Raw genomic sequence first — 109,615 nt, forward strand, 5'->3', positions numbered from 1 at the left:
TTCAGGAGGTCTATCGTCATCCGGTAGGACGTGTCGAGGTAAATCCGCAGACAATGGAGGGAGACGAGCGCATAGTCGGCGAATCCGCCGCCACCTTCCGGGGCGGCGGATTCGTCTCCATCGCCAGTAACTCTTTGAGAAATCGGGACAATCTCGCCAGTGAAGCGGGAGATTTGCGTCATGACCATTCGCAGTCTCCCGCTTCAACTCCTTTGATTTAGCGACCTATCCCGTCGCCATCTAGTGATTCAACACAGCCTCTGAATCCGAACAACGCTGTTCAGAAGAACTGGAACAGATCGTCACGCTGGGCGTCGTGAAGGTGGTGTCGGATAGCCTCGTTCAGTGGCTCGATGGCGCCGCGTTTCGCAGTTATCGGTGCGATAGTCTCCTGCCACTGTTGCCATGGCGGATGGAGTCCGAGTCGGTCACAGAGGTCGTTCAGGCGCTCATCCCTGTCATCAACCTTGTCCATTTTGTTGACGGCGACGACCGGTTCGACGCCGACCTCTCGGAGGAAGTGAAACATCTCCACGTCGTGTGGGATCTCGTCGGGGCCGGAGTGGCGGTCGATGATGTCGATGACCGATTTGCCGTCCACGACGAGGATACCGACGAGAATCTGGTCGGCATTTCGCTCGACGTACTGGACCACGTCGGTCTTGATTTCTTCGCGGACATCTTCTGGAACGCCTTTCATGTACCCGAAGCCGGGGAGGTCGCTGATAACGAAATCGGCGCTGGCCCAGTCGAAGTGGTTGGGTGAACGGGTGACGCCGGGTCGCTGGCCTGTATCGAACGTGTGGCCCGTTATTTCGCGCATCAACGTCGATTTCCCGACGTTGGACCGGCCGACGAGCACCACCTCGGCGTCCCGGTCCGGTCGTGATTCGAACATACTCGGTGTACTCCGCCAGCGGGGAAAAACGCGTTCGTTTTGGGCGGACCGACGGCTCTGGAATTCACAATGGTACTTTCATCCGTCGCAGAACTTGGGGCCGGCTGACTAGCCGCCTTTTTGGTGTCGGGGGCCCCACCCGGAGCCGTGCGGCTGGTACAGATACTGATTCCCACAGGGAAGCGCGACGCCGTTCTGGGCGTGTTGGCCGAGGAGGGCATAGATTACGTGCTCACCGACGAGACGAGCGGACGGGGGTTTACCGCCGTCGTTACCTTTCCAGTCCCGACCAACGCGCTCGAACCAGTCCTCGAAGAGTTGCGGGACGTTGGTATCAACGACGACGGCTACACGGTCGTCGTGGATGCGAACACCGTCATCTCCAGCCAGTTCGACGAGCTAGAGGAGAAGTACTCAGAGGAGGAGGACGAGGACCGCATCGCGCGGGAGGAACTCACGTCGAAAGCAAACGACCTCGCGCCCTCGATGTCGAACTATGCGCTGATGACGGTCATCAGCGCGATTATCGCGACTGCGGGGCTTCTGCTCGACTCCCCGGCCGTCGTCGTCGGTTCGATGGTCATCGCACCGCTCATCGGCCCGGCGATGACCGCCAACGTCGGCACCGTCGTTGACGACCACGAGATGTTCGCACAGGGCGTCAAACTGCAGGCTATCGGGCTCGGACTCGCCGTGGCAAGCGCGACTGTCTTCGCCCTGCTCGTCCGGCACGCCAACGTCATCCCGCCGCTCGCTGACGTGACCTCAGTCGGGCAGATACGTGAGCGGGTCGCCCCCGACTTCCTCTCGCTGATCGTCGCACTCGGCGCTGGCGCGGCCGGCGTCGTTAGCCTCACTAGCGGGGTCTCAACGGCGCTGGTCGGTGTCATGATTGCTGTCGCACTCATCCCGCCGGCGGCCACGGTCGGCATCGGCATCGCGTGGGGCCAGCCGCTCGTCAGTCTCGGATCTGCCGTGTTGCTGCTGGTGAACGTCCTCTCTATCAACCTCGCGGTGCTCGTCGGACTCTGGTATCAGGGGTACCGCCCCGAACACTGGTTTCAGGAGAGCAACGCGCGGTCGGCGACTGTCAAACGAATCGGCGTCCTCGTCGTCTCAATACTCGTCCTCTCGGCGTTTCTGGGCGGTGTGACGCTGGACTCCTACCAGCGAGCGACGACGGAGTCGGACATCCACGAGGGCATTGAAGCTAGCGTCGACCCGCCGGCGAGTGTCCTGTCGGTCGAAGTCGAGTCGACGAACACCGCCATCTTCCAACAGCCGCGCCGCGTCGTCGTCACTGTCGGCCTGCCGCCGGACGCGGAGCAGCCACTGCTTGCCGACCAGCTCGATACCATAGCTGACGACGCGGCCGGTCGAGACGTTGCGACGGAAGTTCACTACGTCACTGTCGAACGGAACGGCTGACGCTCAAAACCGACTTTGAGCGTTCGACGACATAAATACCGCTGGGCGTGTCGGAGACGGTATGGTATCACGACCACTCGCAATCGCTGGCGTGCTGGCACTGCTCATTGTCGGCGGCGTCGGGTTCGCACTTGCGGACACCGGGACCGTCGCGCCGTCGACGAATTCGACCGTGAGCGTCAGCGCCGATGCGACCGTCGAACGCGCGCCCGACCGTGCAACTGTAACCGTCGCCGCGGTGGGTCGCGGTGAGACCGCCGAAGCGGCGCGAAACAACCTCAGCGGTGATGCTGACGCCATCACGTCGGCCCTGGAAGGCGAGGGCGCAGACGTGACTTCCTCGCGGTTCCAGATCCGCCCCGAGTACGAGCAGAGCCGAGAGGGCCGCGAACAGGTCGGCTACGTGGCGATACACACCGTCGAAGCCGAAACGAGCAATGTTTCGACTGCCGGGACGCTCATCGATGCCGCAGTCGACGCCGGCGCGGACCGCGTTGAGGGTGTCCGATACTCACTGAGCGAGGAGACGAGACAGGATGCTCGCGAAGAGGCCCTGACGACCGCCATGGACAACGCCCGGACGGACGCCGAAGTCGTCGCCACCGCAGAGGGACGGTCCGTCGGTGACGCGGTCACGATTCAGACCAGCAACCACGGCCGGCCTGTCGTGTACGCGGAAGCGATGGCCGCCGACGCCGGCGGGCGGACGAGCATCCAGCCCGGCGATGTCACTGTCGACGCCTCTGTCAGTGTCACCTACGAGCTAGACTAAGACGTCTTTCTCGCCACTCCACGCCTCGTTCGTGTTTTCAAAATATCGCCCGCTGGCGACTGCAGTCCTCGCGCGTCGCTGCGTTCCCCGCTCGGAGTGTCCGAGACGCCGCCCGATGGTCGGCGTCTCGCTACCTCTCGCTACTCGTCGAACGGCAGTTCGAGTTCGTAGTCCACCGCGTCGATAGCGGCCTGCAACACGCCGTCGACGTTGTCGTCTTCGGTGACGCTCATGTAGTGGTCGGCCTCTACGTCCGTCGAGAGGTCGCTCTTGTTCGCGATGGTCAGCACGGGCACGTCGAAGCGCGCTTCGATGGCGTTTCGGAGTTCAAGCTGGTCCGCGAGCGGATAGCCACACTCGCCACTTGGGTCGATAAACACGAGGACCGCGTCAGCGAGGTGTTCGAGCGCGCTCACGGCCTGTGACTCGATTTCGTTTCGTTCCTCCGGCGGCCGGTCGAGCAGACCGGGGGTGTCGACGAGCTGGTAGCGGATACGCTGGTCCTCGAAATGGCCAACGCGGATCTGTGTCGTCGTGAACGGATACGAGGCGATCTCGTTGTCGGCCCGCGTGACGCGGTTGACGAACGACGACTTCCCGACGTTAGGGTAGCCGGCAACGACGATGGCTGGCTCGTCCGGGCGGATGTCGGGAATATCTTTGAGGGCGTTGTGCGCGGTCGAGATAGCGGCGAGGTCGTCTTCGACTTCTTCGACGACGTCAGCGATACGGGCAAAGGCCTGCTTGCGGAGCTTCCGGGCGGTGTCGATGTCTCCGCGGGCGACGCGGCTCTCGTACTCTTGGCGGATCTCGACGACCTTGTCGGCGGCCCACGAGATCTCTGACAGGTGCTGTTTCAGCGCGTCGATACCGGGGTCGTCGTCCGCGGGGTAGGCTTCGCCGACGACAGCGTCGGCGAGTTCGACGTAGAAGGGGTCGAGGTTATCAATCGTCGGCCACGCGGTCACCACGTTCTCCATGTTGTCGGAGGCGATGTTCGACGCCGTCATCAGCATCGACTGCTGGGCTTCGTTCCCGTCCTTGGCCCCGCCGGCGCGTGACGCCCGCGAGAAGGCTTTGTCCACGAGCTCCTCGGCAGTGGGCGTCGTCGGCAGACCCTCGAAGGGATGGCTCATAGGTTCCGTTGACGGCCGGAGCGTAAAAGCGCGTTCAATCGCGGCCCAAACTGTTGCGAGTCACGTTTTTGAGCGTCCCGGACACAGGTCTGGTATGGCACAGATTGACGCCGGCGAGATTCTCCCCAACGACCACGTCCAGCAGATGGCGGCTGAGGGTCGGGTTACCCAGATGCACCGCGGCCACCAGTACGCCGACGAGGGCGACACCTTCGAGATAGACGGCACCGAATTCGAGGTAACAGACGTAACACACCGGACGCTGGGCGACCTGACTGACGAGGACGCACAGCGAGAGGGGTCGGCGGACCTCGACGCGTACAAGGAGCGCATGAAGAACGTCCACGGCAGTTTCGAGTGGGACGACGACAGCGAGGTCGTCCGGCACCGATTCGCCCCCGTCGACGAGTAGCGCCGCGACGAAGAGACGACTGAGCGCCTTATTCTTCCGCTATCACGTCGACGCCGGTAAACTCGAAGCGTGCGCCGCCAGTATCACTCTCAGTGAGTGTGACCGTCCAGTCGTGGGCAGTGGCGATCTGTGATACTATTGAGAGTCCGAACCCGGTGCCGTCGGTCGTCGTCGAGTAACCGCTTTCGAACACTGTCTCCCGGTCGGATTCGGGGACGCCCGGGCCGTCGTCTGAGACGGCGAACCCGTCCGGAATCTCGGTAACGGTTATCGTTACGGCCGAACTGCCGTGTCTGTCGGCACCCTCTGACTGCAGTCGACTGTCCGTAGCGCTGTGCTCTACGGCGTTTCGGATCAGGTTCTCCAGCAACTGTTTGAGCCGCGTCATGTCTGCCTGTATCTTGCGGTCAGTGTCGACCACCAGTGCCGCGTCACCGGTATCGACTACCTCCCAGCAGTCAGTGACTGCCGTCGCCAGTGCCACCGTTTCCATCTCCGCGACGCTGTCGCCGGTCCGGGCAAGCAACAGCAGGTCGTCTATCAACGCTTGCATCCGGTCGAGTGCCTGCTCTATCGCATCGATGTTGTCGTCGTCACATGCCTCCGAAAGCGCACCCAACCGGCCGATTGCGACGTTCAGGGGGTTGCGAAGGTCGTGACTGACGACCGTGGCGAACTGCTCCAGCCGGTCGTTTTGCGCCGACAGCTCCTGCTCACGGTCGCGGAGCTGCCTGTCGCGCTCGACGGCGGCGAGGGCGACCTCCATGTTCGCCGCGAGGATCCGTCCAGCGACGATGTCTGCCTCGTTGAAGGCGTCGACGGTCGCCGACGCGGCGATGAGAATGCCGTGTCCTCCCAGTGGCAGATACAGTTCGCTGCGTGTCGGCGTCTCGGGGTTCTGTACGTCTTCGTCCAGCCGCACGTCGGGAACTGCGGTTGCCTCGCCGCTCTCGTACACCCGCCAGGCGATGCTGTCGCCCGGCCCAAACGTCGGGATATCACCGATCAGCTTCCGAGCCGACGCGGTGGCGGCGACGGGCTCTAACCGGCCATCGTCGTTGATGAGGTGGACTGCGTTCGCGTCGAGTCCGATGATATCTGCGGCGGCGTTGACGCCGATGCCGGCGACTTCGTTGCGGACTTCGGCAGCCATCAACTCTCGCGTGGCCTCGTGTAGCGCTTCGAGTCGACGCTCGCGCTCGTCAGTATCGCTTCGGTCGCTGATGACGGTCACTGTACTGTCTTCGCTGTCCCAGGTCACGTCACACGCCGTGACGCTGGCCTGGACGTTGTTGCCGGCCAGCGTCCGTATCGTCCGTTCGACGTAATCGGCCGTCTGGTCGTCCTTGACGACGCGCTCGACGGCCGCGGTCCCGCAGCCTGCCGGCTCGACGAGTTCAGTCAGCGGCCGGTCACGGAGTTCGTCGCTGTCGGCGGCACCGAACAGCTCAACTGCCGCTGGGTTCGCGTACACGATAGTGCTGGCGACGCTGACGAGGACCGCATCGTTCGTCGCGTCGAGAATTCGTTTCGTCCGTTCCTGTGCGGCCTCAGCCGTTGCTTTCGCTTTGACTCGCTCGACGGCGTTTCGGATTCGCTGTGCGAGGACGGCGTACTGCTGTGACCCGTGCGTTTTCTGAATGTAGTCGGTGACGCCGGCCGCGATTGCGTTGCTCGCAAGCGTTTCGCTCCCCTGACTGGTGAAAAGCAGGAACGGTAGGTCCGGGTCTCTGGCTCGGACCGTTTCCAGGAACTCTAGCCCGTCGATACCCGGCATGTCGTAGTCACTGACGATGCAGTCCACGTCGTGCTCGTCCAGATACGACAGTCCGTCTGTCGCACTCGTGACGCCGGTGGCGTCCATCGCCGTGTCCTTGCGTTCGAGATGTGTCGCGATAAGATCGGCGTACGATGGTTCGTCATCGACACAGAGGACTGTAACGCCCGACGCCACATGGCCCATGGACTTCGATATGCACCGTGTCGGTGTCAATCTATCGTGCCCTGTACCTGACGAGCGGAACTTATCGTCGTTTCGCCAGCTCTGCCCGCAAGTCGTCGACATCCATCTCCTTCATCGACAGCAGGACGAGCAGGTGATAGACGATGTCGGCCGATTCGTGGGCCAGCTCCTCGCGGTCGTCGTCTTTGGCCGCCAGAATCAGTTCGGTTGTCTCCTCGCCGAGCTTCTCCAGCACGGCGTTTTCGCCCTTTTCATGGGTGAACAGCGACGCAGTATAGGAGTCTTCGGGAAGGTTCGCCTTGCGGTCCTCGATGACAGCGAACAGTTCGTCGATAACGTCGGCGGTGTCGTCGCTCATAGCCGCTGTTCGGCCAGCGGGGCCTTCAGGCCGTCGCTACGACTCCACGGAGTCGAAAAAGGCCAGGTCGTGGATGCGCGGATCCTCGGTCAGCTCGGGGTGGAACGACGTGCCGACGACCGGGCCGTCACGGACCGCGACCGGGCGGTCGTCCCACGTCGCCAGCACTTCGACGTCCTCGCCCACGTAGTCGATGACCGGTGCGCGGATGAACACCGCCGGGAACGCCTCATCGAGCCCGGCCACGTCAAGTGGCGCTTCGAAGCTGTCTTTCTGTCGCCCGAACGCGTTGCGTTCGACGGAGATGTCGATGACGTTCAGCGTGTCGACGCGGTCGTCCTGTGCGTCGGTCGCGCTGACGATGAGCCCGGCACACGTCGCAAGCACCGGCTTGCCGGCTTCGACGTGGGCTTCGATCTCTTCTGCGATCCCTTCCCGGTGGATAAGCCGCGAAATCGTGGTCGATTCCCCGCCCGGTAGCAACAGGACATCGCAGTCAGGGACCAGCCCTGCTTCGCGTATCTCGACGACCTCCGCAGTCCGGTCGTGGGCCGCTGCTGCCCGCTCGATTGCGTCCCCGTGTTCAGAGACATCGCCCTGAACCGCGAGTACACCCGCGCGTAGCGTCATGGCTTTCTGTTGGTGGCCCCGTGCGAAAAGCCTCTCGTCTCCTGCAAGTGTCCGCTCTGGCGGGAATCTGACTGAACACAGTGTCGGGCGTACCGTCACCCACTGCTCGCTCGGCTATCACCGAACCAAACGGTTAGGTGAGACGGACTGTAGACGTGGCACATGGGAAAGCGACGGCAGGACCCGGTCGAAGTAAACGCGGACGGGTCGGCAGACCTCTATGAGATATCGACTTGGGAGCCCCGGTCGACGCTGGACCGGTTCGCCCACTGGCTCTACCACATCGGCATACGGACGCTGCGGTATCTCGTCGTTATCACAGCTATCGCGATTCTCCTCCTGCAGGTCGCGTTCGGGAGCCTTGGCGCGCTCGGCGACCAGCCGCTGTTTGCCGGCATGGCCATCCTCTCCGCCGTGCCGGCCCTCGGTCTCGCGGCGTACATCTACTACGCCGACGTGACCACGCAGGAACCGCTGACGCTGCTCGTGGGGACGTTCCTCCTTGGCGTGCTGTTCGCTGGCTTCGCGGGCGTGCTCAACGGTATTTTCGGTAGACCGGTACAGGCCATCGGCTCCGGGTTCGGCCTGGTACCGTTTCTCGGCCAGGTGTTCTTCTTCTTCCTCATTGTCGGCCCTGTCGAGGAGACGGTAAAGCTGCTTGCGGTGCGCCTGTACGCCTTCCGTGACACCCGCTTCGACGCCGTCGTCGACGGCGCGGTGTACGGGGCCGTCGCCGGCCTGGGCTTTGCGACCATCGAGAACGCGCTGTACATCACGCAGAACACCGAAATGACCGCCGGAACAGTACAGTTACTCGCCGCCAGCAGCGACATCACTGCGGTCAGAGCGCTCGCGGGGCCGGGCCACGTCATCTACTCGGCCTTTGCCGGCTACTATCTCGGTCTGGCGAAATTCAATCCGGACGATGCCGGCCCCATCGTCCTGAAAGGATTGCTCATCGCTTCGCTCATCCACGCCGTTTACAACACGCTGGCCAGCCCAGTGACGGCCATCGCGGCCACGATATACAACGTCGACTTCCTCGTCGCGTTCTTCGGCTTCGTCATCGTGTACGACTCCATCTTTGGCCTCCTGTTGCTGAAGAAGATTCACGCGTATCGACAAGCGTACAGCCGTGCGCACGAGGACCCGGACGAGACTACGATTCATCCGGAGCAGACTGAGTTCGACCCTTAAACCAGCTGTTCGACGTATTTTGCGACCACGTCGACCTCCAGATGGACCGGATCGCCGACGGACTTCGCCGAGAGCGTCGTCTCGGCGTAGGTCGTCGGGATGATAGCCACGTCGAACTCCTCGGAGCGCCGGTCGGCAACGGTCAGGCTGATGCCGTCGACCGTTATCGACCCTTTCTGAACCAGGTAGTCCCGATGCGCTTCGGGGAGAGAGAAGGTGAACGTCCAGTCTTCTCCCTCCTGTTCGATACCGACGATTTCGGCTGTCGTATCGACGTGGCCCTGCACGATGTGGCCGTCGAACCGCCCGTCGGCGGGCATCGCCCGCTCAAGGTTCACCCGGTCCCCACCGTCGAGGTCGTCGAAGAACGTCCGGGCAAGAGTCTCCTGAGCGAGAAACACCTCGAACCACTCGCCGTCGACCGCCTTCTCGACGGTGAGACAGACGCCGCTGACGCTGATCGACTGGCCGTGGTCAAGTCCGTCGAACGGCGCGCCGATCCGCATCCGACGCCCGCCCTCGTCGTCAATAACCGCCTGCACCTCGCCGGTCGTCTCGACGATTCCGGTGAACATATTCCAGATACGTCGCGGCTGGCGGAAAGCACTTCGCTTCCCGGAGACAGAATATAGACTCGGAACCGAGTAATTATTTACACTACCTGAGCAGAAGGAATTTATCCTCGCCGCTGGTACTGCTGCGTATGGCAGCCACGCCCGACGCTGAGCACGACTGGACTGCCCGCCACGCCCGGACTGAACCGACCGAAACCGGTCGCCTCGTCGAGGTGCCCGACGAACTACTCGGAGACTGGGATCTGCGACACGCCGAGACGAAAGGCCGCAGTTAACGCTGTAGCACTTCGACGCCGACCAGCTGTGCGCCGGTCAGTGCTCGGATGTACGCTCCGCCCGCGATAGAGACGTGGCCGAACTCGTCTTCTTCCATCCCGTACATTTCGATGGCTCGTGAGGTGTCACCGCCGCCGACGACGGAGAAGCAGTCGGTGTCCGCGATGGCTTCGAGCACGCCGGCGGTCCCGACGGAGAACCGCTCGTCCTCGAACATGCCGAGTGCGCCTTTCACGAAGACGGCCTCGGAGTCGCGGATGACTGGCGAGTACTCCATGACGGTCTCGCTGCCAACGTCGAGGTAGGAGACAGTCTTCTCCTCGATGTCGTCGACGGCCTGCTCGGCGCGGTCGCCGGCTCCGTCTTCGTAGGCCAGGTCGACCGCGAGCGTGATCTGGTCGCGGTGGTCTTCGAGCATGGCCTCGATCTTCTCGCTGTTCTGTTCCCACTGCTCGTCGTAGAGGTTCGCGTCGTCGATGTCGTAGCCGACCGGGTAGCCCGCGGCCCGCAGGAACAACTCCCCAGCGATACCGCCCAGCAGGAAGTCGTCGACCGTCTCGTCGAGATGGGTCATCACGTCGATGACATCGGTGGCTTTCGTCCCGCCGACGACCATCGTCACCCGGCCGTCGAACTCCTTCTCGGCGATGGCGGTGTTGGCCTCGTACTCAGTCTCCATCACGCGGCCGGCGTAGGCGTCCATCACAAGCGGGAAGCCGACGAGCGAGGCGTGCGAGCGGTGGGCTGCGGAGTAGGCGTCGTTGATGTAGGCGTCGAACTCGTCTTTGAGGGTCTGGACGAACTCCGTCTGGGCCTTCACCTCGGGGTCTTCCTCCGGGAGTTCGTCGTCGCACATTCGCGTGTTCTCTAGCACGAGGACGTCGCCGCTATCGAGGGCCGCGATATCGTGAATCGCCTGTGGCCCGTAGGTCTCGTCGACGAAGTCCACGTCGTGGTCGATGTGTTCGGCGAGGATGTCGGCGTGCTGGGAAAGTGAGACGAAATCGTCGCGGCCCGGGCGACCCTGGTGGGCCAGCACCGCGACCTCGAACCCACGGTCGACGAGTTCGCTGATCGTCTCCGCGTGGCGGTCGAACCGTCGGTTGTCCCGTACTGTGCCGTCCTCCACCGGTGAATTGAGATCGAGTCGGACGAGAACGCGCTGTCCGTCGTCGAGGTCATCGAGCGTCTGGAAAGTCATCATTCGAGAGGAAACCTGCCGGCCGCTTAACGGTTTCCGAGTCCGAACAGCAAGCGGCCTGTTGGGGGAGTAACGCCGCTACTTGCCTTGCTGTCAGTGTAAAAATGGGGTCGGAGAGGGGTGGGGACACCTGCGCCGTACACAGCCGACGCCGGGACACGGCGCGCCGACTGTGGAAACGGGCCTGTGTCGACACACAGAGCCAACCAGGGGTCAGGTGCTGGTTCGGGCTCTATGTGTGTCTTATTCTTACTGAATAATAATTATAAACCTTACTGACGTCGAAAACCGTTTCCGCGCTTACTCCGTGATGTACTCGGCCACGTCGAGCATCCGGTTCGAGAAGCCGTACTCGTTGTCGTACCAGGTGAGTATCTTCGTCATCCCGGAGACGACGTTCGTCGACTGCAGGTCGACCTGCGTGGAGTAGGGGTCCCCGAGGATGTCCGAGGAGACGACATCGTCGCTCGTGACGCCCAGCACGCCCTCGAGTTCGCCGGCAGCGGCCTCCTCGAAAGCGGCGTTGACGTCGCTCTCCGTCACGTCGTCGTCAAGATCGACGACGAACTCGGTGATAGAGCCGTTCGGCACCGGGACGCGGATGGCCATCCCATCGAGCTTGCCCTCAAGCTCGGGCAGGACTTCGGTGGCCGCCTGCGCGGCACCGGTCGAGGTCGGGATGATGTTCTCGGCGGCGGCGCGGCGACGACGGGGCTTGCCGTTCGGGCCGTCCATCAGGTTCTGGGAGCCGGTGTATGCGTGGACCGTCGTCAGCTGGCCAGCGTTGATGCCGAACTCCTCGTCGAGGACCTTCGCGACCGGCGTGATGGAGTTGGTCGTACAGGAGGCGTTCGAGACGACGTCTTCGCCGTCGTACTCGTCGTGGTTGACGCCGTAGACGAGCTGTTTGACCGGCTCCTCGCCCTTCGGCGGCGCGGAGATGAGGACCTTGTCGGCACCTGCATCGAGGTGCTGGCTCGCGTCCTCCTTGGTGCGGAAGATGCCGGTCGCCTCGAAGGCCACGTCCACGTCGAGGTCGTCCCACGGGAGCTGTGTGGGGTCGGTCTCGTGGAAGACGCCCGCCTCGAAGTCGGTTCCGTCGACCGTGAGGACGCCGTCGTCGACGCTGGCACCTTCGAGTTCGCCCATGACAGTGTCGTACTGGGCGAAGTAGTCGATCTCCGAATCGTCCATCACGTCGTTGATGCCGACAATCTCGACGTTGTCGTTGTGTAACGATGCGCGGAATACGTTGCGGCCGATACGGCCGAAGCCGTTGAGGCCGACGCGAACTGGCTCACTCATTGGTGTCTAGAGAGGCAGTCGGTCAGTGTAAAGTGTTTTCGGATTTGTTGTAAATTTGTGTTTGTTTATGCGTGTTCGAGCTCGAATGATTAATAGTGAGGGTGCTATCTCGACTGAGGTGCCCCCTCGACAGTATCTGTTGGCAGATACTAGATTCGTCCGAAGGCTTTTGAAACGGACGGACGTACTGACCGATAGGAATGAGACGCGATGACAGTGACGACCCGTTCGACGAGTTCTTCCGGGAAATAGAGCGGATGATGGACGAGATGATGGGGGCTGAAGGCGATGTCCACATCGACCGGGACACCGGTGGCGGTGGGGCCGATCTCCACGTCGACGTTCACGAAACCGACGAGGAGATCCGGGTCGTCGCTGACGTTCCGGGTGTCGACAAGGATGCAATCGACCTCAAGTGCGACGGGACTGTCCTCACGATCAACGCCGAAAGTCCGGAGCGCGAGTACCACGAACGACTGACGCTACCGACTCGCGTCGACGAGCACTCCGCCGCCGCGACGTACAACAACGGTATCCTCGAAGTCACCTTCGACCCCGAAGAGGACTCCGCGGACATCGAACTGTAGCGCGCACAGCAGCGGTCTGTTTTGTCACGCGAGAACAACGCACTCGCTTCGCTACTGCTTCGCGGTTTCCCGTATCAATGCCGCGAGATCGTCCCAGAAGCCGTCCTCGTACTTCGTCGCCGAGTCGATTGTCGGGCGGGCGTTCGTTTCGTTGACTACTGCGCGGTCTTCGGTCACCAGCAGGTCGACGCCGAGGTACGGAATCGCCAGCTCATCGGCCGCGTCTTCGGCCAGTTCCCGCAGCTCTGTTGGCAGTTCCTGCCCTTCCGCCTCGGCCCCGCGGTGGACGTTGTGCTTCCAGCGGCCCCGTTCGCGGCTTGCTTCGGGGAGGCGGCGCTCGACCGCGCCGACGTACTCGCCGTCGATGACCATCACGCGGTAGTCTGTGGCGTCGGCGATGTACTCCTGAACGAGAAACGACTGGTCGCCGACCGCGCGATAGTCGTGGACCAGATCAAGATAGTCGACGATGCCGAGAAACGAATCCAGATCGTGGGCCTTGGCCACGCCGACGCCGCGGGTCGTCGAGTTCGGCTTCACGACTACGGGCGGATCGAACCGCTCGAACGCTGCGGTCAGTTCAGCCTCGCTCGCCGGGTTCGACACGACGACAGTCTCGGGGACGGGAACGCCCGCACGGCCGAGTCGTGACAGTACGTCGGCCTTGTTCCGCGAGCGGAGGATGGCCTCGCGGTCGTTGACCCACGGCACGCCCAGCATGGCGTCGGCGACGGCCCCCTCCATGATTCGGGACGGATAGACGAAGCCCACGTCGTATTCGCCGAAGGGACTCTCGTCCAGCGCGAGCGTCCGCTCGGCCGTCTCAACGTGGCCCACCTCGATATCCCGGGCCGCCAGCGGTTGCTGCATCCGCTCGAAGGTCTCGGCGTTCGTGGCGACGGCCAGCCTGTGCATAGCGTGCAGTTGTCTTGGAGAAATAAAACACGCTCGCAGCCGCTTTCGAGACACGCTGACTGTTCCATTACGTAGTGCGCACTGCTCGCTGCTGACCACAGCGTACCGGTGCATAATCGATGAATACACACTGATTGGAAGAATAGCCAGACAAACACTAAGTATACTGCGGGAAAATGGGTCATGCGTGTACAACGACATTCTCTTCCCGACGGACGGAAGCGACGGCGCGGACGAAGCGCTCGCACACGCGCTTGAACTGGCGGAGACACACGACTCCACGATCCACGTACTCTCTGTCGTCGATTCGACATATATCGGGAGTGCCGCGGCAGAAGCGACGACCATCGAATCCCTGCAGAAACAGACCGAGGAGGTCATCGACGAGACGGTCGACGATATCGCCGACCACGGTGCGCCCGTCGTCGCCGAGCACCGAATGGGTGATCCGTACGAGGAGATTATCGACTACGCCGAGACTGCTGATATCGATATGATCGTCATGGGAACCCACGGCCGGAGCGGTCTGGACCGGTTTCTGCTGGGGAGCGTCACCGAGAAGGTCGTCCGGACAGCAGACGCACCGGTGTTGACTGTCCGGTTGCCCGACGATACGTAGCGTCACCTGCCAGCCCTACCGGTCGCCTGCGTGGCGTGCGGGCCGTTTCACAGTCGTCCTACTGCGTCACTCGCCGCGTCGACGCCGCCGGAGCACCCACAGCACGAGGAGCGCGCCCTCGACACGGGCGGCACTGTACACCCACGGACGAAGGTCTATGTCGTCGGCCTCTGTCGTTGCGAGTCCCATCCAAAAGTCGACGACCTTCCGGGGCCGGAGCAGTTCGAGAACGCCGAGAGCCAGGAGTGCGAGTCGGAGTACCATGTGAGGAAGTACGCGGGATGGGTGCAAGAGAATTGTGGGTGCTGATAACATGGGTCGAGAACGTAGCTACGTTCCGCTACCCAGCGACCGGGATGTCACTCAGGACTTGAGCGGCGCGGAAAACGAAGTCGAGACGGTCAGTCTGCCGTCCGAACGGCAAGCGACCGCCGCTGTCTGAGTTACGCGATCAGCAGTTCCTCTCCCCGCTCGACCTTGATGCGGCAAGAGGGCGTGATCTTGTTGTAGGCACGGCGGAACGCTTCCTTGACGTGCTCTGCATCCTCGACGTTGCAGTAGGCGGTGAACAGCTGTTCGCCGGCCTGAACGCGAGCGGCGGTACCGACGATCTTCCCGAAGGCGGCCCGCATCCCGTCGGAGACACGGTCGGCCCCGGCACCGGTCGCCTGCTTGTTCTCGCGCAGGACCTGGTGGGGGAATTTCCGCAGCGTCATCTTGTAATCGCCCTCTTCGCCGAGTTCCTTGATCATGTGGCGGTTGGCCGACAGGCGGGAGGCCTCCAGCGAGCCGTGACGGAGCTGGACGGTCTCCTCGACGATGAGGCTGATCTGGACGGGGTAATCGTCCGCGTCCTTCTGTTTGCGGCCCATCTTGTGCTGTGCGATCTTCGAACCGGGAATGCCCGTGATGTATTCGCGTCGGGTGTACGCGGGCTTGTCGATGTCCCGGTACATTGAGGCGGGTTTGTCCGACATAGGTACTCTTGGAGAATACGTCGCCGAGCGGCCCAATAAGGGCTTCGAACCCGCTCGACGGCGTGCCGTGCTGTCTCACACAGCGGCCTGCGACCGCGAGCGGCCCCGCATCGACCGTTGTCGTGACCGGGCTCCCGTCTCGGCCCGGTGTGAGCCGTCGCCGGTAACACCGCTGTCACCGCGCTCTTTTACTGCTTGCACGCGTATCTATGGTACCGATGAATATGCTCGTCGACGGCGAGTGGCGGACCGACGCGTACGAAACGACGAACGAGGACGGGGCCTTCGACCGGCAGGACACCACCTTCCGTGACCGGATCGAGGACGACCCCGACGCGCGGTTCCAGCCCGAGGCCGGCCGGTATCACCTGTACGCCTGCCGCGCCTGCCCGTGGGCCCACCGAATTCTGGTTGCCCGGAAGCTCCTGGGACTGGAAGACGCCATCACCGTCGACTACGTCGATCCGTATCGTGGCGAGGGGGGTTGGCAGTTCACGCCCGAGAAGGCGGGTTGTACGCCGGATACGGTCAACGGCGCGGACTACCTCCGCGAGGTCTATGCCGAAGCCGACCCCGACGCGACCTGTCGCGTGACCGTTCCTGTGCTGTGGGACAAACAGGAGGAGACCATCGTCAACAACGAGTCCGAAGAGATTCTCCGGATGCTGGACACCGAGTTCGACGACGTGGCCGAGAACGACGTGGATCTCTACCCCGAAGGCTACCAGGACGAGGTCGACCGCATCATCGACGACATCTACGAGCCAATCAACAACGGCGTCTACCGCTGTGGCTTCGCCGACAGCCAGTCGGCATATGACGAGGCCGTCGAGGAGCTGTTCGACGCCCTCGACCACTGGGACGCGGTACTCGAAGACCAGCGCTTCCTCGCCGGCGACCGCCTGACCGAGGCGGATGTCTGCATGTTCACGACGCTGGTGCGCTTCGACGAGGTGTACCACACCCACTTCATGTGCAACCACAAGCTCATCCGCGAGTACGACAACCTCTGGCCGTACCTCCGAGACCTCTACCAGCTCCCCGGTGTCGCCGAGACGGTGAACATGGACCACATTACGGAGCACTACTACACCACGCACCCCGACGTGAGCCCAAAGCGCATCGTCCCGATGGGTCCCGACCCCGACTTCGAGGCCGACCACCACCGGGACGAACTGCCGGGCGACCTCCCCGAGACGCTGTTCCCGACAGCGTAACCGGGTGGTATCGCTGTCAGATATCGAACGCTGAGCCGACGCTGTTCCTTTTATATACTCAGTTCTCACCTGTGGTCAATGAGTCGGGTAGATGGTCGAAACCGGGCTGTGAGCCCGGTGATTGGTGTTGTTATTCTCGTCGGCATTGTTGCCATTCTCGCCGCCACCGTCGGTGTGTTTGCGCTTGGCTTCAACGAGCAGCAACCGACACAAGCTCCGCAGGTCGCTATCGTGGCCGACTACAACGAGCGGACCACCGGCAACGGGGAGTACCTGAACCTCAGCTTCAAAAGCGGAGACACCGTCTACAGGGACAACCTCACCGTCGTCGTCTCCGGTGCCAAGAGTTCCGGCGGTAGCGACGTGACGCTGGACTCCGATCCGATACAGGCACAGGCTTCGACGCGGATTACGTCGGGAACAGAGATTACAATCCATCGGGGACAGTTCTCCGGAATCCCGAGCGGAGAACAGCTGGACCTGCGTGACGCGACGCTTCGACTCGTCTGGGACCCCGTAAGTGAACCGGGGTCGGAAACGTACGTCATCTACCGCTGGCCGGACCCGAGCCGGCGCAACTGAGCCGCTCGGAGCCTGTCGGCGGGACGATATCAGTCACTCGGCCAACGAGAGCGTAACCTCGTCGGTTTCGTAGTCCTCGATGAACGACCCGGGCCCGCCAAGCGAGACCGTCCTATCGCCGATATCGACGATTAGCGTGTGTTCGATAGGATATGAGTTGGTCTCCGGCTCGACGAGCCCCTGTTTCGTCTCGACGACAGTCCCCTCGATGGTGGTGGTGTCATCGTCGGCCTGCACCGCCCGGACCTCCGCGGAGACCTGCACGTCGTGGTCGGCGCGCAGGTGCAGCGTCGCCTGGAGGACGGCGTGGCGGAAGTCGTGGTAGGCGGCCGGGAGCGGAGCCGGGTCGGTGACGGTTTCCTCGGTGGCCATCAACCAGTAGTTCCCGAGGAACGACCCCGACAGCACGGGGACAAGCTGTTGCTGGACGAAGGCGATGGCGCGCTGGTCGGAGTTGGTGCGTGTCACCATTTCCGTCGGGGAGACGAGGCCGAACTGGGCGTCGACGGTGAGCATAATCGGCATCGCCTGGTCCCACGACCGGACCACGGAGGCCAGCCCGCTCGCGTCGTCAGGGCGCAGGCCGTCGGCACTACTGACGACAAGCACGACGAGGACGCCGCGGTCGACGGCCGCGGTCAGTTCCTCCGAGATCTCGGGGAGGTACTGCTGTGGAACCGACAGCATAATTTCGCGTTCCGCGTTTCTGATGTACTCCGTGAGCCGCTTGATGACTGTCACCCGTGATTTGATAACATCGAACTGTTGCGGTTCCCGAGCACTCGCCGAGTATCGAGAATCGAGCGCGCCGCTCATCTCTTCGAGTCGGTCGGTCAGGGCATCGATGACTTCCTCTGGCGGTCGGGCGCGGATCGTCGTCGGCACGACGTGGTCGTTGACCTCGACGAACCCGCGGTCTTCGAGCGATTCGCTGATGCTGTAGACGTACCGTTTGGAGACGCCAGTGTCGTCGGCGATTTCGCTGGCCGTGGCCTCGCCGCTGCCGAGGATCGACAGGTACGTGTCGACTTCCTTCTCCGACAGGCCCAGTTGTCCCAGCCTGTCCCTGAGAGTCGAATCGTCCATCTGTTCACATCTGGTAACGGCGGCGGATAATTGTGTTTCGGTGCTGTGTAGCCCGGAGACACCATCGAAACGCCGCCGGCGAACGAGTCGCCGGCTGTCCAAAGGCTGCTTTCACAAGAATGAAAAACTATTACACCATATTTTATATCCCCTGCAGTGGTGTCTCTCTCCAATGACGCTCCGGACGGCACTCAACGACTTCAAGCGGACGCGGGACCGTCGCCATCAGTTTCCGGGCGAGTTCCGCTCTACGACGGGCATGTTCTCCGGACTCGACGGCCGGTTGGTGCATGTCGACAGCGATGGCTCGCTGCGGGACTACTCCTATCCGCTGTGTGGGCTCACTGGCATCGATCGCTCGCGGTTCGGCGTCGAGACGGACTCGACGACGTGGTTCGGTCCCGACGCCGACCAGCGGTACCGCGGCGATGCCGGCGTCGTCGAGACAGTCCACGACTGCGGCGACTGGGCCGTCGTCCAGACGGACTGCACCATCGAACAGGCCCACGTCACCCGCTTCGAGCTTCGCGGCGACGCGCCCGCTGACGTGTCGTTGCGGGCGTTCGTCGATTTCGCACCAGACGGGCGGAACGGCCAGCAGAGCCTGCTGATGCACGGCAACGCTGTCGAGGCATACCACCGCTCTGAACACGACTTCATCGGCGTCTCCACCGAACTCGACACTGCGGTGGGCCAGATTCCCGAACGGTTCCCCGAACTCGTCGACGACGACCCCGTCTCCTTCCCCCGGGCCACCGGGGCGCGGCGGTACGAGGACACGACGCTGACCGGCGGCGTCCTGCTGTCCGCGCCGTTCGTCGACGGCGGCGTCACGCTGGCGACGCTGCTTACCGACACGGCTGATACCGACCGCGACGCGGCGCTGTCGACCATCGAACGGCTGGTGAGCGACCACTACACCTCGGAGACGGTACTCGAAGCAGGCCAGGCACAGCGGCGGTGGAGCGTCCCCGCGGAGACGCCGAGGCATGAAAGCGTCGTGGCCGACCTCCGCGTCCTCTCGCTGCTTTCGGCTGCGAACGGTGCCAGAATCGCCGCACCCGACTTCGACCCGTACTACGTTACCTCCGGGGGCTACGGCTACACGTGGTTCCGCGATGACGCCGAGATATCGGCGTTCCTGCTCGAAGCCGACGGGACGTTCGACCTCGGGCTCGATTCGTGGCACCAGCGCTCCGCCGAATTCTACTGTCGCACCCAGCAACCGGACGGGAGCTGGCCCCACCGCGTCTGGCCCGGCGACGAAACGCTCGCGCCGGGCTGGGCGAACGCCCGGCTCGAAAGCGGTTCTGACGCGGACTATCAGGCCGACCAGACCGCGAGCGTCACCACCTTCCTCGCGACGTATCTCCGGACCGGCGAGCCAGCCGACCCGGAACGAATCGAAGCCACGCTCGGACGCGCCGTCGAGAGCATCGACGACACACTGGCCGACGACGGTCTCCCCATCGCTTGCCAGAACGCCTGGGAGAACATGCAGGGCCGATTCACGCACACCGCTGCGACCTTCTTGCACGCCTACGCGGCCGTCGCTCGCGCGCCCGTCTGCGCCACGCTCCGGGACCACGCCCGGGCACAGGCCGAGACAGTGCTATCAGCTCTGGACGCGCTCTGGACCGGTGACCGCTATGCCCTTCGCGAACACGACGGCACAGTCGACGACCGACTGGACTCCGCGACGCTGGCTCTCCCAGCGGCCTGTCGCGCCGCCGCCCAGACGGTCGACCTGCCGGCGGAGACCCGCGACCGGCTCTGCACCCACGTCGAGACGACACTCGACGGGCTGGAACGGGACACTGGCGACATCCGCGGCCTCATCCGCTTCGAGGGCGACGACTGGCGGCGCGGTTCACAAGACCGCGAGAAAGTCTGGACTGTCTCGACCGCGTGGGGCGCAAACAGTGCCGCACAGCTGGGGACCCTCTTGCGTGATGCCGACGACAGCCGAGCGACGGCAGCCTACGCCCGCTCACGGGACCTGCTGGGGGAGATTCTTCCCGGTGGCTCGCTCGTTCAGTCCAGCGGGTATCTCCCCGAGCAACTGTTCGACGACGGGACGCCGGACTGTGGCACGCCGCTTGGCTGGCCTCACGCGCTCCGGCTGGCAACTGTGGCGCACCTCGCTGACGCCGGGGAACGCACCGCCGAGCCGCTGAGCGCCCGCGAGTAAACCCCTGTCACTGGGCACTCGCGAGGCCCCGCTTTACGCGGACCGAACTACTTGACGGGAGCAACCGTCGCGGAGGGCCGTAGGGAGTCTATCTCTAGTCGAAAACGGGGACTACATCTGGACGTGGATCACTGGCTATCGTCTACTGCGGCGGTGCAACGGGCGCGTCTTCGCTGGCCGTAACTGCTTCGCCAGTCTCCGGGTCGAACAGATGGACGGCGGATTCGTCGAACGACACCTGAACTTGATCGCCGATGGCCGGCTCCACGTCGGTGCTCACCCTGGCGATGAAATCCGGTGCACCGTCGCCCTCGAATCCGGTCTTCGATTCGCCCAGATCGAGATAGAGGTAATTGTCGCTGCCGATAGGTTCGAGCACGTCGACCGTCGCCGGGACTGCGTCCTGGTCGCCACCATTGCTGACGGAAACGTGTTCCGGGCGGATACCCAGCACGTACGACCCCTGCTGGATATCGCCGAAGGAACCGGCACGACCGCCCGTGAGGTCATAGGAGAAGTCATCGTGTGCGCCGGTGAGCTGCACGCCGCTACCGAGTGGCGCTGCGGTCACGTCGAGGAAATTCATCGAGGGTGAGCCGACGAAGCCGCCGACGAACTGGTTCGTCGGGTTCTCGTACACTGTCTTCGGCCGACCGGCCTGCTGGAGTTTCCCGTCGTTGAGGATGACGATGCGGTCGCCCATCGTCATCGCCTCCTCCTGGTCGTGGGTGACGTAGACGGCCGTAATTCCGAGTTCCTCCTGCAGCCGCTGGATTTCGGTCCGCATCGTCGTCCGGAGCTTCGCGTCGAGGTTGCTGAGTGGCTCGTCGAAGAGGAATACGTCCGGCTCACGGACGATGGCGCGTCCGAGCGCGACTCGCTGTTTCTGCCCGCCGGAGAGCTGGTCCGGGGTGTCATCCAGCAGGTCGCCGATGCCCATCATCTCGGCCGTTTCGGTGACTCGCTCTTGCCGTTCTGCCTTCGAGAGGTCCGTACTCATCCGGAGACCGAACGCCATGTTCTGCCGGATGGACTTGTGCGGGTACAGCGCGTAGTTCTGGAACACCATCGCCACGTCACGCTTGCGGGCGTGGACATCGGTCACATCTTCGTCGCCGATACGGATACGGCCGCTCGTCGGCCGTTCGAGGCCGGCAATCATCCGAAGTGTCGTCGACTTCCCGCACCCCGAGGGGCCGACGACCGTTACGAACTCCCCGTCGTCGATAGTCAGGTCGATGTCGTCGACTGCCACGATGGAGCCACCGTCGAACTCCTTGCGGAGACCGTCTAGTTCGAGACTCGCCATTACACAGAGTCTCACACCCATCGCTAATAAGTTTGATGGGATTTTTCATAGAAGTTCTAGTCGTGCCGGTGCGGGTTCGGAGCCGGCCGCTGTCAGCGACCGCTCGCCGCCGGTACCACGACGATATCTCCGACTGCAACCGTCCCGTCGCTACCGACCGGTGCGCCACCGAGAAGGTCTGTGTCTCCGACTGGTGTGTCGAGCGAAACGTTCGCCGTGCCGTCGCCGAAGTGCAGCACGACCACCAGCCTCTCATCGCCGTCGGTGCGTTCGTAGGCGACGACTCCGTCCGAATCGCCTGTTTCGACGGTGTGGGGAACCGGATGCACCCCGGGCGCGCGGAGTGAGGCGTGGTCCGCTCGCAGCGCGACCAGTCGCCGGTGGAAGTCGGTCAGCGCGTTGTCGCCGTCATGCCAGCGCATCGTCCCGCGCTGCTGTTCGACGCCGCGCTCCTGCCCGGCGTATATCATCGGCGTCCCGGGGAGCGTGAACGTCGCCCCGACGGCGGCCCGTAGCGACGCGCCCCCGCAGTCGTCGATATAGCGGTCTTCGTCGTGGTTATCGACGTATCGCATGTGGCCGGCGTGGTCGGGGTAGCCGTGTTCAGCCGTCGCGTCAAGCGCTTCGAACAGCGCCGACGCCGGCTCCTCGCCGGTCCCGATGTCGCGGAGCGTGTCGAACAGGTCTGTGTCGTAGTGAACGTCGAACTCGTTTTCGGCGAAGGCGGCATCACGCGGGACTGTCTCGTCGAGGAGCAGGAACTCGGTGTCGTCGGCTTTCACCCGCTCGCGGACCTCCTTCCAGAACCCGTGTGGCACGCCCCAGGCCACGTCACAGCGGAACCCGTCGACCACGTCGCGCCATTCGTCAACCACGTCAAGCATCCAGCGGCGGACGGCCAGCGAGTCGTAGTTGAGGTTCGGAATCCGCGTCCAGTTGAAGTAGTGTCCCGGCGCGTCCTCGCCCGCCCAGTCGACATCCGAGACGTCGCGTTCGGCCGGGACTCGCTCGTAGTAGTCGGCGTACTCGGGGACGCCAGCCCGGTGGAGCTGGAAGGCCGGATGGTCCCGCGAGCTGTGGTTGATAACCAGGTCGAAGACGACCCGGATGCCCGCGTCGTGGAGCCGGTCGACCAGCGACTCGAACTCCTCGCGCGTTCCCAGGTCCGCAGCGGTGTCGAAGAAGTCCGTGATGTGGTAGCCGTGACGGGTCGGACTCGCCTGAACGGGGGTGAGCCACACCACGTCGACGCCCAGTGACTCGATATAGCGGACCCGCCGCTCGATGGCCTCGAAGGATGTGTCGACGGTTTCGCCGGCGAACGACCGGACGAATATCTCGTAGATGGTAGCGTCGCTGGCCCAGGCCGGTGGATCTGCCGGCCGCGAGACGGACAGCGTCTCGCCCGTGGCCGTCTCTCCGCCCCCGGTCCCGCCGTCGCGTTCCACGACTAGCGTATCCGCGACGCTGTGGCGCTCGGCGACGGCCACCGCGTGCACGCGGGCCGTTTCGGGGAGTCCTTCCTGTGGCACCCGGAGTTCGTCGCCGTCGACGGTCACGGCCGACTCTTCCAGCGTGTCTCGGCCGTCGAGGTAGAACTCGACTTCCGGTTTGCCCCCCGACGGGGCCGCGCAGGCGTCTGCAGAGACGACGAGGTCGCCGTCCACCGTTTCACTGGCGAGTTCGACCCGGGGGCGACCGGGACCTTCGACGGTGACCTCGTCGGTCGCGGTCGACTCGAAGGAGCCGTCGAAACTGAAACTGGCGTGGTGGGTCCCCGGTGGGAGTTCGGTCTCGATGACCCACTCGTCACCGTCGCGCTCGGCCCAGTGTGTTCCCATCGTGAAGTCGTTGAACTTCCCGATGACGATAGCGCGGTCAGCGACCGTGAGGGCACCGTCGTTGTCGTCGAAGTCGTCCGCTGTGACGCTGAACTGTGCCGTCTCGGTGACGCCCGGGAACGCTCGGATGATTTGTTCGTATGTGCCGTCTGGCACGGTTAGTTCGGCTCGATAGACGCCCGGGGCATCTGGTTCGAGATGACAGACCGAGCCGTCGCCAAGCGTCGCCGTACTCGCCGCCGGTCGCTCGACGACCCGCCACTCGGCAGCCATATCGGGGTCGGGCCGGCGCGGGGCCAGTTCCACCGATTCGCCGACGGTAGCGAACCGCGGCGGGCCTGGGTGGTGCATACGCCTATGATTCGCGGTTGGTACTGTGAGTGTTACGCTTCCGCTCTAATTTTAGAGAAAATAGTACTTCATATCTTTTGCCGGGCGGAATCTCTGAAACCGACACACGGCGAGGCGACTTCGCGCTGTCTCTCGGAATCTATCATCATTGTCTCCTTCTATTTCCGAATGATTTAAGTTATGAAGGACTATTTCATCCCATATCTATCCATGACAATGGAACGACGGACGGTACTCAAACGGATCGGCGGTGTCGGGGCGGCTACAGCCCTTGCTGGCTGTAGTGTGCAAGAGCAGGGCAGTGGCGGCTCGGACGGCGAAACGGCTTCCGGCGACGGCTCAGGCGACGGGGCAAGCGATGGGAGTCAGCAGTCCGGCGGGACCGCGACGGCGTGGTACCAGCTTCAGGACTCGGAGATCCCTGCACGCAAGGACGCGATGCAGACGTTCGCGAGCGAGACGGAGTTCGGCGTCGATGGGTCGGACATCTCCAACATGGAAAAGAAGACAACGAGCGCTATTCCGGCCGGGCAGGGGCCGGAGATATTCGAGTGGGCACACGACTGGGTGGGCGACTACTACCAGCGGGAGTTCGTCGTCGACCAGTCCGACGAACTCTCCGTGAGCTTAGACCAGTTCACGGAGGCTGCCGCCTCCGCCGTCCAGTTCGACGACGCCGTCGTCGGCCTCCCGCACTCGGCGGAGACGGTGACGCTAATCTACAACGCGGACATCGTCGACGAAGCGCCCGAGACTATCGACGATATGGTGGCGGCGATGGAGGAGTACCACGACCCGAGCAGCAGCCAGTACGGTCTCGCCGCGCCGTTCGATCCGTACTTCACGAGCGGGTGGATCCAGGCCTTCGGTGGCTACTACTTCGACCCGGAGCAGGACCCGGCGCTCGGGCTGGATGCCGACGAAGCTATCGAGGGGCTTCAGTTCGCTCTCGACACCCTCCGTCCGTACATGCCCGACGACCCGAACTACGAACCGCAGGCCGCGACGTTTTCGGAGGGCAACGCCGCCTTCGCGGTCAACGGGCCGTGGTACCTGGCGACGCTGAACCAGAGCGACGTGAACTACGAGGTGGCGACGTTCCCTGCCATCGACGGCGGCGAGGTGACGCCGTACACCGGCATCTCGATGTGGTACTTCGCGGACGCGATGAGCGAGGGCGGGGCCGACGCGACGGCCGCCCGGAACTTCGTCGAGTGGTTCGCCACCAACGAGGACCACGCCACGCGCCTCGCCAAGGAACAGGGCGCGATTCCGGTACTCGACAGTCTCGTCGGCAGTGACGACCTTCCCGACCACGTCCAGACGTACTCCCAGACCGTCAGTCAGGGCGTCCCGATGCCGACCGACCCGCGCATGAACAAGGTGTGGTCGCCGCTCGAGAACGCCCTCATCGAAGCGTTCAACGGCGACGCGAGCGCCGAGGACGCACTGACGACCGCCGCTGAAGAAATCCGCAGCAACTGGGAGTAAGAACCGCCCATGAGTACCGTTTCACGAGCGGCGGACCGGATCGAATCGGTCCCGTTTCTGACGCGGGACGACGCGTCCTTACTGCTAGTGCTCCCGGGGCTGTTCGTCTTCTCGGCGTTCATGCTGTTCCCGGTCCTCTACCTGCTGGGCATCTCCTTTACGAACGCAGAGCCGGCAAATCTGTTCGCCGGCGAGGGCGTCGTCGCCGTGCTCACGTTCGGCGACGCGCTGTTCGTCGGGTTAGAGAACTACGCCGACGTGCTGACCGACGGCCAGTTCTGGAACTCTTTCGGCGTCACTTGGCTGTTTGTCGCCACGAGCGTCACGCTCAAAATCGGGGCGAGCCTGGCTATCGCGCTCGTCGTGACCAGCGACCTCGTCCGTGGTAAGCGCGTCCTGCGCTCGCTCATCATCTTCCCGATGGGGCTGCCGCCGATTTTCACCATCACCGTGTGGCGCGGCATCTTCAGCTCCGCCGAGTTCGGGCTGATGAACCAGCTGTTGACCGCGTTCGGGGCGAGTTCGGTCGCGTGGCTCTCGGGCCGCTGGACCGCCTTCGTCGCGTACAACGTCACGGAGGCGTGGCTGGCGTACCCGTTCATGGTCATCATCACCGTCAGCGCGCTGCAGGACGTGCCCGAGGAACTCCACGAGGCAGCCGTCGTCGACGGCGCGGGCTTTCTCGCACGCTTTGCGCATATCACCCTGCCGTCGATCAAACGACCGGTCCTGTTCGCGTCGATTCTCACCTCGGCCGCGTCGTTCCAGCAGTTCCTCATCCCGTTCGTGTTCAATCAGGGCGGCCCGGCACGGGCGAACGAACTCATCGTCGTCTACGGGTACCGTGAGGCGCTGTCGTTTCAGCAGTACGGCCGTGGCGCGGCCATCAGCATCATCGCGCTCGTGTTCATCGGCGCGTTCATGTGGCTCAACGTGAAGAAAGGGAAACTCGCTGATGGGGTGAACGACTGATGTTGCTCGGTGCAATCGCCCGAAAGCTCAGCGACGACATCAAGACGTTCGCCACGATGCCCGCCCGTACAGTTCGAAAGTGGTCCTACACTGTGCAGGCCGTCCGTCGGGGTGAACTGCCCGCGTCGGCGGTCCTGAAGGTCATCCTCTCGACCATCGGCGCGACGCTGGTCGTGCTGGCGCTCCTCTTCCCGATCTACTGGATTCTGATGGCGGCCCTCTCTGGCTCCGGCAGCTCGCTGTACACGTCCGAGAGCTTCTCGCTGATTCCGTCTAACCCAACGGTCAAACCGTTCATCTGGGTTATCGGTGACCTCATCGTGCCGTCGTACTCGATCTCTGCGGCCATTCCGTTCACCGACCTCGCCTTCGTGTTCCAGACGCCGGGGATCGAACTTCTGGACGCGTCCGACTACGGCGTCGACCGCCCGTCGGATTTCAAGCACTTCCTCTGGAACAGCCTCACGGTAGCGATTCCGACCGTGCTTATCGCGATGTCGCTCATCATTCCAGCGGCCTATGCGCTCTCGCGCCGTGAGTTCCTCTTCCGGCGGAAGATCCTGTTCCTCTATGTCCTGATGACACAGGTCGGTGGCGGTCTCGGTGTCGCCCTGCTCATCGGGATGTACGCGCTGTACGTCCAGTTCGGCATCAACGACAGCAAACTCGCCCTTGCGGTGTACTACGCGGCGACCGCTGTGCCGTTCAACACCTGGCTACTGAAGACGTACATGGACGGCATCCCGGTCTCCTACGAGGAGGCCGCCGTCGTCGACGGCGCGCCGCCGTGGCGCGTGGTGACAGAGGTCATCATCCCGATGTCGACCGCCGGGCTGGCGACCGTGTTCATCTTCGTCTTCCTCACCGGGTGGACGGAGTTCGTCGTCGCCCAGACCCTGCTGGGGACGGAGAACTACACGCTGCCGGTCGGTCTGTACGCGATGGTCGACGAGTACTCTATCCCGTGGGCGCGCTTCTCGGCGTTCGCGCTCACCTTCGCCTCGCCGATTATGCTGGCGTACCTGTTCGCCCAGCGTTACATCGAGGGCGGCCTCTCCTTCAGCGGGATGGAAGGCTAGGCCGGCGCGACGCCCGCTGTCATCCAGCAGCCCTCATAGGGTGCTTCGGTCTGCTTTTCGACTGTCCACCGGTAGCTCGTCGTCGTGCCGTTCCCGTTGACGACTGTCACCGGCTGTGACGCGGTGTCGCCGTCGCGGTCGAGTGGCCCGTACCGAACGCCCGTCGCGTTCAGGAGCGGCTCAAACCCGCGCTGGATTGTCCGGACGAAGTTCGCGTACGGTCCCGTCAGGTCCCGGTTCGACGGGGACGCGAACTGCCAGGTCGTGTTGATGCCCTCGTTCGTCGCCGGGTCGTTGTTCTGCAGCGCCAGCACCTGAATGTGGACGACGAGTCCCGGCGGCCGCTCGCAGTTCGGCCGCAGTTCGAGAACCCGCGGCTGTGTCACGGCCGACCTGTTGGCGTCGACGGAGACGTTCCCCCAGTACTCTCGATCGCCACCCTGTGGGGTCGCTGCCTTAGCGCTCCCGACCGGCCTCTCGTCAGTCGGCACGGCGGCGGGCGTTACCGTCGGGTCGGCCGGTGACGGCCCGCCACCGAACAGCGCCCCACACCCGGCCAGGAGCGCGACGGCGCAGACCGCTCCCAGCCGAACGGCGCAGGTCCGTCTCATACGGACTCATGTGACTGCACGGTCTTCGCTGTTCGGTTATCGCGCCCCGCTCGACCGTTCTGGACCGCCCGCCTGTCCCCGCGGGTCAACGCTTTTCAGCCGCGAGACTGTCTCTGGAGCTACATGACGCTCCTCGACGCCGCGGGCTTTCTGACCGGGCTGGCGCTCCTCCTCGTCGGCGCGGACAGGACGGTACGGTCGGCGGCCGAACTCGCCCTCTACTACGGCATCTCCACCTTCTTCGTCGGCGTCACCGTCGTCTCGGTCGGCACGTCGATTCCGGAGATGACCACCTCGGTGTACGCCGCGACCTATGGGGCCGGCGACCTGTTGGTGGGGAACATCGTCGGCTCTGAGACGGCACAGATAACGCTGGCCATCGGTATCGTGGCGCTCATCTCGCCCATCGCCGCCGAGCGACGGAACGTCCTGATCTACGGCGGCGCGATGGTGCTCGCTATGATAATCATGATACTCACGCTGGAGGACGGCATCACCCGCTCCGAGGGGCTGTTGATGATGCTCGCCTATCTCATGTTTATCCACGACCTCTACTCCAACGAGGGCGGCGAGGAGATAACCGAGGAGGTCATCGAGGACGAGGAACCGCCAGCGCGGACGCTACCACAGATTGCGCTGGGCATCGGGCTCGTGATAGTCGGTGGTCACCTGCTTGTGACAAACGGGGTCGCCATCGCGACGGTCGCGGGCATCCCGGAGTACGTCATCGGGGTTCTGACCGGACTTGGAACGACGGCTCCGGAGATCGCCGTCGCCGGTATCGCCGCCCACGAGGGTCGCGAGGGTATCTCCGTCGGGTCGCTGCTCGGGAGCAACATTACCGACCCGGTGTTTTCCCTCGGTGTCGGCGCGCTGGTCGCGGATGTCACACTGGCCGACCCGGGAGCCGTCGTCGCGTCCGTGACCTACATGCTGGTCGTCTCGCTCGCCGTCCTCGGGCTGCTGTACTGGCGGCGAGGCATCGACCGCCGAAGTGCGCTCGTCTGTCTGGGCCTGTATCTCCCGTCCCTCGCGCTGTTCTGACTCAGTCCAGCCGCCGCTCGACCGCGTCCACGTCGGCCGGTTCGTTGACGTTGTGACACCACCCCTCCAGTTCGACCGCCTCGACGCGGTGGCCGGCGCTCAGCAACAGGTCGATTGCGTCGGGAAGTTCGTACTCACCCCGCTCGGAGGGGCGCGTCAGCGCGCAGGCGTGGCCGATGGCCGGTTCGAAGGCGAAAAAGCCCCGCGTGACCAGCGTCGACGGCGGGTCGGCCGGCTTCTCGACGAGGCCGGTCACCCGTCCCGCCCCGTCCGTCGTGACGACGCCGGTCGACCTGGCCTCGGCACGCGACACGTCCTCGACCAGTAGCGTGGCGCTGGCGTCGCTGCTGTGGTGGCGGTCGAGCGCGTCGCCGACGTTCGCCCGGCAGACGTTGTCGCCGTTCAGCATGACGAAGGTCCCGTCGACGGTGGAACTGGCCTGTTCGAGCGCGTGAGCCAGTCCCAACTGCTCGTCCTGCCGGACGTACGCTATCGGCGTGTCCCGGTACTGGTCGCCGTAGTGGGCCACGATGTCGTCGCCGCGGTAGCCGACGACGACGACCAGTCGGTCGACGCCGACCCCCAGCAGCGTCTCGAAGCAGTGGGTCAACAGCGGCTGTCCGGCCACCTCGACCAGCCCCTTCGGCGTGTCCGCGGTGAGCGGGCGCATCCGCGTCCCCTCGCCGGCCGCGAGTACGACACCGTCCATGGCCGACCCCACGCCCGGGCTGACTAAATGCCTGTGGACGAGCGGGTTTTGACGCTGGCCCGCCAAGCCAGACGTATGGCCGAGGAGTGTGACACCTGCGGTCGGTCGGTCACCGTCGACGAGGCCATCCGCCGCGAGACCATCGGCGACCTCGACACCGACCGCTGGCAGACGCTGTGCTGTCCGGACTGTGGTGCGCGACTCCGGACGATATTCGTCGGACCGGACTCCTGACGGGGAAAGAGACAGGTGAAAGCAGCGTGTGGCTCTGACACATGGAAGACGAAGCGTGGCGCTCGGTCGACATCATTCGGGACAACGACGGCATACCGCACGTCCTCCAGCAGAAGGTACAGGTGTTCACGAGCGGCGTCTCCGAGGAGTCGGCCGGCTACACGAAACCGGCGATGGAACACCGGCTGGTACCGCTCAAAGACCTCACGAAATTCGGGCGGTCGTGACCCGCTGTCAGGGCCGTCAGCGCGTCGACCGATAGCCCGGCAACTGGACCGGTTGGGCAAGAAACACCTCGGGATACACTTTTGCGCCCGTCGGAACGAGTATCCACAATGGCGGAACCGCTGTACGTCGGCGTTGACCGGAGCGATGAGTCCTGGGTTGCTGTCGCGTTCACCGGCGACGGCTTCGACCACGCGTCGGTGTTCGACAGTATCGGCGCGTGCTGGTCAGCCTACGAGGAGCGCGCCCGCCGGATTCTGGTCGGCGTCCCGATCGGACTTGTCGAATCCGGTGAGCCGGACCGCCGGTGTGACGAACTCGCCCGGTCAGTTCTCGGTGCGCGCAGCCCGACCATCCACACGCCGCCGGTACGAGAGGCGACGCGAAAACAGCGCTACTCGACGGCCAACCGCGTCCACAAGCGCAAGACCGGGCACGACCTCTCCGAGCGGGCGTTCGAACGCAGCGACAGCCTCGCCCGGGTCGATGAACTCCTGCAGGAACTGCCTGAGGCCGCCACCGCTATCCGCGAGTCCCACCCGGAGGTCTGTTTCCGGGCGTTCGCCGGTGAGCCGCTCAGCTACCCGAAGCGCACCGCCGGGGGATACGCCGAGCGGATGCGGAGTCTCGCACAGTACGACCGCGACGCTGCCCCGACGGTCCAGAAAGCTGCCGAAGCGACTGGTGGCACAGCAGTGACTATCGATGACGTACTGGACGCTGTTGTCCTCGCCTACACGGCCGTCCCGGGTGACGGGGACCTGTACACGCTCCCGCCCGAACCGCCGCGAGACGCGGCGGGGCTGCCGATGGAGATCGTCTATCGGGCGGCGTCGCCACTGCTCACGTAGTGGCGTGTCTCGGCGAGTGCCGCTGCTCGCCGTGAGTTATGTGCGTGTCAGCGACACTGCCGTGTGTGCGTACACCGCGACCGCTGACAAGTGATTATAGTGCTAGACTGCAGACAGAACCGGTCTTACAGTCGCGTGAGGTTGGTCGCACGCGGACCCTTGTCCGCCTGCTCGATGTCGAACTCGACTTCCTGCCCCTCTTCGAGGTCAGGGCCGCCGACGTCTTCCATGTGGAAGAAGACGTCTTCGTCCGCATCGTCGGTCTCGATGAAGCCGTAGCCACCAGTGTCGTTGAAGAAGTCGACAGTGCCTGTCGCCATCGTTAGAGCCTCGTGACGTTGTTGGCGCGCGGACCCTTGTCCGCCTGCTCGATGTCGAATTCGAGCTCCTGTCCTTCCTCGAGGTCCGGGCCGCCGATGTCTTCCATGTGGAAGAAGACGTCCTCGTCCGCGTCCTCAGTATCGATGAAACCGTAACCGCCAGTGTCGTTGAAGAAATCAACCGTTCCTTTCGCCATTGCAACCATAGAGATGCCAGCACCACGGATAACAGTGTCGGTACGATGCTCTGGTAGAAAACAGAGAAAATCGGCCGCCGTCTGCCGATTAGGGGGTGTGTAATACTGGCACACCACACGCGTCAGCTACTCTTCCGGCTGGCTGTCGACGCTTCGGTCTCGCTCCCGGTCTTATCACTCTGTTAACCGAATGGAATTAGCCACTTGAGTACAAGCCGTAACTATGTACCGTGGTGTCCGGGCCCGCCTTGCGCCGTGGCTGCTCGCTGGCTTCGGCCTCGCTTTCACGGGTGTGGCCGTCGTCTGGCACCTCGGTATCGAGACACAGCGCATCGGACAGATCGGCGGCCCCGTGCTTGCACTGGGCCTTGACGGACTACTGCCGCTGGTGCTGGTGTATGGCAGCTATCGCCTCGTTTCGTCGTCGACACCAGGTGAGCAGATCTGGACCGTTTTCGTCTGGAGCGTCGTCGGCAGTCTCGCAGTCGGAACGGTCATCGGTTTGAGCGTTTTTATTCGCATGGTGGAGGGCCGAACAATCGCCGAGCCAGTGTTCGTCACCCTGTTGGCGATGGAGACTGGCGCTGTCACGGGCCTCGTCGCAGGCACACTCGCAGTTCGAGCCCGGCAGGACGCCCGCCGTGCCACCCGTACCAGCAACACGCTGTCGTTCGTCAACGACTTGCTTCGACACGATATCGCGAACGGACTGGTCGTTATCGACGGCCGGGGGACGATCATCCGGCGCAACGCCGACTCGGAGACGGTTCAAACGGCAGCGGACGCGATCCGTGAACAGGTAACCGAACTCGACAGCCTGGTCGACAACGCCGGGGCTGTCGTCGAGACCCTCGGTACTGACCCGACCTTCGAACCGACTGATATTGTCGGAATCGCCGAGGCGGTGATACAGCGAATCGAGCAAACACATCCCATCGCTATCGAGTTTCAAGCATCGGGCAGCGCGATGGCCCGCACCAACGAGGCCGCTCGCCCGGTGCTCCGGAATCTCATAGAGAACGCTATCGAACACGGGACGCCGGCAGCCGAACTCTCCGCCGAGGGGACCGCGACAGACGGGGCACCGCTGCAGGGCGAGTCACAGCGAGCGGAGCCCGCCCAGCCGACTGGAGCCGGGCACGATCACCCATCGGTGTTCGTCGCGATCCGCGAAACTGACGATGTCGTCGAGATTCACGTGGTCGACGACGGTCCGGGGATTCCCGACGACCGGCGTGACACCATCTTCGACCCGCGGGCGGGCGACACGCACGGCGGCGGGCTCCATCTCGTCGAAACGCTCGTCACGAGCTTCGGCGGCGACATCTACCTCGCTGACTCCGCCAGCAAATCCGACACGGCCTTGCCCGACGGCGACCGCAACGGCGCGCACTTCGTTGTCGAACTCCCACGGGCGTGACACAGTACCGCACGACCGACGTTTCTTGATTGTGGGGGGCACAGTGGGGGGTATGTTCCCTCGCTTGCGCGCACAGGGTCCGACTGTACTCATCCCGCTCGCGTGGCTGCTCGTGGGCCTTGCGCATCTCGACGTGGTCACTGACCGGACAGTTCTGGTGTTTCACGTCGTCGCCGCCGTCCTCATCGCTGCTTTCGCCGTGCTTTCGTGGGACGAGATGGTAACTGGCGTCCTCCGTATCTGGCGCGACATTCTCCTCGTCGGGCTCGTGCTCACCGTCGGCGGTATCGTCGGCTTGCTCTACTCGCCCCTTCGGGTCCCGTTCCTGACGACGACACTACTGGGGTGGATGGCTGTTCCGGGCGTCGGCCTCTACTACACCGGGAAGCGCGTTCCGGCAGGCCAGCGGGCGTACACGGCCGGCGCAGTGCTGAGCGTTCTCGGTGCGGCGGTCTACGCCGGCGCGTTGTTCCCGCCGGCGGAAACCGCGCTGCTCGCCGGCATCGGGCTTGCGCTGGTCGGCCAGACGGTCGGTATCATTCAGGCGGTGCGCCAGCCCGACGGACCGTCAGGCTAGCGCTGCGTCGAGTTTCTCGACTGGATGCGGCGGTTCGCCGTCACTTTCCGCCCAGTCGTCCAGTTGCGTGCGACAGGACGCGCCGGGCGCGACCACGGTGTCGCCGCGGCTCCCTCCGATCTGGTCGAACAGGATCGCACCGATAGCTTTGCTCATCGAGAAGTGCTCTGTCTCATAGCCGAAGGAGCCGGCCATGCCACAACAGCCAGAATCCAGCGGGTCCACATCGTAGCCGGCCCGCCGGAGGACGCCCACGGCGTGGTGGTCCTTCTTCGTCGCCTTCTGGTGGCAGTGGCCGTGGTAGGTCAGCGTCTCGCGGCCGGCGTCCCAGTCAGCGCGCTCGTCCAGCCGGAAGGTATCGAGGTACTCACAGACGCCATACGCGTTTTCGGCCAGCGTCTCCACGTCCTCGCCGGAGAGCAGGTCCAGATAGTCCGACTGGAACATCACGGCGTCGCTTGGTTCGACCAGCACCACGTCCCAGCCCTCCTCTACAGCGGGAACGAGTGCGTCGATGTTCTCGCGGGCTGTCTCTCGTGACTGGTCGAGAAAGCCCTTCGAGTGGGCGGGGCGGCCGCTGTCAGTCTTGTCCGCAAGTTGGACGTGGACGCCCGCGGCTTCAAGCACGCGGACGGCCGCCTTCCCGACTTCGGGGTGGCTGTAGTTCGTGTATGTGTCGGGGAACAGCAGCGCCCGTCGTTCGGCCTCGTCGGCTGGGACCTCCGGGCCGCGTTCGTCGAACCAGTCCTGTAGCGTCCTGCGCTGGAAGCTCGGAAGCGTCCGTTCGGGGGCGATACCGACCGCCTTTTCGAGGACAGTGCGGGCTCCGGGAACTTTGGTCGCGAGGTTCGACAGCGGCGCGAACGCGCTGCCGAGGCCGGCCAGCGCGTCGACGTTGGCAAAGATTTTGTCTCGGAAACTGGAGCCGTGTTCCTGATGGTAGGCGTGGGTCACCTCCGCTTTGAGCTTCGCCATGTCGACCTCGCTCGGGCAGTCCTTCGCACAGCCCTTGCAGCCGATACAGAGGTCAAGTACCTCGTGCATGAACTCCTCGTCGGTGGGGTCGTCCGGGAGGTTGCCGCTCATCGCCTGCCGGAGCATGTTCGCCCGGCCGCGGGTCGTTGTCATCTCTTCCTCGGACGCGCGGTAGGTCGGACACATCACGCCGCCGGTCGTCTCTTGCGGGCCGCGACAGCCGCCACAGCCGTGACAGAGTTCGACCATCCCCTGCATCCCGTTGTCGTTGTCCCACTCCAGCGCGGGATCGAAGCCGGTATCGAACTCGTACTCGGGGGAAAAGCGGAGGTTCTCGGTCATGTCGACGGTGCGCGCCCGCTCGGGCTTCGCGCCGGACTCGACGGCGCTGGCGTCGACGCCGACGACCTGGCCGGGGTTGAGCAGCCAGTCGGGGTCGAACGCGGACTTGAGTTCCTGGAACGTCTCCCAGAGGTCCTCGCCGTACAGTTTCCGGTTCCACTGCGTGCGGGCGCGACCGTCGCCGTGTTCCCCCGAGACGCTCCCGCCGTACTTCACGACGAGGTCGGTCACCGCGTCGGCGATGGACTCCATCGTCTCGACGCCCTCGACGGACTTGGTGTTGATGAGCGGGCGGATGTGGAGCACGCCGGGGCCGGCGTGGGCGTAGAAGGAGGCGAAGGTGTCGTGTTCTTCGAGAATTTCCTCGAAGTCGGCGACGTACTCCGGGAGGTTCTCGGGCGGGATAGCGGTGTCCTCGATGAATGACCCGTGTTTCTCGTCGGTCGTCCGCGAGAGCAGGATGGGGAGGCCGGACTTGCGCATCTTCCAGAACTTCTCCCGTTTCGCCTCGTCGTGGGCCTCCATGGCGTCAAAGGCCCGCACCGGCGCGTCGACGACGGTCCGGCCCTCGGTCGGGTCGGCGACCGGGTCGACGCTCTCGGTCCGGTCTGCCAGCAGGTCGGCGACTTTCCGCCGCCCGCTCTCCTCGTCGTCGGCGTAGAACTCCACGATGAGGACCGCCCGGGTCCCGTCGGGCAGCATGCCGACCACGTCCTCGAACTCGGCGGTGTCCCGGGCCAGGTCGATGAGTACGTCGTCGAGTACCTCGACGGCCGCCGGGTCGTGTTCGAGGATGTCAGCGACGTCTTCCATCGCCTCGATGAGCCCCTCGTAGGCCAGCAAGGCCATCGACTTGGTCTCGGGAATCGGCTCCAGCGACACCTCGGCCTCGGTGACGATGGCCAGCGTCCCCTCGCTGCCGGCCAACAGTGACGCGACGTTCACCGCCCCGTCCTGTGCGTCTTCGAGCACCCAGTCGAGGTTGTACCCCGAGACGTTGCGCTTCAGGTCGGGGTACTGACTCTCGATTGCCTCACCCTTCTCGGCAAGTATCCGTTCGATTTCGGCGTAAATCTGGGCTTCGAGGTCACCGTCGGGGTCCGCCCGGTCGCGCAGTTCCTCGCGGGTGACCTCGCCGAACGTGGTGACGGTGCCGTCCGCGAGGACCACCTCGCACTCCTCGACGTAGGCGTCGGTCTTGCCGTACTGCAGGGAATGGGCACCGGTAGAGTTGTTGCCGATAGCGCCGCCCAGCACGCTCTTGTCGCCCCACGCGGGGTCGGGCGCGAACTTCAGCCCGTGGTCGGCCAGTTCGCCGTTCAGGTCGCCGAGTTTGATGCCCGGCTGGGCCCGCGCTCGCCGCTCGTCGGGCCGGGCTTCGACGAGGTCGTTCATGTACCGCGAGAAGTCCAGCACGACGGCCTCGTTGACGGTCTGGCCGGCGAGGCTCGTCCCGCCACCCCGTGGCAGAACCGGAATCTCCCGTTGGGCACAGTAGGACATGACTGCGGCCACGTCCTCGGTCGACCGCGGATAGACGACCCCGATGGGAAGCACCTCGTAGAGGCTGGCGTCGGTCGCGTACAACTGCCGTGAGTACTCGTCGAACCGGACCTCTCCGTCGATACGTGTCTGCAGGTCGTCTACAAGACCGGACCGGGCGACGGTGTCGTTCTGATAGTCGTAGTTCGATACCTCGTCGGCCGAAGGGTCTATCCGGGTGCCGGAATCGGTTGCCATGGTTTGTTTCGTATCCAGTCGCCCGGCCACCGACGGACCGGGTACTCGGCGGTTTGCTCTGGCTGTTCTAGCTGTACGCCTGTCAAAACAGTTCCGCTACGCCACCCTCTCACCCACTCCCGACCCGGTCAGAGACGGCGTTTCTGTTTCTCTGTGATAGCACGTATTACGCAACTGTTAATATAAACACGAGCATATATAATGTGATTATGACACACAAGAATGACCCCTTCGAGACAATGCTCCGACTCTTTGCACAGACGCAACGAGAGATGCTGGACGACAGTTTAGGCCGGTGGACGGGGACCGATTCAGGACGCCGAACGGACGACAGTCCCGAATACCGAACCGACCGACCGGTTAGCATGCACTCGGACGACCACCGCCGACACGGCATCGACACGAACCTCCACGTCGACGAGACCGACGACGGGTACGTCGTGATGGTCGACCTCCCGGGCTTCGAGCGAGACGACCTCGCCGTACGCTTCGAGGACGGCGTCCTCAACATCCACGGCGAAACGACAGTTGCCGCGGAGACCAGCGACGGCACCCGCCGACACAGCCGACGAGTCGCCAAGCGGGTCACCGTTCCACAACCGGTCGTAGAAGACGAGATCACCGCCACCTACCACAACGGCGTTCTCGAAATAGCGCTGCCACGCGCGGCTGACGCCGACGATTCGAACCGAATCGAAATCGAATAGGTCCTCTCAAAGACTCTTTGTCGATATTAACCGAGCGGTCAGTGATAGTATCTTTAGTAACCTGTTATCCTGAGCCAGCTACTGCGAATCTGTCATGTGGTGGGCACGCAGTCCGACTCCGTCGCGTGACTACAGATCGACCGTCACACGAAGTTCGCTGTCGGTTACCGTTCCGATGGCGTCAGCAGCGATCTCGATGTCGTCCTCGTCGGCGTCACCGAACCCGAGCCCCTGCACCCACGCCTCGGTGAGGTCCGGGTCTGGTTCGACATACGCGACCTGCTCTTTCGGCTCAACCTCGGTTACGATGCCGATCTGTTCTCCCTGTGCGTCCATGAGAAACTTCCCCTCGTCTTCTGTCGATAGTACTGCCATTTCGTCTGACACCACAGGCCGCATCAAGTAATAAACGTCGGTCACGCCGGCGCAGTCTCCGTCTCCTTTTTGAGCCTGCTGTCAGCCGACATCCGCCCGTGTCCGCTAATACCGTGAGAAGTTCTCGTCGGGATAGACCCCTTCGTCAGTGATATCTACCACGTCTAGCGTCGCCAGTCGACTGAGGCGGTCTGCCGCGTCCCCTTTGTCAACGCCCAGTTCCACCGCCCGTGCCAGCACGCGGTCACGGCTGGGCACGGACTCGATGAAGCCGTCACTGTCTGTCTCTGTCTCCTCTGCGATGATCGCCTTCAGGATGGCCCCGTGTTCCCGCTTCGACGGTGTGGTGCTGTCACCGGTCCAGTCCACGCTCAGTGTCCCATCTTCGTTGACGTGGGAGACGACGAATCCGTCCGGCAGCGCTTCTGTCACCGCCGCCACCAGCGCCGCCCGGTCGAGGCGCGCCTCGAACCGGAAGCGCCTGCCATCTCTGGACTGCCCAAGGCCCCCGACATTCGTACCCGCTTTTGCTATCGCCTCCGAAACCGCGTCAGCAAGCCGCTCCTGTACTGACGCCGCGACGGCGTCCCGCTCCGCGCTGAGGGCCGTGAGTTCGTCGGTCAGGGTCGCATGGCGCTCCATCTGCTCGTGTGCTGACTTTTCTGTCATACCCATGCTACTCGTCGCCACGAACGTACCTGTTCCGGCGGCTGAGTCAAGCCAATAGGGCAACGCGGTGGTCGCTACGTAGTCACCGCATTCAGATCCGCTTGAAAGCGTTTTCACTGCCCACTTTGTCCGTAGAGAAATGCCGCCTCCCGGATTTGGCCCCTCGGGGCTGCTATTGCCCCTGAGTCAAGCTTTCCGGCCTGAGCTAAGCGACGTTTGGTGTTCTGCGGAGAGCAAACAATGGAACTCGAACCTATCGCTCCCGCAGACGCAAAGGAAATGTTCCTCTCACATCGGCGTGACGAGGTTTCAGAAGCAACGTTGCAGGGCTATCACTACCGCCTCAAACCATTCGTGAAGTGGTGTGAGCAAGAGGGCTTTGGGAATCTTAATGACCTGACGGCCCGCTCACTTCACGAATACCGCTTGTGGCGGAAGGAAGACGGAGACCTGAAGACGATTACCCTGAAGGGGCAGCTTTCGACTCTCCGTGTGTTCCTCAAGTTTCTCGAATCAATCGACGGAGCAGAACAGGGACTACACGACAAGCTGCTCGTTCCCTCGGTCGAAGACGAGGAGGCTGTTAGCAACAGTATGCTTGAGGCTGAGCGGAGTGAACACATTCTCCGCTACCTCAGCAAGTACGAATACGCCTCGAAGCGCCACACGCTCTTTGCGGTGTTGTGGCACACCGGCTGTCGGATGGGTGCTGCCCACTCTATGGATGTTTCCGACTTCGACCGGGAGAGTCAAGCACTGAAAGTCCGGCATCGGCCCGACACCGGGACTCACCTGAAGAACAAGCAGGCTGGAGAGCGTATCTGTGCCCTCTCCGAAGAGGTGTGTGAGGTGCTGGAAGACTACATCAACGTGACCCGTGACGATGTGACCGACGACCACGGACGGGAACCTCTCTTCACGACGCAGTACGGACGGATGCACAGGTCGAAGATTCGTGAGATGGTGTATGCTGTTTCCCGTCCCTGTGCCTACGGGAAGGAGTGTCCACACGGTCGAGAACCTGACTCGTGTGAGGCGGGGAACTACACGCAGGCAAGCAAGTGTCCGTCAAGCGTGTCTCCGCACGATATTCGACGTGGAGCTATCACCCATCTCCTCAGGAACGAGGTTCCCAAGCAGGTTGTATCCGACCGAGTGAACTCTTCGCCTGAAACGCTTGAGAAACATTACTCACAGTTGACCGAGGAGGAGAAGATGGAGCAACGAAGGGATTACTTTGAGGATGTGTAACCACTTGAGGAGATAAACACACCCTCCGCCTCAGGTTTCTAAACCACCTGTCGTTAGATTTTGCAACCCCACGGAACTGAGCAATAGCTATACGGAATAATCAGGGTACGGCGTAGCTGTACAATAACCTCCTTTGGTTCGTATTAGTCCTTGGTCACAAACAGGGGGAGCCTGTGTTCATTCCCGAAGAGTGTATGCACGGCTCAAGATTGCTTAATGACCTGCCTCCGTTAGAGTTTCAGAACTCGGGGAAGTCGAGCGAATCCGGCCACTCAAATTCGTCTTTTCGTTCAACGACTTTCTTCCCTCGACCGTCTTTTTTCTCACAGTCTGCAATACCGAGTACGTCCAGTAGCTCCATACGGTCCAGCACAGTGGGCTTAGACGAAGAGACCTGTTCTGTTAGCTCAGGTCCCGAGAGGGAACCGTCGTTATCGGGATTTAGTACGGCTCGAACGACTGGACGACGCTCTTTTGGCATCGTACTTAGAGCGATACGAGCGCACACGTCCATATCTTGTAGAGCGACCTGTGTTTCACCTCGTAGGAGCGCGTGTGCCTGTGCTATCTCCCAGAGCGCCGTTGAAACCCTGTATCCGCTGTCCTTTACGATTTCACCTGTTTCGGCAATTGGAGCACGACTGTGTTGAACGATGCGAGTGAGTACCTCCAAGATTTCCCGAATCTCCTCAGTTGCAGAGCTATTCCATTCAACACTTCTGTAACCACCATACTGGTCCCAGATATGCGTCAGGAATTGATGCACTACCTCCTGACACCGCTTCACTCGTTTGGTGTATGCGTCTTCCTCCGTCACCTCTTCTACAACCTGTCCAATGTTATTCGTGCCCGCCTTCTCGTGGAACACGAAACGGTTGCCAGTGTGTCCCATTGCGTTCCACGCCCGAGGTTGGAGCGGTGTGTTTGCCCCGAGAATCGCAAAGCGATAGTCCCCATCTTTGTATCCACGTTCTCCGTGTGTCCCACTATCCGTCGTGTATCCGTCACCGTCCATTAGCCTTGCAAGCGTGGACATACGCTCCTCTATCGTATCTCTCCCACCAGAGAACCAGCTTGACATATCTCCTACCAAGAGAGTTTTGTGCTGTATTCGGGGAAGCAAGTCAACCTCTTCACGTAGCTGCTCCTCACTCAGGGAAGCATCGTGGCTTACAAACGAAGCGGGTGTTGCATCGTCACTCCGGTACACCAGCTCTTCCAGCCCTTCGAAGAAGCGTAGGACGGTAGTTTTTCCCGCCCCTGCTTCCCCGACAATCACCAGTCCGGTACTGTGCTGTGGGTCGCTAAGCAGTAACGTCGCCTGAACGGATAAGGCGGCTTCAGTCACATCCCACGTCTGTTTACCGAACTCTTCGAGAACTGTTTCCCTCACCTCGGAGAGAAGGTTCTCATCATCTAAGCCAGTGGTGTCACTACTATCACCGTCAGTGTGTTCGTCTGCTATGTACTCCTGATAAACCTCGTTCAAGACAGCTTCTCGCTCTTCGACGCTGGCAGGAGACCGCTCAAGCAGGTTACCGGTGATTGGCGACAGACGCTTGCTGTCAAACATCTCAACGCCGTTACCTCGGCTCAACTCTTCAGGAACAGTCCCCTTTGCGAAGAGATAGATATTCTCTTTCTCGGGACCGTACTCTGCATATGTGTCGGCTTTCTCGATAATCTCCTCGGCCCACGATTCGGGTTCTCCGTCTGTAACCGCATCTTCCAACCAAATCCTAACAAGGGGGTCATCCTCGGTCACTGCGAAGCCGAGACCTTCGGCATCGGTAGCTGGTGCATCCGAGAGCGTCTTTGCCGTCTCGAATCCCACCAGCGTACTCGGGTCTGAGGGATTGGCCCGCTCTTCTGTTGTCGGATTGATTGGGACGCTTTCTCCATCCTCTTTGGTGAGCCAACAGAACCATTGGTCACGCGATTTCAGTGCTTCGGGGATTTGCTTTCCAGTCTGTTCACTCTCTTTCTCTGCGGTTTCTGTGTTCGTACTCATTGTTGTCTCCTATGAGGCGAGACCCGCAGCTACTCGTCGGTAGTAGCCCTCCTCGAAGCTTTACCGGGTGCTGTCGAAGTGGCTAATATTCATCAGCTACTCGCAAACTCACTGTTCCGAGGTGCTGATAGCCACGTCTCTTCGGGGGGTTCGCCGTACTATATCATAGTGCCCTACCCACTTAATTCTTATCAATATTCTGACAGGGTAAAACTTGCATATAAACGTTTTTCCCGGACATAATTCACGGCTTCCTAAGTGATAGAATTGCTATCTGCTGAGTACAAATATACTATTTTAAATACTACCTTTGAAGATTCTACGAATATTTGTGACGAATAGGCTATGACCGGTGATACAGAAGCGGGACACCGTATACTTGAGATATTATATGAAGACCACTTTGGCGATGACGACACAAACCTATCCTCAGATGATATAGCTGGGACAATTGACGACGTTGATGAATCACAGGTAAATCAGATTCTTGGAAACTTGCATCAAGCAGAGTTAGTAGACAAAACCGGCACACCCAAACTCACTTCTGAAGGCATCAAAGTCGTTCTTGACCAGAAAGAGCGGGAGGAACGTCAAAATGAACGAGAAGAGCGAAAGGCAGAGAGAGCGGAAAGACAGGAAGACCGAAAGCGCGAGATTCGGATTAACAAGAGTGTAGCATATCTCACGATTGCACTTGTTCTCGCGGGCGGGTTTCAGGGTGTTGCACGAAATCTTGTGTACTTCTCTGAGTGGGAACGATTGATTTATTCTCTAATTGGTGCAGCGGTTATATTTGGTCTCACGCTCCTTTTTCTACTGTATGTCAACTGGTGGGACGTAGAAGAGGAATCACAATCTCAATCACAGACACAGTAACAGAGGTATCTTAATCCATAGCTGCTTCAGAGGAAGCTGTGACGCCTTCGTCAGTCCCGAACTGTTCCTCAATCTCATCAGACATTTCAAGCAAACGCTTGGTAATCAGGTTTTCACGTTCATTTAGGAATTCCTCAAAATTCGCCACCTCATACAGTTCCTCATCATCAGGGATGTAGTGCCTCTCAGTCTGCGAATCGTGACGTGACTCTAACCACTCTACATAATCAAGGTCGGACTTTTCGGAATTCTCGTCAGGTGTGAGGAATTGGAGGTTTAGTAAATTATCACGCAGATTCTCATAACGGCTGGCCCGAGCTAAATCCATCCCGTGTTCGTCAACAAGGTTCTCCTGTGAAAGTTGGCTTCGAGGGAAGATGTGGTCAACCTCGAAGGTCTCGTGTTGACTCGCTGGTTCGGGGAAGTACAGTAGCGAAAGGAAAACCTCCACTCGCTTATTCCCGTACTGAAGGTCTTGGACCATATCTCGCACTTCTTCTTCAAGGAAAGTGAGAGACTTACCATTAGAAAGAAGCGTGCTGTGCAATTCTTCTAATGGGAATGTTCCGTCAGGTGCTGACCGAATATCGTTCCTTATGGCATTGATAAGCGTATATGGTGCAGAATGGTACACGCCTTTCAACAGTGTCGAACAGAGCCAATAGAATAGCTTTGTCCGGGTTTGTCTGCCGTCCTTCGCATCCCATCCGAGTTTGACGTTATCATTATTGTAGAAGAAGTAAACAATAGGTATGAGTGATACTGTTGAAGACACAGCGTGTCCGTCCAATCCGTAGCTCTCCACTAAGTCCAGTGTGTCGAAAAGTGCATCCTCAAAGTCCGGGTCTTGGAACACTTCTTTCATTTGCTGTAGATTTTTATCAGAGAAATTCTGTATATCGTATTTGCTGGAAAGTTCTGAGGCAGCAAGCAGATTCCGCAGAATGAATCCAATATCGAAATCAAAGCCAGCCTGTGCATCATAGCCGTTCAGCTTGTCAACAAGGGTAGTTATCTTCTTTCGAGCGTCAATTGAGTTAGCGCCCTCCGACCATTTCGCGGTAGCCATTGATAGAAGCATTTCCTCCTTGCCAAGCTGTGTTCCGCCTTCATTTGCCCGAATGAAAATGTCGAGAACGTTATCACTGTGTTTGCTGTCAAGCTCGTAATAGTTGATAGTGTCGCGCTCGTGGATAGCCCGCCACAATTCATTGAGATTCTGTTCTATGTATTTACGATTAATCGCACTGTGGCTAACACCAGCAGCTTCCAATTCGTCTTGAATTTCATCAACAAGCGCATAACGCTCGTCCTGAGTCTCTACATTCAGAATATCGCCCACTGGATACCAGTACTCTGAAGCAGAATGTGACGGGTCTGGTTGTTTGAAGTCCAAGATATATTTCAGCTTTCGGTCATCTTCTGTGACTCTGGACGGGTCAGACAAGAGGTTGATGTAGAGCTTTTTTCGAGTCCACGATTCTGGCTTCTTTCGTAGCTGTCGGTAACCTCTATCCGTCAGACTTCCTTTAAGTCCGATATAGAACGTTGTTAGACGCTGCTGACCATCAAGAACAAGCGTCAATTTGTCCGGTAAATCTGTCGCGAACTCGTCTCTGACTTTCGGATTTCGGAATCTTACGTCGTCAAACTCGTCTGGATACACACCTTCAGTTATGTAGTGTTGTACGAATTCATATTTAATCTGATTTTCTGCAAATTTCCCCCGAGCGTTCCAAAAGAGGAATGAGCCTATTGGGTATCCCCTGATGACTGAATCGAATAACTGAATCATCTGTTCTTTGTCCCAAACGAATTCCCGCTGAATCCCCGGCAAGAAGATTTGATTATTAATGTCGGGTATAACATTGGCTATTTTCTTAGATTGGTATGTCATAGCACACGTGTTATAGCGACAAATTGTAAAAGCTTATCATCGGGTTGTGGACTGACTACCGACTGTTTAGGATTATAACTCAGAGAAGTGAGTTTACGAACGTCAATTGCTGCTTGCATATTCATATCCTTTGTCAGAAATGTGCAATATTGCACAGACGGAGGAGAAAAGACCCACTATATGACACGAATCTCCCTCTAACGAAGAATTTAGAAAATGCAATCAGAACTGCTCGAAAAGGTTTGAATCTCGTTAAGTTTCCTTGGCCCACAAAAGTCGGTCGTAGAGACAACAGTACACAAGCAATAGACCACTCTACGTGGATTCAGTATACAGCTGCCTTCTCCGAAGGCGAGTAAACACACTCCTTCCCCAGAGAGCATCAGAAGGAAACCGTAGGGGAGTGTGTTCACTTTCCTTTACGAACAGTCACCCAACCAATTTGTATACGTGTTCTCATAACACACGATTATGGGACTATTCAGTAGCGGGCCGGACAAAGAGACACAGGAGTTAATTGATGCTGCGAACGGTGATTCCGTTACAGCCGATAAGCTGACGAAAGCAGAGACTGGTCGGATGGCGTGGGACCGGCTGAATGATGGGCCACTAATTGACCACCTTTCGGATGACGAGCAGCCCCACTATATATTCTCTCAGCAAAGCAAATCTGGGGTCCGAGTTTCAGATGGAGAGAGTATCCAGCCGGATGGGAAGTACCGGACGATGATGGCTGTAACTGATGACCGCGTTTTGTTCACTGCTGGCGGGGACACTGGAGACTCTACGCTCTCTATAGATTCCGAGTCAATAACGGATATAGAAGCACGGAGTGGCCCAGAGAAGAGTGATGGAAGTGGGAAGGTCACTGTGTCCCTGAACACGGAAGACACGTCGATTACCTTTCCAATAAAGACCGCAGGCTCAGTAAACTTGGCAGATGTACATTCTGACGGCGACGAGGTACAGGAAGCAGTTGATTACATTTCCTCACAGGCAGCCGCAGATGTAGACCGGACAGAGAAAGAGAAGTCGTCTATCCGTAGTGCCCGAAGACGAATCTCAGACGAAGAGAGTGGGGATTACGTCACGCCCGAGCGGGTGAATAAGGTGAAAGACATTCTCGATAGCGGTGAGGAGGTTTACTATCTGACCCGAGGCTCAACGGTCGATGTTGAAGGGTCATCAGCAGGAGAATCACTGTGGGGAGATGACAGAAGTCGGAAAACCGGAACGAAAGGATACGTGAGGGCCGTAATCACGGACAAAAGGGTAGCAGTAAAGATACCACAGATAACTGGGAATGACGAGCGTTCTGTGCCCTACGAGAGCATTACAAGTGTGGACTTGGATACCGGTTTGGTCAACAAGCGCCTTTCTCTACAAACACCGGGGCAGACGTATCACATCGAAGCTCACGACCCCGGAAAAGACGAGGTACGGCGAGCGGTCAAATTCATTCGGAGCAAGATTGCCGAGTCGAACGAGGATACAGTCGTTGTTGAAGACTCCTCCGAACCGGACCCTACGGAACAATTGAAGAACCTCAAAGAACTCCACGAAGAGGGTGTACTGACTGACGAGGAATTTGAGGAGAAGAAATCAGACCTGCTTGACAAAATATGAGTTTCGTAAAAACTCCTCAGCCCACGTCGGTCGGCTGTTGAGTCAGAGTCTTCGGGGGCAGTCTATTGTCAATGAAGTAGTATACGGTTGCCTTCTCCGAAGGCGAGTAAACACACTCCTCCCCAAAGAGCTTCAGCAGCAAATCGGAGGGGAGTGTGTTCACTTTCCTTTACGAACATAGAATGGGTCAGCAAACTCCGTGAATCTGGTTGCATATGATTGCAATTTCCAAAGCGGGGTGGGCCGGTGTTTCAGTTGGCTTCCAACACCGCGTTATAAAAAAAGACGAGCCTTAGATGCTCAGACAAGCAAAATCGGGCACACCGAAAGTTTCTAGGAGCTACAGCGCGTTTCGATTATTGCAGAACGCCAGACGTGAGCCGGTGCGTCCGGGGACCGGTTGAAATCTCACAAGGAAAGCGCGAATCGCAGGAGGGCGCGGATGCTCTCGGCTAAGAATCGTGCGGTAAGGGGATGCCGCCTCCCGGATTTGAACCGGGGACAGCTCGATCTTCAGTCGAGTGCTCTCCCAGTCTGAGCTAAGGCGGCGTGCACTCCAAGCGATGACGAGGGTAGAAAAAAGCATTTCGAAAGCGGGCGCAGATTCTGTGGTATCGACAAGTGGTTCGGCCGCCGATTACGGGAGAAACAGGTCTGCGCTGTCGAACGTCTCGCCACAGTCGTCACATTCGTACTCAGTACCATTAGTCGTCGAGACGTGCCCGCTACAGGCCGGACACGTCGAGCCATCTATCATGCCACGCACTACCACCACTCTGGATATATGGATTACGGGCGACTATCAATCGAGATAGGGAGCACGAAACGCGCCGAGTGAGGGCTGTGCAGACACTCTGTCGGCGCTCGGACTGTGGCAGGGGAACGCCCCTCACTTCGTTCGTCGCAGAATGGGTCCGGGCGGATTCGAACCACGGTCACTTCGCGTTGCTTCGTTCCCTGATTCGAATCCGCTGTTCCACACAGACACCGCTGGCTCCTCACTTCGTTCGTCGCAGTCGGTGTTAGAAGTGGGTCCGGGCGGATTCGAACCACCGGCCTCGGCCTTGTAAAGGCCACGTCATAACCAACTAGACCACGGACCCGTATTCCACCGTTTTCCATCGGCAGGAATAACGCTTTCTCTCTCGGTCGACAGTGGGCACCGACAGTATTACCCACGGCCTGCCCCTCAGACGGAGTATGCAGCGCCCTGCCGTGGTTGTTCTCGGACTGGTCGGCCTGCTCGTCGCTGCCGCCGTCGTCCTCCAGACCGGTCTCTGGGTCGAGGTGCTGGGAACTGGCGAGTACGAGGAGGGCACAGTGACGGTCCGGGAGGGAGCAGAGGCGACAACGACGGCAACACAGCCTCCAACGGATGCTTCAACGCCGAGAACGACAGTTGCGGTGCGTGAAGACACCGCTGGGGAACCACTGGGCACGGTCGAGATTCGCATCGCACAGACGTTCAATCAGCGCTATGTCGGACTGAGCGAGACGGAGTCGCTCGGACCCAACGAGGGAATGCTGTTCGTCCACGACGAAGCGGGCCAGCACACCTACGTCATGCGGAACATGTCGTTCCCGCTTGATATCATCTTCATCGACGCCAACGGGACCATCACAACGATCCACCACGCGCCGCTCCCGCCGGAGGGGACCAGCGAGAGCGACCTGACGGGGTACGAGGGGCGGGGCAAGTATGTCCTCGAAGTGAACCGCGGCTGGGCCAACCGGACCGGCGTCGAGGTGGGCGACCGGGTCGAACTGCCGCCCGAAGCCACGTAGCCCGACGGCCTTTTGCGGGCTCAGCCCCTGCATTCGATAATGGATTTCGACGCGGGTTCGGACGACGACGTGTTCGAGGACGCCAGGGAACGCGTCGACCGGCCGATGCTCCGACTGTTCACCGGCTACGGCCGGGGTCAGTTAGCGGCGTTCGTCGTCGGCCTGTGCAGTTCCATCGTTGCCCGGATGCTGGACCTGCTGCCGCCCATCCTTCTCGCGCTGGCTATCGACGCCATCTTCCTCCAGGAGGCCGAGTACGGCCTCTTTCTGGTTCCCGACGCCTGGATCCCGAGCGGGCAGGGGCCGCAGTTGTGGCTCACGGCCGGCATCATCGCCGCCTCGTTCGGCTTCGGGGCCGTCTTCCACTGGAGCCGGAACTGGGGGTGGAACAAGTTCGCCCAGCACGTCCAACACGCCGTCCGGACCGACACCTACGAGACGATGCAGCGGCTGAACATGGACTTCTTCGCCGACAAGCAGACCGGCGAGATGATGTCGGTGCTGTCGAACGACGTAAACAGGCTGGAGAAGTTCCTCAACGACGGCCTCAACTCCGCCTCGCGGATGATAATCATGGTCGTCGGCATCGCCACGTACCTGTTCTACATGAACTGGCAGCTGGCGCTGGTCGCGTTGCTTCCGGTGCCGCTTATCGCGGTGTTCACCAAGCGGTTCATCGAGACCATCCAGCCGAAATACGCCGAGGTGCGGTCGACGGTCGGGAAGCTCAACTCCAGGCTGGAGAACAACCTCAGCGGCATCCAGATAATCAAGACCGCCAACACCGAGCCCTACGAGGCCGACCGCGTCGAGGACTCCTCCGAGGACTACCTCGACGCCAACTGGGACGCCATCGAGACGCGCATCACCTTCTTCCCCGGCCTCCGGCTGGTCTCCGGTATCGGCTTCGTCGTCACGTTCGTCGTCGGCGGGCTGATGGTCACCGGGCAGGCACCCGGACCGCTGACGGCCCCGCTCTCCCGCGGGCAGTTCGTCGCGTTCATCATCTACACCCAGCGGTTCGTCTGGCCGATGGCTCAGTTCGGCCAGATTATCAATATGTACCAGCGGGCCTACGCCTCCGCCGAGCGCGTGTTCGGGCTGATGGACACGCCCGGCCGCCTCGAAGAGGCCGAGGACGCGCCGCCGCTGGCCGTGAACGACGGGCGAGTCGAGTACGAGGACGTGTCCTTCGGCTACGACAGTGACGACCCGGTGCTGTCGGACATCTCCTTCGCGGCCGACGGTGGCGAGACGGTCGCCCTCGTCGGCCCGACCGGCGCGGGCAAATCCACCGTGCTGAAGCTCCTCCTCCGGATGTACGACGTGGACTCCGGTGCGGTCCGTATCGACGGCCAGAACGTCCGGGACGTACAGATTCAGAGCATCCGCCGCGCCATCGGCTACGTCAGCCAGGAGACGTTCCTGTTCTACGGCACCGTCCGGGAGAACATCGCCTACGGGACCTTCGACGCCACGGACGAGGAAATCGTCGCCGCCGCGGAGGCCGCCGAGGCCGACCAGTTCGTCCGCAATCTCCCCGACGGCTACGACACGATGGTGGGCGAACGCGGCGTGAAGCTCTCCGGCGGCCAGCGTCAGCGCATCGCCATCGCCCGGGCGATTCTGAAGGACCCCGAAATCCTGATTCTCGACGAGGCGACCAGCGACGTGGACACGGAGACCGAGATGCTCATCCAGCGGTCGCTCGACGACCTGACCGCCGACCGGACCACGTTCGCCATCGCCCACCGTCTCTCGACGGTGAAAGACGCCGACACGATTCTCGTCGTCGAGGACGGCCGCATCGTCGAACGCGGGACCCACGACCAGCTGCTGGCCGCCGACGGCCTCTATGCCAACCTCTGGGCGGTCCAGGCCGGCGAAATCGACGAGCTTCCCGAGGAGTTCGTCGAGCGGGCGATTCAGCGACGGGCGCGGACGGATGCCGACGACTGAAGCGGCGAGGACGCGATGTCCGAGCTGTCAGTGGTCGGCATTAGCTGATGAGTGAAGCGGCGAGGACGCCATGTCCGAGCCGTCAGTGGTCGGCATTAGCTGATGAGTGAAGCGGCGAGGACGCCATGTCCGAGCCGTCAGTGGTCGGCATTAGCTGATGAGTGAAGCGGCGAGGACGCCTATCCGGTCCGAGGGTGGGCGGCACAAACGATTATTACGGGTTGTGTTGTACGCTAGTACATGTCAACCACGTACCTCGCTAGCATGGGTCTAATGGGTGTGTTCGTGGTGGCGGTAGTCGCATGGATGGTCCGGGGACGCCGCTGGTATCAGTACAGCCCGGGGGCGTCGACGAGCGGCCGGTCACCGGTGGGCGACCGCGAGAGCCGATTCGAGGCGTACGCCGACCGCCCACTGGCCTGGGTCGCCGCGTTCGCGGTCCTGGTCGTCGGGCTGCTGGTCGGCGTCGTGGCGTCCATCTCTGGCCCCGTCGAGACCCAATCGATAGCGGGCCTGACGGTCGCTGTCGTCGGCGGGGCGGGCCTCTGTGGCTACCTGCTGTTCGGCGTGTATCTCTCGGCGACGCGTCGAGGGCATCCCCGCTCGCTGGCGGTCGCGGAATCCGCGACCGTCGCCGGCGTGCTCTTTCTCATCGCGGTCAGCTTCCAGCTACTTGCCTGACCCCTTCACAGTATCGAGTACGCCGCTGCGCCGGTCAGCGCGAGTGCGGCGACGGTCCCGCCCAGCACGAGGTACGTGACTGCGCGGGGTTCCCAGCGCAGGTGCTGGTAGTAGGCGGCGACGCCGACGGCCTTGATTACCGACAGCACCATGATGATGGCGAAGGCGGCCCAGTAGGCGCTGTCGACGAGGCCGGTGAATTCGACGACCGCCTGCGCGGTCGCGAACGCGAACAGTACGACGTATATCGCGGTGTAGCCTTTCCAGTCCATTGTTCTAGAGGATGTAAAACAGCGGGAACAGGAACAGCCAGACGATGTCGACGAAGTGCCAGTACAGCCCGAAGTACTCGATGGCCCTGTCGTCGCCCTGATAGGCCCCGTTCCAGGCCCTGACGGTCATGTAGGCACAGATGATGAGCCCGATGGTGACGTGGGCCCCGTGCAGTCCCGTCGTCAGGTAGAACGTCGACGACGCGATGTTCGTCGAGAGGTTCCAGCCGTTCGGGAACGCCTCCGTGCTGATGTGGAACAGGTGCTGCCACTCCAGCCCCTTGTTGATGAGGAAGCCGACGCCGAGCGCGAACGTCCCGACGAGCGCGGCGACGGTCCCGCGCTTGCTCTCCCGTTCGGCGGCGACCATCGCCAGCACGACGAGGAAACTCGACGTGAGCAACAGGTACGTGTTGATGAGGCCGGGCATCGTCACGTGTTCGGCGGGGATGAGGTCGTGGTGCCAGGCCGTCCAGCCGTAGGCGACCCGGACGAAGGCGTAGGAGCCGATGAACGCGCCGAACAGGACGATGTCGCTCGCGAGGAACGTCCACATCCCGAGCTTCATCTTCTCGACCGACGAGAAGGGCCAGCGCTCCGCGATGGCCATCTCGGGCGCGTGGAACGGCTCGCGGGTCATCCCGAACAGCGACCCGAACGTCACGAGGCCGCCGACGGCCGCCATCGACAGGTAGAACACGCTTCCCGTCCGCACGCCCGAGAGGCCGAGGAAGGCGATGAACCCGCCGAGGCTGACGAGGAACGGCCAGAAACTCGCGTGGCTGGCGTGTTCCTCGCCGGCGGTCTCGTGGGCGGGCTCCATTTCGGTGGCTGTCACCGCGGCCCTCGCTGTCACCGCGCCCCCGTCCGTCGCGGTCCCGCCGTCGGTCGCCGCGTGGCCGTGCGCTGCGGCGCCGGGCGCGCGGTCGGTCCGCTCGGCGACCGTCTCGTCGTCGAGGAACTCCAGCTTGCCGGTGGCGTAGCTCGGGATGCCGGGGAAGTTCTCAAGCGGCGGCGGCGAGGAGACGGCCCACTCGGCGGAGGTGGCGTACTCCCAGGGATTGGGGCCGACGTCCTCGCCGCGCCAGAGGCTGACGAAGAGGTTGTAGAACATGATGAGGAAGCTTGCCCCCAGCACGAACCCGCCGACGGTCGCCATCGTGTGCCATATCTGCAGGCCCTCGGGGTAGACGAACACCCGCCGGGGCGTCTCCCAGGCGATGAACATCGGGAAGTACAGCAGATTGAAGCCGAGGAAGTAGACGCCGAACTGGATCTTCCCCAGGCGCTCGTTGTACATCTTCCCCGTGATCTTCGGGTACCAGTAGTACAGCCCGCCAAAGAGTGCCGTCGCGCCCGCGACCATCACGTAGTGGAAGTGCGCGACGACCCAGTAGGTCCCGCGGAACTGGTAGTCGAGCACGATAGCGCCCAGGAAGACGCCGGTGATGCCGCCGATGATGAACAGGATGAGCGCGCCCAGCGAGAACAGGAACGGCGTGGTAAAGCGAACCCGCCCCTTCGCCATCGTGTAGATGAGCGAGAACACCATCAGGTCGAAGGGCAGCGAGATGCCGATGGTGGTCGCCATGAAGATTGTCTTGATGGGGAGGTTGATGCCGGTCAGGAACATGTGGTGCATCCAGACGACGAAGCTCTGGATGGCCACCAGCACCATCGAGATAATGAACCACTTGCGGCCGACCAGCCGGCGGCCGGTGAAGGTCTGGAAGCACTCGGCCATCACGCCCAGCGCCGGGAAGAAGACGATGTACACCTCTGGATGGCCGAAGAACCAGAACAGGTGCGCCCACAGCAGCGAGGCACCCGGGTTGTCCGCGTCGGTCGCCATCGTCGTCCCGTCGATGGAGTACTGGAAGTAGGTCGTCCCGAGGATGTGGTCGGAGGCGAGTATCATCAGCGCCGCGAGCAGCGCCGCAAAGGCAAAGAGCATCATCCAGACGGTGAGGTTGATAGACAGCGAGAAGATGGGGATATCGCGCATCCGAAGGCCCTCGGCGCGCATGCGGTACATCGTCGTCAGGAAGTTTACCGACCCCAGCGTCACGGCGGCGGTGAACATGATGAGCGCCAGCACGACTGAGGTCGCGCCCAGCCCCTCGCCGGGGATGTACGCCGGCGTGTTCAGCGGAGCGTACATCGTCCACCCGCCCGCAAAGGTGGTCCCCTGGAAGAAGGAGACGCCCATCAAGATACCCGAGAACAGGTACAGCCAGTACGAGAGCGCGTTCAGACGCGGGAACGCGAGGTCGTCGGCCCCTATTTGCAGGGGAACGAGGTAGTTCGCGAACCCGAACGCAAAGGGCGAGATGAACCAGAACACCATCAGCAGGCCGTGGGTCGACACCGCCTGATTGTACCCCATCGACCCCAGCAGGTCAGCGCCCGAGGAAATCAGTTCCAGGCGGAACAAGAGTGCGAGGACGCCACCGAAGACCAGGAAGAACAGCGCGGTGATGAGATACAGCACGCCGATGTCCTTGTGGTTCGTCGTGAGGAACCACCGGGTGACCGACGACTTCGGTGGCAGGCCGTGTTCGTGGTCGTGGCTCATGCGAGGACACCTCCTGCGGTCGCGGCGGGCGCGGTCGGCGCTCCGAGACTGGCCGATTCGCTGGCAGTTCCGTTCGCCGTCTGGCCCTCACTCTGCCCGGCGGTCCCGTTATACCAGTCCTCGTACTCCTCCTGTGGCAGCACGACCACTTCCGCCGTCATCAGCGAGTGACCGCTGCCACACAGTTCGTAGCACTTGGCGGTGTAGTTCCCGGTCTCGTTGGCCGTGAACCAAGCCGAGGTGTACTGACCCGGCACGGCGTCGGTCTTGACCCGCACCGCCGGGATTCCGAAGTTGTGGAACACGTCCGTCGAGGTCACCCGTAACCTGACCACCCGGTCCTGTGGTACGTAGAGCGTGTTTGTCGTGTGCCCGTTCGGGTAAATGAAGTCCCAGCCGAAGCGGTACCCCTCGACGTCGATCTCCAGCGCCTCCTCCTGGGCCGGGTCGGGACCCTGCTCGATGTACAGCAGTTGCGAGTACGTCCAGGCGATGAGCGAGACGACGATGATGGCGCTGATGCTGAACGAGTAAAACACCTTCCGACCGCCCGAACCGCCGGTCGGCAGCTCACCCATTTCGGGGCGCTCGACCTTGTCGGCGTACGGGTCCGTCTCGCCGTCGTCGCGGTACTTCAGCGCGTGGTACATGGTGTACGCCACGACGACCACCCCGACAGCCGTCCCCAGCAGCAGGAACACCTCGAATATCTGGTCGAACACCGCACTCGGTGCCCTGACGTCGCCACCGTGCAAGGGGAACACAACCGCGGTATGTGTTATCATGGGTCCCGCCATTATCTTCATGATTCTTCCCACCCTGTAATAGGTATTGGGGACAGATTGATGACATATTTACTTCAACACCCAAACGTGTGCGGGAACTTTTTTATTCATTGGCATGTTACAACACACCATGGAAGACACCTCACCCGGCGTCGAGGACCCGACGATAAACGACGACGGTCTCACCGAGGCCGAGGAGTTCGACAGTCTCGCCGGGATTATTGCCGACGGCGTCGTCGGTGCCGCTGGCGGACTGGTCGGGACAGCGATGATGACGGTCGTCTTCCTCATCGCCCAGTCACTGGGCGCGTTCAACCTCGACGACTTTGCCATCCTCACCGAACTTGTGGGTCTGACCGGCTACGTGCCGGAAGTCCTGTTCGGCTTCTTCATTTTCCTCGGCGGCGGCATGTTCCCGTGGCCGCTGCTGTTTGCCTCGCTGAAGGCGTACCTCCCTGGCCAGTCCGACCACGTCAGCGGCGCGTTCTTCGGTGCGGCCATGTGGACTGGGTTCGTACTCGCTTTTTATGCCGGCCAGTCCGGACTCACGCTGGTGTTGTATGCGGTGCTGACGCTCGTCGCTCACATCGTCTACGGTATCGGACTTGGGGCGGTGTTCAACTACTTTTCGACCCGCCCGGATTCAATCGTCTGAGTCGCCTCGCTGCTGTGTTCGGGCGAGAGAACGGCGTCGCGACTCCCGCCGTATCGGATCCGATCACGACGTGCTGCTGGTCGATAAAAAGCCGCTGGACGACGCGAGCGACGCGCTGGCTACCGTCGAGAACGTAGCGAGCATACGCCGGAGCGTGGCTCCCGAACTCAGGCTTCCGCTTCTGCGTCGGCGTCTGCCTCTGTGTCCGCCCCGTCTTCGCTCTCGAACTCTTCGAGCGTGCTGCGAAGCTGTGGAATCGTCGCTGTGAGGTCGCCGACCTGCTCGCGAGCGTCGTCGACGTTGTCGATGAGTTCCGCGATGGTCTCGATCTCTTCCGCGAGGTCATCGGCGTCTTCGAAGGCGTCTGCGCGTTCGCCCATCGTGTACCACTTCTTCGCGTCGCGGAGATGTTCCTCGGCATCGCCCACGTCAAGTGCCGTTTTGAGCGAGTTCAGCACACCGAGCGTGTTGTCGGCCTCCACGTCCCAGACAGAATCAGCCTCTGGGAGCGCGTCCCGGGCCTTCGCGAGTGACTCCTCAACATCCGTGCGCATTTCATTGGCCGCCTCGCCGAACAGTTCGTCGTCGTCCAGACTTGACTGACTCATACAGAACGATTGGGGTGGTGATTGGTTAAAAGCCCGCCTGAAAGTGAAAGTGAAACCGCAGGACGTGGACGCCCAGTCTGTCCTGAAACCGAAAAGCCGTTGTGTCTACTCGGCCCGAATGTCCGAGCGCACCTCGGGCATCGGGTCCATGTCGGCGTCGATGTCACCCAGCACGAGCATCGCGTAGTACCGGAGGAACGTCGTCAGCGGGACCTGAATGAGCGCACCGAGGACGATGAAAACCAGTCCGCCCAGCAGGCCAATACCGCCGGCCACGACGATTCCGACAGTCCCTTGAATGGCGAGATACAGCCCGAACGCGGCGAGTCCGACCGGAATCGCGACGACGATGAGTGCGATAATCCCGAGAATTGCGCTGACGATACCGACACCGATCTGAAGGACGATGGAGAAAAACAGGTAAGCGAGGTACTGCTTCGGATGGCTTTTCATTGATCCCCAGAGCCGCGACCACCCGGAGAGGACGCCGTCGTTGTCTGCCGTCATCAGCGGCACGACAAACACCGTGGTGAATCCGAAGACGATACCGTAGGTTATGGCCAGTACTGCGAACACGGCGATGAACAGTCCCGACAGCGCGAGGACGCTCGACGCCCCGACGTTTGCGGCATCACCACCGAGCACCAGGAAGAACCCGGCTGCACCGATCACGAGCGCGATGCCGAGCCAGATAATCCCGAGGACAAGCCGGAACAGGAGCAGCCGTATGCCGTCCCCGACGTGTTCGCTGAAATACCGACGGACGTGTATCTCGCGGTCGATGAGCGCCTGCGTCAACACGAACTCCATGAAGTTGCTCAGGATGCCATACGCGAGTGCGAGCAGGATGATCAGGCCGATAACGGCGAACACGAGGAGCCCGGCCCCGGCGAGTAGCTCGTCCGGCGCGCCGGACGGGACGCCGGGTCCGGAGACTTGCCTCGTGAGGGCCCCCGGCAGGGACAGCACAGTTTCAAGTGGCGCGGTCAGCTGAAACTCGCTTCCCGGACCGCTGGGGCCGCTCGGCCCGCCGTTCCCACCAAAATTACCGAAGTTGCTGAACGACTGGACGTTGTTCAGCCCGCCACCGCCGCCACCGATGAAGAACACGACGAACGCCATTCGGAGCCACGTCCATTTCTCGAACGGGAACAGAAACGACTTCGTCGCGTCGATTGCGTCGTCGATATCGTCGACTGCGTGGAGGGCCATGTCGCAAGTCTCACACCCCCCTCTGGTAAAATTTTCGGGGCCGTGTCAGGGATTCTGGTCGCTCGCTGGCTATTTTACTCCCGCACTGCGTCGACCTGCATCAGCGGGTAGCCGTCCTCCATCGCCATGCTTGTCTCGACTGTGACACCCTCGTATTCGATGTGCATCTCGACATCGATGAACCGCCCGGTGAGTTCTGTGTAGTCCGCCCCGCCATCGGCGATAGCGTCTTCGAGTGCCGCCGTGCGGACGCTGACGGTAACTGTCTCACAGAACGGCTGGTTCTCGATGGCTTCCTCCATTGCCGCTGCGAGCGAGTCGGCGCTATCCGGGCTGATTGGTGTCCCCGCGAACTGGTGATACAGCGACCCGAACTTGACGCCCGCTTCGAAACACGCCTCTTGCGGAGCTGTGGGTTCCATACAATCGGTCCGGCTGGGCGACACAAAAGCGAACCGCAAGCTACCTATTGCGTGCGACGTATCGTCTCATACGAATGGACGACCCGGTTCTGCTCACCGGCGCTGGCGGCGCTGTCGGGGCAGCCATCCTCGAAGGAATCGAGGAGGCCTACGAGTGGAAACTCATGTTCCACAGCCCACCCGCCGAGGAGCCCGACCACGAGTACCTCGTCGGGGACGTGTCCAGCGAGGGCGACGTGGCCGCGGCGATGGACGGCGTCGGTGCCGTCATCCACCTGGCCGGTGACCCCCGGCCGGAAGCTCCCTGGGACTCCGTCCTCGAAAACAACATTGACGGCACCCAGAAGATGTACGAGGCCGCTGTCGACGAGGGCGTCGAGAAGTTCGTCTTCGCATCCTCGAACCACGCCGTCGGCTCCTTCGAAACGGATGAGCGCACGCCAGAGATGTATCGCCCGGACGACCAGTACCGCCTCGACGGGACGGAACTCCCCCGCCCCGGCAACCTCTATGGCGTCTCGAAAGCCACCGGCGAGGTGCTGGGTCGCTATTATCACGACCAGTACGGCCTCTCCGTCTGCAATATCCGAATCGGCAACCTCACGCGCGGCCACCCGCCCATCGACTATGAGCGTGGGCAAGCCATGTGGCTCTCCTACCGCGACTGCGCCCATATCCACGACTGCGCGCTACAGGCCGACTACGAGTACGAAATCGTCTACGGCATCTCCGACAACGACCGCAAGTACTACTCCATCGAGCGCGCCAAAGACGCCCTCGGATACGACCCGCAGGACAACTCCGCGCACTTCGATGGCGAGGAACGCGTCGCCGAACCGGAGCCGTAGGCGTCTCCTACTGCCCCGGTCGCACGCTATCCCGAGCCGTCGAACAGCCCACGTACGTCGTCGTCTTTCTGCTGTTCTAGTTCGACGTGGTCCCGGAGCCGCTGGTAGACGACGGGCCGCTGGTCGCGCCCGCGCACGAACGAGAACAGCATCCCGGTAAACTGCGAGCCGCCGTCGCCGTCGAGTTCGCTCCGCGCCCTGCCGACAGCGGCGTTGATGACTGCCTCGTCGTACCGGCCAGCCTCCGCCAGTACCTCGGCGGCGATGGCCGTGGCGTCGAAATCCAGCCCGTCGTAGTCAACGGTTTCGCCGTCGTGTGTTAGCGTCGGCGGGTCCGTCGCCGCGTGGTGGGGGTCAGCCGCCGTCGCCGCGAGGAACGACCGAACCTCGTCTAGTGCCACGCCGTGATACGGGTCGGGCAAGCCGTCGAGGTACTTCGCTGCGCTCTCGGCCAAGCCTTGCGCCCCCGACCAATTCTCCTCGCTGGCATGGTGGACGACCGCGGTGAACTGGATGAGGCCGTGCAGGAATCGTTCGTCGTCGCCCGAACCGAGGTCCAGCCAGTACTCCTCCCACGCATCGTGTGCGGCGTGGTAGCGCCCTTCGTTGTACACTGCGATGCCGGCACGGAGATGGTCGCGCACACGGGTGGGTTCGCCTCGCGGCCGGAAAACCACATCGGCGTTTCGACCAGAGTTGGAAGCTGTGGCTTCGCGCTCTGGTATCGGTAGCATCGCTTGCAACACTGCCCGCTCGCTGTCGCTCGGGGTTCGGTGTCGGCAGAAACGTCCGGACGGAGTTCCACGCGAGCACCGCGAGCGTGGAGCACGTCCGGTCGTGAATGGAATGAACGTCCGGACGGAGATTTGAACTCCGGTCCCTGGCTCCGCAAGCCGTCTCCTGAAGTGGTCTCTCCACTTCCAACAACGGCCTGTTGTTCCTCCGTATAGGCAGATTCTCCGTCTCCGTACTGCAATTGTATGTGCTTTCGGCTTATAAAGACCCGCATCGATGGTGTGACTGACAACGTCGATTCCGTGAGTTCTCTACCCCTGACCCAACCAGTCACCTCACCCCTCGTCGGAGAGAAATGCCCCGTTCTTGGCGAAGGTCAACAGGAGAGCGTGCCCATTTGGTGAATCGCCGCGTGTCTCTCTGGGAAGACACGAGTTGCGGAAACTTCCCATATGGTAAGACAATACGGCAGATTTCCGGAAAACTGGTTTCCCACCCCTCCCCCACGTGCTTCTTCAATAGATGAGCGGTCATCATTACCGAAGGAAACGAACGAATCTCAAGGGCGGTGGTTGCAATCGGGCTCAGAGACTCCCTCGTCCCAGATGAGTTAGTCAGACCGGAGGAAAGAGGGTTCCCATTACTGATGCTGTTTTGCAGAGGCCATATACACCTCTTCGTTCAGTTCCACCGTATCGGTCGGCTGATGGTAGGAGGGCGGCAACCTGACTCCCCGCCCGAGAGATGAATGAGTTACGGGGTCGCACAAGTTGCTATCCAACTGCGCCGAGATTATCTTTCCGCTTGTACCCACCAAACCCATCACAGAGTATATCTGACGGGTGGTTGTGTAGTGTATTATGTACGATTCGTTTCCCAATTGGAGTCTATGACTATGGATAGGACACCAGAACAAGAAGCGGAAGAAAAAATCGAATCTGAACTTGAGGAGCAGGGCTGGGAGAGGATTGATTCAGATTCGAATCGGACTGGTTACAGTAAGCATATACAACTTCCAGACGGCCGAGAAGCAGATTATATACTATATCATTCAGGCAAGCCCGTGGCAATTGTTGAAGCAAAAAAATCAACAATAAATCCAGAAAATAAGAGAGACCAAGCGAGGGCATATGCTAAAAATCTTGATGAATCAAATACATACCACAATACGTACTCTGTCCCATTTACATACACGACAAACGGAGAAAAAACAGTATTTGAAGACCTTCGGAAAAATGCACCTCAATTTAGGGAGATATATAAATTCCACACGCCTCAGGATTTAGAGAGTCTGATTGATACACAGTACCTCGAAGTGATGGAGGAGCTTGAACATACGAAGAGTGAAGATATTGATAAAGGTCTGTGGAACAACCAGTCTGAAGGATTTGATAGAGGGGTTGAATTAGTTACTGAGGGGAAAAACAAAATACTCTACACGATGGCAACAGGTTCTGGGAAAACTAGACTGGCAATAGCCCTTTCGTACGCATTTCTTGAAACAGGTCTTGCCGACAGAATACTATTCGCTGTCGATACAGACCAACTGAGGACGGAGACAAGAAAAGGCTACAAAAACTATGAGCCAGTAGGGTCAGAGCCGTTCTCAAAAAATTATTTGGCAGGAAACTTAGACGAAGACGAGGAACACAAGCAGAATGTAGTCGTAACAACAACTCAGAAACTCAGCCGGAGGCTCCACGAGGGCGAGCACAATTTTTCTGTTGGTGAATTTGATGTTTTGATTGCAGACGAAGCACATAGAGGAGTATTCAATAAGGATGGTCACGGAATAGCACTAGATTATTTCGACGCTCTGGAAATAGGTCTGACAGCAACGCCGCACGAAAAGACACTGGAACGATACAATCACAACGAGGCATATAGCTATGATTACAATGATGCACTAAATCACCACCACGTTGTCCCATTCAAAAGCTACTCTGTTGATACGCAGATTATGACAGAGAAGGGATTCAGACACAACGGCGAGTGGTACTCGCCAAAGCAGATTGGAGAAGATATAATAATCAGAGATTCTCAAGAAAAGGTTGCTGAAAAATTACTTGAAAATACGAAAGTAAAAGACGAACTGACGCTGTTCTTTGCACAAAACACGACTCACGCACGCGTTATTGTTGACGATTTGAGAGAGATATACGGAGACCTGTTTGATAACCCGTATGAGGAAATTAAGAGAGTGACTGGAGATGACTTCCAACCACACGTTACTTTATCAGAATTTAAACAACCATATAGACCACCACACATCATAGTGACAGTTGATATGGTTACTACTGGAGTAGATATTCGACCACTCAACAACATAGTACTGATGAGGCCTGTAAAATCAAAAGTTTTATTCAATCAGATGATGGGTCGCGGAACAAGAACACACGAAACAAAAGACCATTTCAAAATATTCGATTGTGTAAAAGCGTTCGCGTTCCACGATGGTATCCCCCCATTCGCCACAAAAGACGTTGAATACAATATTACTGAAAGCGGGGAGACTCCGATTACAGAACCAGAAGATGAGCCCGAAATTGTTGATGAACCAGACGTTGATGAGGTTATTAGAAACTGTAGAGTATATCCGTCGAAGAATAATGAGTGGGTCGAAAGAGATGAGTTTGCCCGAGAAATACAGTCAGTAATCAGAAATAACGACGAAGTTATCTCTAAAGGCGTTGAAAATTGCACCTCAATAAAAGAGGCTGATACAGAGATTGAATCCATTCTTATTGATGAATGGAAACACTATCAAAAAGAAACTATACTTGACGCATTTGATGACTTAGATACACTATATTTGCTCTGTGTCAGAACAGTTGAAGGATACGAAGAATTGCGGAGTAAAGCTAGATGCGCTAAGGAAAAAACGATTAGTGAGCACAATCTGACAGGAGAGCAAATAAAATTGGTACAAGATGTCTCCGACAGAGCTGTAACGGAGCGAGGTGGTATATCTCAAAACAACTTCTATCAACCACCCCTATCCTACGAGTGGGGTGTAGACGCTGCTGAAAGACTTATTGAGAACTTAGACGATGTTCTCAATACATTCAACCGGAATTTTCTGTATATTGAGACCGAATAGGCACTCCTGTGAAACAACTCTTTAAACAGAAGCGTGAGTGATTGACCTATATGGATGAAGAAAAGCTATGGAATGCGTTGGGCCCGCTTCAGAACAGCAAGCTACATATATCTGATTACATTGAGGAGGTATCAAGAATATTGTTCTTGAAGGCAGTATCAGAGAGTAATCGGGTTACTTTCGACAAAACACCAGAAGGAGTTGGCGGAGCTGTTCATCTTGAAGAAGGGTACAGATGGGGAGATATAGTTGGAGCAGAGAGCTCACAAAAAAAGCTGGAGAAGTACAAAGGTGCGATTGAGAGACTATCTGATGACGGCGAACTAGCAAAGGATTTCTTTGAGGGATATTCAACGAAGTTTGACAAGGCATCTACTTTCAAAAAATTGACAGAGAATCTTGAGGAAATGCACCTTGACCAACATAATGACGACTTTGGGGATGCATATGAATTTCTGCTTGAAAAATATGCTGACAAAGCTGAAGGGGCTGGCGAGTACTTTACACCAAGAGAAATCATTCGGGCTATGGTAGAGTTTTCAGAGCCTCAAGTTGATGAAAGCCTCCTTGACCCTGCATCAGGTACAGGAGGATTCCTTATTCACACATATAATTATCTCGCCGATAAGACAGATAATTTCAAAGACGTGGAGGAAGTGCCTGTGGAAGGCCATTTTAGAGCGCAGGAGATAGTCACCAGCACTCACGAACTTGGTGGAATGAATATGCTTCTTCACGGAATGGACGCTAGTGCTGTCGACAGGAAAGACAGAGACGGAAACCTGAGCAGAGATTCACTAGAGATGTTCAGACGTGATAGATATGAAGAAACGTATGACTACATTATTGCAAATCCACCATACGGTGGTGATAATGAAGTTGAACCTATTGACCCGAAGTGTACCTCGACTATTGAAATTAATTTCTTAGTGCTTATAATGAGATTACTAAGCAAGAATGGGAGAGCAAGTGTTGTCATACCGGATGGTATCCTATTCAATCAGTCCTTTTCATCGGTCAGAGAAGAACTTCTAAACTACTTCGACATAGACTGCATATTGGCACTACCCGAGGGTGCATTTACGCCGTACGCGGGTGTGACGGCGAATGTGATATTCTTTGAGCGGAATAACGAGGGTACAGATGAGTTCTGGTACTATGATGCTCGTTCAGATTTTGATGAAGTTACCAAAGAGGAGAATCCGCTTGACTATAACAAGCATCTCAGGGAGTTTGTTGAGTATAAAGACCAGAGAGAAAACCACGACAAGTATTTTAAAGTAGATGCCGACAAGGTGGATGAGGGTAACTATGAGTTGCATCTAAAGAAGTACAAGGAATTCAAATATGAAGGGCATCGGCCACCGGCCGAGATAGCACAGGATATCAAAGGCGAACTGGACACGATAAGAACAGAACTCGACCAAATGATTGGTGAGACAAGTGATTGAAAAAGATGAGCTTCCAACGAACTGGAATCTAAAGACTCTCGGTGAAATAGCGGAATTTCAGAATGGGAATGACTTTAGCAAAAGCCAGTGGGAGGAAGAAGGTAAACCAATTATTAGGATTCAGAACTTGACAGGAACCGGTGATTCTTACAACTACTTCTCCGGTGAAGTTGACAACAGATACAAAGTTGAGAAAGGTGACATTTTATTTGCTTGGTCTGGAACTATAGACGCATTCAGGTGGTATGGTGAAGATGCCTGGCTAAACCAACATATATACAAAGTTACACAAAGCCAAGATGTGACAGAGGATTATCTGTACAATCTTCTCAAGCATTCTGCGAGAATACTGGAGCGAAAGAAAGTTGGCTCGGGGTTGCAACACATAAGAAAATCACACGTTGAAGAGTTAGATGTGCCTGTTCCACCATTGGATGAACAGGAGCGTATTGTGGAAGCAGTGGAGGAGCGGTTGGAACGTGTGGAACGGCTAGAAAAAAGCGTCGAGAACGTCGGCAGACTCGCAGATGAATACCAAGATAGTTTCACAATATCTCTATTTGCTGGATTAGACAATCTTAGAGATAATGTAGACATCCAGAATCTCAGTGATTCAATACCTGATGAATGGGAAATGAAAAATTTTGGCGAGGTAATCCAGTCATCCCTATACGGTTGCAATCCAGAAACAGGTGAAGACATAGACGGGGTTCCATATCTTAGAATATCGGATATTAGAGAAGATGGCGGTCTGAAATATAGCGAATTACCAGAAAAAGCAAAATTTGAGGATGACTCTGGTGCAGAAAAATATAGTCTTAATAATGGAGATATTGTTATAGCAAGAACTGGAGGTCGTCTCTGTGGAAAGTCATACGTGTACGAACCTCGGCACGGTGATATGGTATATGCTTCATATCTAATAAGATTTAAATTAAATACGAATAAAGTCGCTAAAGAGTATATCAAAGCATATCTCCAATCTCCAATTTATTGGAGACAAGTCTGGTCGGGGAAGAAGCCATCTACCTCAACCCGACAAAATATAAATGCAGGAGAAATTAAGTCTTTCAAGATTCCCGTTCCACCCATAGAAAAACAGCAGGATATTGTGAATTCTTTAAGAGAAACTGACTACTCTAGTATTCAGCGCGCGAGTGATGACCTATCACATTTATTTAATGAGTATCGAGAATCTGTCCTCGCAAGTGCTTTTGGAGGAAAAATAGATTATTAATCCCAAGTGATGGTAGCTACAAACCTATGTCTAACTGCCTCATAAGTTTCACAGCCGACCAGGCCACGCATCATAACACACATTGAGCTAGAAGCGGCTTACGAAACTGCGAGTGTCTCTATTTGGTCGGTGATTTCATCAATTGCCGACGAAATCAGGTCAAGGTCAGTAAGTCCAGTACAGACAATCTTCCCGCTGGCGAAAATCAAGATGACAGCATCTTCACCACGGTAGATGAGTGCGGGGAACTGCTCGGGTTCGTACTCGGTTTGCTCCAGTCCCAATCCGATAGCGATAGCTTCCAACGAGGGAAGTGAGTCCAACTCGGCAGTTGCGACAATGTTCTTGATTTCAGCGGTAGGTTCGTAATCAAACTCCAGTAGTTCCCGCATCAACGTGTTCACCTGCCTCACTATCTTCTCGAAATGTTCTGGCGATGTCGCTCCGGCAATTGAGCATTTGCCATTCCGATAGAACGGCACGTAGGTGTCATCGGGGGCAAATCGTGTCTGTAGCCAGTGGTTTTCGGCTGGCTCGTAGGTTACAGAGTTAATTTCGGGACGCTGTTCGAACGTCTCAGCTAACGCTGACAGGTCGAATTCCTGCTGGTAGGCCACCATCCCTACGACGTTCGCAATCTCGAACTCTGCCACTATATGGGGTTTGCCACTTCAGAATAAAAAGACACGCCTTTCAAGTGGGTTACTCTGGACCTTTCCTGTTTAACAGGGAGACCGGTCTCTCACTTCGACCGAGACGAGCCGATGGTTCCAGAAGACGGCTTCGACCATCACCTCATCGGCTCCGTCTGTACCTTCTCCGATAATCGACTCCCCGCACTTCTCGCACCACACTCGTCGGAGCGTCCACCCGTCTCGGTCGTAGTGGGTAGCATACGCTCTCACTATGTCGCCAGTCCGAGCTCGCTTATTACAGCGGTCGCAGATGTGACCAGTCCGCACTCCGTTGAGGGCCTTCGAAGGGTTGGTGTGAGCCATCTTTCTCTACACCTCCAGCGACGAGTAGACGATGTTGCACTCGTCGCAGGCCCATCCGCGCTGGCCGGTCACTGTATCGATGAATGCACCGAATTCGAGGCTCCCGCCACACTTGGGACACTGCTTGCCACCGGTCGACCGAGTGTGACTCATTCCTCGCACACCTCGGCAGGCTCCTCGAAACCGTCACGGTAGCACGGCCAGCAGGGAAGCTCCTCGAAGAGCGGGCTACAGTCACAGTCGTCTGGTCGCTCGTCGGAGTGGTCGCTCTCGCTTGCTTCGACCGCCACACCTCCGTCTGCCTTCAACGTAGGCTTGGCACTCACCGCTTCGAGGACTGGCTCTCGAATCACCACAGCGACTTGGTGCTTACACGACCCCTCTCGGTACTCGAAGGCAGGACAGGAGCAATCTGAGGGAATCCCACCCTCGACGTGAACCGTATACGTGTGCTCGCTCGGCTTGTCGTGTGAGCTGTTCACCACTTCGACATCACCGTCTCCGAGCATCGTGAACTCGAAGGCTTCCCACGAAGCGCGCTTCTCGACTGTCGCATCAGCATCCAGCACATCCAGCACTTCGGAGGGGGCTAATTCCGACATCGTTAGCCCTCAATCCACGTCGTGAACTCGTTGCCACACTCACCGCAACGGTGGGTGAAGATGAGCGAATCGCTGTAGCCCCGCTTCTTGGTGGTCGTGATGCTCTCGATGGAACAGAGGCACGGAACCCCTGCATCGAGACGGAAACCGGGCAGTTGTCGCAGTCGTTCGACTTGCTGTTCGTCAAGTTCTTGTCCGCTGGCTTGCGTAGTTGGCATTGGCTTTCTGCTCCAAAGAAGGCCACCGTCCGCCTGTTCCAGCAGGCGGGCATTTTCCGAGTGATATGCCCCAAATGGACGGCTTCCTTCTCACCTTTTCCTATGCAGGCCAAGGTAATAAGCCTTTGCCTTTGGAGGAAAAGGTTATGTTGCTGCCTGTGAGATATGCCAATATGACGAATCCAGAGCGAGACCCTGAATCGGGAAAACTAACCGAACGGTATTCTGATGAGGATTTTCTCGAAGCCGTCGCGGAGCTGGAACCAGCGAGTACACGGGAAATTGCTGAAGCAGTAGGATGCTCTCGACGTAACGCTGATGTTCGATTGAGAAAACTCGAAGAGGCTGGCGAAATACGAAAGAAGAAGGTCGGAAATTCGCTGACGTGGTTTTCGGTAGAGTGAGTTTTATTTTTTAAGCGATAGCGCGTGAAGCCGCATACTATAGAGGCCACCCCTTTCGCGGACCTACCCCTCGCTGGAGTGGGGTAAATGCGCTTGGTAACAACTCACACAGAGCGAAATCTTGAGCCAAGAAAACCGGCTACGCCCAAATTTCATCCCGTCTCAAAATGCGGTCAGATTAATGCGGTCCCATCGAGAATTACGCTGAATCCTGCTAATGACTCTAAACATGCGCTATATGCATATATGGAATACACCCTATGCAGCCCAAGGATAGCGGTCAGCGAACTCACCCCAAGAAGTAACAGAATTCTTATTTTAGTGGTTGCCGCACCCGACAAATCGGGGAGTGTCACGCCTTAGTATAAATTTTCTTATGAAGTATTAGAGGCTATATTGGGGCTGATATAGCCACTCTTAGAAAATACGGATGCGAAAAATCACCGGATGAGAAACCGGTTCATATTCCTACTCAGTATCAATCAAATCCTTAATACTAAGTGCCTACCAGCCCTACAATGTAGTACATCCCGACGAAAACAACTGGGATGTCTGAGAACCTATGATAGCGCAATACCTGCACGCAGAGCGGATGCTGTACGATTCGCAGAATGAGAGCGGCCAGTCGGTGGTGTCGAGCGATGAGTGAGTCTGAGCCGTGGTACGCTGGCTTCGACGTGGTCGACTTCGAATCGACTCCGATGAGTGAACTCCCTGAAGACGATGGCTTCCACCTCATCTGCCCAGTCGAGGGCTGTGACCACGAGGCTGATTTCGATGACCTTCCCGCAGTAGCGGACAGCGGTTGGTCGGAGATGAGCCGGAAAGACCACATCCTTACCGATGGGACGACGCTCAAGGAGGCATACTGCCCCGCTCATTCTCTCGATGAGACGGAGACAACTGCTTCCGAGAGTATCGAGGAGGACTTCGAGCAGTTCATTTCGGAGCTTCAGGATGGACTCGGAGAGCCACTGGATGCACGGGAGTCGCCACAGAAACCTGATAGAGCGAAGGCCGAGTACGCGATGTACGACTTCGCAGAGGGAGAGGTCACACTCGATGGGAGTCTTCTGACCTGTGGCCACGATTCGTGCTACCAGCAGGAGGAAGTCGACGCTCCTGAAGATGCGGAGGGTGTGGGTTGGGTGAGTGGCCAAATGGTCGGTATCCTGTCCGATGGGCAGATGCTGTTCGAAGGCCGCTGTCCTGAGCATCGAGAGTAGTCAGTAACGCGGATTCCACCGAAACACACCAGAATCCACAGCTATGAGTACCACCAATAGCCACTCGTCCGAGCAGACGCTCTGTACCAGCAATCACGGCAGACTCCGATGGCAGATGCGGGGAGGGCAACCCGATATACCCCTCAATTCCGTCTGGCATCGCGCAATAGATATCTCTCTGCATCGCCCGCACGGATTCAGCGAGGTTCGATTCGATGAAGACTCCGATACGCTCCTCTGCCGAACAGGAGAAACCATCGTCACGGTTCTCTGTGCGAATCGGGAGACTTTCTCAGTGAATGCAGAGTAGCCGCTCACCTACTTAAAGAATCACGTGGGGGAGGAGAAGTGAACCACCCCAAGTTGCGGATATTCCCCATATGGAAAGACAATACGGAATGCTTCCGCAAAATAAAATAGCGGCAATATACACCTCAACCAGTAAGTTTACCAAAAAGTTTAAATAGGGGGAGCTCCTATAAAATAACACGAAGAAGTTGAGTACCGGTCGGTAAACCGGTATAGCACGAATCGGACGACTGTCTTTTGCCGATTCGGGTGCTGTCGCGGAGTAATATCCAGCGTTGAGAACAGTCGGAGGTATGCGGTTACAATCAGTCAACAAGGAGCTACAACTATGACACGAGATAACACAATCGTCCTGTCGGACGAGGAACGAGAACTGGTCGAACAGGTAAAACAAGCACGCTATGGCGATGAAAGTCTTCCTCACGGCTTCGTTATCGGGAACGCACTCCGTCGAGACCTGCTCACTTCTCGTGAGACACGCACGGCTACGGAGGTGTCCATCGATGGGTGAGATTACTGTCGAGGTAGATGGTATCGAACACACGTACGCTACGGAGGAATTTTTCGTCTGTGACCACTGTGACCACGGGTGGATGAAATTCCCCGATGAGGACTCCGAAGCGTGTCCCGAGTGTAGAGCCGAAGAAGTCACGCTCACTGCAGAGCAAATCACAGACTATCCGAAGTGGCTCTGGGATGGTGCCGATAACATCGAGGAGATGGCGGCTCAAACGGAGCACAAAACGAAGCTCCTACGAAAGTTAGCGGAACGGGGATGGGCTCTGAACGAGCCACCAAGGGATGGGTATGCGCGTCTGACAAGACCCGCAGAGCAAGACGGAAACTCCGACGAGATAGAGGTGACTCTCTCCGAGCAATAAGTCTCTGAACCAGCTATTGGTGTAGCTGGCTCAGGGAGGTCAAAAAGAATGATTCCAGTTAATAGTTATAACCCCAGCGTATTAAAAGTTTCGATTATATTACTCTCGGAAGAAACTCGGGGAGGGTCGCGGGCTCTCGACCTCGCCATAGCTGCGGCCAGAGGTGAGCTGCTATGAGCACAAGCGTCGGCTCATCGGTCGAGACGACAGCGATGGAGCGCAAAGAGGTCGCTACAGCACGAGCGAATGCCGCTGCCCTCCGCCACTCGCTCGCAGAAGTTCATTCGAATCCCGTCACCATCTGGAACACCTCGGACGAGGAGCGCGCCGACCTGCTGGCCGACTATCTCGATGCCCTCGAAAGAGCCTGTCCGAACCCTCGGCTCATCCCGCTCAACGAAACAGGGAAAGCGCCAGCTATCGCGCGAACCTGTCCGCTCGACTCACAGCAGGCACACGAGATGCTTCATACACGAGAAGAAGCCATCGCCGCCATCGAACAAGGTGCAAACGGCTTCGCCCTCTACGCAGGGCGCTCGGACCACGGAACGGAGGACCTGGTCTTCGCAGACCACGACGATATGCACGCATTTCCGCTCGACACTCTGCCCGATACTCTCACTGTCGTCTCTGGGTCGGGCGAGGGCTATCACGAAACCTTCGTGAATGCGGACGATGTCCAGAATGGCAAAAGCGATGCGGGCGAGATTCGGGCGAGCAACTGGTATGTGGTACTACCCGGTTCCATCCATCCATCTGGCGGTATCTACCACCTCGAAGAATCGCGTCCGCTCGCAGACCTGGAAACTGCCGACATCCCCGAAGGGCTTCTCCCTGCTGGTTCCTGCGAGGAACACGAGGAGATAGACCTCTCAAAAGGGTCGGGAGACGGCACGTTCACAAACGAGGTAGGGATGCCGCTTTCGGCAGTTCGGGAGTACGACGAGGAACTCGACGGACTGCTGAACACACCCCCTCGTCCCAACACCGATACGCAAGACGATAGCCGAATAGATGCCGCCCTCGTCTGGCGGTTGTGCTTCCATCACTTCGGCTTACCGGCCATCGCCGCCATCTGGAGACAGTACCGTCCTCGTCCAAAGGTGGAGCGCGACGACTACGTTCAGATGACCCTCCAGTTCGCAGGAACGCACAATACACGGTGTCGTTATGATGGAAGCGAGGAATCCATCGCTCTCCCCGAAACCCCATCTACGACTGACTGGGAGTGGCAGGACGGCGCTGCGGACGATGAGGCGGCTCTAACGCTGGATGAAGCGCGTACTCGATGCCAGAGACGGATAGACACTACTCTCCGCAACGGCGAACACACGCTGATAGATGCGCTTCCAGCGATGGGGAAAAGCTCTGGCGTCATTCGGGGAGCAGAGAAGACTGATACTCCCATCAGTGTGTTCACTGCTCGGCACGACCTCTACGGACAGTACAGCGAATGGTGCGAGGAACACGGCCTATCGTATCATCGACTTCCGTCCTTCCACGAGGACTGTCCTACGGCTCGTGGCGAACACGGCGATGACTGGCGCAAGGACGTGCTCGAACTCTACGACGAGGGAGTGATGGCCAGCGAGATTCATAAGTGGACGGAGCAGTACTTCGGCCAGTCGCTCCCCTGCGATGATGGGCAAGAATGCGACTACAAACAGGGATGGGATTTCGACTCGGACGAGTTCGAGGTTCTCATCGGTCACTACCAGCACGCCTACAATCCAGACCTCACCGCAGGGCGGGTCGCCGTCTTCGACGAGTTTCCCGCCGATTCGTTCCTGTTGGAATTCGAGGGTGACACGGTTACATCAGCGGTGTCGGCCTATGTTTCCGAACAGGACGGCCTTCCCTTCGAGGACTTCACCGAACTGGTCGAAGGTCGTACCTCCGAAGAAGGGAAAAAAGCGCGCGAGTGGTTCGATGCCGATGACCTCGAACGAGACGGTGAGCCTGTCCTGAAAGACGCAAGCGGCTCGGCCAATGCCTACGCGCCCCTGCTCACATACGCGGTCCTCGTCGGAGAGAACCTCAGGAATGGATGGGAACACACCGACCTCGACCCAGAGGCAGGTGTCGACAATCATCGGAAGGCAGCACGGAATCGAGATTCGGGGAAGGTGTTCCTGCTCCTATCCCCCGAACTGGATGAGGCACGCGGTGTCCTCGCCCTCGACGGAACGCCGACACCCGACCTCTGGCAACTCGTGGTCGACACTCGACTGAGCCACGAGCAAGTACTCTCGGACAAGGAACGGGCGGATTATCTCACCCACGCACTCGGCTGTTCCATCGTCCAAACGACGGACGCTACCAAGACGTATTCGAGCGGCACATACGTCAAACCCGAAGAAGACAGCCTCCTGTTCGAAGCGGTGGCCGAGCGTGAGGGGACAGAGCCAGCCCTCATCTCGACAGCGAAGGCCATCAGCCAGTACGAACAGGAGGGAGCACTCACCCCTATCGGGAAGCACGAACACTACGGCAATCTGAAGGGGTCGAACCAGTTCCAAGAGGAGCGGGTCGGAGTCATCACAGGGAGCCAGCACTACGGAGATGACTATGTCGAGATGTGGGGCGCACTCACTGGTGAGGACATCGAACGAGTCGGTGACAGCAAAGGGATGAACCTCGATTACGGCGAGTTCGGGAACAAAGTTCTTCGCCAAATGCGCGAGCACGAGGTGCTCCAAGCCGTGCTACGGTTCGGGCGAGACAAGCACCCCACTACCGTCTACGTACATACTGCTGCTCTGCCAGAATGGGTACCAGTCGAAGCAGAGGGGCACATCGAACGCTGGAGCAAAGGAGTGCAAGAAGTGGTCAAAGTACTGGAGAACGACGCTCCCGACAAGTGGCGGACCAGCGATGTCGCGGAACAGGTGAGCATCTCCACGCGGCAGGTGCGGACGAACCTTAACAAACTCGCGGATGCTGGCTATGCCGAGAAGCGACAAGAGGGTCGGGGAATTACGTGGGTCGTCACCGAGGAGACAATAGACCGACTCGGTCAAGTCGAGTTCCGCTCGTCATAGACAGAGGGCGCGAGTTGCGGAGGTTTCCCATATTGGGATACAATATGCCAGAGTTCCGCAAAACATCCAGACCTACGTGTTTCCCAGAGAGATGAGCGGCTGGTACTATCCCATCCGGTTCAGGGCATCTCGTCTATCATCGGGAGGAGCGTGGTCATATCGAAGGGTCGTCTTCGAGGAGCGGTGTCGGAGTTGCGCCTGAGCCGCCGCTAACCCCTCTTCTCGCGCCATAAACGTCCCGACGCTGTGGCGAATCGAGTACCAGCTTATGTCTCGATTCTCGGTGTCAATCCCTGCTTGTTCGCACACTCGTCGGAGGACGTGGTTGAGTGCGTGACTTCCGTAGGGGTTCGCTTGCCGAGTGAGCCAGAGAGTGTCGGTGCCTTCGTACATCTCGTACTGTTCCCTCTCGTCTAACCAGCGAGCCAAGGCTTCTGCTGTCCGGTCAGTGAGGCTCACAGTCCAGTTGTCGATATTCTTCGAACTCTCCTCTTTCGGGATACGGAGAACTCGGTTTTGTGCATCGACCCACCCCGTTGTCGCACGTTCGACTTCGATTGGACGTAGGCCAGTATCGAGTGCGGTCCATATGAGTGAGGGGAACTTCCACGAGTTCGCACGGTCAAAGTCATCTGGACCAACCTCAGTTTTCGGCTTCACGAATCGTTGGGACAGGTACTCCTTCCACTCGTCTCGCTCTTCCGGTGACAGAGAATTGTACGAAGGGACAGACCCGTACTCCAAGACTGTTTCTCTAATCTGTTGACGCTCCTCGACAGAGAGGTAGTCGCGCGGGTTCGTCGTACTGGTGTCGTTGGAGAATGTGAGTTCTGGGTCCCACTCTTCTTCATCGAACTCCCACGTACGCCATCGAAACAGGGTCTTCAGCGCCTTCATCATATTCGCTTTCGTGTCTTGTGAGGCGTCACTGTAGGCCAGTTCACGCATATACTCGTCTGCGCACTCGTGCGAGACGTGCGTGGTGTACCCATCTTCTTGCTCCCACACCCATCGGTAGAACTTATCGACCCTCGCACAACGGATGTCTGCCGTCGCTTCGGCGTACCCCTCGCCGTGCTCTGGGCCTTTTCCGAGGTTGAGTACCCACTTGATGAACTTCTCCCGATGGGCGCGATAGTCCGAAATCTGGCGTTCTGCAAGCTCTTCTGCCGTTGGCTCAGTTATGATTGAAATCCCGTGACGGCGCGGGGACGATTCACCCGAACCTGTGTTCTTGGCTTTCGTCATCGTGTGTCTCCGTTCGTCGGAGACAGAGAAAACCGCCGTAAGGCGGAGGAATTGGAACGTCCGGACGGAGATTTGAACTCCGGTCCCTGGCTCCGCAAGCCAAGAGGATAGTCCACTACCCTATCCGGACTCATATCGAGAGAGGGTGGTGCACCTAAAAAGGGTGACGATTCGTGTGCCGTCACGCGACGTGTCGGCACACGTCGCTACAACGCTGGTTTGAGCGACCGGGAAGAATTTTCAATCGGAATACATTATCGCAGATATGAAACGGCGCACCCTCCTGCAATACGGTGGTCTCGGCTGTTCGATAGCGCTTGCCGGCTGCTTTGGCGATGCTCCCGGAAGCGGGGAAACACCCACAGAGGGTCCGAGTGATACCCCGAGTGTGAACGAAACGACATTCAGTGTTACTAGGCGACAGTCCGGGTCACAGACGAGTTCGGCAACAGTGACTTTCGACGGGGACCAGGTTGTCGTTGAAGGCACTATCTGGGGCGCTGACGGGTGCAAAACGGCCGACCTGATAGAGGCAGCGTATGATTCTGGTGCCGATGAACTGAGTATCAGCGTTGGGACGACAGAGATGACCGATGCCGGTGACATGTGTACGCAAGCGATTATGGAAATCGACTACCGGGCGACGGTGACGTTTGCGAACGGACTCCCCGGCACAGTGGTCGTTTCTCACGACACTGGCGACGGCCAGAGCACTGTAACAACAGCGACACGCTAACGGCGACTCGTGTTGCTGTCACTGTGGTGGAATGGTGGCATCTGCTGTCGGGCCGGCCGACAAGGGTTTATATCCTATCCCGTGCCCACCATCGAGCAATGGACGGACGACCACCGAAATCGACCGACAGCGGCCGCTCGATCGCCCAACGACAACGCTTAAGCGCGCCCCAGCCCAGCGTCCCATAGATAGATGGGTGCGATAGAGGACATTTACGAGGACTTAGAGACGGATGTCTCCGAGGCGGAGTTCCGCGAGGCCGTCGAGGAGAAGGTCGAGCAGATGGGTGGGCTCGCCGACGAGGAGACGGCCGCGATGCTGTTGGCCCACGAGCTCAACGAGAACGAGGTCAACGCCATCGCCGATATCGAACCCGGGATGGACGAGGTAAAATTCCTCGCCAAGGTGATGGCCGTCGGCGACCTGAAGACCTTCGAACGCGACGACGAGGACGAAGACGGGCGGGTCATCAACGTCGAGGCCGCTGACGAGAGCGGCAGCGTCAGGCTCGCCTTCTGGGACGGCCAGGCCGTCGACATCGACGAGGGACAACTGGAAGTCGGCGACGTGCTCCGGGTCAAGGGCCGGCCGAAGGACGGCTACAACGGGCTGGAGGTGTCCGTTGACAAGGCAGAGCCTGACGAGGACGCCACGATCGACGTGGAGCCGGGCGCTGGCTCCTCTATCGACTCGCTGACGATGGGCCAGTCCGACGTGACGCTCCGTGGGCTTGTACTCGATACCGACACGATACGGACCTTCGACCGTGACGACGGCAGCGAGGGCCGCGTCTCGAACCTGACGCTGGGCGACGAGACGGGTCGCATCCGGGTGACGCTGTGGGACGACCGGGCCGACCGCGCCGAGGAACTCGACGCGGGCGCGGCTGTCGAAGTCGTCGACGGCTACGTCCGGGAGCGGGACGGCTCGCTCGAACTCCACGTCGGCGATCAGGGGGCTGTCGACGAAGTGGAAGACGACGTGGCCTTTGAACCCGACGCTGACCCGATTGCCGAGGTCGAACTCGAAGAGACGGTCGATATTGCTGGCGTCGTGCGCTCAGCCGACCCCAAGCGGACGTTCGACCGGGACGACGGCAGCGAGGGACAGGTTCGGAACGTCCGGATTCAGGACGCGACGGGTGATATCCGCGTGGCGCTGTGGGGCGACAAGGCGGACAAGGACATCGCGCCCGGTGACGAGGTTCTCGCGGCTGATGTCGAAATCCAGGACGGCTGGCAGGACGATCTGGAGGCCTCAGCCAGTTGGAACTCGACGATTGTCGTGCTCGACGACGGTGCGGACCTGGCGACGGGTGGCGCGGGCGAGGGAGCCAGCGCCGAGACGACCGACGCCGAACACGCTGGTCTGTCTTCCTTCGGCGACGGTGCCGACGACGCGGACGACGACGGCGCGGCCGCGGTCAGCACCACCGGGGGCACGTCCTCCGACGGCGCACAGAGCACTGGCCAGCAGGTGGAGTTCACCGGCACCGTCGTCCAGACCGGCGACCCCGTTGTACTCGACGACGGTGAGCAGACGATGAGCGTCGAAACCGGCGAGCGCGTGCAGTTAGGGCAGGAGATAACGGTCCGTGGCGAACTCCGTGACGACCGGCTCCACGCTGAGGACGTGTTCTGAGTCGGCGAGCGACGCTACGGAAACTCTTAAGACCGCAACACTCCCGGGTTTGGGTATGAGTGTCGAGCTACCGTTCGCACCGGTGGATGCGGTCATTCGGCGGAACGCGGACGGGCTCCGGGTGAGTGCCGACGCTGCGGAGGAACTGGCTCGTCGAATACAGGACCACGGCGCTTCGCTCGCCGTCACGGCAGCCACGGAGGCCACCACGGACGGGCGAAAGACGCTGATGCCGTCCGATTTCGGCATCGAGCAGGTTCCCGAAAAGGACGGCCTCGAACTCCCCGTCGCGCCGGTCGACCGCATCGCTCGGCTCGACATCAACGATGACTACCGCGTCGCCATGGACGCCCGCGTCGCGCTCGCGTCGCTCCTTGAAACGTACGCCGACGAGACGGCTGCCGCGGCCGCCACGTTGGCTCGTCACGCTGATCGCCGGACCATCAAGGCAGCTGACGTGGAAACGTACTTCGAACTCGAACAGTACTACTGAATGAACTTCGGCTACCGCGAGGTCTGTCTGGACCACGACACCGGCCCGCGACACCCGGAGAGTCCCGACAGACTTCGAGCGATACGGCGCGCGCTCAAGGAGAACCACGGTGTCGAGTACGTCGCCGCCGATGACGCCGACATCGACCTCGTGCGTACGGTCCACGACAGCGATTACATCGCGGAGTTCCGCGACTTCTGTGACGACGGCGGCGGGAACTGGGACGCCGACACCGTTGCGGTCGAGGAGACGTGGGACGCCGCGCTTGCCTCGGCCGGCCTCGCCGTCTGGGCGGCGGAGGCTGCGCTTGACGGCAACTCCGGTCGTGATACGCCGTTCTCACTCGGCCGACCGCCCGGCCATCACGCTGTAGGCGACGACGCCATGGGCTTTTGTTTCATCAACAACGCGGCCGTCGCTGCACAGGCCGCCCTCGAAGCCGACGCCGACCGCGTCGCTATCTTCGACTGGGATGTCCACCACGGGAACGGCACACAGGACATCTTCTACGACCGTTCGGACGTGTTCTACGCCTCGATACACGAGGACGGGCTCTACCCCGGAACCGGCGACATCTCGGAGACCGGCACGGGCGACGCCGACGGCACGAACCTCAACGTGAAATACAAGCCCGGTGCTGACACCGTCGACTACCTCGCCGCAATCGACGAGTGCATTGCACCGGCCATCGAGGACTACGATCCCGATCTGTTGCTCATTAGCGCCGGCTTCGACGCGCACGAACACGACCCCATCTCACGGATGCGTGTCTCTACGGAGGGGTACGGCGCGATGACCGACCGGATGCGATCACTCACAGACGCCTGTGACGCCGCGCTGGGAATCATTCTTGAAGGCGGCTACGGCCTTGATACGCTCTCGGACTCGGTTACGACCGTCCACGAGGTCTTTGACGGCTACCAGCCGATGGAACCGGACGACGATGTCAGCGACGACGCCCGCGATGTTCTCGATGACCTCGCCGATCAGGGCTTCGGCGCGAAGTAGATCGCCAAATCGACACCAAAGCCGTCGGCAAGCGTTGCGATGTCTGTGCCGACCAGTACGTCGTACCCGCTCTCAAGTGCCGACTCGATCCGCGGCCCCAGCCCGACCTCGTACACTGCATCGCTCGACAGAAACCCAGTAGCTGTAGTGAATACCCGGGGTCGCTCGACGACGTAGCGCCCGCCGTCGATGAAAGGGCCGGCCACCTCGGAGTTGTCGTCGTACTTTTCAAAGAACCCGCTCGCGTGCTCGCGGACATGCACCGGCGGCCCCTCGTGACGCTCGACGGCCGGCCGCTGGGCGACGGCGAATTCGAGCAGCAGGACGGCGTCCCGTTCTTGGCTCTCGCCGTCTGGTGCTTCCTCCGCACCGTTGTCGCCCTCGACGAACGCGGCTGACCGCAGGACCTCGAACCCGCGTCGGTCGAGTTCGCTGCAGAGCCCGCCGAGGGACTTCCGGAGCTGTGGCCAGAGCTGGTCGTCGACGACATCCGGGGCGGCGAAACGGAGCGCCACTGGCGTCGTTTCCCGCTGTGACACCGCGGCCTCGATGTCTGCTGCCGTGAACGGGGCCGGGTCGTCCTCGGTGAACAGCGACGCCCGTGGCTCGGCGAGGAGGTCCCGGGCGTAGTGCTGGAGCGTGGCAACGTTTGTAGCGGACAACACTGCCGCGACATTGCGCTCCGGGTCCGTCGGATCGATGACGACCAGCGGATCGTCAAACGTCTCGGTTCCGTGGCGCTCGGGGTCCAGCCGAACTGGCGGGTGCCAGTCCGCGACTGCCTCGACGAACTCCCGGAACCCGCCGTACTCAAGCACCAGTAGCTCCGCTAGATACCCAGAGAACCCGCGCGTCCGGAGGTCGCTCCCGTAGACGCCGATGCCTTTCAGGAACTGTTTTGCCACCCGGACCTCACCCGCGCTGTCGTCGTCCAGTCGCGCCTGCAGGTATCTGGTGTGAAACGGCGTGCGGTCCACTGCGGACTTGATTTCGGTGGCGCCTGCGACCGCATAACAGGGCACCAGGTCGATAGCGTACCCCTCGCGCTCGCCGACGACGTAGGGATGTTCGGCGTACTCCTCGCGCCCATCTGGGAGGACGTCGTGTCCGACGACCAGGCCGTACTCCTCCAACTGCTCGCGGTCAAGAGACGGCGGAAAGCAGACGAACACGTCCACATCTCGGTCCCCAGCGGTCCACGTCCCTCGTGCCGTCGAGCCGACCTGCACCACTTCCGCTTCGACCGGGAGGTCGGCGATGGCTGCTTCGGCGTCGGCTATCACCGCGTCGGCGACCCGCTGTAACTGCGCCTGTTCGTCGTCAGTGGGCGAGACCCGCGTTCGCACCGTATCGACGACGGCGTCGAACTCATCGCTCATACCGCCGCTTGCGCACAAGTGCGTGAAAGCGTGTCGATGCCGACTGGAAACGAAAGCCCTAATTACCAACTCTGGCAATGACTGAATGCGTTCGCGCCGCCGTAGCTCAGTTGGTAGAGCACCTGGTTGTTACCCAGGTTGTCCCAGGTTCGAGCCCTGGCGGTGGCGTCGTTCTCTCGGCCGATTTCACTGCCAGTCTGTCGCTTTCAGCTATCGGAACCCGATGACTCGAACCCGACAGGCTAAAGATGCGGACTCATCAACATCGTTCTGAGGGCCCTTAGCTTAGTCTGGTTAAAGCGATCGGCTCATAACCGATTGAGCGCTGGTTCAAATCCGGCAGGGCCCATCCCGTTCCTGCCTGAATCGTATCCCAAACGAATCGGTAGCTTCAGGTGTGCGAGCGGTTGCAATTCGGCTATATCGGGGTTCGAGTACACCCCCGCTGAAACCTGAGTTCAACAAGCCTCTTGTTGGGGGTCGCTGCTGTCCGGCGGTTTTGCGATTCGGAGGTGCGAGTGATGAGTAAGGCGTCAGCGCCTGCTACGCTCCCTGAGAAGGGCGTGCGGAACCGTTCGCAGTACGCGGACACGCTGCACCGCCTCGACCCTGACGCGGACGAGCCACAACCCGCCTGTCCCGAAGCCGAGTACCGAAGTGACGCGGAGTTCACGGACGTTCCTATCGCCGCGTATCGGCCCCACTACAAACTCTGTGGGAACCCGGAGTGTTTCGGAGGTGACTGGCGATGAGTCCGCAGTCGTCGCTCTTCGACTACGAACCGGACCTGTCGCCGCTGACTGACGCCGAACGGGAGGTGTTCAAAGCTGTGGGCATGGGCCAGTATGGGCCCCGTGAGTACGCCCGCAAGACCGACCGCGCACCGGGTACAGTCGGGAATCTGCTTCGGCGAGCCCGTGAGAAAATCGAGGTGACCAGCGCGTGAAGGGGTTTGTTCGAGCCTCCCGACTGTACGATGTAGAGGCGGGTGAACCCCTTCAGTTCGACTGGACAAACCACCAGCCACTCGCGGAGAGTCAGGCCGAAGTCGAGCGGGCTGTCGCGGAGATCGAGGGCGGGAGGTAGGGATGTCGCGGCATCTCAAATGTGCCCCTCATGAGGGCGACGTGCGCTTTACGATTGGCGTGCATCCCGACCCCAGCGTGCCGGAATACGGGCTGAAACCCTACTACGCGATGGATTCCCTCATCAAGGAGTGGGGCGACCGCTGGGAAACCGAAGGGAAGCCGACCAGAGACATCGAGTTCAACGGCGAAACGTGGGCCACCTGCTTCGACTACTCCGAAAGCGGTCTGGATGCGTGGGACAATCCCGAGTTCCAGATTCAGAACGTCCGCGAGTTCCAGTTCTACTTCGTCGCGAAGAACTCGCCCACCTACGAGGGGAAGCGGGCAGATCGGGACAAGCGCGTGAAGGGCGGGACGATCACCGTCCGCCCACGGTGGCCGAACCTCACGTCGGATGGCGAACCCGTGTCTGTACCGGACTACGGCGCGCCGTACATCGACGTGCAGGTGCAGGCATCGAACCTGCCCCACGAGGAGTATCTGACGCTGGTGAAGCGCGTGATGGACGCCTACGGAATCGCCGCGCGGTACTTCGACCAGCCACACCCAGACAGCCACATCAGCGACCTCGCGTACTACGTCCGGCTGTACCGGGCAGACAGCGGGCCGCTGTACGCGCCGGACGGGCCGATAGCGCGGTGTCACACGCTGATTCAGGGCGACCGCTCAGGCTATCGCAAGCACGTCGAAGACAACACGAAACTGCCAGGATACTACGTCACTGCCACCGTTGAAGACGAGAAGGCCGACCAGCTGGTCCGTGGGCATGGGCTGGGGAAGGAACTCAAGCACTACTACCCGAACCACCCGGAGAACTACGAGCCGGATCATCCGATGTACCACCCGAAGTTCGAAGTCGCCTACCAGACCAGCCGAACCGAGGAAACCGTTCGGTGGGACCACCTCGACGACGCCCGGCGCGAGCTGGAAGAGACGATCTTGAACTGTCTGGACTGGTGTGGGCTTGCGACCAGCGCTGATAGCAGTGTATTCGTTGATTTTGATCCGTTCTGGAACGTTCGCGATACGACGGAAGCCCGGAAGTTCGTGCAGTGTCCGCTGCCGAAGATCGAAGACGACCAGGAGCACCGCGTGATGCAGCTGTGGGGCGACATGACCACCGCAGACCGCGACGTGACGGAGTTGTTGCTGACCGACGGCGGGAAGGTCTCGCCCCAGGCGGCAGCTGAGCAGACGGGCTACACCTACCGAACGATCCGGACAGTGATCGACCGGATGGAAGGGCTGATCGAACACACCTACGGCGAACTGGAACTGTCGTCGAAAAAGATCCAGCAGGAACTGTTGAAGCGAGTTCGCGCCGCCGGTGATCGATTCCAGCAGGAGATCGGGAGCGCGGCGATGGAGTTGGCTGACGCCGCGGAGGAACGTGCGCGGTCACGATGGGCGCGGGTTCGTCGCGAGTACGCTATCACGGAGACGGACGCTGACGACTGCCGGAAGCTGTTGAAGGTTGGCTACACGCCGGCTGACTTCGAGGAAGCGCGGAACATCCTGCGTGAGATTCAGACGGCGTACACGCAGTGTGTCGAAGACAACACCTACGGCGTCCACGTGACCGTTGAGACGGCCGACGGCGGCCGTGAGCGGTTCCGTGACCTGTCGAAGGCGTTCCGGACGGCCTACCGGTCAGGTGACTACCGACGGGAGGAACGCGCCGCAGAGAGTGCCCGCGACGGGTTCGACTTCGAGGCGTGGAAAGCGGCCGGCTGTCCGCCGGCCGACGAGTGGCGCGGCGGGTAGCCACGCCCCCTGGATAGAGGCATCACTATCTCGCACACGTTTTTAGCGGCAATACTGTGCGTTTTCTCCCGAAAATCGCGTGTCGCGCGGCTTGGTTCGTTCCCGCTGGTCACGTCACCCAGCCGCGCGACCAGGGGGAACCCGGAAAGCAAGCTTCCGGGTTCCCCTTAGTCGTGTGGCTAAGGCCACCTACCCAAAATACACTGCACAGCTACCATTTCGAGCAGAAGCATTGTCGCAGATGTTTTATTTCATCAAAAAGATGGTAGTCACTATGGACTGGCCAAGTCGGTTCGTTACTGCTGAGGAACTAAGCGAAATGCAAACATCCAGCCGAACCGTTGTCCCATATCATCTGAGATATAAAAACTCTAGCTTGATGTTTGCTGGACTGGTTTACGATGAGAATGATAATGAACTCAGTTATCATTACTATCATCCTTATAACAAATCTTGGGAAGTACTTGACAGTATAGAACCAAATAAAGTAGTTTCTGATTGGTCCAGCACGTTTAAAGGAGATTTGTATGTTTTTGGTGAAGATGCAGTCACATCTAGAGAAAATCACTATCAGCTTGGTGACAAGATATCTTCCATAATTGGCCAACCCATGTTTCTGTACAGTCACGACTCTCTTCTATCAATAACTGGACGAACACATCCAGATGACTGCGACTGTACCAGAAATGATTTTGATGAAAGACCCATGTCAATGGAGAATGAAGGAGGAGAAGATGTTATTTTGATTAAATGCTCAGACTGTGGCGTACCTTATTATATCGGCCATCCAGGCAATGAAATCAGTATAGATACGGCTCTGACAGAAGACTGGATATTTGACAGATACTCCCCCGAAATTGATGGTACTGTCAACGGACTAGTTTGTTACTACATTGACCCTCCTGCAAGCAGCAGAATAAACAGTGCCATCACCGCGATGGTTGATGAGGTAAATATTGAAACAGGACTCGCTACGGACTACAATCCAGATATGGACGAATTTGTCCTATTGTCAAATGGAGAGAACATAATTGGGTTTATTTCTTGGAGTATTCGCTGGGGGCATAAGACTTTACAGCAAGTATACGTACGGGAGAACTCTCGAAATAAGGGATACGGGCGAGATGCTATCCAATGGTGGTTTGAAAAATATGGTGAAGATACGGTCTATTCTGACCAAATGAATGAGATAAGCCGGAAAGTATTCACCGATATGGGTCTTTTCCGGGATGGGGACCATGAGACAACTGTTGTTGAATTCTCTGACTTTTATCCACAAGGCATAGAGATTGATAAGAAGGTTTATGATGTATATCCTAATCAGGCTTTTTCGATCTGAATCAACCTATTTGTTCCCCGCTATACTTCGTATCGACAACTTTGCTTGAAGACTATCCCGGTGTTTTCCACCGCCATGCCAATCAAGACGAGGCAACCGTGACGAATGACGCATCTCCCACTCCATGATCTCCACCCCTTGCCCACGAACCCGATACACGCCGAACACATACCACCCATTCGCGGCCCGTAACTGCTCATGATACTGGTCGTAGAGTTTGAACGTGCCCGGCTGACCGTCGGCATGGCGGTGCATCGCCGATTTGATTTCGACCGGCGTTCCATCGGGTCGCTTTGCGTCGTGCCAGCTGCACCGATCTAATTCAAGGTCGTATCGCTCAGCAGCTTTCCGCTCGACGAGTGTACCATAGTGATTGGCTTTGTGGCTCCGACTCATTCGCGCACCTCGCGTGCGTCATATATAGATACTCCTCCGGCCTGTTCGCGGCCGTTGCCCATGGCTCTCGAAGCGAGCGACAGTGAGCGCCGGCTATGGGCCAATAGAAGGGGTGCGCCGGGGGGTTGGTTGTTGTTGGTTTCCTCGAATCCCGTCGCTGTCATGCGGTTAACTCCGTCACTTCACCAACCACGTTTCGATGGTCGCCGTCGTGTTCGTACTCGTTCCAGCGCTGTCGGACCCATTCGGCGCTGTACGGGACGAAATCGGCGATTTCGTGGTTTGGTCTGTCCGGGTCAGACTCCTTCGCCGTGATGACTGTGTAGATCGCGAGCTTCCGCGAGAGGTCCGCCGGGTCCACCTCATCCTCGTCTTCCTCGCCGCTCGACCAGGACCACGTAGTTGGCTCCTTGTCGTCGTAGCGCCAATCCGTCTCGGGAATACCGGACACCGAGAAGATCGGGTTCACGCCCTTCCGACCTTTCACGTCTTCGTAGAACGTCGCCTCTTTCAGGCCTTCCTTGTGGACACAGACGGCGAGTTCCCGAACCAACGGGTGTACGTCGCGGCCGTCGTGGCCGATGACGATGAGTGAGCCGCCGTACTTGCGGATCTTGTACGTGAGCGGCCCGAGCTTCTGTTTCGTATCGTAGCCGTCCTTCCCGCCGCCACCGGCGTTACTGCTGGCCTCGTCGAAGATGAACAGCTTCGGGGCCTGTTCGTTGTGCATCGGATCGCCGTCCTGTTTGAGCCATTCGTTCAGTTCGCCGTAGTTGGCGAGCCAGCCGTCGCGGCGGTCACCGTGCTTGTCGGTCCACTCGTCGGTCTCTTCGAGCGTTCGGATGTTCGAAGCCACCAGCGCATCCGAACCCTGCTGTTCCTTCCAGAGTTGACCGAGCAAACAGGCGAAGTTCGACTTTCCCGTTCCGGGTTCGGCCCACTGGTAGAACATCGGCGCGGGCCCGGTCATCTGTGCCCGGAGCTGGTCGATGGCTTTGATACCGGAGATATCGGCCCGCTGGCCGGCATCGCCGGTGAACTGCTTCAAAGATTGCATATCACCGTTAGCCATCGCTCGGCGGGCGGTTTCGGTCCCTTCGATGCGGATGATGTCGCGGACGTGGCGGAGGTCTTTGGCCTGACCGGGCATCTTCTCCGGGCGGTCACAGCGCTGAGGATCGTAGTGTGTTTCGAGTATCGAGAGGTAGCGAGATAACTTCTCGTCACGGACGATGCCAGCGTGCGCGTGTACTTCGTCGGGGTCACGCTGGCCGTAGCCGTCCTGGTACTCGCGGAACTGTGCGGGCGTGTAGAGGTCGGTACTGTCGTCAGTCATCGTTCACCTGCGGGTCTTGGTTGTGATCTGTCGGGACTGTCGGCCCATCGCCCACGGCGGCGTCTGCTGTGGGGTCCGGGGCGTCGGTGAGATCGTGAATCGTCGGTGCGTCGTCGAAGTCTTCGCCGTCCTCGATGAGGTCGCCGAAGGTGTCCTTGGCGGCGGTCTTCTGGATCATCTGACCGCGCTCGTTCGCTTCGGCTTCGGCCGTGACAAGCTTCTGCTGGAGTTCGACCGAGCCGCGGGACCAGCGGCCGCGGATGGCTGCGAGTTCCTCGGCACGGTCGATGAGCCAGCCGTGAATGTCCTGCATCTGCTTCTTGCTGGTCATCAGTTGGGTGTCCTGACAGCCTTCAAGCCAGACGCCCTCGACGCGGAGTTGGTCGATGTCTTCCAGATACTCGTACTCGCGGACGGCCCATGCACTCCCGCCGTTGACGGGGTAGGGGTCCGGGCCGTCGATTTCTTTCTCGCGCCAGAGTTGCGGCGGGACGTAGTACTTCTCCGTGGTATCCTCGACGGCGTTGACGTGGTGGACTTCGACCCAGTTGCGACGGCGAAGCCACCGAGCAATCTTCGCGCCGACGAGATAGCAGGGAATCGCCAGCACGAGCCAGCCGACAGCGATAGCTGGCATCCAGGTCGGGAGCGTGGGCAGCTGGGGCTGGTAGTAGACGACCAGGACAGCCGCGCCGAGGATCATCCCTGTAACCAGAAGCTTGTACTCGGCAAGCAGGTAGGTGAGACGGTCGCGGTTGTCCGCGAAGGTCGGTGCGGGCATTATGCCACCTCCGGACGGCCGTTCTCGCCGCGCATGACGTTCCAGCCGGCGATAACCATCCAGACGAACGCGACACCCGCTCCGGCGAGCCACGCTTGGAGTGATGACAGGGCCCGCAGGATGTCGAGACCGCCACCCGACGGCCGCTGAACGATTTCGGCGTACAGGGGCGTGTTCTCCGTGGAGATGGCGACGCCGACGTAGCCGTCTTGCTCGGTCACGGGAACCTCGACGGTAGTAGTTTCGCCGGATTCGAGTGCCACCGAGCGGACGGGAATCTTCCCGCCGCCCTGGAAGCGACCGGCATCGGAGATGCTGACGACTTGGGTGGCGTTCGACCGGAGAGTGATGCGGGCGATACCCTCGTCAGGTCGGTATTCCGAGCCGACTATCTCAGTGTTCCCGTCGATGCGAGTGGCGTTCGTGTCTGAGTCGTGGGCCGTGGGCTGTGGGCCGGGCGTTTCGACGGGGACGTTCCCCGCGGACTGTGCGGCGGTCGGGGCGCTGACGCAGCCGAAGCTGACAACGAGCAGCGCGGCGAAAAGAATGGATCGCATGGGAATTAGTTCTGCAAGACGACGACGGCGAGTAGCGTGCCGATGATGGCGAGCGCGGCGATAGGGCTCACCTTTCCATCACCGAGGAAGCCACCGCCAGCAGACTGTTGTAAGGCTTGTTCGCGGGCTTCGATCTGTGCGCGCTTGTAGGCGAGATCTTCGTACTGCTGTTTGAGTTCAGTGACGTTCGTGGTTTCGTAGGTGGTTTTCTGGATAGTGACGTTCTCGGTGGTCTCACCGCTGGTTGTGGTGATTCTGTCGATGGTGAATGTCCCGTCTAACTCGACGATGCGGTCACTGGTGACGACGTACTGCGTGCCGCCGATGTTGGCCGTGTCGTAGGTCGTCCCGTTCTCGAACTGGCCGCTTGCAGGGTTTTCCTGGGAGAATAGGACGCCCTCGTACTGCGTGCCGTCCCCAGTGGTGACGTTGAAACTCCCGATCTGGTCGAAGTTCTCCGGGGAGTTCGTCCCGAGCAGGGTGAGCTGTGCAGCGGTCCAGCCCTGGAAGTCGTCGCCCGCGGACTGCTGGTTCGCTAGCACGTAGGGATCAACGAGGTCGCTGTTATTGATTTCGCCGCTCTGATAGGCTGAGTAGGTATTTTCGGCCAACGTATCCATGTCATTCCGAACCTGCTGTTCTTGAGACTGGATGTTCGACCACTGCTCCGAGTAGCGGGTCTGATTCACGACGATTACGCGGTCTACGTCGGAAGCATAACCCTCGACAGCGAGGCGATCTCCGGCGGCAAACCAGCCACCACCACCAGACAAGTCGTTAAACTGTGCGTACTGGTCGGTGATGGTTGCAGTCCGAGTGCCTGAGGTGCCACTATTATCCCGACTGAAGTGCCACTTGTGAGCAATAACAGATGTTTGTGTGCCGTTCAGGAGTGTGACTGATTCAGTCACGGTCCCCTCATAATTGACGTGATTGGAGTATGCTGGATCTGAGGTATCAGTCCACCACGTACGGCCCTCTTCGTCGCGGGTCCGGCCCTGAACGAAGTTCTGTTGCTTGTAGTCGTCAGTACCGGATTGTAGGCCCTTGGTATCGGCTTGGGTCCGCAGGTAGTCCCACTGGCTAACGGATTGTTCGTACTGGGAGAGTAGATTAACCTGCTTAGTAGTGTAGTACTCTGTTACGGCCTGTTTCGCGTCTGTTTTGGCCGCTGCTTTGCTACTACCGTTGTTCAGCGACCGGATATAGGCGTTCTTGCCGATAATCCGGGCTTGCGTCTTCGTGTCGGCCAGGTAGTTGTCCAGCGTGGTCTGGTAGTTCTCACTGGCTGCTTTCTGGTTTTGTGCGGACTGATACAGTTCTATCTCCGTATCCTGCTGGTCGAGGCCGGTTGTGTTGACGGTCGTCGTGCCCGGCTGTGCGGTACAGTCGAGATTCTTGACACCACTTACCATGTTGCCAATCTTCTCGTGTGTGTCGCAATTCAAATCGGAATCGCCGCCGGTCGTCCCGACGACGGTACGAACGAGGTTCAAACCACCAACGAGGCCATGTTTGGTCTCGAACTTGGGTTCGCCACCGGAGTAGTCCGACACGGTGACGTTCAGCGATTCATACGCGCCCTCGTTGAAGAACAGCAATTGGTCTTGGTCGAGGTTCGCCGTATTGTACGTTTCACGTGCCATCACGGTTGTCTCGGTAGACGGGCCGCCCTGCGTGGTGTACTCGACGGTGAACTCCGTGCCGCCGTTGAGGTCACTGGTGTCGACAATGACCGTCATAGGTGAGCCGGTAGCCTCGTAGGTGACTGGCCCGCTGTCGGTGGCTGTCTGTGCTAAGGCGGGACCGACAGCACCCACGACGGCGGAGCAGACGATGAGCGCGGCCAGCACGACCGATCGAGAGCGGGTCACAGTTCTCGCCCTCCGTCGGCTTCGACCTGCTCGACGTGTTCCCGCACATCATCGTCTGTCGCAGCGTCGGTGTCCTTCTCTCGGGCGTGGTGCGCAGCAATGATACCGCCCGCAAGAACGGCGGGGCTGACAACGGGGAGCGGAGAACCGATGATAGCCGCGGCAATTGTGGACCCAGAGACGCCGATGACGCCCATAAGCCCATAGCTGAGTATGCGGTCCATCGGAATCACCCCAAGTAGCTGATGACGTAGTAGCCAGCGGCCTCGACGCCGACGACGACAAGGCCGATAGCAGCTGAGCCGACGACGATGTCCCGCGCACCGAGGATGTTCAAACCGGTGAACAGGACGATAACGAGCGTCCCGAGCGCGAGATACGTCTCGACAGTGGCCGAGCCTTTGGCGATGTTCGCCAGATCGGTGTCGAGTTCGTAGGACTTGTTACGGCTCTCGTTGACTCGGTTGGTCGCGTAGGCGGCGGCAAGCGCGCCGAGCGACAGCAGGAAGGCGAGATCAATGCTCGTGTTCTGGACCGTAGCGACAGACGCGCCGAGGTCGTAGCCGAGCATACTGATCGAAGCGATACCGTTGGTGACGAACGCGCTGGCGGTGAAAATCACACCAGCGAGAGCGTCTTCGATGTCTATCTTTCCGAACATAGAGTTCTCATCCGCTCAAAGCGGACGAGAAACAGGCTCGAGTGTGTCGGTAAAAGACAGGTAGAGTCGGTAGATGCCTCTACTGGTTCTAATAAAAACAAGAAGAGTGACGCAGTTATGCGTCAGGTCCGCTGTCCTGTGCTAGCGTCGCAGAGTTATCTCCTTCTTGAGTTTCGTATACAACTCGAACATTGTAGTCACTTGGAACTCCTCCATCGGCTGTGTCACCAAGACGAGCAGAACTTCCGGCGGTTACCTCTGAATCGGAGTTGACGCTTCCACCAACTGAGGTCCAGTCACCGGTATTTGAAGCGCCAGTACCGGTATTGTTATCCATATTACTGCCACGAACATACAGCTCGTTCGGACTGATCGTGTCACCACCGTCGTGCGTAATAGTTAACGCCCGCTGTTCGCCGCCCTCATAGTCAAATGAGAAACTGGCCTGCGGAGTTGCCTGTTGAGCTTGGTCACCGAGACCAAGCACGAACGATGCGATAACAGCTGCAAGAATTACTGTGATTGCGACCATCAGGATAACACCGATAACCGGGGAGACGGCGTCATCATCACGGAATAGTTCTTTCAAATCCATTGCGATTACTCAACATCTGTATATCATATTAAAACCAATTTACTGTTAGTGTAACATTTCGCCGCTCAGCCTTAGCTTGAAACCAATATAGAACGGGTTGAAAGTGTGCGTCAAGGGGGGCCTGGATCTGACCCCCTGGTTTGGAGACCAGTATTACCCTTTTGATTTCAGCGGGAACCAACCCGCAAATGGCCGTTTGGCGGATTTTCTAATATTAATTCCGGTTCTAAAATACTACAAGGCAGGCTTGAACTCAATATAACACTACACAATCCGATTTTCACTGAACCCACGGGGTCGCAGCTCGAAGATCGTGCTCGACGCGATATGCACACGAGCGGGTACTGGCCGTGTGCATACTCGAAACCAATCGGGTAGGAACGTCGATGTGATCGTGCTACGATGGGCATGGGCCGCGGCGGTCTTTATCAGTAATCGGTCTTCGAGTTAGTCGAGAATACCTGTCTTTTGACCTCGTGTTCACGAGCAGGTGGTATGCGAATCCGCGAAGACGGTAAGCACGCGCACCGCACGGACACTATAGAGCAAGCCGCCGAGTTCTGGGAGTGCAACAAGACGAAGGCACTCATGCGCTCTGCTGAGTTCTCTTGGCGAATCGAAGAACGAATACAAACCGTACTTTGTCGAGATGATCTTACCATTCAACAGAAGCGGGAGATCGCCGATACACTGAGTGTACCAGGAACCTATGAAATTGAGGCTACGCAGTTAATCACTACTGAGAAATAGCCACTCTAAGCTCTTCTCACAATCATTCTTGTATGAGTTTGAATTGAACGTCTTCCTCCTTCGATATAACAATGAAATCTGACATAAGGTATTGGACAAATATACTCCTGTACTTCGCTCGCATTGTTCTGAATATCTTATAACCGCTGCCGAATATTAGGACGGATCCGAGGCCGATCAGCACTGGATCAATGCCGTAATTTCCTAAAATTGTCGTAGAATCCATTACCTCAACTGAATCAGAGGTTCCTGATACCAATATCGCATATCCATAGTAAATAGTGGCTAAAAATGACGAAACAACCCACATACTACCATAAAAGTCGTAAATAGCTTGGAATGTCCGTGACCGTCCCCGTGAGTCAATGTGCACCTTTGATCGGACTAACGAGTAAAGCATATCAATATCTTCGGAGTGCTCGCCTTTCTCAAGATTGGCCAGCTTATTAGGGAGGTCTGTCTCGTCGAAGTGAGAAATACACTCTCGATAGAATTGACCAACCAAATCATCAGTCAACTCGGTCGGGTTGAATAGCTCTTGAATGAATTCATCTCTGTGTGTTGTTGCACCTCCACGCTTTTCTAAGAATAAACGCGCTGCGTGGACAGAGCGTCCAAGCACAACGCCACCGATAATAAGGACCGCGACCGCGGCCGCAGCAGGGAAGCTAACGCTGTTCGGTAGGAGTGGGACTATCGCCAAAATAACTGTAGCACCAGGGATGAAAATGCTAAAGAAGTCATATAGATCAAGTTGTTTAGTCCCCTGTCCGATCATGTATTTGGGCAAGTGTACGTTGCGGGCAAAAGCCCATCGGTAATTATAATGTCATGGAGTGGCATGATTTTGGTAGGAAGTTCAAAGAAGTTAACAAAGTGTATTGAGAGCGTACAAGCAGGCACTCTACCAGAAAATGTCCACAGACTCCCAGTCCCGTAGGAAAAACAAGCTATTTGGTGGAATCCTCCGGGTCTTTGACCAGACGCTCCTCAAAATCGTGCCGCTGGCGTTAGTCGCCATGGTTATACTACTGCTTTCGGATTATGCACGAGAATTAGGAGCATATTTTTTATTCGGAGCAGTAATTGGTGCTGTGATTTGGGCGACCTACGATGTGCTACAATAAGCACATAACATATTCTTATTGCACATTGTGCTGATGAAGTCAGTCTATAGCCGAATCAGTAGCTAATGTCCTTGAGGTATGGAATACCTCGCTGTTTCACTCTGAGACGTTCCATTTTCACCCTCTCAGAACTTTCTTGGCTGATGGCCACGGCTGATTACTGGCATCTAACTGACCTTCCAGATACCGTAGCCCGTATCCTGTGATATCGTAGTTCTGGAACTGACGAGTCAACGGTTCGATCATCTGTGCGTACGTAAGCATCCGACAGCGTTCACGCACACGGCCTACAGAGGCACGGAGCGATACCTTCTCCGCAATATATCGTGGTGATGACCACCCCTCGGCTTTCAGTATTTCGAGGATTCGTTCATCGAGCGGGACCATCCATTTGGCGGGCTTGCGTGACATGGTTCAGGGCAACGTCGTCAACTGTTGATACCGGGACCGTCAGCCGCATCTGCACCATTTTCTTCGTCGGAAGATCCGCCACCGTTGATGTAGCGTTCCCTTTCAGCGTCGTATTTTTCTTCGAGATACGCTTCTCCTTCATCAGTTAGGACGTAAACTCCGTTTCCGAGAGGGCGGAGGAGATCGTGTTCGCCAAGTTTCTGGAGTCGGCGAGAAACCGTTGACTGGGCAATATGGATTTCCTCTCGCTTTGCGAGCTCCGTTGAGGTTCCTGATTCCTCTTCGCGGATTATCTCCAGTATTCGGTCATCCCAGATAGTCATCCAAGATCCTGACTGACGCATTCATGTCCCACAAGAGTATAGACTATCTTATTTCTCACTAACAATTCGAATTAAGGCCACCAATGCATTTATGCATAATCGGCCTGTTTATGGATATGCGAAGCACCTGATTCGGTCGAAGATGACTCTCCTTGGTTCGTGACGAACGGGCGGTCTGGTACACCGCCCGAAAAGGTGGCTTCGCGCTCTGTAGACCATGAGCGAATCCACCATTACGGGGCTACAGCCCCGCACGAACACTGAAGCATCGCAATCGAATAGTTCTGACGACGGCAGTTGCGCCACCTGTCGAGCTGACGCTGACGGGATTGATGCACGGACCCTCAAGCCGACCTGTTCAGACTGTGCGGCCCGCAGCTCTGACGATGGGCGACCAGTGTGCGGAGGTGAGAAGGCGTGAGTAACGATCTCCAACCACTGGAACCGGGCCGCGCTATCAGTATGTACCTCAAGGCCCGGCAGGACGAACTAACCGAATCGACGATACAGTCACAGGAGTACCGTCTGGAAGCATTCGAACAGTTCTGCCGCGAGGAAGGTATTGAGAACCTGAACGACCTTTCGGGGCGGGACCTGTACGCCTATCGCGTCTGGCGACGGGAGGGGAACGGGAAAGAGCGAGAGAGCATCGAGCCCATCACCCTTCGAGGCCAGCTGGCGACAGTCCGCTCGTTCCTTCGCTTCGCTGCCGAAGTGGATGCCGTTCCAGAGAATCTTCGAACCAAAGTCCCGCTTCCGACGATCAACGGCGCTGGTGAGGTGAGTGCATCCACGCTCGACCCTGAGCGTGCCGATGTAATTCTCGACTACCTACAGATGTACAAGTACGCGTCGAGGACTCACGTCATCGCCCTTCTGCTGTGGCATACCGGTGCGCGTATGGGCGCGATTCGTGGGCTGGATATCGATGATTGCGAGCTCGAAGCGAGTGACCCTGGTATCGAGTTCGTCCATCGCCCACAGTCCGACACGCCGCTGAAGAACGGCGAGAAGGGACAACGCTGGAACGCTATCAGCGAACACGTTGCTACCGTCGTACAGGACTACATTGACGGTCCCCGTGAATCGGTTTTTGACGAACACGGCCGCCGTCCGCTCATCACGACTCAGCAGGGGCGTGCCTCCACGTCGACGTTCCGGATGACGATGTACAGGGTCACTCGGCCGTGCTGGCGGGGAGCGGAATGCCCGCATGACCGTGATCCGGAAGAGTGCGAAGCTACGTCCAACAAGAAGGCCTCAACGTGTCCGTCCGCTCGGTCACCACATGACGTTCGGAGTGGCAGAGTCACCGCGTATCGGCGTGAGGATGTCCCGCGCCGTGTGGTGTCGGACCGACTGAACGCGAGCGACCAGATTCTCGACAAGCATTACGACCGCCGTGGCGAGCGTGAGAAGTCCGAACAGCGCCGCGATTACCTCCCTGAGGTGTAACAATGACTCATCGACTTACTTTCAGTAACCGCAGGACGGAACCGCGAAACCGGCAGGGCCCATTTCTGTTGTCTCGAAGCCGCGTATAAGAGAGCTATCTGCTGAACCGAATGGCCCTATCGCTTCGGGATCGCTCTCGCTCGCGGTCCGCTGCTCACTCGTCGACGACCACGACCTTGACCTGCTGGACGCCACCGATGGCCCGGAGTCGGTTGGCCAACTCCGTGATCGTGTCGCCCGCGCCCTCGACGACTAGCGTCTCCATACAGGTGTCGTGGGAGAGGTGGATGTGCTGCACGGAGGTGATGATGTCGGCCATTTCGTGTTGGACGGTCTGGAGTTCGTCAGCGATGCCCGAGACGTGGTGGTCGTGGACGATGACGATGGTCCCGTGGTGGTGTTGCTCGTCGCCGGATTCCCATTCGTAGGCCGCAAAGAAGTCGCGTAGCGAGTCGCGTATCGCCTCCGACCGACTCGCGTATTCCCATTCGTCGACGATGCCGTCGAGTCGGTCGACCATCGACGATGGAAGTGTCAGGCTGATCCGGTCGAGATCCTCACTCATGTGTGCCGATAGGGACGGGCCTGCATATGGGTATCCGGGCTTCGGTAATACTCACCCGCCGTCAGTAATACTGCCCGATGAAAAAGTATTATTACATCGCCGGGACCAGACGTGAGTAGTATGCACATTCCGGACGGATATATCGATCTGCCGCTTGCACTGCTGTTTGGTGCGCTTGCGGTTGTCGTTCTGAGCGTCGCTGCGAAGCGCGTCAACGGTGAGATATCTGATGCGCGCGCACCGTTGCTCGGCGTCGTCGCGGCGAGCATCTTTGCCGCACAGATGCTCGACTGGCCGATTCCGGGCGGGACTAGCGCCCACTTCGTCGGGGGCGCGTTCGCGGCGATTCTCCTCGGCCCGCATCTGGGCGCGCTCTGTGTCGCCACTGTCGTCACGATTCAGGCGCTCGTCTTCGGCGATGGCGGGCTCGTGGTGCTTGGCGCGAACGTGTTCAACATGGCTATCGTCGAGGTGTACGTCGGCTATGCAATCTATCGCCTGCTCGTCCCTTACGGTGAATTTCGCGCTGCCCTCGTCGCGGGGTGGCTGGGAATCACGGCCGGTGCGCTGACCGCCGCCCTCCAGCTCGGTCTCTCCTCGGCGTTCCAGTACCAGTTGCTGACGACACTGTCGATAATGGGCGTCGGACACCTCGTGCTAGGGCTGATTGAGGGTGCCATCACCGCCTCGGTGTACCGCTACCTCGCTCGCGCTCGCCCTGACCTCCGGCCCAACGCCGCACCGGAGGTGAGCGCGTGATGGCCCCGGAATACCCCGACTGGCTACCCCGTGCGCTCGCCGCGCTACTTGTCCTGACGCTGCTCGCGCCGGTGTTCGGGTGGGCGGCCGGTCAGGTCGGCTACGCCGAACCGCTGGAAAATGCCGCCGAGGCGACCGGCGCGACAGAACACGCCACCGCCGTCGGAACGGCGCTGTTCCCGGACTACGGCGTCCCTGGCCTCGGCGGCGCGACCGGGACGTTCGTGTCGGCTGTCGTCGGGACGGCGCTGACGCTCCTCCTCGGTGCCGTTATCGGACGCGTACTCGGAACGGACGCCGACGGACGGCAATAGCGCATGTCCGGCAGGGACCTGCTCGACCGAACGATCGCAGCCATTGCGGCCAGCGCCCAGTGGTTCCTGCTTGCTGAGGAGCTGCCGGATCGAGACGGGTTCCTCCAGGCCGTTACGCCGACGGTCAAGCTCGTCGGTATCGCGACGCTCGTCGCGCTTACCGTGACACAGCAGGCGCTGGCAGTCGTCAGCGCGCTCGCGCTCCTCGCGACGGCGCTTGCGGCTATTTCTCGGGTACCTCTCCGTACTTTTCTGGGTCGCCTGACCGGCCCACCGGTGTTTGCGTTCGTCGTCGTCGCCCCGCAAGCGTTCCTGATGCATGGCCCCTCGCTGGGTTCGCTCCCCCTCTCGGCCGCTGGCGTCGACTATGTGCTCACGTTCGCCGTCCGCGTAACTGCGTGTGTCGGCTTTCTGTCTGTGCTGTTGTTGACGACTCGTTTCGCCGACCTGCTGGCGGCGTTTCGCCGGCTTCGGGTCCCGTCGATTGTCGTTTCGCTGCTCGGAATCACGTATCGCTATCTCCTCCTCTTTTTTGCTGAACTCGAACGCATGGTCCGGGCTCGACGGAGCCGGACCATCGCCGAGCCGAGCCTCCGCCGGAACTGGCGCGATTCGGGACACTTCGTCGGCTCGTTTCTCGTCCGGAGCTTAGAGCGTGGGGAGCGGGTCCAGCGGGCCGCCCGCGCCCGCGGCGGCACTGGCCCGACGCCGGCACAGCCCCGGAAACCGCTCGGGCGGGCCGATCTCACCTTCGGTCTGATCGTCGCATTCGCTGTCGCGGTGGTGGTGGTCGCGTGACCGCTATCGAGGCCACCGACCTCCGCTACGCCTACCCTGACGGGACGCTGGCCGTCGACGGCGTCGACGCATCCATCGAGCGCGGCGAGCGTGTGGCACTGCTCGGTCCGAACGGGGCTGGCAAGTCGACGCTGCTGGAACTGCTGGGCGGTCTGGTCGACCCTGACGGCGGGCAGGTGCGGTACTTCGGGGAGACGACCGACGCAGACACCGTCCGCAGCCGCCTCAGTGTCCTCACGCAGAACCCTGCCGATTACCTGTTCAATCCGACTGTCCGAGAGGATCTCGCCTACGGGCCGGCACAGCTCGACTGCGACCGTGCGGAAGTCGAGCGCCGCGTCCAGCGAGTCGCGGACCGGCTTGCCCTCAATGGCCTCCTGTCAAAGCCGCCGTTCCGACTTAGCGGCGGCGAACAGCGCCGAGCCGCTCTTGCAAGCGCACTCACCGTCGAGCCGGACGTGCTGTTGCTCGATGAGCCGGTGAGCAACGTCGACGCTGCGAACCGGGGAACGATTCTCGACTTGCTCGACGAACTTGCGGCCGATGGCGTCACGCTCGTCGTCTCGACGCCGGACACCGAACTCGTCCCCCACGTCGCCGACCGGGTGCTGTTGCTCGACGATACCGGCGCGGTTGCCGCGAGGGGGACGACCCGACGGATCCTGACCGACACCGAGCTACTTCGGGACTGTGACCTGCGCCCGCCACAGGTCGTCAGACTGTTCGAGGGTCGAACAGAGAACGTGCCGTTGACCGTCGACGGGGCTGCCGAACGGCTGGATACGGACGGTCCGGATACCGTGGAGTGACAGCTCGGGTCCGGGGACGAACTTCTAACTGGCCGCTGTCATTCCGAGGCGAGCAGGCGGCCGTGTACGTCGATTTCGCCGTTCCGGATCCGGGTGCTGCTGATCCGCGTGCCGTCTTCGGCGACGACGAACGGCGGCGTGTGGATTTCCAGCGGGTGGAGCCCCGCGTCTCGCCGCTGTTGATTGAGTTCGTATGCGCGCCGCTGTGCCTTCGCCTCCGGCGAGGCGACGAGCGCGTCCACGTCCGCCCGTGTCGCGGCCGGTCCCTGCGTGTCGTCTAACCGCACAATCTCATACGTGGCGGTGTACGGCTCACCCAACTGGTCCAGTTCGGACGCGAGCGCGCTTCGACGGTCATCGTACGCACCCAACTGTTTGACGTGTGTCGGATCACTACGCGTCTCTGTGGCCAGCTCGGGGCTGGTCAGACCAACGATGACGTGACCATCGCCGCTCCCGTCGTGGCTTGCGGTCTGAAACGCCTTGTGCAGGAGCGCCCGGTGGCCGTTGTGAATCGGTGTGAAGGTCCCGCCGAGAATCGCTGTCCGGTCCGCGTCTGCCATACGCGAATGTCCCACCAGCGTCATATATAATTGCTGTCCGTCGCACGACTCGTCAGTCCCATCCGTTTCTACGGATAGTAACCCGGTAACACTCGCGTCAGCAGTCATTGAAGTAGTTTCGGCACGTATCGATACTAATGACCGAAGTCACCCCGACACCGGGTATCCACCACGTCACGTGTATCGCCAGCGACCCACAGCAAAACATGGACTTCTGGGCCGAAACGCTCGGTCTCCGGCTCGTCAAGCGCTCGATCAATCAGGACGACCCCAGTACGTACCACTTCTTCTTTGCCGACGCTGAGGGGAACCCGGGGACGAGCATGACGTTCTTCCCGTGGGAAAACCACACACAGGGGACGGTCGGCTCCGGACAGGTCTCACGCACAGCGTTCCGCGTGCCGGAGGGAAGCCTCGACTACTGGGAGGGCCGCTTCGACGAGTACGGCGTCGACTACGACGACCGCGTCGAGCGATTCGGTGAGACTGTCCTCCCGTTCCGCGACCCGGACGGACTTCCGGTCGAACTGGTCGAAGTCGAGATTCCTGACGACGACCCGACCGAGCCGTGGACGGCGTTCGTCCCCGAAGACGCCGCGATCCGTGGCTTCCACTCCGTGACGCTGTGGCTGGCTGACCCCGAACCCACGGAGGACCTGCTCCGGACGATGGGTCTAGAGGAAGTCGGTACCGAGCAGGCACAGGGCGACACGCCCGGCGACGAGCGGACTCGATTTGCCGCGCCGGGGTCCGTTGGGAAGTACGTCGACGTGTTGCCGACCATCGAAGGCGGCCGGCAGGGTCACGGCACGGTCCACCACGTTGCCTTCCAGACGCCGACCGACGAGGACCAGCAGTCGATGCGCGACGCCGTCCGCAACGCGGGGCTGCGCCCCACGTCACAGATCGACCGCCACTGGTTCCGGTCGGTCTACTTCCGGGAGTTCGGCGGCATCCTGTTCGAACTCGCCACGAGCGGTCCCGGCTACGACAGCGACGAACCGCTCGATGACCTCGGCGGCCGGCTGGTCCTGCCCGGGAAGTTCGAGGACCGCCGCGAGGAAATCGAAGCGGGCCTCACCGACGTGATGATTCCCCGAGCGGAGTCGGCCGAAGCCGACGACTAACGCCGATGAGACGGCCGGTATTCGCTTCATTCTCTCTGTTAGTCTGCGAGTAAATATGCGTGCCCGGAGTGTCTCGTGTTACATGTCCACAGAGGGACAGGAGTACGTTATCGCGCCGTGGGGGGAGAGTGAGTGTGAGACGACCGACGTGACGGTTGACCTGCCGTCACGAGACATTGCGGCGCAGCTGGAAGTCCCGACAAGCGTGCTAAACCGCATGGCACAGCTCGGCGACGAGCACGACATCCCGGTGACGCAGGCGCTCGGGGAGCGACTGGAGATTAACCGGGCGCGGGTGTCGCTCTATGCCGCGAAGTCGGTAGATGAGGTGGCCGCGGTCAAGCAGCACCTCACTGACGCCCGCGAGTACCTGTCCGGTGTCGAGGCGCTCGATACGGCCGATATCGAAGCCGACATCGACCACCTCTGGACCGACGAACTCGGCAGTGCGTAACCTCGTCGGTGGGGTGGGTACCGGAGTGAGAGCGGCTATCTGTGGCTATCGTTGCGTAGAAGACTGGGTTTATCCGCAACCCCGAATAGCCGGTAATGAATGACGGTACGATACGTGGCCCAGAGAACTCGGCCGCTTTTCAACGGGTTAGCGTCCCATTTCCAGCTTCACTCTCAATTCTTTACCGTTAGCCCGGAGTTTACAGTAACTTTAATTTCCTGAGTGTCTCACCTGTTCCCGTGGAATTATAATGAACAATAACAGACAGTTGTGGATCGTAGCTGCAGTGTCGTTGCTCCTGATATTCAGCGGGAGCGGGCTCGCATGGACAGTACAGACAGATGGCGGTTCCGTCGAGGTTCGCGACGTGACGTTTTCCGGGACCAACGGAACGATGATGAGCGGGACGCTGTATATCCCTGAAGAGGCCAGCAGCGCGTCCCCGCAACCGGGGGTGTTGGCCGTCCACGGGTACATCAACTCGAAAGAGACCCAGTCGCCGTTCGCTATCGAGTACGCACGACGGGGTTTTGTGGTCCTGGCTATTGACCAGACCGGCCACGGCTACTCTGACCCGCCGGCGTTCAACAACGGGTACGGTGGCCCTGACAGCCTCGAATACCTCCGGTCGCTGGACTATGTCGACAACGAAAACATCGGCCTCGAAGGGCATTCGATGGGCGGCTGGACCGTCATCACGGCGGCCGCGGCCCACCCGGACGGGTACGAGTCGATGGTCATCGAGGGGTCATCGACTGGATCGAACCGCGCTCCCGAAGGCACTGCTTCGTTCCCACGGAACCTCGCTGTCGTGTTCAGCGAGTACGACGAGTTCTCCCCGCTGATGTGGGGGACGGCGAGTGCGTCCGACGTTGAGCAGAGCGACAAACTCCAGACTGTGTTCGGGACGGACAGCGCTGTCAAGGAGAGCCGTACCTACGGGAGCGTTGATGACGGCACCGCACGGCGGCTATACACGCCGGCAACGACGCATCCCGGCGACCACTTCTCGACCGCAGCCATCGGTGCATCCATCGAGTGGCTCCAGCTAACGCTCGAGGGCGAAGACGAGATGGATCCGAGCAATCAGGTCTGGTACTGGAAATCGCTGGGAACCTTTATCGCCCTCATCGGTGGTGTGCTGTCACTGTTCCCCGCTGGTGGTCTGCTCATCGAACGAGCATCGACTGACAGGCTCCGGCGAGAGTACCCCGAAGGGAAGGGGATGACCGGCGCGAAACGCTACGCGGCGTCGCTACTTGCCGCCACAATTCCGATTGTGACGTACTTCCCGCTACAGGACGCCGCACCGGCGATTATCGGGCTCAGTTGGCTGTTCCCACAGCAGATCAACAACGGCGTGATCGTCTGGGCGCTGGGGAACGCGGTCATCACAGCGGTCCTGTTCGCGGTGTGGCATTACACGAGCAACGCTGACGACCCGTCGGTGTCGCTGGCGAACTACGGCCTCGATACGGGCGACGGCGCGCGAACGGTCGGTGTCTCGGTCTTGGCCGGCGTCGGCACCGTCGCCGTGCTGTACCTGCTGGAAGCCGTCGTGGCGTTCCTGTTCCAGACGGACTTCCGCATCTGGGTGTTCGCCATCAAACTCCTCTCACCGGCGCAGTTCCGGATCAGCTTCTCGTATCTCCTGCCGCTGTTTGCCTTCTTCGTCGTCCTCGGCGCACTCTTGCACGGCCAGCTCCGTCCCGAGGGCGAGTCCCGGTCGCTCCGCCGTGCGATGGCGACGAACTGGCTCATCGTCGTCGGCGGGTTCGTCGTGTTGCTGGCGGTTCAGTACATCCCGCTGCTGTCCGGCCAGCCACTGCCGCTTGGCCACCCGCTGCTGACGATTCTGGCGCTACAGTTCGTCGCCCTGCTCAGCATCGTGGCCTTCGTTAGCACTTACTTCTTCAGGAAAACGGGTCGGGTCTGGGTCGGCGCGACGATCAACGCCGTCCTCGTGACGTGGGTTATCGTCGCCGGAACCGCGACGCAGTTCCCCGTCTAGATCCGGCGTTTCACTTTCCTCTCGTTTCTGTCCGCCAATCGTGTTTCGGTTGTGACGACGCACAGCCGAAACCCGACGCGGTTCAGTCGTCGCTCATCACACCCTCCGCGACGGCCATGTCCTCGACCGTGGGATCGTCCTCGGACGCCCGGAGGACGAACCGCTTGCGGACGAGGTCGGCCGCGTAGATGGCCGTCCCGAGGATGATGAGCGTGTCACCGGGGAGGCGCGCCCAGAACAGCGTCTGGACGAGCGGCTGGTTGTAGAACGCCACGCTCCGGGCCGCAGCGTAGCTGCCGGTAAAGGCCGCCTCCAGCTGGAGGAAGCCAACGGGCAGGACAGAGACGAACACCATCAGCGCCAGACCGACGTTCCAGCACCAGAACGCCGCCCGGAGCCAGGACCCGTTCCAGCGACCGGGTTTGATGGCGAGCTGGAGCATGTAGGTGACCATCCCCAGTGCGAGGAAGCCGAAGGCTCCGAACATCGCAGCGTGGGCGTGGCCGACGGTGAGGTAGGTGCCGTGCTCGTAGTAGTTGATCAGCGGGAGGTTGATGAAGAAGCCGAGCACGCCGGCCCCGACGAAGTTCCAGACGCCGCTGGCGATGATGAACATGAACGGGAGCTTGTAGGGGAACCCACCGGTCTCGGACATCGCCCGGTACTGGCCCAGCGCCTCGTAGAGGATGAACACCAGCGGGAGCAGCTCTAGCGTCGAGAACACGCTCCCGATGGGGACCCACATGTCGGGCATGCCGACCCACCAGTAGTGGTGAGAGACGCCGATGACACCCGTACTCATCACCAGCAAGGCCTGGAGCATGACCGCTTTCTCGGCGCTGCGGCGGCTCAGCAGGTTCATCGACACCAGCGTCAGGCCGATGATGGCGACGATGAAGAACTCGAAGGCCCCTTCGACCCACATGTGGACGACCCACCAGCGCCAGAACTCCGTGACGGCGATGTTGGTCTCCGGCGTGAAGAAGAACCCGGCGGTAAACAGCAGTGCGATGGAGCCGCCGGCGTACAGAATCATGTGTGCGAGGCCGAACACCGGCTCGCGGTCGAGCAGCGGCTTCAGCCCGCGAATCGAGAGGACCGCCCACAGACCGAAGCCGACGAGCAGCCCGACCTGCCAGAGCTTCCCGACTTCGAGGTACTCCAGCCCCTCGTTGCCGACGAGCCACCAGAGGTCGCCGAAGTAGCCGTGCGACCCGAGCCAGATGCCGCCGAGGCCGCCGACGGTGACGACGACAATCGCGACGAGCAACACGTCGATGTACGTCGACTGGCGTTTGGGTTCGTGGCCGGTCAGCAGCGGTGGGAGGAACAGCCCCGCACCGAGCCAGGTCGCGGCGATCCAGAGGATGCCCAGGTCGATGTGCCAGGTCTTCGCCATGGCAAAGGGCAGTAGCTGGAGGATGTGGACGCCGAAGATTTCCTCGATGCCGAAGAAGCCGGCCCGCTCGATGTAGAAGTGAGCGAGCAACCCACCGAGCAACACCTGTGCGAGGAACAGCCCCGCGGCGACCGGGATGAACCGCAGGGCGGCCCGCTGGCTGGGGAAGATGCTCACGTCGCCCGGCTCGGGCACCGAGAGGTCTCCGGCGGACGGCTCCGGGAGGCTGACGGCGTTGTAGAGCCAGATGCCGGCACCGGCGGCACCGACGAGGAGGACCATGGCGACGACGCTCCAGGTCATCGCCGCGCCGGTCGCGTCGTTGCCGGCCGCGGGCTCGTAGGGCCAGTCGTTCGTGTAGGAGTGCTCGCCGCCCGGGCGGTCGGTGTGGGAGAACCACGCCGTCCACATGGCGAAGTCGGCGAACTGCCGGGCGTCGGCCTCGGAGTCAATCATCCCCTCGGGGACGCCCCGCTCGTGGCTCCCCTCGTGGTACCGCTCGACGTACTCCTGGCGGACCTGCTCGTGGGCGTATAGCTCGGCGGCGGAGTACTTGATGTTCCCGCCCTCGTACTCCCCGCTGAGGTCCTGTTTGACGTCATCGTCGACGGCAGCCTGTTCGGCCGTCGACAGCGAGTCGTACTCGGTTCCGTAGCGCTCCTCGGCGTAGTACGTCCGCATGTGCTGGGTCTTTAACTCCAGCGAGTCGGCGGTGTAGTCTGCGCCGTAGTACGCGCCGTTGCCGAGAATCGACCCGTGGTTCATCAGCCCGTTCTTCTGGAACGTCTTCTTGCCCTCGCGGATGTCTTCACCCGTGAGAACCGTCTCGCCGTCAGGTCCAACGACTTGCTCCGGGATGGGTGGCGCTTCCTGATACGCAATCCACGCGCCAGCCCCCATGACGACGAGGTTGAAGACGAACGCGGCGGCGATTACCTTCGCGATCGTTTTGCGTTTGAGTTCCATGTGGTTGGAACTCCAGGACCCCAAAATAAGAAGGGGGTAAGACGTTCTCAGTCGCTGGCGACGGGCGGGAACATGTTCGCCCTGATATGGACCAGTGGTGTCCTGCCCCCGGATTCGACGTGGGGCGTGACGGGGTATCACAAGGCAGATTACTACCTGCCCCTCTCACTCTGGTATGCGCCGTCGCCACTTCGTCCAGACGCTCGGGGCGTCTGCACTGGTCGGGAGCGCGGGCTGTACCGAGCAGTCGGACGACACAACATCGGCCTTTGAAGTGTCGAGCCCCGCGTTCAGTTCCGGGGACGCGCTTCCGGCCCGATTCACCTGTGACGGCGAGGGCGTTTCGCCTCCATTTGTCATCGAGCGTGTCCCGGAGCCGACGGCAGCACTTGCCGTCACAGCCGAGTACGACGGTGGCGTGTTCAGTCAGCCCGTGTTCTGGACGCTGTGGAACGTCCCGCCGGAGACGGAGCGGATTCCGGCCGGACTTCCTCGCAAACCGACCCTCGAGACGCTCGGCGGCGCTCGACAGGGAACACAGCCCCCAAACGAGGCGGGGTATGAACCGCCGTGCCCACCGGCCGGACAGCCCTACGAACACCGGTTTCAGGTGTACGCACTCGGTGAGGAGCTCTCTATCGAGGGTGGAACCGAGCAAGAAGAAGCGTCAGAGACCATCGCGAACGCACTCATCGCAAGCACTCGTCTCACTGTTGACTACACCCACCCGGCTGGGACCGACAACTAACGAGTGCGGCCTCGGTCTATCCGAACCCAGCACACTGGCTGAACGACTGCCTATCTGTTGCTGTCTGCCGGTTGGGCGGCTCCTGAGTGACACGGCTCGCTGTTACCGACCAGTTCATGATGTGTGGCGCGCGGCTAATTGTGACAATGGTTCACAATACCATTAAACCTATATACTGATGTGTTATACCATATCATGTATGGCGTCCGCACCGAGTAGTGACGATATGTTCGACGAGTTCCTCTCCCAGCGTGGCCACGATGTGGAGCAGAGTGGTTGGGAAGAGAGCTATAACAAGAAGCAGTGCCCTGATTGCGGCGGTCTTCACGAGTCGACAGCGGCACAGTGCTCGGTGTGTGGCTGGACACCGGTACGGTAAGGATACTCCGGTTTTTCGTCTTCCACCGTTCATCCAGTAGCGACAGTATCGACCAGTAGAGCCGGCAGTTCGATCTCTGCCGGGATGTATCTCACTCTGCTTCTTGACACACCAGCCCAGACGGTCGGACCTGCGTCACGTTGCGCAGAAAGGAAGTGGGGGAGTCTTTGCGTGGCCAGCCGACGGTTGGGGGGTCGTGTGTCGGCGGGCCGACCGGTTCGTAGCCGACAATTGGGGGGTCGTGTGTCGGCGGGCCGACCGGTTCGTAGCCGACAATTGGGGGGTCGTGTGTCGGCGGGCCGACCGGTTCGTAGCCGACAATTGGGGGGTCGCGTGTCGGCGGACTGACCGGCCTGTGGTGGTTACAGCGAATCCAGCGCCGCATGGAGGTAGAGTCCGAGCGCGAGATGTTGGTACGCAGATGTCGCGATCTGCTCTTTCGCAGCCGCGTCGTCCGCGATTCCGTACTGTTTCGTCTGGACGAGTTCGTGCATCTGGAGCGTGCCATCCGCTTCTAACTCGTGCAGCCGGGGGTACACTGTCCCCGGACTCAGTTCGGCACCGAACTGGGCTTCCAGTTCCTCCATCAGTCCGGTCCCGTGGGTGCCACCATCGGCGACTGCGATCATCGCCAGTAGAATCTCTTCCAGACTCTGTGTGACTATTCCGTCATCAACTGCGGTCTCGCCGTTGACGACGTCGTCAATGACCGGGTCCAACAACGACTCCGTGATGGCGTCACGACTGGGTGGGTCATGCGATTCCGGGCGCTCTGAATCGCCGAGAGGGGTCACTCGCTCATCGGCGCTCTGGCCATGCATCTTGCCCGTCGTCACGCGACGGAGGTTGTCTCCGGACATCGTCTCACCTGAACGCAATCCGCAGTGAGTGCTACAGGGGCTATCATCATATAAACGGGGCAGTGTTTTCTGAGCGTGAAATCACCACAGTGCTCGAAAACGCTTATATAATATGACGCGAATCTTGGTGTAGTGGCTGAGGAACAGAGCATCGAGGAGATTCTCGATACGATCGGCGACCAGCACGCACGCCGTGTACTCGCCGCGATCAGTCGAGAACCGCAGTCGGCGAAGGAACTCGCGGAGGAGTGTGACCTCTCATTGCCGACGGTGTATCGACGTATCGAACTGCTCGACGAGTACGACCTCGTCACCGACCGGACACTCGTCGCCGAGGACGGGAACCACTACAAGGTGTACGAGTCCAACTTCGAGTCGACGGTCATCTCGCTCGAAGACGAGGAGTATAAAGTACGCATCTATCGGGAAGAGAACCTCCCGGACCGGTTTAGTCAGCTCTGGGACGAGCTGAACCCGGAATGAGCGTGCCGACCAGTGGACGGGTGATCGCATGACGACCGGCGTGACTATCGCACGTAGCGCGCTCATCCTGATGCGGATGGTGGTGTTCGGGCTGACACTCGGTATCACGCTGATTAGCTTTCAGGCCTACCGGAAACGGCCGTCAGAACGCCTCCAGTACGCGTTCGTCGGATTTGCGTTCATCAGTATGGGTGTCGCTATCTCCAGCGTTATCACACAACTGAGCGCCGGCGAGACTGGTGCCATCGTCCGCGTGTTCTTCCAGATGGCAGAGACAATCCCGTTCATCATCGGGTTCGCGATGCTGTACGTGTCGCTGTACCGGTGAGAAATCCGTTCGGGTGCACCGGTCAGTTGTCGTCCCGGTAAAGCACGTTGTTTATTTGGCCGCGGTTCCACTACATGTTCAATGACTGATTCGACCACCGAGGTTGTCCGCCTGTTCGGTGGGCCCGGTAGCGGGAAGACGACGGCGCTGCTTGACCGTGTGGACGAACTGCTGGAAGACGACGACGTAGACTTCCGTGACGTACTGGTTGTCTCGTACACCCGTGCGGCAGCCGCCGAGATCCGTGAGCGACTCGCGGACCGACTCGGCCTGTCTCCTCGTGCGCTCCGTGGGAACGTCTGCACGATGCACGCGAAGGCGTACGAACTGCTGAACCTCTCCCGTGGCGATGTCGTCGGCGAGGACGACAAGGAGGCCTTCTGCGAGGAGTTCGGCATCGACTACGAGGACGAGTACGAGGGGTCTCGGCGTCGGTCGGCCCGCTCGACCACCCTCGGGAACAAGATTATCGCGACCAGCCAGTGGCTCCAGCGGACCCGCCGCGACGTCGCCGACTGGTACGACGTCCCGTTCAAGTGGGACGACGAGGAGGTCCGGCTCCCGCCGGAAATCGACGAGAACGCCCAGACCGGCAACAAGTACACGCCGACCTGGCCGACCGACGACGACCGCGTCGATGTCCCCAGCGCCATTCGCGGCTGGCGCACGTATAAAGGCGAGAACGACCTGACCGGCTTCGCCGATATGCTTGAGCGGGTCGCCCAGCGCTCGCTACTCCCCAACGTCGATTACCTCATTATCGACGAGTTTCAGGACATCACGACGCTGCAGTACGACGTGTACGACGAGTGGAAACCCCACATGGAGCGGGTGCTCATCGCCGGCGACGACGACCAGGTCGTCTACGCTTGGCAGGGCGCTGACCCAGACCTCCTGCTTGAGGAAGTCGTTACCCAAGACGAGGTCCTGCCGAACTCTTACCGGCTCCCCTCGCGCATCCTGAACGTCGTCAACCGCGAGGTGCGCCACATCGAGAAGCGCCAGGAGAAAGACCTCAATCCGCGCAAGGAGGGCGGCCGCGTCGAGGCGGTCCAGAACCCATCGATGTTCGACCTCTCGCGGAACGTCACCCGGACCATCGAGCAGTCCGACGAGACGGTGATGGTCCTGTTCCGGGCCCGCTACCAGATGTTCCAGTTCATCGACGAGTTCATCGACAACGGGATTCCGTTCTCCTGTCTCACCGACCAGCGGATGTGGACCGACCGGCTCACCCAGTACGTCAACGGGCTTGAAGCCGTCGAGGCCGACGAACCGCTCACGGTGCTCGAAGCGCGCCGGCTCGCTGACATGCTCGTCGACTCCGCGTTCGGCACCGGCGAGCGCGACGACCTCTTCGACGCGCTCGAAGAGATAGACGAGTCCCACGAGGACCAGGACATCGCCGACATCGAAATCGAACCCGACGTGGTTCGCGAGCACGTGCCGTTCCTCCCGGACGCGGCCTCGGCAGGCGATATGCTCCGGAAAGTGACCAACTTCCAGGAGCGGACCGTCGACGCGTACTTCACCGGTGACTACACCGGGATGGACGCCGACCGCGTCCGCGTCGGGACCATCCACTCCGCCAAGGGCCGCGAGGCCGATCACGTGTTCGTCGCGACGGACCTCACGGAGAAAGTCGTCGAACAGATGGCCGCCACGGTCGACCAGCAGGGTATCGAGGTGCCGGGTATGGATGAGTTCACGAAACACACCAGTCCCGTGCCGACGCTGACCGACAACGAACGGCGTGTGTTCTACGTTGGGATGTCTCGGGCTCGCGAGCGACTCGTGCTACTCGAGAACCTTGTCGACGGCGCGCCGACGCTCCCTATCGACGTGTTGCTGGAAAACGAGCCAAGCGACCGCTCCATCGAGCAACTGCTTGACGACGCCAGCGAGACCATCGCGGCCGACTGAAGCGGTCGCGCTCCTCACTCGTCGATGGTCCCACCCGCTAGGTAGTACCGCGTCTTGTCACGCGTTGACTGGGCGATTTTGGTAAACGTGACAACACGCTGGTCGCCATCCGTCTCGTCACGCTCGATATGCAGTTCCAGCCCCTGGTCGCGGAAGTACGACAGCAGGTCGTCGATGGTTTTCGGGTCGCCGCGAACGGTGTGTGTTTCGCCGACCGGGTCACCCCTGTCTACCGCCCGTATTGTTTCGACTGCAGGCTGAAGAATGGCCTCACCCAACTTGTGTGCCCGCTCGCGGACTGCTGCCGGCGACTCACCGCGTTCGACGGCCTGGAAGGCCTCTCGTATGACGCGCGTGAACACGAAGTCTCGCCCGTAGTCGAAGGGGAGTTCGAACGCGTGTTCGAGGTCGGCCTGATGGATCGCGCTCGTCGTGTACTTCAGCGCCGTCTCTCCGTCCATCGATTTCAGGACCACGCCCTCCCGGCCGCGAGCGTTCAGGTCGTCGATCCGTTCGCGGGCGGCGTCGACGGCCGCTGCCGGGGTGTAGGTCCCGTAGTGGTCGACGCTGTCGAGGCCGTAGGTCTCACACCGGTCGAGCCGGCGCTCGACGCCCATCGGCGTCCCGCTCTCGCGGTGGCGGATGCCGAACACGTAGAACCCGACCTCGTCGACCTCGCTGTACTCGTGGTCGGTGTAGGGGTTCTCCGGGCCGACGAGTTCGCCACACAGCATGTGTTCGGGGTGGTCGTCGAAGAACCCCTCTGCGTCCAGTAGCGCCTCGACCTTCCGCGTGGTGTAGGGACAGACGAACCCGCTCCGGGTGAACGCGAGGCGGTCCCCGTCGATTCGTGCGATCCTGACGTTGTAGCCGTTGAGCTTCTCCTCGATGGCGACGGGGCCGTCGAAGGCCTCCCGAATCGCCGGTTCGAGGACGAGCGCACGCGGCATCGAGGGGTAGCCCCGGACGACCGCGTCGCCGACGAGCGCCGTCCCGCGTTCGATACCGTGGCGCTCGTCGGTGAGATGGCGGTACCGCTGTCCGCGAAACCACTCGGTGTCGAAGTGTTCCAGCAGGTCCTCGGGGTCGGTGTCGACATTGAACAGCGACCCCCAGTCTCTCGACATACGTGTGTCTTGTTGACATGACACTAAAGTTCTGCTGGCACGGGGCACCGCCGTAACTGCCAGAGGGAATTAGTGGCAGGCTATCGTAGCGTCAGTATGGTCGACCGCCCGCTCAAGCAACGGTTCGTCCTCGACACGTCGCTGTTTCTCACCCCCGAAATCAGGAGCGGCGACGAGGACCTGGAGGCGGCCTGCCTGGAACTGCTCGAACTCATCTCTGAGGCGAAACTGGTCCACAACATCTCCTGTTACATGCCGCCGTCGATACAGGCGGAACTGACGACGATGCTCGAAGACCGGGCCATCAGCGATGACGTGCTGACGAAACTGGATACGTGGGTCATTACGAAGTCACCGGCTCACCACGAGGTGCGGATTCCGGCAGACCTCGTCTACGAGTTCATCGACGAGATGTCCGAGCGGGTGGACCGCGGCCTGCGCGTCTCCGAGAAGGCCGTCCGGAAGGCCGAGGAGTCGCGGGCCGAGACGGTTGAGGAACACGACCACATGACTGAAGTGGACAAGGTCATCTCGGACCTGCGCGACGAGTACCGGGACACGCTCCGGCAGGGCGTCCTCGACTCCCGGGAGGATTTCGACCTCCTGATACTCGCACAGGAACTGGACGCCGGCGTCGTCACGGAGGACCAGGGCATCATCAACTGGGCGGAGGACTTCGGACTGCGGTATCTCAAGGGACGGAACTTTCCACCGCTGCTCAGAGAGTATCTCGCCGCCGACGACCCGGACCGCTGGCGCGACGAGAGCTAGTCGTCGTCGCTGTCCGGCGGTTTCCCACCGGGAAGCGCACTGCGTGCCCGCCCGGCGATTGCGCCGGGGATGTCCGTCGGGGAGGGAGCGACCCACTCGATGACCAGTAATGCGGCGGCTAACCCGAGAAAGACCACACCGATCGCTGTCTGACCGCGAGCGAGGTTGTCGACGCCGAGGAGGGTGACCCGCGCGGCGAGTACGACCGCGACCATCAGCTCGATTGTCCCGATGAGTCCC

At 59.9% G+C, this 109,615-nt stretch carries 114 protein-coding genes, 5 tRNA genes and 1 pseudogene (1 of these 120 cut by a window edge); 63 read left to right on the plus strand and 57 right to left on the minus strand.

Features of this window, described 5'->3' with window-relative positions; genetic code table 11:
• Positions 1 to 182 (minus strand): annotated as a pseudogene (locus AMS69_RS05230) (IS5/IS1182 family transposase); the annotation flags it as partial.
• 98 nt (positions 183 to 280) lie between these two features.
• The gene (engB, locus tag AMS69_RS05235; protein ID WP_053967045.1) at positions 281 to 898 is read right to left on the minus strand and encodes a GTP-binding protein EngB; all 618 of its coding nucleotides are present in this window, start codon (positions 896 to 898) and stop codon (positions 281 to 283) included.
• A 147-nt stretch (positions 899 to 1,045) separates the two neighbouring features.
• Here engB and AMS69_RS05240 point away from each other — a divergent pair, with 147 nt between their 5' ends.
• Both AMS69_RS05240 and AMS69_RS05245 read left to right on the plus strand, forming a co-directional pair.
• Positions 1,046 to 2,326, plus strand: a complete 1,281-nt coding sequence (locus AMS69_RS05240) for a TIGR00341 family protein (RefSeq protein ID WP_053967046.1) — start codon at positions 1,046 to 1,048, stop codon at positions 2,324 to 2,326.
• Positions 2,327 to 2,387: 61 nt separating this feature from the next.
• Positions 2,388 to 3,098 (plus strand): SIMPL domain-containing protein, encoded by a 711-nt coding sequence (locus AMS69_RS05245; protein WP_053967047.1) that lies wholly within the window; start codon positions 2,388 to 2,390, stop codon positions 3,096 to 3,098.
• A 140-nt stretch (positions 3,099 to 3,238) separates the two neighbouring features.
• On the opposite strand, the gene AMS69_RS05250 is transcribed toward AMS69_RS05245, so the two are convergent.
• Positions 3,239 to 4,234: an NOG1 family protein gene (locus tag AMS69_RS05250; RefSeq protein ID WP_053967048.1), complete on the minus strand. Its 996-nt coding sequence runs from the start codon at positions 4,232 to 4,234 to the stop codon at positions 3,239 to 3,241.
• Positions 4,235 to 4,328: 94 nt separating this feature from the next.
• Between AMS69_RS05250 and AMS69_RS05255 the strand changes: the two genes are divergently transcribed.
• Positions 4,329 to 4,646 (plus strand): ASCH domain-containing protein, encoded by a 318-nt coding sequence (locus AMS69_RS05255; RefSeq protein WP_053967049.1) that lies wholly within the window; start codon positions 4,329 to 4,331, stop codon positions 4,644 to 4,646.
• Positions 4,647 to 4,674: 28 nt separating this feature from the next.
• On the opposite strand, the gene AMS69_RS05260 is transcribed toward AMS69_RS05255, so the two are convergent.
• The 3 genes from AMS69_RS05260 to pdxT all read right to left on the minus strand — a co-directional run bounded on the left by AMS69_RS05260 (position 4,675) and on the right by pdxT (position 7,597).
• Positions 4,675 to 6,609: a response regulator gene (locus AMS69_RS05260; RefSeq protein ID WP_053967050.1), complete on the minus strand. Its 1,935-nt coding sequence runs from the start codon at positions 6,607 to 6,609 to the stop codon at positions 4,675 to 4,677.
• Positions 6,610 to 6,670: 61 nt separating this feature from the next.
• Complete coding sequence (gene hisE, locus AMS69_RS05265; RefSeq protein ID WP_053967051.1) at positions 6,671 to 6,967, minus strand: phosphoribosyl-ATP diphosphatase; 297 nt, start codon at positions 6,965 to 6,967, stop codon at positions 6,671 to 6,673.
• A 36-nt stretch (positions 6,968 to 7,003) separates the two neighbouring features.
• A complete protein-coding gene (gene pdxT / locus AMS69_RS05270; protein WP_053967052.1) occupies positions 7,004 to 7,597 on the minus strand; it encodes a pyridoxal 5'-phosphate synthase glutaminase subunit PdxT in 594 nt (197 codons plus the stop codon).
• A gap of 162 nt (positions 7,598 to 7,759) precedes the next feature.
• Between pdxT and AMS69_RS05275 the strand changes: the two genes are divergently transcribed.
• Positions 7,760 to 8,794, plus strand: coding sequence for a PrsW family intramembrane metalloprotease (locus AMS69_RS05275; protein ID WP_053967053.1), 1,035 nt, complete (start codon positions 7,760 to 7,762; stop codon positions 8,792 to 8,794).
• Here AMS69_RS05275 and AMS69_RS05280 read toward each other — a convergent pair.
• A complete protein-coding gene (locus AMS69_RS05280; RefSeq protein WP_053967054.1) occupies positions 8,791 to 9,369 on the minus strand; it encodes a riboflavin synthase in 579 nt (192 codons plus the stop codon). The genes AMS69_RS05275 and AMS69_RS05280 overlap by 4 nt on opposite strands.
• Positions 9,370 to 9,497: 128 nt before the next feature.
• On the opposite strand from AMS69_RS05280, the gene AMS69_RS20550 reads away from it, so the two are divergent.
• Positions 9,498 to 9,644 (plus strand): hypothetical protein, encoded by a 147-nt coding sequence (locus AMS69_RS20550; protein WP_170082776.1) that lies wholly within the window; start codon positions 9,498 to 9,500, stop codon positions 9,642 to 9,644.
• Here AMS69_RS20550 and AMS69_RS05285 read toward each other — a convergent pair.
• Both AMS69_RS05285 and gap read right to left on the minus strand, forming a co-directional pair.
• Positions 9,641 to 10,846, minus strand: coding sequence for a phosphoglycerate kinase (locus tag AMS69_RS05285; RefSeq protein WP_202904522.1), 1,206 nt, complete (start codon positions 10,844 to 10,846; stop codon positions 9,641 to 9,643). The two genes, AMS69_RS20550 and AMS69_RS05285, sit on opposite strands and share 4 nt — an antisense overlap.
• Before the next feature lie 300 nt (positions 10,847 to 11,146).
• Entirely contained in the window at positions 11,147 to 12,151 is a 1,005-nt protein-coding gene (gene gap / locus AMS69_RS05290; protein ID WP_053967056.1) for a type I glyceraldehyde-3-phosphate dehydrogenase, read from the minus strand.
• Positions 12,152 to 12,351: 200 nt separating this feature from the next.
• Between gap and AMS69_RS05295 the strand changes: the two genes are divergently transcribed.
• Positions 12,352 to 12,738 carry an Hsp20/alpha crystallin family protein gene (locus tag AMS69_RS05295; protein WP_004590910.1) on the plus strand — a complete coding sequence of 129 codons (387 nt, stop codon included), beginning with the start codon at positions 12,352 to 12,354 and terminating at the stop codon, positions 12,736 to 12,738.
• A gap of 51 nt (positions 12,739 to 12,789) precedes the next feature.
• Here AMS69_RS05295 and AMS69_RS05300 read toward each other — a convergent pair whose 3' ends face one another.
• Complete coding sequence (locus AMS69_RS05300; RefSeq protein ID WP_053967057.1) at positions 12,790 to 13,653, minus strand: ATP-grasp domain-containing protein; 864 nt, start codon at positions 13,651 to 13,653, stop codon at positions 12,790 to 12,792.
• Positions 13,654 to 13,840: 187 nt separating this feature from the next.
• On the opposite strand from AMS69_RS05300, the gene AMS69_RS05305 reads away from it, so the two are divergent.
• Positions 13,841 to 14,272: a universal stress protein gene (locus tag AMS69_RS05305; RefSeq protein WP_053967058.1), complete on the plus strand. Its 432-nt coding sequence runs from the start codon at positions 13,841 to 13,843 to the stop codon at positions 14,270 to 14,272.
• Between the two features lie 66 nt (positions 14,273 to 14,338).
• On the opposite strand, the gene AMS69_RS05310 is transcribed toward AMS69_RS05305, so the two are convergent.
• Entirely contained in the window at positions 14,339 to 14,536 is a 198-nt protein-coding gene (locus AMS69_RS05310; RefSeq protein WP_053967059.1) for a hypothetical protein, read from the minus strand.
• Positions 14,537 to 14,585: 49 nt separating this feature from the next.
• Between AMS69_RS05310 and AMS69_RS21035 the strand changes: the two genes are divergently transcribed.
• A complete protein-coding gene (locus AMS69_RS21035) occupies positions 14,586 to 14,714 on the plus strand; it encodes a hypothetical protein (RefSeq protein ID WP_274377999.1) in 129 nt (42 codons plus the stop codon).
• Position 14,715: 1 nt separating this feature from the next.
• Here AMS69_RS21035 and AMS69_RS05315 read toward each other — a convergent pair whose 3' ends face one another.
• On the minus strand, positions 14,716 to 15,249 hold the full coding sequence (locus AMS69_RS05315; protein WP_053967060.1) for a 50S ribosomal protein L16: 534 nt from the start codon (positions 15,247 to 15,249) through the stop codon (positions 14,716 to 14,718).
• A 218-nt stretch (positions 15,250 to 15,467) separates the two neighbouring features.
• Here AMS69_RS05315 and AMS69_RS05320 point away from each other — a divergent pair, with 218 nt between their 5' ends.
• Together AMS69_RS05320 and AMS69_RS05325 are read left to right on the plus strand one after the other, a co-directional pair.
• Positions 15,468 to 16,466 (plus strand): glutathione S-transferase family protein, encoded by a 999-nt coding sequence (locus AMS69_RS05320; RefSeq protein ID WP_053967061.1) that lies wholly within the window; start codon positions 15,468 to 15,470, stop codon positions 16,464 to 16,466.
• A 108-nt stretch (positions 16,467 to 16,574) separates the two neighbouring features.
• Positions 16,575 to 17,048 carry a type IV pilin gene (locus AMS69_RS05325; protein ID WP_053967832.1) on the plus strand — a complete coding sequence of 158 codons (474 nt, stop codon included), beginning with the start codon at positions 16,575 to 16,577 and terminating at the stop codon, positions 17,046 to 17,048.
• Between the two features lie 33 nt (positions 17,049 to 17,081).
• Here AMS69_RS05325 and AMS69_RS05330 read toward each other — a convergent pair whose 3' ends face one another.
• Positions 17,082 to 18,134: a TrmB family transcriptional regulator gene (locus AMS69_RS05330; protein ID WP_053967062.1), complete on the minus strand. Its 1,053-nt coding sequence runs from the start codon at positions 18,132 to 18,134 to the stop codon at positions 17,082 to 17,084.
• 172 nt (positions 18,135 to 18,306) lie between these two features.
• On the opposite strand from AMS69_RS05330, the gene AMS69_RS05335 reads away from it, so the two are divergent.
• Entirely contained in the window at positions 18,307 to 20,325 is a 2,019-nt protein-coding gene (locus AMS69_RS05335) for a glycoside hydrolase family 15 protein (protein ID WP_053967063.1), read from the plus strand.
• A gap of 142 nt (positions 20,326 to 20,467) precedes the next feature.
• Here AMS69_RS05335 and AMS69_RS05340 read toward each other — a convergent pair whose 3' ends face one another.
• Together AMS69_RS05340 and AMS69_RS05345 are read right to left on the minus strand one after the other, a co-directional pair.
• Positions 20,468 to 21,634 (minus strand): ABC transporter ATP-binding protein, encoded by a 1,167-nt coding sequence (locus AMS69_RS05340; protein ID WP_053967064.1) that lies wholly within the window; start codon positions 21,632 to 21,634, stop codon positions 20,468 to 20,470.
• 92 nt (positions 21,635 to 21,726) lie between these two features.
• Positions 21,727 to 23,826, minus strand: coding sequence for an alpha-amylase family glycosyl hydrolase (locus tag AMS69_RS05345; RefSeq protein ID WP_053967065.1), 2,100 nt, complete (start codon positions 23,824 to 23,826; stop codon positions 21,727 to 21,729).
• 210 nt (positions 23,827 to 24,036) lie between these two features.
• Here AMS69_RS05345 and AMS69_RS05350 point away from each other — a divergent pair, with 210 nt between their 5' ends.
• From AMS69_RS05350 to AMS69_RS05360, 3 genes are read left to right on the plus strand one after another with little or no spacing between them, the layout of a single operon-like run.
• A complete protein-coding gene (locus AMS69_RS05350) occupies positions 24,037 to 25,317 on the plus strand; it encodes an extracellular solute-binding protein (RefSeq protein ID WP_202904523.1) in 1,281 nt (426 codons plus the stop codon).
• 9 nt (positions 25,318 to 25,326) lie between these two features.
• Positions 25,327 to 26,289 (plus strand): carbohydrate ABC transporter permease, encoded by a 963-nt coding sequence (locus tag AMS69_RS05355; protein WP_053967066.1) that lies wholly within the window; start codon positions 25,327 to 25,329, stop codon positions 26,287 to 26,289.
• On the plus strand, positions 26,289 to 27,368 hold the full coding sequence (locus tag AMS69_RS05360; RefSeq protein WP_053967067.1) for a sugar ABC transporter permease: 1,080 nt from the start codon (positions 26,289 to 26,291) through the stop codon (positions 27,366 to 27,368). Before AMS69_RS05355 ends, AMS69_RS05360 begins: the two co-directional genes overlap by 1 nt.
• Here AMS69_RS05360 and AMS69_RS05365 read toward each other — a convergent pair.
• Positions 27,365 to 27,979 (minus strand): DUF4864 domain-containing protein, encoded by a 615-nt coding sequence (locus AMS69_RS05365; RefSeq protein ID WP_053967068.1) that lies wholly within the window; start codon positions 27,977 to 27,979, stop codon positions 27,365 to 27,367. The two genes, AMS69_RS05360 and AMS69_RS05365, sit on opposite strands and share 4 nt — an antisense overlap.
• 123 nt (positions 27,980 to 28,102) lie before the next feature.
• Between AMS69_RS05365 and AMS69_RS05370 the strand changes: the two genes are divergently transcribed.
• Positions 28,103 to 29,023 carry a sodium:calcium antiporter gene (locus AMS69_RS05370; RefSeq protein ID WP_053967069.1) on the plus strand — a complete coding sequence of 307 codons (921 nt, stop codon included), beginning with the start codon at positions 28,103 to 28,105 and terminating at the stop codon, positions 29,021 to 29,023.
• A 1-nt stretch (position 29,024) separates the two neighbouring features.
• On the opposite strand, the gene AMS69_RS05375 is transcribed toward AMS69_RS05370, so the two are convergent.
• Positions 29,025 to 29,732: a sugar phosphate nucleotidyltransferase gene (locus AMS69_RS05375; RefSeq protein ID WP_053967070.1), complete on the minus strand. Its 708-nt coding sequence runs from the start codon at positions 29,730 to 29,732 to the stop codon at positions 29,025 to 29,027.
• 75 nt (positions 29,733 to 29,807) lie between these two features.
• On the opposite strand from AMS69_RS05375, the gene AMS69_RS20555 reads away from it, so the two are divergent.
• From AMS69_RS20555 to AMS69_RS05385, 3 genes are all read left to right on the plus strand, one after another.
• Entirely contained in the window at positions 29,808 to 29,966 is a 159-nt protein-coding gene (locus tag AMS69_RS20555; protein WP_170082786.1) for a hypothetical protein, read from the plus strand.
• A 41-nt stretch (positions 29,967 to 30,007) separates the two neighbouring features.
• Complete coding sequence (locus AMS69_RS05380; protein ID WP_053967071.1) at positions 30,008 to 30,193, plus strand: hypothetical protein; 186 nt, start codon at positions 30,008 to 30,010, stop codon at positions 30,191 to 30,193.
• Between the two features lie 108 nt (positions 30,194 to 30,301).
• Positions 30,302 to 31,042: a DUF429 domain-containing protein gene (locus AMS69_RS05385; RefSeq protein ID WP_053967072.1), complete on the plus strand. Its 741-nt coding sequence runs from the start codon at positions 30,302 to 30,304 to the stop codon at positions 31,040 to 31,042.
• 125 nt (positions 31,043 to 31,167) lie between these two features.
• Here the strand turns inward: AMS69_RS05385 and AMS69_RS05390 are convergent, their stop codons facing one another.
• Both AMS69_RS05390 and AMS69_RS05395 read right to left on the minus strand, forming a co-directional pair.
• Complete coding sequence (locus tag AMS69_RS05390) at positions 31,168 to 31,362, minus strand: cold-shock protein (RefSeq protein ID WP_053967073.1); 195 nt, start codon at positions 31,360 to 31,362, stop codon at positions 31,168 to 31,170.
• Between the two features lie 2 nt (positions 31,363 to 31,364).
• A complete protein-coding gene (locus tag AMS69_RS05395; protein ID WP_004515390.1) occupies positions 31,365 to 31,559 on the minus strand; it encodes a cold-shock protein in 195 nt (64 codons plus the stop codon).
• Positions 31,560 to 31,782: 223 nt separating this feature from the next.
• Between AMS69_RS05395 and AMS69_RS05400 the strand changes: the two genes are divergently transcribed.
• Positions 31,783 to 32,979 carry an ATP-binding protein gene (locus AMS69_RS05400; RefSeq protein ID WP_053967074.1) on the plus strand — a complete coding sequence of 399 codons (1,197 nt, stop codon included), beginning with the start codon at positions 31,783 to 31,785 and terminating at the stop codon, positions 32,977 to 32,979.
• A gap of 52 nt (positions 32,980 to 33,031) precedes the next feature.
• Positions 33,032 to 33,556: a hypothetical protein gene (locus AMS69_RS05405; protein WP_053967075.1), complete on the plus strand. Its 525-nt coding sequence runs from the start codon at positions 33,032 to 33,034 to the stop codon at positions 33,554 to 33,556.
• Here AMS69_RS05405 and AMS69_RS05410 read toward each other — a convergent pair.
• Positions 33,548 to 36,613, minus strand: a complete 3,066-nt coding sequence (locus AMS69_RS05410; protein ID WP_053967076.1) for an FAD-binding and (Fe-S)-binding domain-containing protein — start codon at positions 36,611 to 36,613, stop codon at positions 33,548 to 33,550. The genes AMS69_RS05405 and AMS69_RS05410 overlap by 9 nt on opposite strands.
• A 209-nt stretch (positions 36,614 to 36,822) precedes the next feature.
• Here AMS69_RS05410 and AMS69_RS05415 point away from each other — a divergent pair, with 209 nt between their 5' ends.
• Positions 36,823 to 37,320, plus strand: coding sequence for an Hsp20/alpha crystallin family protein (locus AMS69_RS05415; RefSeq protein WP_053967077.1), 498 nt, complete (start codon positions 36,823 to 36,825; stop codon positions 37,318 to 37,320).
• A 129-nt stretch (positions 37,321 to 37,449) separates the two neighbouring features.
• Here the strand turns inward: AMS69_RS05415 and AMS69_RS05420 are convergent, their stop codons facing one another.
• Together AMS69_RS05420 and AMS69_RS05425 are read right to left on the minus strand one after the other, a co-directional pair.
• Positions 37,450 to 37,695, minus strand: a complete 246-nt coding sequence (locus tag AMS69_RS05420; RefSeq protein WP_053967834.1) for a hypothetical protein — start codon at positions 37,693 to 37,695, stop codon at positions 37,450 to 37,452.
• A 105-nt stretch (positions 37,696 to 37,800) separates the two neighbouring features.
• Positions 37,801 to 38,370, minus strand: coding sequence for a hypothetical protein (locus AMS69_RS05425; RefSeq protein ID WP_080508803.1), 570 nt, complete (start codon positions 38,368 to 38,370; stop codon positions 37,801 to 37,803).
• A gap of 234 nt (positions 38,371 to 38,604) precedes the next feature.
• Here AMS69_RS05425 and AMS69_RS05430 point away from each other — a divergent pair, with 234 nt between their 5' ends.
• A complete protein-coding gene (locus AMS69_RS05430) occupies positions 38,605 to 39,615 on the plus strand; it encodes a tyrosine-type recombinase/integrase (protein WP_053967079.1) in 1,011 nt (336 codons plus the stop codon).
• Between the two features lie 238 nt (positions 39,616 to 39,853).
• Here the strand turns inward: AMS69_RS05430 and AMS69_RS05435 are convergent, their stop codons facing one another.
• Positions 39,854 to 41,626, minus strand: coding sequence for a hypothetical protein (locus tag AMS69_RS05435; protein ID WP_053967080.1), 1,773 nt, complete (start codon positions 41,624 to 41,626; stop codon positions 39,854 to 39,856).
• A gap of 345 nt (positions 41,627 to 41,971) precedes the next feature.
• Between AMS69_RS05435 and AMS69_RS05440 the strand changes: the two genes are divergently transcribed.
• Complete coding sequence (locus AMS69_RS05440) at positions 41,972 to 42,502, plus strand: hypothetical protein (RefSeq protein ID WP_053967081.1); 531 nt, start codon at positions 41,972 to 41,974, stop codon at positions 42,500 to 42,502.
• Positions 42,503 to 42,512: 10 nt separating this feature from the next.
• On the opposite strand, the gene AMS69_RS05445 is transcribed toward AMS69_RS05440, so the two are convergent.
• Positions 42,513 to 44,399: a DUF262 domain-containing protein gene (locus AMS69_RS05445; protein WP_053967082.1), complete on the minus strand. Its 1,887-nt coding sequence runs from the start codon at positions 44,397 to 44,399 to the stop codon at positions 42,513 to 42,515.
• Between the two features lie 471 nt (positions 44,400 to 44,870).
• On the opposite strand from AMS69_RS05445, the gene AMS69_RS05450 reads away from it, so the two are divergent.
• Positions 44,871 to 46,025, plus strand: a complete 1,155-nt coding sequence (locus AMS69_RS05450) for a PH domain-containing protein (protein ID WP_053967083.1) — start codon at positions 44,871 to 44,873, stop codon at positions 46,023 to 46,025.
• Between the two features lie 475 nt (positions 46,026 to 46,500).
• Here the strand turns inward: AMS69_RS05450 and AMS69_RS05455 are convergent.
• Positions 46,501 to 46,574: transfer RNA gene (locus AMS69_RS05455), tRNA-Phe, on the minus strand.
• 480 nt (positions 46,575 to 47,054) lie between these two features.
• Positions 47,055 to 47,128, minus strand: a tRNA-Val gene (locus tag AMS69_RS05460).
• A gap of 97 nt (positions 47,129 to 47,225) precedes the next feature.
• Between AMS69_RS05460 and AMS69_RS05465 the strand changes: the two genes are divergently transcribed.
• From AMS69_RS05465 to AMS69_RS05475, 3 genes are all read left to right on the plus strand, one after another.
• A complete protein-coding gene (locus AMS69_RS05465; protein ID WP_053967084.1) occupies positions 47,226 to 47,810 on the plus strand; it encodes a DUF192 domain-containing protein in 585 nt (194 codons plus the stop codon).
• Between the two features lie 39 nt (positions 47,811 to 47,849).
• Positions 47,850 to 49,769 (plus strand): ABC transporter ATP-binding protein, encoded by a 1,920-nt coding sequence (locus AMS69_RS05470; protein ID WP_053967085.1) that lies wholly within the window; start codon positions 47,850 to 47,852, stop codon positions 49,767 to 49,769.
• Between the two features lie 240 nt (positions 49,770 to 50,009).
• Positions 50,010 to 50,450, plus strand: coding sequence for a hypothetical protein (locus tag AMS69_RS05475; RefSeq protein WP_053967086.1), 441 nt, complete (start codon positions 50,010 to 50,012; stop codon positions 50,448 to 50,450).
• A 5-nt stretch (positions 50,451 to 50,455) separates the two neighbouring features.
• Here the strand turns inward: AMS69_RS05475 and AMS69_RS05480 are convergent, their stop codons facing one another.
• From AMS69_RS05480 to coxB, 3 genes are read right to left on the minus strand one after another with little or no spacing between them, the layout of a single operon-like run.
• A complete protein-coding gene (locus AMS69_RS05480; protein ID WP_053967087.1) occupies positions 50,456 to 50,722 on the minus strand; it encodes a cytochrome C oxidase subunit IV family protein in 267 nt (88 codons plus the stop codon).
• Between the two features lie 4 nt (positions 50,723 to 50,726).
• Positions 50,727 to 53,297 carry a cbb3-type cytochrome c oxidase subunit I gene (locus AMS69_RS05485; protein ID WP_053967088.1) on the minus strand — a complete coding sequence of 857 codons (2,571 nt, stop codon included), beginning with the start codon at positions 53,295 to 53,297 and terminating at the stop codon, positions 50,727 to 50,729.
• Positions 53,294 to 54,094 carry a cytochrome c oxidase subunit II gene (gene coxB, locus AMS69_RS05490; RefSeq protein WP_053967089.1) on the minus strand — a complete coding sequence of 267 codons (801 nt, stop codon included), beginning with the start codon at positions 54,092 to 54,094 and terminating at the stop codon, positions 53,294 to 53,296. Before coxB ends, AMS69_RS05485 begins: the two co-directional genes overlap by 4 nt.
• A 118-nt stretch (positions 54,095 to 54,212) precedes the next feature.
• On the opposite strand from coxB, the gene AMS69_RS05495 reads away from it, so the two are divergent.
• Positions 54,213 to 54,737 carry a DUF6789 family protein gene (locus AMS69_RS05495; RefSeq protein ID WP_053967090.1) on the plus strand — a complete coding sequence of 175 codons (525 nt, stop codon included), beginning with the start codon at positions 54,213 to 54,215 and terminating at the stop codon, positions 54,735 to 54,737.
• 167 nt (positions 54,738 to 54,904) lie between these two features.
• On the opposite strand, the gene AMS69_RS05500 is transcribed toward AMS69_RS05495, so the two are convergent.
• The 3 genes from AMS69_RS05500 to AMS69_RS05510 all read right to left on the minus strand — a co-directional run bounded on the left by AMS69_RS05500 (position 54,905) and on the right by AMS69_RS05510 (position 56,979).
• Positions 54,905 to 55,345 carry a DUF5790 family protein gene (locus AMS69_RS05500; RefSeq protein ID WP_053967091.1) on the minus strand — a complete coding sequence of 147 codons (441 nt, stop codon included), beginning with the start codon at positions 55,343 to 55,345 and terminating at the stop codon, positions 54,905 to 54,907.
• Positions 55,346 to 55,450: 105 nt separating this feature from the next.
• Positions 55,451 to 56,557: a DUF7544 domain-containing protein gene (locus tag AMS69_RS05505; protein ID WP_053967092.1), complete on the minus strand. Its 1,107-nt coding sequence runs from the start codon at positions 56,555 to 56,557 to the stop codon at positions 55,451 to 55,453.
• Between the two features lie 74 nt (positions 56,558 to 56,631).
• Positions 56,632 to 56,979: a dihydroneopterin aldolase family protein gene (locus AMS69_RS05510; protein WP_053967093.1), complete on the minus strand. Its 348-nt coding sequence runs from the start codon at positions 56,977 to 56,979 to the stop codon at positions 56,632 to 56,634.
• A 74-nt stretch (positions 56,980 to 57,053) separates the two neighbouring features.
• Between AMS69_RS05510 and azf the strand changes: the two genes are divergently transcribed.
• Entirely contained in the window at positions 57,054 to 57,827 is a 774-nt protein-coding gene (gene azf / locus AMS69_RS05515; protein ID WP_053967094.1) for an NAD-dependent glucose-6-phosphate dehydrogenase Azf, read from the plus strand.
• A gap of 26 nt (positions 57,828 to 57,853) precedes the next feature.
• On the opposite strand, the gene AMS69_RS05520 is transcribed toward azf, so the two are convergent.
• Positions 57,854 to 58,471 (minus strand): DUF309 domain-containing protein, encoded by a 618-nt coding sequence (locus tag AMS69_RS05520; RefSeq protein WP_053967095.1) that lies wholly within the window; start codon positions 58,469 to 58,471, stop codon positions 57,854 to 57,856.
• A gap of 986 nt (positions 58,472 to 59,457) precedes the next feature.
• Here AMS69_RS05520 and AMS69_RS05525 point away from each other — a divergent pair.
• Genes AMS69_RS05525 through AMS69_RS19565 form a run of 3 tightly spaced genes read left to right on the plus strand, consistent with a single transcriptional unit; the run spans position 59,458 to position 64,350 of the window.
• Positions 59,458 to 61,662 carry a DEAD/DEAH box helicase family protein gene (locus AMS69_RS05525; RefSeq protein WP_077067760.1) on the plus strand — a complete coding sequence of 735 codons (2,205 nt, stop codon included), beginning with the start codon at positions 59,458 to 59,460 and terminating at the stop codon, positions 61,660 to 61,662.
• 50 nt (positions 61,663 to 61,712) lie between these two features.
• Complete coding sequence (locus AMS69_RS05530; protein WP_053967097.1) at positions 61,713 to 63,113, plus strand: class I SAM-dependent DNA methyltransferase; 1,401 nt, start codon at positions 61,713 to 61,715, stop codon at positions 63,111 to 63,113.
• Positions 63,106 to 64,350: a restriction endonuclease subunit S gene (locus AMS69_RS19565; protein ID WP_077067761.1), complete on the plus strand. Its 1,245-nt coding sequence runs from the start codon at positions 63,106 to 63,108 to the stop codon at positions 64,348 to 64,350. The genes AMS69_RS05530 and AMS69_RS19565 overlap by 8 nt, the downstream gene beginning before the upstream one ends.
• Before the next feature lie 98 nt (positions 64,351 to 64,448).
• On the opposite strand, the gene AMS69_RS05535 is transcribed toward AMS69_RS19565, so the two are convergent.
• The 4 genes from AMS69_RS05535 to AMS69_RS05545 all read right to left on the minus strand — a co-directional run bounded on the left by AMS69_RS05535 (position 64,449) and on the right by AMS69_RS05545 (position 66,168).
• Positions 64,449 to 65,003 (minus strand): TATA-box-binding protein, encoded by a 555-nt coding sequence (locus AMS69_RS05535; RefSeq protein WP_053967098.1) that lies wholly within the window; start codon positions 65,001 to 65,003, stop codon positions 64,449 to 64,451.
• A 351-nt stretch (positions 65,004 to 65,354) separates the two neighbouring features.
• Positions 65,355 to 65,501 carry a hypothetical protein gene (locus AMS69_RS20100; RefSeq protein ID WP_155119937.1) on the minus strand — a complete coding sequence of 49 codons (147 nt, stop codon included), beginning with the start codon at positions 65,499 to 65,501 and terminating at the stop codon, positions 65,355 to 65,357.
• Positions 65,498 to 65,950 (minus strand): SWIM zinc finger family protein, encoded by a 453-nt coding sequence (locus AMS69_RS05540; protein ID WP_077067763.1) that lies wholly within the window; start codon positions 65,948 to 65,950, stop codon positions 65,498 to 65,500. The genes AMS69_RS20100 and AMS69_RS05540 overlap by 4 nt, the downstream gene beginning before the upstream one ends.
• 2 nt (positions 65,951 to 65,952) lie before the next feature.
• Complete coding sequence (locus AMS69_RS05545; protein WP_053967099.1) at positions 65,953 to 66,168, minus strand: hypothetical protein; 216 nt, start codon at positions 66,166 to 66,168, stop codon at positions 65,953 to 65,955.
• A 173-nt stretch (positions 66,169 to 66,341) separates the two neighbouring features.
• On the opposite strand from AMS69_RS05545, the gene AMS69_RS05550 reads away from it, so the two are divergent.
• The 5 genes from AMS69_RS05550 (at position 66,342) to AMS69_RS05570 (ending at position 72,029) form a co-directional block, all read left to right on the plus strand.
• Positions 66,342 to 66,572: a winged helix-turn-helix domain-containing protein gene (locus tag AMS69_RS05550; protein WP_053967836.1), complete on the plus strand. Its 231-nt coding sequence runs from the start codon at positions 66,342 to 66,344 to the stop codon at positions 66,570 to 66,572.
• A 641-nt stretch (positions 66,573 to 67,213) separates the two neighbouring features.
• Positions 67,214 to 67,798 carry a hypothetical protein gene (locus AMS69_RS05555; protein WP_053967100.1) on the plus strand — a complete coding sequence of 195 codons (585 nt, stop codon included), beginning with the start codon at positions 67,214 to 67,216 and terminating at the stop codon, positions 67,796 to 67,798.
• Between the two features lie 637 nt (positions 67,799 to 68,435).
• Positions 68,436 to 68,618, plus strand: coding sequence for a hypothetical protein (locus AMS69_RS05560; RefSeq protein ID WP_053967101.1), 183 nt, complete (start codon positions 68,436 to 68,438; stop codon positions 68,616 to 68,618).
• Positions 68,611 to 68,988 (plus strand): hypothetical protein, encoded by a 378-nt coding sequence (locus tag AMS69_RS05565; protein ID WP_053967102.1) that lies wholly within the window; start codon positions 68,611 to 68,613, stop codon positions 68,986 to 68,988. Before AMS69_RS05560 ends, AMS69_RS05565 begins: the two co-directional genes overlap by 8 nt.
• 173 nt (positions 68,989 to 69,161) lie before the next feature.
• Positions 69,162 to 72,029, plus strand: coding sequence for a bifunctional DNA primase/polymerase (locus AMS69_RS05570; protein ID WP_053967103.1), 2,868 nt, complete (start codon positions 69,162 to 69,164; stop codon positions 72,027 to 72,029).
• A gap of 105 nt (positions 72,030 to 72,134) precedes the next feature.
• Here AMS69_RS05570 and AMS69_RS05575 read toward each other — a convergent pair whose 3' ends face one another.
• Both AMS69_RS05575 and AMS69_RS05580 read right to left on the minus strand, forming a co-directional pair.
• Positions 72,135 to 73,277, minus strand: coding sequence for a tyrosine-type recombinase/integrase (locus tag AMS69_RS05575; RefSeq protein WP_053967837.1), 1,143 nt, complete (start codon positions 73,275 to 73,277; stop codon positions 72,135 to 72,137).
• Positions 73,278 to 73,334: 57 nt separating this feature from the next.
• Positions 73,335 to 73,407 (minus strand) — tRNA-Arg (locus tag AMS69_RS05580).
• Positions 73,408 to 73,542: 135 nt separating this feature from the next.
• Here AMS69_RS05580 and AMS69_RS05585 point away from each other — a divergent pair.
• From AMS69_RS05585 to AMS69_RS05600, 4 genes are all read left to right on the plus strand, one after another.
• The gene (locus AMS69_RS05585) at positions 73,543 to 74,013 is read left to right on the plus strand and encodes a hypothetical protein (protein ID WP_238378349.1); all 471 of its coding nucleotides are present in this window, start codon (positions 73,543 to 73,545) and stop codon (positions 74,011 to 74,013) included.
• Positions 74,014 to 74,205: 192 nt separating this feature from the next.
• The gene (locus AMS69_RS05590) at positions 74,206 to 75,654 is read left to right on the plus strand and encodes a single-stranded DNA binding protein (protein ID WP_053967105.1); all 1,449 of its coding nucleotides are present in this window, start codon (positions 74,206 to 74,208) and stop codon (positions 75,652 to 75,654) included.
• 55 nt (positions 75,655 to 75,709) lie between these two features.
• A complete protein-coding gene (locus tag AMS69_RS05595; RefSeq protein WP_053967106.1) occupies positions 75,710 to 76,147 on the plus strand; it encodes a histone in 438 nt (145 codons plus the stop codon).
• Positions 76,148 to 77,155 (plus strand): histone deacetylase family protein, encoded by a 1,008-nt coding sequence (locus AMS69_RS05600; protein WP_053967107.1) that lies wholly within the window; start codon positions 76,148 to 76,150, stop codon positions 77,153 to 77,155. It abuts the gene before it with no gap.
• Here the strand turns inward: AMS69_RS05600 and cca are convergent.
• Entirely contained in the window at positions 77,134 to 78,534 is a 1,401-nt protein-coding gene (gene cca / locus AMS69_RS05605) for a CCA tRNA nucleotidyltransferase (RefSeq protein WP_053967108.1), read from the minus strand. The genes AMS69_RS05600 and cca overlap by 22 nt on opposite strands.
• Positions 78,535 to 78,629: 95 nt before the next feature.
• On the opposite strand from cca, the gene AMS69_RS05610 reads away from it, so the two are divergent.
• From AMS69_RS05610 to AMS69_RS20105, 7 genes are all read left to right on the plus strand, one after another.
• Positions 78,630 to 78,702 (plus strand) — tRNA-Asn (locus AMS69_RS05610).
• A gap of 106 nt (positions 78,703 to 78,808) precedes the next feature.
• Positions 78,809 to 78,883, plus strand: a tRNA-Ile gene (locus AMS69_RS05615).
• A 172-nt stretch (positions 78,884 to 79,055) separates the two neighbouring features.
• Entirely contained in the window at positions 79,056 to 79,286 is a 231-nt protein-coding gene (locus AMS69_RS05620; protein ID WP_053967109.1) for a hypothetical protein, read from the plus strand.
• Entirely contained in the window at positions 79,283 to 79,480 is a 198-nt protein-coding gene (locus AMS69_RS05625; protein ID WP_053967110.1) for a helix-turn-helix transcriptional regulator, read from the plus strand. Before AMS69_RS05620 ends, AMS69_RS05625 begins: the two co-directional genes overlap by 4 nt.
• Positions 79,477 to 79,620 (plus strand): hypothetical protein, encoded by a 144-nt coding sequence (locus tag AMS69_RS20560; RefSeq protein WP_170082803.1) that lies wholly within the window; start codon positions 79,477 to 79,479, stop codon positions 79,618 to 79,620. The genes AMS69_RS05625 and AMS69_RS20560 overlap by 4 nt, the downstream gene beginning before the upstream one ends.
• Positions 79,621 to 79,622: 2 nt before the next feature.
• On the plus strand, positions 79,623 to 81,386 hold the full coding sequence (locus AMS69_RS05630) for a DUF7845 domain-containing protein (protein WP_238378350.1): 1,764 nt from the start codon (positions 79,623 to 79,625) through the stop codon (positions 81,384 to 81,386).
• Positions 81,387 to 81,660: 274 nt separating this feature from the next.
• On the plus strand, positions 81,661 to 82,725 hold the full coding sequence (locus AMS69_RS20105) for a GNAT family N-acetyltransferase (protein WP_162230983.1): 1,065 nt from the start codon (positions 81,661 to 81,663) through the stop codon (positions 82,723 to 82,725).
• Positions 82,726 to 82,731: 6 nt separating this feature from the next.
• Here the strand turns inward: AMS69_RS20105 and AMS69_RS21195 are convergent, their stop codons facing one another.
• From AMS69_RS21195 to AMS69_RS19575, 8 genes are all read right to left on the minus strand, one after another.
• Positions 82,732 to 83,121: a hypothetical protein gene (locus tag AMS69_RS21195; RefSeq protein ID WP_053967112.1), complete on the minus strand. Its 390-nt coding sequence runs from the start codon at positions 83,119 to 83,121 to the stop codon at positions 82,732 to 82,734.
• A gap of 160 nt (positions 83,122 to 83,281) precedes the next feature.
• Positions 83,282 to 84,457 carry a hypothetical protein gene (locus AMS69_RS05645; protein WP_053967113.1) on the minus strand — a complete coding sequence of 392 codons (1,176 nt, stop codon included), beginning with the start codon at positions 84,455 to 84,457 and terminating at the stop codon, positions 83,282 to 83,284.
• Positions 84,450 to 85,238: a hypothetical protein gene (locus AMS69_RS05650; protein WP_053967114.1), complete on the minus strand. Its 789-nt coding sequence runs from the start codon at positions 85,236 to 85,238 to the stop codon at positions 84,450 to 84,452. Before AMS69_RS05650 ends, AMS69_RS05645 begins: the two co-directional genes overlap by 8 nt.
• Positions 85,238 to 85,795, minus strand: coding sequence for a hypothetical protein (locus AMS69_RS05655; protein ID WP_053967115.1), 558 nt, complete (start codon positions 85,793 to 85,795; stop codon positions 85,238 to 85,240). Before AMS69_RS05655 ends, AMS69_RS05650 begins: the two co-directional genes overlap by 1 nt.
• A 5-nt stretch (positions 85,796 to 85,800) precedes the next feature.
• Positions 85,801 to 87,669: a hypothetical protein gene (locus AMS69_RS20565; RefSeq protein ID WP_053967116.1), complete on the minus strand. Its 1,869-nt coding sequence runs from the start codon at positions 87,667 to 87,669 to the stop codon at positions 85,801 to 85,803.
• Positions 87,666 to 87,893, minus strand: a complete 228-nt coding sequence (locus AMS69_RS05665; RefSeq protein WP_053967117.1) for a hypothetical protein — start codon at positions 87,891 to 87,893, stop codon at positions 87,666 to 87,668. Before AMS69_RS05665 ends, AMS69_RS20565 begins: the two co-directional genes overlap by 4 nt.
• A gap of 5 nt (positions 87,894 to 87,898) precedes the next feature.
• Entirely contained in the window at positions 87,899 to 88,330 is a 432-nt protein-coding gene (locus tag AMS69_RS05670) for a hypothetical protein (RefSeq protein ID WP_053967118.1), read from the minus strand.
• 115 nt (positions 88,331 to 88,445) lie between these two features.
• Entirely contained in the window at positions 88,446 to 88,925 is a 480-nt protein-coding gene (locus tag AMS69_RS19575; protein ID WP_077067764.1) for a type IV pilin, read from the minus strand.
• Between the two features lie 495 nt (positions 88,926 to 89,420).
• Between AMS69_RS19575 and AMS69_RS21255 the strand changes: the two genes are divergently transcribed.
• Positions 89,421 to 89,675 carry a DUF7692 domain-containing protein gene (locus AMS69_RS21255; protein WP_053967119.1) on the plus strand — a complete coding sequence of 85 codons (255 nt, stop codon included), beginning with the start codon at positions 89,421 to 89,423 and terminating at the stop codon, positions 89,673 to 89,675.
• A 22-nt stretch (positions 89,676 to 89,697) separates the two neighbouring features.
• On the opposite strand, the gene AMS69_RS05680 is transcribed toward AMS69_RS21255, so the two are convergent.
• On the minus strand, positions 89,698 to 90,453 hold the full coding sequence (locus tag AMS69_RS05680) for a hypothetical protein (RefSeq protein WP_053967120.1): 756 nt from the start codon (positions 90,451 to 90,453) through the stop codon (positions 89,698 to 89,700).
• Between the two features lie 777 nt (positions 90,454 to 91,230).
• Entirely contained in the window at positions 91,231 to 91,557 is a 327-nt protein-coding gene (locus AMS69_RS05690) for a helix-turn-helix transcriptional regulator (RefSeq protein WP_053967122.1), read from the minus strand.
• Between the two features lie 441 nt (positions 91,558 to 91,998).
• On the opposite strand from AMS69_RS05690, the gene AMS69_RS05695 reads away from it, so the two are divergent.
• Entirely contained in the window at positions 91,999 to 92,991 is a 993-nt protein-coding gene (locus AMS69_RS05695) for a tyrosine-type recombinase/integrase (RefSeq protein ID WP_053967123.1), read from the plus strand.
• Positions 92,992 to 93,145: 154 nt separating this feature from the next.
• Here the strand turns inward: AMS69_RS05695 and nikR are convergent, their stop codons facing one another.
• Positions 93,146 to 93,556 carry a nickel-responsive transcriptional regulator NikR gene (gene nikR, locus AMS69_RS05700; RefSeq protein ID WP_053967124.1) on the minus strand — a complete coding sequence of 137 codons (411 nt, stop codon included), beginning with the start codon at positions 93,554 to 93,556 and terminating at the stop codon, positions 93,146 to 93,148.
• Between the two features lie 120 nt (positions 93,557 to 93,676).
• Between nikR and AMS69_RS05705 the strand changes: the two genes are divergently transcribed.
• The 4 genes from AMS69_RS05705 to AMS69_RS05720 are packed head-to-tail and all read left to right on the plus strand — an operon-like array spanning position 93,677 to position 96,236.
• Positions 93,677 to 94,315: an energy-coupling factor ABC transporter permease gene (locus AMS69_RS05705; protein ID WP_053967125.1), complete on the plus strand. Its 639-nt coding sequence runs from the start codon at positions 93,677 to 93,679 to the stop codon at positions 94,313 to 94,315.
• Complete coding sequence (locus AMS69_RS05710; RefSeq protein ID WP_053967126.1) at positions 94,315 to 94,629, plus strand: PDGLE domain-containing protein; 315 nt, start codon at positions 94,315 to 94,317, stop codon at positions 94,627 to 94,629. The genes AMS69_RS05705 and AMS69_RS05710 overlap by 1 nt, the downstream gene beginning before the upstream one ends.
• A 3-nt stretch (positions 94,630 to 94,632) precedes the next feature.
• A complete protein-coding gene (gene cbiQ, locus AMS69_RS05715) occupies positions 94,633 to 95,427 on the plus strand; it encodes a cobalt ECF transporter T component CbiQ (protein ID WP_053967127.1) in 795 nt (264 codons plus the stop codon).
• Positions 95,424 to 96,236: an energy-coupling factor ABC transporter ATP-binding protein gene (locus AMS69_RS05720; RefSeq protein ID WP_053967128.1), complete on the plus strand. Its 813-nt coding sequence runs from the start codon at positions 95,424 to 95,426 to the stop codon at positions 96,234 to 96,236. The genes cbiQ and AMS69_RS05720 overlap by 4 nt, the downstream gene beginning before the upstream one ends.
• Positions 96,237 to 96,274: 38 nt before the next feature.
• Here the strand turns inward: AMS69_RS05720 and AMS69_RS05725 are convergent, their stop codons facing one another.
• Entirely contained in the window at positions 96,275 to 96,799 is a 525-nt protein-coding gene (locus AMS69_RS05725) for a phosphopantetheine adenylyltransferase (RefSeq protein ID WP_053967129.1), read from the minus strand.
• A 137-nt stretch (positions 96,800 to 96,936) separates the two neighbouring features.
• On the opposite strand from AMS69_RS05725, the gene AMS69_RS05730 reads away from it, so the two are divergent.
• The 3 genes from AMS69_RS05730 (at position 96,937) to AMS69_RS05740 (ending at position 100,391) form a co-directional block, all read left to right on the plus strand.
• Entirely contained in the window at positions 96,937 to 97,926 is a 990-nt protein-coding gene (locus AMS69_RS05730; protein WP_053967130.1) for a VOC family protein, read from the plus strand.
• A gap of 82 nt (positions 97,927 to 98,008) precedes the next feature.
• A complete protein-coding gene (locus AMS69_RS05735) occupies positions 98,009 to 98,380 on the plus strand; it encodes a hypothetical protein (protein WP_053967131.1) in 372 nt (123 codons plus the stop codon).
• A 250-nt stretch (positions 98,381 to 98,630) separates the two neighbouring features.
• Positions 98,631 to 100,391 carry an alpha/beta fold hydrolase gene (locus AMS69_RS05740; RefSeq protein WP_053967132.1) on the plus strand — a complete coding sequence of 587 codons (1,761 nt, stop codon included), beginning with the start codon at positions 98,631 to 98,633 and terminating at the stop codon, positions 100,389 to 100,391.
• 82 nt (positions 100,392 to 100,473) lie between these two features.
• On the opposite strand, the gene AMS69_RS05745 is transcribed toward AMS69_RS05740, so the two are convergent.
• The gene (locus AMS69_RS05745; RefSeq protein WP_053967133.1) at positions 100,474 to 102,756 is read right to left on the minus strand and encodes a nitric-oxide reductase large subunit; all 2,283 of its coding nucleotides are present in this window, start codon (positions 102,754 to 102,756) and stop codon (positions 100,474 to 100,476) included.
• Between the two features lie 175 nt (positions 102,757 to 102,931).
• On the opposite strand from AMS69_RS05745, the gene AMS69_RS05750 reads away from it, so the two are divergent.
• Together AMS69_RS05750 and AMS69_RS19585 are read left to right on the plus strand one after the other, a co-directional pair.
• Positions 102,932 to 103,504, plus strand: coding sequence for a YbhB/YbcL family Raf kinase inhibitor-like protein (locus AMS69_RS05750; RefSeq protein WP_053967134.1), 573 nt, complete (start codon positions 102,932 to 102,934; stop codon positions 103,502 to 103,504).
• 199 nt (positions 103,505 to 103,703) lie between these two features.
• Positions 103,704 to 103,883: an HVO_0416 family zinc finger protein gene (locus AMS69_RS19585; protein WP_077067766.1), complete on the plus strand. Its 180-nt coding sequence runs from the start codon at positions 103,704 to 103,706 to the stop codon at positions 103,881 to 103,883.
• 91 nt (positions 103,884 to 103,974) lie between these two features.
• Here AMS69_RS19585 and AMS69_RS05755 read toward each other — a convergent pair whose 3' ends face one another.
• Both AMS69_RS05755 and AMS69_RS05760 read right to left on the minus strand, forming a co-directional pair.
• Positions 103,975 to 104,268 carry a hypothetical protein gene (locus AMS69_RS05755; RefSeq protein ID WP_053967135.1) on the minus strand — a complete coding sequence of 98 codons (294 nt, stop codon included), beginning with the start codon at positions 104,266 to 104,268 and terminating at the stop codon, positions 103,975 to 103,977.
• Positions 104,246 to 104,743 carry a PadR family transcriptional regulator gene (locus tag AMS69_RS05760; protein WP_053967136.1) on the minus strand — a complete coding sequence of 166 codons (498 nt, stop codon included), beginning with the start codon at positions 104,741 to 104,743 and terminating at the stop codon, positions 104,246 to 104,248. The genes AMS69_RS05755 and AMS69_RS05760 overlap by 23 nt, the downstream gene beginning before the upstream one ends.
• Positions 104,744 to 104,875: 132 nt before the next feature.
• Here AMS69_RS05760 and AMS69_RS05765 point away from each other — a divergent pair, with 132 nt between their 5' ends.
• From AMS69_RS05765 to AMS69_RS05775, 3 genes are all read left to right on the plus strand, one after another.
• Positions 104,876 to 105,226, plus strand: a complete 351-nt coding sequence (locus tag AMS69_RS05765; protein ID WP_004515333.1) for an ArsR/SmtB family transcription factor — start codon at positions 104,876 to 104,878, stop codon at positions 105,224 to 105,226.
• A 28-nt stretch (positions 105,227 to 105,254) separates the two neighbouring features.
• Positions 105,255 to 105,554 carry a DUF7521 family protein gene (locus AMS69_RS05770; RefSeq protein ID WP_053967137.1) on the plus strand — a complete coding sequence of 100 codons (300 nt, stop codon included), beginning with the start codon at positions 105,255 to 105,257 and terminating at the stop codon, positions 105,552 to 105,554.
• 81 nt (positions 105,555 to 105,635) lie between these two features.
• Positions 105,636 to 107,477, plus strand: coding sequence for a UvrD-helicase domain-containing protein (locus AMS69_RS05775; RefSeq protein WP_053967138.1), 1,842 nt, complete (start codon positions 105,636 to 105,638; stop codon positions 107,475 to 107,477).
• Positions 107,478 to 107,491: 14 nt separating this feature from the next.
• Here the strand turns inward: AMS69_RS05775 and AMS69_RS05780 are convergent, their stop codons facing one another.
• A complete protein-coding gene (locus AMS69_RS05780; RefSeq protein ID WP_053967139.1) occupies positions 107,492 to 108,604 on the minus strand; it encodes an RNA ligase in 1,113 nt (370 codons plus the stop codon).
• Positions 108,605 to 108,700: 96 nt separating this feature from the next.
• Here AMS69_RS05780 and AMS69_RS05785 point away from each other — a divergent pair, with 96 nt between their 5' ends.
• Entirely contained in the window at positions 108,701 to 109,375 is a 675-nt protein-coding gene (locus tag AMS69_RS05785) for an RNA ligase partner protein (protein WP_053967140.1), read from the plus strand.
• Here the strand turns inward: AMS69_RS05785 and AMS69_RS05790 are convergent.
• Positions 109,372 to 109,615, minus strand: the 3' portion of a protein-coding gene (locus AMS69_RS05790) for a DUF7533 family protein (protein WP_053967141.1). The gene runs 8 nt beyond the window's last position; the window shows 244 of its 252 coding nt (coding positions 9–252); its start codon lies beyond the right edge, outside the window — the gene reads right to left on this strand; the stop codon is at positions 109,372 to 109,374. The two genes, AMS69_RS05785 and AMS69_RS05790, sit on opposite strands and share 4 nt — an antisense overlap.

This window comes from Haloarcula rubripromontorii, assembly GCF_001280425.1.
Lineage (GTDB): Archaea > Halobacteriota > Halobacteria > Halobacteriales > Haloarculaceae > Haloarcula > Haloarcula rubripromontorii.

What these genes read in the sequence shown, in the direction of transcription:
- AMS69_RS05405 (WP_053967075.1), top strand. Translation starts at nt 33,032, where the DNA reads ATGTTCCCTCGCTTGCGCGCACAGGGTCCGACTGTACTCATCCCGCTC.
- AMS69_RS05435 (WP_053967080.1), bottom strand. Translation starts at nt 41,626, where the DNA reads ATGAGTACGAACACAGAAACCGCAGAGAAAGAGAGTGAACAGACTGGA.
- AMS69_RS05595 (WP_053967106.1), top strand. Translation starts at nt 75,710, where the DNA reads ATGAGTGTCGAGCTACCGTTCGCACCGGTGGATGCGGTCATTCGGCGG.
- AMS69_RS21035 (WP_274377999.1), top strand. Translation starts at nt 14,586, where the DNA reads ATGGGTCGAGAACGTAGCTACGTTCCGCTACCCAGCGACCGGGATGTC.
- azf (WP_053967094.1), top strand. Translation starts at nt 57,054, where the DNA reads ATGGACGACCCGGTTCTGCTCACCGGCGCTGGCGGCGCTGTCGGGGCA.
- AMS69_RS05665 (WP_053967117.1), bottom strand. Translation starts at nt 87,893, where the DNA reads ATGGACCGCATACTCAGCTATGGGCTTATGGGCGTCATCGGCGTCTCT.
- AMS69_RS05335 (WP_053967063.1), top strand. Translation starts at nt 18,307, where the DNA reads ATGACGCTCCGGACGGCACTCAACGACTTCAAGCGGACGCGGGACCGT.
- AMS69_RS05680 (WP_053967120.1), bottom strand. Translation starts at nt 90,453, where the DNA reads ATGATCGGACAGGGGACTAAACAACTTGATCTATATGACTTCTTTAGC.
- AMS69_RS05725 (WP_053967129.1), bottom strand. Translation starts at nt 96,799, where the DNA reads ATGGCAGACGCGGACCGGACAGCGATTCTCGGCGGGACCTTCACACCG.
- hisE (WP_053967051.1), bottom strand. Translation starts at nt 6,967, where the DNA reads ATGAGCGACGACACCGCCGACGTTATCGACGAACTGTTCGCTGTCATC.
- engB (WP_053967045.1), bottom strand. Translation starts at nt 898, where the DNA reads ATGTTCGAATCACGACCGGACCGGGACGCCGAGGTGGTGCTCGTCGGC.
- AMS69_RS05590 (WP_053967105.1), top strand. Translation starts at nt 74,206, where the DNA reads ATGGGTGCGATAGAGGACATTTACGAGGACTTAGAGACGGATGTCTCC.
- AMS69_RS05560 (WP_053967101.1), top strand. Translation starts at nt 68,436, where the DNA reads ATGACACGAGATAACACAATCGTCCTGTCGGACGAGGAACGAGAACTG.
- cca (WP_053967108.1), bottom strand. Translation starts at nt 78,534, where the DNA reads ATGAGCGATGAGTTCGACGCCGTCGTCGATACGGTGCGAACGCGGGTC.
- AMS69_RS05565 (WP_053967102.1), top strand. Translation starts at nt 68,611, where the DNA reads ATGGGTGAGATTACTGTCGAGGTAGATGGTATCGAACACACGTACGCT.
- AMS69_RS05780 (WP_053967139.1), bottom strand. Translation starts at nt 108,604, where the DNA reads ATGTCGAGAGACTGGGGGTCGCTGTTCAATGTCGACACCGACCCCGAG.
- AMS69_RS05655 (WP_053967115.1), bottom strand. Translation starts at nt 85,795, where the DNA reads ATGCGATCCATTCTTTTCGCCGCGCTGCTCGTTGTCAGCTTCGGCTGC.
- AMS69_RS05260 (WP_053967050.1), bottom strand. Translation starts at nt 6,609, where the DNA reads ATGGGCCATGTGGCGTCGGGCGTTACAGTCCTCTGTGTCGATGACGAA.
- AMS69_RS05245 (WP_053967047.1), top strand. Translation starts at nt 2,388, where the DNA reads ATGGTATCACGACCACTCGCAATCGCTGGCGTGCTGGCACTGCTCATT.
- AMS69_RS05600 (WP_053967107.1), top strand. Translation starts at nt 76,148, where the DNA reads ATGAACTTCGGCTACCGCGAGGTCTGTCTGGACCACGACACCGGCCCG.
- AMS69_RS05750 (WP_053967134.1), top strand. Translation starts at nt 102,932, where the DNA reads ATGCGCCGTCGCCACTTCGTCCAGACGCTCGGGGCGTCTGCACTGGTC.
- AMS69_RS05770 (WP_053967137.1), top strand. Translation starts at nt 105,255, where the DNA reads ATGACGACCGGCGTGACTATCGCACGTAGCGCGCTCATCCTGATGCGG.
- AMS69_RS05390 (WP_053967073.1), bottom strand. Translation starts at nt 31,362, where the DNA reads ATGGCGACAGGCACTGTCGACTTCTTCAACGACACTGGTGGCTACGGC.
- AMS69_RS05400 (WP_053967074.1), top strand. Translation starts at nt 31,783, where the DNA reads ATGTACCGTGGTGTCCGGGCCCGCCTTGCGCCGTGGCTGCTCGCTGGC.
- AMS69_RS05465 (WP_053967084.1), top strand. Translation starts at nt 47,226, where the DNA reads ATGCAGCGCCCTGCCGTGGTTGTTCTCGGACTGGTCGGCCTGCTCGTC.
- AMS69_RS05670 (WP_053967118.1), bottom strand. Translation starts at nt 88,330, where the DNA reads ATGTTCGGAAAGATAGACATCGAAGACGCTCTCGCTGGTGTGATTTTC.
- AMS69_RS19585 (WP_077067766.1), top strand. Translation starts at nt 103,704, where the DNA reads ATGGCGTCCGCACCGAGTAGTGACGATATGTTCGACGAGTTCCTCTCC.
- AMS69_RS05430 (WP_053967079.1), top strand. Translation starts at nt 38,605, where the DNA reads ATGGAACTCGAACCTATCGCTCCCGCAGACGCAAAGGAAATGTTCCTC.
- AMS69_RS05645 (WP_053967113.1), bottom strand. Translation starts at nt 84,457, where the DNA reads ATGACTGACGACAGTACCGACCTCTACACGCCCGCACAGTTCCGCGAG.
- AMS69_RS05625 (WP_053967110.1), top strand. Translation starts at nt 79,283, where the DNA reads ATGAGTCCGCAGTCGTCGCTCTTCGACTACGAACCGGACCTGTCGCCG.
- AMS69_RS05310 (WP_053967059.1), bottom strand. Translation starts at nt 14,536, where the DNA reads ATGGTACTCCGACTCGCACTCCTGGCTCTCGGCGTTCTCGAACTGCTC.
- AMS69_RS19575 (WP_077067764.1), bottom strand. Translation starts at nt 88,925, where the DNA reads ATGGATTTGAAAGAACTATTCCGTGATGATGACGCCGTCTCCCCGGTT.
- AMS69_RS05510 (WP_053967093.1), bottom strand. Translation starts at nt 56,979, where the DNA reads ATGGAACCCACAGCTCCGCAAGAGGCGTGTTTCGAAGCGGGCGTCAAG.
- AMS69_RS05295 (WP_004590910.1), top strand. Translation starts at nt 12,352, where the DNA reads ATGAGACGCGATGACAGTGACGACCCGTTCGACGAGTTCTTCCGGGAA.
- AMS69_RS05410 (WP_053967076.1), bottom strand. Translation starts at nt 36,613, where the DNA reads ATGGCAACCGATTCCGGCACCCGGATAGACCCTTCGGCCGACGAGGTA.
- AMS69_RS05545 (WP_053967099.1), bottom strand. Translation starts at nt 66,168, where the DNA reads ATGCCAACTACGCAAGCCAGCGGACAAGAACTTGACGAACAGCAAGTC.
- AMS69_RS20550 (WP_170082776.1), top strand. Translation starts at nt 9,498, where the DNA reads ATGGCAGCCACGCCCGACGCTGAGCACGACTGGACTGCCCGCCACGCC.
- AMS69_RS20100 (WP_155119937.1), bottom strand. Translation starts at nt 65,501, where the DNA reads ATGAGTCACACTCGGTCGACCGGTGGCAAGCAGTGTCCCAAGTGTGGC.
- AMS69_RS05740 (WP_053967132.1), top strand. Translation starts at nt 98,631, where the DNA reads ATGAACAATAACAGACAGTTGTGGATCGTAGCTGCAGTGTCGTTGCTC.
- AMS69_RS05360 (WP_053967067.1), top strand. Translation starts at nt 26,289, where the DNA reads ATGTTGCTCGGTGCAATCGCCCGAAAGCTCAGCGACGACATCAAGACG.
- AMS69_RS05620 (WP_053967109.1), top strand. Translation starts at nt 79,056, where the DNA reads ATGAGTAAGGCGTCAGCGCCTGCTACGCTCCCTGAGAAGGGCGTGCGG.
- AMS69_RS05505 (WP_053967092.1), bottom strand. Translation starts at nt 56,557, where the DNA reads ATGGCCCTCCACGCAGTCGACGATATCGACGACGCAATCGACGCGACG.
- pdxT (WP_053967052.1), bottom strand. Translation starts at nt 7,597, where the DNA reads ATGACGCTACGCGCGGGTGTACTCGCGGTTCAGGGCGATGTCTCTGAA.
- gap (WP_053967056.1), bottom strand. Translation starts at nt 12,151, where the DNA reads ATGAGTGAGCCAGTTCGCGTCGGCCTCAACGGCTTCGGCCGTATCGGC.
- AMS69_RS05330 (WP_053967062.1), bottom strand. Translation starts at nt 18,134, where the DNA reads ATGGACGATTCGACTCTCAGGGACAGGCTGGGACAACTGGGCCTGTCG.
- AMS69_RS05440 (WP_053967081.1), top strand. Translation starts at nt 41,972, where the DNA reads ATGACCGGTGATACAGAAGCGGGACACCGTATACTTGAGATATTATAT.
- AMS69_RS05570 (WP_053967103.1), top strand. Translation starts at nt 69,162, where the DNA reads ATGAGCACAAGCGTCGGCTCATCGGTCGAGACGACAGCGATGGAGCGC.
- AMS69_RS05425 (WP_080508803.1), bottom strand. Translation starts at nt 38,370, where the DNA reads ATGGGTATGACAGAAAAGTCAGCACACGAGCAGATGGAGCGCCATGCG.
- AMS69_RS05355 (WP_053967066.1), top strand. Translation starts at nt 25,327, where the DNA reads ATGAGTACCGTTTCACGAGCGGCGGACCGGATCGAATCGGTCCCGTTT.
- AMS69_RS05550 (WP_053967836.1), top strand. Translation starts at nt 66,342, where the DNA reads ATGACGAATCCAGAGCGAGACCCTGAATCGGGAAAACTAACCGAACGG.
- AMS69_RS05385 (WP_053967072.1), top strand. Translation starts at nt 30,302, where the DNA reads ATGGCGGAACCGCTGTACGTCGGCGTTGACCGGAGCGATGAGTCCTGG.
- AMS69_RS05370 (WP_053967069.1), top strand. Translation starts at nt 28,103, where the DNA reads ATGACGCTCCTCGACGCCGCGGGCTTTCTGACCGGGCTGGCGCTCCTC.
- AMS69_RS05450 (WP_053967083.1), top strand. Translation starts at nt 44,871, where the DNA reads ATGGGACTATTCAGTAGCGGGCCGGACAAAGAGACACAGGAGTTAATT.
- AMS69_RS05690 (WP_053967122.1), bottom strand. Translation starts at nt 91,557, where the DNA reads ATGCGTCAGTCAGGATCTTGGATGACTATCTGGGATGACCGAATACTG.
- AMS69_RS05735 (WP_053967131.1), top strand. Translation starts at nt 98,009, where the DNA reads ATGTCCACAGAGGGACAGGAGTACGTTATCGCGCCGTGGGGGGAGAGT.
- AMS69_RS05375 (WP_053967070.1), bottom strand. Translation starts at nt 29,732, where the DNA reads ATGGACGGTGTCGTACTCGCGGCCGGCGAGGGGACGCGGATGCGCCCG.
- AMS69_RS05775 (WP_053967138.1), top strand. Translation starts at nt 105,636, where the DNA reads ATGACTGATTCGACCACCGAGGTTGTCCGCCTGTTCGGTGGGCCCGGT.
- AMS69_RS05250 (WP_053967048.1), bottom strand. Translation starts at nt 4,234, where the DNA reads ATGAGCCATCCCTTCGAGGGTCTGCCGACGACGCCCACTGCCGAGGAG.
- AMS69_RS21255 (WP_053967119.1), top strand. Translation starts at nt 89,421, where the DNA reads ATGCGAATCCGCGAAGACGGTAAGCACGCGCACCGCACGGACACTATA.
- AMS69_RS05415 (WP_053967077.1), top strand. Translation starts at nt 36,823, where the DNA reads ATGACACACAAGAATGACCCCTTCGAGACAATGCTCCGACTCTTTGCA.
- AMS69_RS05280 (WP_053967054.1), bottom strand. Translation starts at nt 9,369, where the DNA reads ATGTTCACCGGAATCGTCGAGACGACCGGCGAGGTGCAGGCGGTTATT.
- AMS69_RS05755 (WP_053967135.1), bottom strand. Translation starts at nt 104,268, where the DNA reads ATGCGGCGCTGGATTCGCTGTAACCACCACAGGCCGGTCAGTCCGCCG.
- coxB (WP_053967089.1), bottom strand. Translation starts at nt 54,094, where the DNA reads ATGGCGGGACCCATGATAACACATACCGCGGTTGTGTTCCCCTTGCAC.
- AMS69_RS05710 (WP_053967126.1), top strand. Translation starts at nt 94,315, where the DNA reads ATGGCCCCGGAATACCCCGACTGGCTACCCCGTGCGCTCGCCGCGCTA.
- AMS69_RS05285 (WP_202904522.1), bottom strand. Translation starts at nt 10,846, where the DNA reads ATGACTTTCCAGACGCTCGATGACCTCGACGACGGACAGCGCGTTCTC.
- AMS69_RS05785 (WP_053967140.1), top strand. Translation starts at nt 108,701, where the DNA reads ATGGTCGACCGCCCGCTCAAGCAACGGTTCGTCCTCGACACGTCGCTG.
- AMS69_RS05470 (WP_053967085.1), top strand. Translation starts at nt 47,850, where the DNA reads ATGGATTTCGACGCGGGTTCGGACGACGACGTGTTCGAGGACGCCAGG.
- AMS69_RS20105 (WP_162230983.1), top strand. Translation starts at nt 81,661, where the DNA reads ATGGACTGGCCAAGTCGGTTCGTTACTGCTGAGGAACTAAGCGAAATG.
- AMS69_RS21195 (WP_053967112.1), bottom strand. Translation starts at nt 83,121, where the DNA reads ATGAGTCGGAGCCACAAAGCCAATCACTATGGTACACTCGTCGAGCGG.
- AMS69_RS05555 (WP_053967100.1), top strand. Translation starts at nt 67,214, where the DNA reads ATGAGTGAGTCTGAGCCGTGGTACGCTGGCTTCGACGTGGTCGACTTC.
- AMS69_RS05365 (WP_053967068.1), bottom strand. Translation starts at nt 27,979, where the DNA reads ATGAGACGGACCTGCGCCGTTCGGCTGGGAGCGGTCTGCGCCGTCGCG.
- AMS69_RS05275 (WP_053967053.1), top strand. Translation starts at nt 7,760, where the DNA reads ATGGGAAAGCGACGGCAGGACCCGGTCGAAGTAAACGCGGACGGGTCG.
- AMS69_RS05345 (WP_053967065.1), bottom strand. Translation starts at nt 23,826, where the DNA reads ATGCACCACCCAGGCCCGCCGCGGTTCGCTACCGTCGGCGAATCGGTG.
- AMS69_RS05255 (WP_053967049.1), top strand. Translation starts at nt 4,329, where the DNA reads ATGGCACAGATTGACGCCGGCGAGATTCTCCCCAACGACCACGTCCAG.
- AMS69_RS05525 (WP_077067760.1), top strand. Translation starts at nt 59,458, where the DNA reads ATGGATAGGACACCAGAACAAGAAGCGGAAGAAAAAATCGAATCTGAA.
- AMS69_RS20555 (WP_170082786.1), top strand. Translation starts at nt 29,808, where the DNA reads ATGGCCGAGGAGTGTGACACCTGCGGTCGGTCGGTCACCGTCGACGAG.
- AMS69_RS05695 (WP_053967123.1), top strand. Translation starts at nt 91,999, where the DNA reads ATGTACCTCAAGGCCCGGCAGGACGAACTAACCGAATCGACGATACAG.
- AMS69_RS05530 (WP_053967097.1), top strand. Translation starts at nt 61,713, where the DNA reads ATGGATGAAGAAAAGCTATGGAATGCGTTGGGCCCGCTTCAGAACAGC.
- AMS69_RS05585 (WP_238378349.1), top strand. Translation starts at nt 73,543, where the DNA reads ATGAAACGGCGCACCCTCCTGCAATACGGTGGTCTCGGCTGTTCGATA.
- AMS69_RS05760 (WP_053967136.1), bottom strand. Translation starts at nt 104,743, where the DNA reads ATGTCCGGAGACAACCTCCGTCGCGTGACGACGGGCAAGATGCATGGC.
- AMS69_RS05650 (WP_053967114.1), bottom strand. Translation starts at nt 85,238, where the DNA reads ATGCCCGCACCGACCTTCGCGGACAACCGCGACCGTCTCACCTACCTG.
- AMS69_RS05540 (WP_077067763.1), bottom strand. Translation starts at nt 65,950, where the DNA reads ATGTCGGAATTAGCCCCCTCCGAAGTGCTGGATGTGCTGGATGCTGAT.
- AMS69_RS05380 (WP_053967071.1), top strand. Translation starts at nt 30,008, where the DNA reads ATGGAAGACGAAGCGTGGCGCTCGGTCGACATCATTCGGGACAACGAC.
- AMS69_RS05705 (WP_053967125.1), top strand. Translation starts at nt 93,677, where the DNA reads ATGCACATTCCGGACGGATATATCGATCTGCCGCTTGCACTGCTGTTT.
- AMS69_RS05480 (WP_053967087.1), bottom strand. Translation starts at nt 50,722, where the DNA reads ATGGACTGGAAAGGCTACACCGCGATATACGTCGTACTGTTCGCGTTC.
- nikR (WP_053967124.1), bottom strand. Translation starts at nt 93,556, where the DNA reads ATGAGTGAGGATCTCGACCGGATCAGCCTGACACTTCCATCGTCGATG.
- AMS69_RS05575 (WP_053967837.1), bottom strand. Translation starts at nt 73,277, where the DNA reads ATGACGAAAGCCAAGAACACAGGTTCGGGTGAATCGTCCCCGCGCCGT.
- AMS69_RS05420 (WP_053967834.1), bottom strand. Translation starts at nt 37,695, where the DNA reads ATGGCAGTACTATCGACAGAAGACGAGGGGAAGTTTCTCATGGACGCA.
- AMS69_RS05300 (WP_053967057.1), bottom strand. Translation starts at nt 13,653, where the DNA reads ATGCACAGGCTGGCCGTCGCCACGAACGCCGAGACCTTCGAGCGGATG.
- AMS69_RS05745 (WP_053967133.1), bottom strand. Translation starts at nt 102,756, where the DNA reads ATGGAACTCAAACGCAAAACGATCGCGAAGGTAATCGCCGCCGCGTTC.
- AMS69_RS05630 (WP_238378350.1), top strand. Translation starts at nt 79,623, where the DNA reads ATGTCGCGGCATCTCAAATGTGCCCCTCATGAGGGCGACGTGCGCTTT.
- AMS69_RS05495 (WP_053967090.1), top strand. Translation starts at nt 54,213, where the DNA reads ATGGAAGACACCTCACCCGGCGTCGAGGACCCGACGATAAACGACGAC.
- AMS69_RS05475 (WP_053967086.1), top strand. Translation starts at nt 50,010, where the DNA reads ATGTCAACCACGTACCTCGCTAGCATGGGTCTAATGGGTGTGTTCGTG.
- AMS69_RS05315 (WP_053967060.1), bottom strand. Translation starts at nt 15,249, where the DNA reads ATGTCGGACAAACCCGCCTCAATGTACCGGGACATCGACAAGCCCGCG.
- AMS69_RS05485 (WP_053967088.1), bottom strand. Translation starts at nt 53,297, where the DNA reads ATGAGCCACGACCACGAACACGGCCTGCCACCGAAGTCGTCGGTCACC.
- AMS69_RS05730 (WP_053967130.1), top strand. Translation starts at nt 96,937, where the DNA reads ATGACCGAAGTCACCCCGACACCGGGTATCCACCACGTCACGTGTATC.
- AMS69_RS05350 (WP_202904523.1), top strand. Translation starts at nt 24,037, where the DNA reads ATGACAATGGAACGACGGACGGTACTCAAACGGATCGGCGGTGTCGGG.
- AMS69_RS05395 (WP_004515390.1), bottom strand. Translation starts at nt 31,559, where the DNA reads ATGGCGAAAGGAACGGTTGATTTCTTCAACGACACTGGCGGTTACGGT.
- AMS69_RS05320 (WP_053967061.1), top strand. Translation starts at nt 15,468, where the DNA reads ATGAATATGCTCGTCGACGGCGAGTGGCGGACCGACGCGTACGAAACG.
- AMS69_RS05500 (WP_053967091.1), bottom strand. Translation starts at nt 55,345, where the DNA reads ATGAGTCAGTCAAGTCTGGACGACGACGAACTGTTCGGCGAGGCGGCC.
- AMS69_RS05340 (WP_053967064.1), bottom strand. Translation starts at nt 21,634, where the DNA reads ATGGCGAGTCTCGAACTAGACGGTCTCCGCAAGGAGTTCGACGGTGGC.
- AMS69_RS05445 (WP_053967082.1), bottom strand. Translation starts at nt 44,399, where the DNA reads ATGACATACCAATCTAAGAAAATAGCCAATGTTATACCCGACATTAAT.
- cbiQ (WP_053967127.1), top strand. Translation starts at nt 94,633, where the DNA reads ATGTCCGGCAGGGACCTGCTCGACCGAACGATCGCAGCCATTGCGGCC.